A 96102-nucleotide genomic window follows, 5' to 3' on the forward strand; every position below is an offset into this window, starting at 1 on the left:
AAAGAGGTAGCCATTAACCAACATGGTCCTTATGCGCTTATTGCCATTACGAAGCATGGAGTAGAACTTGCCCGTAATTTACATACGAAGTTTCAGCAAACAGATTTGTATTATATGAGTAAATTTGAAAGAGGAGATGAAGATTTACGCAACATTTCTTTATTTGAAGGAAATGTTCGTATGCTTCTTCCCTCGCTTTTCAAAACATACAAGGGAATCATTATGATTGTCTCGTTAGGTGCTGTTGTACGAATGATTGCCCCACTTTTAAAGGACAAAAAAACAGATCCAGCTGTTGTCGTTATTGACGATAAAGGCCAACATGTTATTAGTGTTTTATCAGGTCATTTAGGTGGAGCAAATGAACTGACAAATGAAATTGCTGAGTTACTCCAGGCAACACCTGTGATTACAACAGCTTCCGATGTCCAAAAAACAATCCCTGTTGATTTATTTGGCAGTAAGTTTGGATGGGTGTGGGAATCTGCTGAGAAATTAACACCTGTTAGTGCTTCTGTTGTTAATGAAGAGCACGTAGCTGTCGTTCAGGAATCTGGCGAAAAAAAATGGTGGAATTACGACCGACCACTTCCTGAAACGATTAAAGTGTATCAAACGATTGAGGAAGCCTTACAAGCAAAGCCTAATGCTGCTCTCGTTGTCACTCACCGTAACTTAAAAGAAAATGAAAAACAAATTTTAAACAATGGTGTTCTCTATCGTCCGAAAGTGATCGTTATTGGCATGGGCTGTAATCGTGGGACATCAGCAGAAGAAATCGAACAAGTCATTTTTGATACGTTAAATGAGCTCGGTTATTCGATTAAAAGTGTGAAAGCCATTTGCTCGATTGATCTGAAAAAGGATGAGGAAGGTTTACTTGCTGTGGCGCAAAAATATAATTGGGAATTTACATGTTACCCTGCTGACGAACTAAATCAAATTGAAATGAGTGCTCCATCAGATACCGTATTTAAGTACACGGGTGCCTATGGGGTCAGTGAGCCTGCTGCTCTTTTGTACAGTGGGGCCGAGAAGTTGTCACTTATTAAGAAGAAGTCTGGTAACGTAACAATATCTGTTGCCATTATTCCTAATTAGAAAGGTGGGGTTGCTGCTTGAGTGGACGTAGAATTGTAATCGCTGGTACAGGGAGCGGTGTCGGTAAAACGACATTGACAATCGGATTAATGGCAGCGCTGAAAAAAAGAGGATTAACTGTACAAGGCTTTAAATGCGGACCCGATTATATTGACCCAACCTACCATACCGCTGTGACAAATCGAGTTTCGCGTAATCTTGATAGTTGGATGCTTCCAAAAGAAACCGTTTTAGATATTTTTACTTATGGGAGCAAAGCAGCAGACATGTCAATCATGGAAGGTGTCATGGGATTTTTTGATGGGAAAAATCCAAAAACGAATGAAGGTAGTACAGCAGACATTAGTATGATCACAAAAAGCCCAGTTTTACTCGTTGTCAATTGCGCTAGCATGGCTCGAAGTGCAGCCGCGATTGTGAAAGGGTTTCAAGCATTTGCGGAAGGTCCTAATATTGTAGGTGTGATTGCCAATAGAGTTGGTAGTGAAGGTCATTTTAAAATCGTGAAAACGGCGATTGAACAGGAATGCGATATCCCTGTTATTGGCTATTTAAAACGAGAGCTTGATATTGAAATACCTGAAAGACACTTAGGACTCATTCCTTCAATCGAAAGAGGAGACCTTGATCCGTTTTTTGAAAAGCTAGGAAATCTCATTTCTGAAACGGTTGACCTAGATAAGCTCCTTGAACTATCGCTAGCAGAGTCACTCGATGTCAATCAAACATCGTCTCTTTTTACAAAAAAGAAAGAGAGCTCAGTAAGAATTGCGGTAGCAAAAGATGCAGCCTTTAACTTCTACTATCCTGAGAATCTCGAACTGTTAGAGTCGCACGGGGCAGAAATTGTTTATTTTTCACCGTTAGCCAACGATGCATTACCAGAAAATATAGACGGGCTTTATATTGGTGGTGGTTTCCCGGAGGAGTTTACCTCTGAACTTAGTCAGAACGTTCGTGCAAAAGAGTCGATTAAATTGGCGATTGAGAATGGTTTGCCGACTCTGGCTGAATGTGGTGGGTATATGTATTTGACACAATCTATTGAGACCACGGGGCAAGAAAAGCACGAAATGGTTGGCATTATCCCAGGTGAAGTGAAAATGCAATCTAAATTAGCGGCATTAGGCTACCGTGAAATCAGCGGCCAAAATGATAATTTTTTACTTACTGAAAATCAAACAGCAAGAGGACATGAATTTCATTATTCGACTTTTCATTCAAATGAAGAGATTCCTTATGCGTATGAGACGAAGGGGATGCGTGGTACGAAGCAGGAGGGTTATTTGAAATTCAATTTAGTGGCAGGGTACACACATTTTCATTTTGCCTCTTGTATAGATATGGTTGAAAATTGGATTCAAAAATGTTCGGAGTATAAAGTAAGCGTATAAATCGTCAAAAAGGGAGAGAGCTTGCAGTGAGTGTATTTGAACTATTGGAGTCGAGAAGAGCGATTCGCAACTATGAAAATCGTGAAGTAGAGCGAGAGAAAATTGAGAGATTACTTGAGGCGGCTACGTTAGCTCCAAATGATCGTATGAGAGAACCTTGGGGCTTTTTTGTGATCCAAGGGGAAGCGAAGGAAAGATATAAAGAGTTAGCCTTAGCATATTTACAAGAGCGTTTTCCAACGAAGCCTCATTTAATTGAAAGTTCAATTAAAGTTGTGACGAATACACCTGTGATGATCGCGGTGACGTCTGATATTGCCAAAAATGAAGCTGATTCAAAAGATAATGAATATGCAGTTTGTTGCGCGATTCATTCAATGTGGTTAGCTGCACAAGAATTAGATTTAGGATTTGTTTGGAGAACAAGAGGAGTCGGTCTTGTTCATGATCAGCGCCTACACGATTTTATCGGCGCACCTGAAGAAAAGAAAACGGTTGGGATGATCTTTTTAGGTTATCCTGATGCCAAAGAAATAGAAGAAGCAAAGCCAAAAAAACGTACTCCTTTTGTAGAAAAGACAGTCTGGCTTTAAGAAAAGAAGATCTGGAGGCAGCAAATGTTTACTCAAGAAGAAAAAGATGCCCTTTACAAGGTTATTTATAAAAGAAGAGATATTCGTACCTTTTTACCTGATCTAATTCCTGAAGAATCATTACACAATATTCTTAAAGCAGCTCATCATGCACCGTCTGTCGGCTTTATGCAGCCGTGGAACTTTATTATGGTGACATCAGACGAACTAAAGGAACGACTTGCTTGGGCAGCTGATAAAGAAAGAAGAGCGCTTGCGATTCATTATGAAGATGCCCAAGGAAAAGAAGAGCACTTTTTAAAATTAAAGATTCAAGGAATAAAAGAATCTCCGCTAACGATATGTGTCACTTGTGATCCGACTCGAGGAGGATCGCATGTCCTAGGGCGTAATTCGATTCCTGAAACGGACCAATTATCAACTGCATGTGCAATTCAAAACATGTGGTTGGCTGCGTGTGTGGAGGGACTGGCAATGGGCTGGGTTAGCTTTTATAAAAAGCAAGATGTACGAGATATCCTAGAGATTCCTCCGCATATTGATCCAGTTGCTTTAATGACAGTTGGCTACACAGATCATTACCCAGATAAACCGATTCTTGAAACATCTAAGTGGGAAGAGAGAAAGAACTTAGATCATCTTTTATTTGAAAATAAATGGGGCTATAAGTGACTAGCATAGCCCCTTTTTTTATTGCGGCACAAAAGGTCGAATCGATAATCAGTGCTGATGCGAGTTAATGAAAATGAAGGGAAAGTTGTCGATAAAATCACTACATGGCTTGAAAACCAAATGAATCATCCGTATCCAGTTGCTCTAAAACACTTTCTTGATGTCATTTAAATGAAAATGTTCCTACACGCAAACTATTTAAAGTGAATTAAATAGATCTGCCCTTATCAATACACGGTTTAAGAGAAGAGGACAGATCGTTGCTATTTAATGACAAAAGTTCATTAAGCTCTCACTAAATCTTCTGTAAAGGAGCGCTTAAGTTCTTCAATATTTTCGTGAATTGTTTCGATATCTTTCAGTTGTTGTTCAATCGAGCGGCTTACATTAAGAAGGTGAGCAGTATTTTGTTCTGTATTTCGGGATTCTGCCTCCATGGCACTCGCAATTTCTTGGCCTGCACTCGTAAGCTGGGTGAGGTCACCTGTCATAGTAGTGATTGCTGCTGAATTTTTGAAAACCGATTGGATCATTGCTTCAAAACGTTCGTTCATTTTAAGGATTTGTTGTGAACTTTCTTGTACGTCTTCAACTCGTTCTTCTGATTGCATCACAGAATTATCAACATCTTGCAAGATATTGTCAACATTTTCAGTGATTTGTTTTGTTGCTTCTACGGAGCGCTCGGCCAGTTTTCGAACTTCATTTGCAACAATTTCAAAGCCTCTCCCATGTTCTCCTGCACGTGCTGCTTCAATAGAAGCATTTAGGGCAAGTAGGTTCGTCTGCCTAGAAATATCATTGATAAGAGCAACAATATCTTTGATTTTTCCAATCTGATTGGCTAGCTGAAGCATCGACTGTTTATTTTCTTCTGCTCGATTAGAAAGCTCCTCGATCGTTTTTGTGACTTCTATAATATCTTCTTTTCCTTCGGTGGCTTCCTGACTCATGTCATTAAATGACGTGTTAACTGCTATTAATTTATTGGACAAAGTATCCATTCCAGAACTCATTGATTCTGTAATACTAGTCGTTTCCTCATATGTACCTAGTTGAATTTCAGATTGAGAAGCAACTTGTTCAGAAGCGATATTCGTCTCTTCAATATGCTGACGTAATGAATGAACTTTGTTTGATAATGTGATGGCTTGCTGTTCAACAACATCAATTTGACGTTGTTGATTTGATTGAAAATCCTGAATGCTAGTAAAAAGTGAATTCATTTGATCTCCAAGGATAGCGATCTCATCATTACCTTTCATATTCAAGCGCACATCGAGGTTTCCTTCTTCAAATTGAGCAATCGTTTTAGCCATTTTCTGTAATGGTTTTATGACAAGAATGTTTAGCAATAATGAAATGATAATGGTTGCTACAATGACATTCATGAAATTGCTAAGCCATACACCAACGATGCCCAGATCAATATTTGTTGCATTAATTGCCGATAAGATCATATTTGAAATCGTGGTGTTAAGAAGTAACACTAAAATTAAAGCACCGATAAAACGGATGCGTATACCTGACCAAATGGTAGGTGTATCCATAAATAATCATCCTCCGAAAAATAATCATTGTTATACGATTAAAGTAGTAAACTCCTTTTCTGATAGTGGCGGCTAAAATAGTAGCCTTGCATGTCATCCCATCCAATCGATTGGAGATAAGTGAGTTGTTTTCATCCTCGACTCCTTCCGCAACAACTTTAAGGTTTAAGTTGTAACCTAGATCAATGACTAATTTTACAATCACTTTATCGATTTTTAGGTGATCAATCTGGAACTGTCTTAAATAACTTAAAGATGACTAACCTGATCCAAAATCATCTATTGAAATTTGAATACCAAGCTCTCTTAATCGATTAATCGTTTGGCGAGTAGTTTGGATATTGGCCATTAAGGTATTTTCAGTAATTTTAAGATTAAATAAAGAAAGTGGGACATTAGTTTCTTCTAACGTTTTAACATGCTTCTTTAGTTTAGAGAGAAAAGAAATTCTTTTTAATGATAAGGTATTGCTTGTTTAATTTAATTGATCTTTGTATCTTTCTCCTGGCCTAGAACTTCAGATATACTTAGTATACTTTCTTTTTGTTCCAATTATTTAGGGTCCTTATCTACCTAAAAAGTGCATTGAAATAGGTAATTAATTTTAGTTAATAATACCTACAATACCCTTAAAATAAACTTTAAAAACATTAAAGTGTATAAATTAAGACTAAAGATTTATATATGTATCTAAAAAATGAATAATAAACATGCTGAATTATGTATGGAAGCTGTTTAAGTCTAAATATGACAATGTTTAAAACATCCAGAATCGGGGTATCTACAGAGTAAAGACAAAGTAGGAGGGATGTTAAGATGAGTAACCAATTTGCGATGGACCACAATGTCATGAAGCAGCTTCAAATTATAAAGAGCCTACAGAAACGTTCAGAAGCAACTGTTCAGTCCTTATATGCTCAGGCTATTCTTGAATACTCTCTCTATCACTACAATAAGAACAGATTGCTAAACTTCATTGATCAAGCATTGATTGATGGTAAGGAAGAGGAATTTTATCAATATTCACAGGAATACAAACAGTTGATGGAAGATCATCGTGATGGAAAAACAGTTGTAGAAAATGGCTTTGAGCTCCATTTAACATTTGAATAAAAAAATGCTTTTAATAAAAAATGAAATCAAAAAACGAGCGTTTTAATTGGCTCGTTTTTTTTGTTGATTTTATCAGTTTTGAATGATGACTAATGAACTATTTTTGAGGAAATTGTCACATTTAATGTTTTTAATAGAACTTTTGGTGGAAAAGGGTTTCTAGTAATAAAAAAATTTATTAGATAATGAGGTGACAGTTTATGTGGACAATATTAATCGTACTTTTAGTACTATGGCTGTTAGGATTCAGTTTTGAAATTGCTGGTAATCTTATTCATTTATTATTAGTGATAGCACTTATCGTTTTAATTATTAGACTTTTTACAGGCAGAAGGGTATAGATACATTTAGTTTTAAGAGGCTGTTGATCATAGCAGCCTCTTTCTTAATCAATTAAATGGTTATAGGCGTTTTGGAATATCGGTTCGCTTTTAACATATTGTTGAAATAAATAATGGAGAGCTTCTTCGTCGTTTGGAAAATGTTCACGCACATCATCATATGCTGAAGATAAAAAGCGATCTTGTTCAAGCAATTTTTTCATTCGATCTGGCTGAAAGCTCATTTGAGGTAAGCCTCCTTCTCATTCAATCTCCTTAATAGTGTATGAGAAGATGGGGAAATGGTTCGGACATATTGTATAATGAAAGTTAGATAGTGTTGGTATAGTAAGAAGACATGCTTGAATGAACTTCATAAAGAAAGGTGATGAGACTATGAGTAGAATTATGTGTCTAACAGAATATGCACCTTTAGAAGAGGTTGTTCTCTGTGAGCCAGTCCATATGAGAATTGATGAAGCGATCAATGATATCCAGAAGCACTTTGCTGAGGAGAATATTAACCAAGATCTAGCGACTAAGCAGCACCGAGCATTAGTGAAGATATTAAGGGACCATAACATCATAGTCCATTTGCTGCCAGCACACCATGGATTTCCAGAACAAGTGTTTACAAGAGATATTGGTTTTACGATTGATGAGACTCTTTATGTTGCATCATTAAAAAGAACAATTAGACAGGGGGAGCAACAAGTTCTAAAACAACAGCTTTCACAAAAACAAATCCCTTATAAGACAGTTGATTTAGGAACGATTGAAGGTGGGGATGTGATCATTGATAATGATACTGTGTATGTCGGTGAAAGTAGTCGGACGTCACGTGATAGTGTTGAGCAATTACAGATTGCTCATCCTGATCGCACATTCCATATCATTAAGTTTGATGAAACATATTTACATCTTGATTGTGTATTTAATCCAGTTTCTGCTAGTGTTGCACTTATCTATCCAGAAGCGATTGCAAACGAATCATTAAAGATACTAGAACAATGCTATGATTTAATTGAAGTCACTAAAGAAGAACAATTCCATTTAGCCACCAATGTCTTATCAATTGGTAATAACAATATTATTAGCTTGCCGCAAAATGTTCAAGCTAACCAAAAATTGTGGAAAGCTGGTTTTACTGTTATTGAAACCGATTTATCTGAAATCATAAAATCTGGTGGTTCTTTTAGATGTATAACGTTACCAATTCGACGTAAGAGAGAACATAATAAAATGTAATGGTATGTTTATATTGAAAAAGTTAGAAAAAGGTGCGGTGTATTATGACTCAATTAAATGATAATAAAGAAGTGTATAAATTAATTGAGCAGCTTCAGGAAGTGTATTGGTCATTCGATATAACAACTAAAAGAGTGCGTGATGTGTCTAAAGCATGTCAACTTATATTTGAATATACAGCTGAAGAGTTAATTAAAGATGCTACTCTATGGCAAAGGATCGTGATTGATGAAGAGGTTCATCAATTCTGTTTAGATTCAGTGACAGAACTTCAAGAAAAGCCATTTTCAATTGACTACCGAGTTCGTACAAAGAGTGGAAAAGAAAAATGGATACGTTCAAGGATGATGCCAGTTTTTGATGAGAATCAGCAACTCATTTCAATTGATGGGGTATTGACTGATATCACAAAAGAAAAAGTAGCAGCTATAAATTTATTAAATTATGAAACGTTATTAACAGCTGTATCCGACGCAAATCAAGAGTTGTTGGTTACAACAAATATGGCGGAAGCAATTGAGAGAGCATTGAAATCAGTCGTGACTAATACAAAATGTCATTCGCTTGCCGTTTTCTCTGTTTCGAACCAAGCTCGGCGTATTCGAGCTTATTTGGAGAATGACTGGTTCCCTCTTGATCAAGGAAACAATATTTGTGCTCTTGATCAAGAGTATATCATCACTCATATCGTTTCTAATAACATGTATTATGAAAGGTTAAAATACGGAGAATCGATTTTATTGACAAAAGGAGACTTCCCTCAACATTTGTTTGCAATTATAGAAGAAGTCAACATTGATTCGATTTTTTTAATTCCTATTATTATTAATGAAGATTTTTGGGGATGTCTTGGTGTTTATTGTCAAAAGAAGGGGTACGAGTGGTCGGATATGGAACGCCAGGTTTTAGCAGCCTTTGCAAGCAGCATTGGTCATTCCATTCTTAGAAACGAAATGCTCGAGGAATTGATTGAATCACGTACTTATTTAGAAGCCATTCTTAACAGTGGCGAAACAGGAATTTTCTCAGTTAATCGTTCATTTGAAGTAGTAATGTATAATCGTAAAATGTCTGATATCATTTCGAATTTTACCAATCTTATTATAAGAAAAAATCATACAGTTAAGCATATTTTTTCGGATCTAGGACTCAACGAAATGAAAGACCATATAGCATCCTCATTTAATGGGGAAAGCCATGTGGTTGATCTAATGTTTGAAAGCAATGGAGTTGAATGGTATGAGTGTAGTTTTAGCCCCATTTATGGCGAAGAAGAGAATGTTCGGGATGTATTAATCACCTTACGAAATGTGACGGAAAGAAAGCAAAACGAAGCTTTACTCCTTGATGCCAAAAGAGAAGCAGAACAGGTTAATCAAGCAAAGTCAGATTTTCTCTCTTCTATGAGTCACGAGCTGCGAACACCGTTAAATGCGATATTAGGGTTTTCTCAGCTTTTAGAAATTGATCAAATGGACCCTTTAACGGAAAACCAGCAAGAAAATTTACAAGAGATTTTGAAAGCTGGGCATCATTTATTAAACTTAGTTAAGCCTGTAGAACAAAGAAGGTTGCAGGTAGCTATTGAAAAGGTGAGACGCTTAATCGAAATAGATAATGTTCTGTCTATTCAACAAAGTGGTGAAAGACAGCTTAAATTAGGATGTGTTGATAAATTAATTGTGAGGTTTGATCGTTCGATTTATTTTATCCCATATAAAGATATTTTCTTTATTGAAAAGGTCGAAAGAAAGTCAGTCATTCATACGAAAGAGAAAGTATATGAAACGTATGAAAATCTCAATGTATTAGAAGAACGTCTCCCGTCTATATTTATTCAGACACATCGTTCTTATCTTGTTAATTTTCAACATGTCTCTCATATAAGACATTCAGGTGAGACTTATCTTATCTATTTTTACGGCTATGACAAACCTGCATACATATCAAGAAATAAAATGAGTACTGTTCAAAAATATATTGCTTTAAAGTAAAAACGAGAGGTTATCCTTCTCGTTTTTTGCTTGTCTCTTATTTGTGGCTTTTATTGTTTAAATAAACTAATTGTTGTCGTTAATTGTCGGAAATCTTGCTTGAATCAGATTAAATACAATAGACATTGTTAAGGTGAGAAGGATACACTAACAAGAATTAATTAGTTCGAATGGACTAGTAGGAAAGAGAAAGAAAATATTTGTATTTTAATTATTGATAATATAGGATCAAACATCACCTAATTGAAAAAAACACTTATTAAATTAGTTGTGTTGTTATATAAATATAATAGAAATGCTAAAGGAATACAAGATATTAATTGATAATAAAGGTGAATGTTAATATGTCAAGATAGTAATAAAATGACGAAGGAACCTGATTTGTACTCTAACAATATATGATGATTGACCATTTATGATGATTTTGAATTTCGAATGCACCTTTTACGAATCAATCAAATAAATGGTCTTTATTTGATCTTGTGAGATGTTCGTTAGTATAGGGTATATATGTAAAAAATAAGTGTATAATTTCGTAATTAAAATAACTTGAAAGTTGTCGTAGAGAAAGAAGAGAGGTGAAAGGAATGGGATCAAGCGTTTATTCAAAAGGTAAAACAATACAAGAGGCGATTGAACTGGCACTAGAACAATTAAAAGCTTCAAAGGAACAAGTAGAGATCGAGATCATTGAAGAAGGTGGAAAGCGAATGTTTGGATTAAGTTATCGTCCAGCACTCGTTCGTGTAACGAAGATAAAGTCTACCGATGATTCGATAAATGAGATAATAGACTCTTATGAAGAGGAAATCGATCTAATAAATCAAGTCGAAGAAAACCTTTCAGAAATTGAACAGGTGAAGCGAGAACCTGAAGAACAGTTAGAAGGAAAAGTTTGGGTAAAAGATGGAGAGATCTTTTGCAAAAATAAGCAAAATCAATATCCAGTTGTGGAAGTCGGACCAAATGTGACATTATATCGTAATCAAGCTATTGTTAAAGGCACAACTATTATTAAAGAGGAAGATGAGCTCATTCTTGAATTGAAAGAAGAGCGTATTGAGACAGTTTGGTCGATTGAAGTAGATCAGAGCTATAAAACTGTGAGATTACATATAAAACCAGGTGTGCATAAAATGTATGTCTTAAAGGACCAACCTCCATCGACTCGAATTAAACTCGAAACGGAACAACTAAAAATCCCCCTTTTACAATTGAAGAAGGAGGATGTTATTAGTAAGTTAGCGGAGCTTAAAATTAAGCATGGAGTTGATGCGTCTCTCATTGAACGAGCCTGTCAAGCAACAGAAGAAGGCACGTATAAGATTGTCACTGCGACAGAGCCAATAGAAGGGAAGAATGGTGAAGTATCATTCCTTGTTGAAGTAGATGAAAAAATGATGGGTCCCAAAGAATTAGGAAATGGCACAGTTGATTTTCGTGAAACGACTTATATCCCTACGATTGAGGAAGGAACAGTATTTGCGAAGATCGATCCACCTGAAGAAGGACAAGAAGGAAAAAATATTTTAGGCGAACCAATTCCAGCTCCAAAAGTATATCCTATCCTTGTTCGAACAGGAAAAGGAGCTACCTATTTAGAAGAAGATCGTCAACTTGTTGCAACGTTATCTGGAAGACCAGAAGTAAAACGGCAAGGCCATATGATACGAGCTTCTGTACTACCAAAATTCATCCACGCTGGGGATGTTGATGTTTCTACTGGAAATATTCGGTTTACAGGGGATGTCGACATTCATGGACAAGTTGATGAGAATATGATTGTTGATGCAGACGGAGATATATTTATTAAAGGAAATGTTAGCAATTCTTTCGTGCATGCTGGAAATACTGTTCGTATTAAACAAAATGTGATTAATAGTAAGGTTGAGGCAGGAAAAAGCAACTTTGTCGTTGCGAACCTTGGCCAAAAACTAGGTGTCATTCAAGCTGAATTAGCGAAAATAACAAGAGCCATTACGCAATTGTACCAAGTTAATGCTTTTAAACAGGCAGATACCGATTCGGTTGGCTTGAGTCCACTTCTAAAAATATTATTGGATCAAAAATTTAAACATTTTAAACCAGTGATTAAAGAGTTTATAAATGGGGTTCAAGAAAACAATGATATGCTTGATGAAGAATGGGCTGGTCTTGCGAATCGGTTCAAATCAAGTTTTCTTTTATTACACCCAGAAGGATTACAGAGCATCGCAGACCTTGAAAAAATGAATCGCTTCGTTAATCATGTGTATCAAATTAGTATCCTTCCTCCTGAACCTAATGCAAGTCTTACTTGTTCGTACGCATTAAATAGTGATCTTTTTTGTAGTGGGGCGATTAATATTGAAGGAAAAGGGGTATATAATTCTACGTTACATGCAGGAGGAGTATTAAAGGTCAATGGTGTATTTGTTGGAGGGTCTGGCTACGCAGGCTTAGGTGCCGTTGTGACAAGTACTGGTTCTAAGACTGGTGTCATGACAAAGATTAAAGTGCCTGCTCATGCGTCAATTCGAATTCAGACAGCGATGGAGGATACCATTGTTCAAGTCGGTAACCGAAGTCATAAATTCACTAAGGAAACAGAAAACGTATATGCTCGTCTAAATGACAAACATGAACTATTGCTTTATTAGAAGGAAGTGTTTTCGATTTTAGAATTAAATATAAACACAGCAAATAAATTTGAGTGAAGCTTTGAATGATTGGGAGGAGAATGAGATTTTAAGTCATTCTCCTTTTTCATCATAATTTCTTAACAATTAAATAGGTCGGAATGGTTGTTGAAATAGCTAATTAAAATCTTGAAAAACAAATTATTTTTATTATCTGAATTTTTTGTATTTGTATCCGAATGGTTAAAAATATTGTCTAAATAGAGCTATATATGTCGTGAAATATCGAGAAAAGGGTGTTGAGTGGGTATTCATGAGATAGACAATGCTTCTTCTCTCTCTTAGTATGAAGATAAAGATAGAGAAAGAAGGTGTTTTCATTGATAACTGTAGCAAAAAAAGAGCCAATTGTCTTATCAACAAATCAAATCAATGAAGAGAGAGTGGAAAAATTTCTTGAAAAATATCAACACCTTGTATGGAAGTATGCTCGCCGCTACAGTCTTCACTCACAAATGAACGAAGATTTAACTCAAGTTGGCATGATTGGACTATTACTTGCGATTAATCGATATAGCGAAGATCGAGGTTCGTCGTTTGAAGCATTTGCTATTCCAACAATTATTGGAGAGATAAAACGATATCTAAGAGACCAAACGTGGAGTGTTCATGTTCCACGTAGAGTTAAAGAAATGGGTCCTAGAATTCATAAAAAAGTTGAGGAACTGACAATTAAATTGCAACGGACACCAACGGTTAAAGAGGTTGCAGGTGCACTAGAAATTTCTGTAAAAGAAGTAGAGGATTGTCAGCAAACGTGGCAATCATATCAGGCTATTTCACTATACAAACAGTTTAATAGAGAGGATGAGGAGCTCACTCTTTTAGATATTATTCCTGTTTACGAAAGTGAGCTTGACAATATGATTCACTCTCAATATATAAAAGAAATGATGAAACATCTAACCGAAAACGAAAAAAAGATTATTTTTCTAACTGTTATGGATGGTTTCTCACAAAAGCAAGCAGCTGAAAAGCTGGGTTTATCACAAATGCAAGTATCAAGATTAAAAAGAAAAGCATTAGAAAATCTGAAATATTTTGCCGGGTAAGCAGGAAAAGTAGAAGGATATGAAGAAGAGTGTTTACTTAAGAGATAACTCTTAGCACTCTTCTTTATTAAAATTAGAAGATTTTGATTTGAAAGCGATTGCAAAAAAGTTGTTGACAATAATCTGAAGATTTCGTACAATTTTTACATCAGACTGACTAGTCGGTCTAAGGTGAAGAATGTAGAGGAGGATTTTATGAAACGAGTATTGATTGCAAACCGAGGAGAAATTGCTGTTCGGATTATTCGTGCCTGTCGCGAGTTAGGTATCGAGACAATTGCTGTCTATTCTGAAGCTGATAAAGAAGCTCTCCATGTTTTACTTGCTGACGAAGCGTATTGTATTGGACCAAGGCAATCATCGGAAAGTTATTTAAACATGACGAGTATTTTAGCGACTGCGCTTGCTGCTGGTGCAGATGCGATTCACCCTGGATATGGGTTTCTGGCGGAAAATGCGGTGTTTGCAGATCGATGTAAGGAACATGAAATCACTTTTATTGGACCATCTGCAGATGCAATACGTAGAATGGGTGCTAAATCTGTCGCTCGTGAAACGATGGAAGCAGCTGGAGTACCGATCGTTCCTGGTACGGATGGATTAATTGAAGATAATCAGGAAGCACTTAAGATCGCTGAACAAATCGGATATCCAGTTATCGTCAAAGCGAGTGCTGGCGGCGGTGGAAAAGGAATGCGAGTTGCTAATAATAAAGATGAACTTGAGAAAGCGATTTCAATGGCGAAAAATGAGGCAGAGACTGCCTTTGGAGATGGGGGAGTTTATCTAGAAAAATACATTGAGGACCCTCGTCACGTCGAAATTCAAATTATTGCTGATTCATTTGGACATGTCGTCCATCTGGGTGAGAGAGATTGTTCAATTCAGCGCAGACATCAGAAGCTAATCGAAGAAGCACCATCACCCGCATTAGATGAGGATCTCCGTAAAAAAATGGGTGAGGCTGCAATGAAAGCTGCTCAAGCAGTTGATTATTGTGGGGCTGGGACAGTTGAATTTTTATTAGATAAACACAAGGAATTCTATTTTATGGAAATGAATACACGTATTCAAGTTGAACATCCAGTGACAGAGCTTGTTACAGGTATTGATTTAATTAAAGAACAAATACTTGTCGCAGCAGATGAACCCCTTTCTTTTTCTCAAGACGCTGTAACATTGAACGGCTGGGCAATTGAATGTCGAATCAATGCAGAAAATCCTGATAAAAACTTTATGCCCTCGCCTGGGAAAATTGAAACCTATTTAGTACCTGGTGGATTTGGTGTCAGAGTGGATAGTGCAGCATACCAAGGCTATTCGATCTCACCTTTCTATGACTCAATGGTAGCTAAATTAATTGTTCATGGAAATACAAGAGAGGAAGCCATTGCGCGAATGAAACGTGCATTAAGTGAATTTGTTGTTGAAGGAGTAGACACAACCATTCCTTTTCATTTGCGACTCCTTGATCATGAAATATTCACTAGTGGAGAGTTCGATACAAAGTTTTTAGAAAAGTATGAGGTGTAACATCATCTGAAAGAGGGGGGAAGTAAAAATAATGAAAAAGAAGCCAACAAAGGAAAGAATTATTGAAACGGCCTTGCTTCTTTTCGAGGAAAATGGATTTCATGCTGTGACTGTAGATCGCATTGTTCAAGAAAGTGGGACATCAAAAGGTGGATTCTATCATAACTTCAAGTCGAAGGACGAACTTCTCTATACCGTTCATGACTCTTTTATTACATACATTCTGGATAAAGCAGAAGATGCATATAAACGTTATTCGACACCTGCTGAACGCTTGTACGAGACTGTTAGATCGTTTGTCATGATGTTTGAATTATATCGACCTCATGTCACCGTTTTTTATCAAGAGTCACTTTATTTAAGTAAAGATTACTTTGATGCAATAAAACGTAAGCGGGACCAATATAAAGGAATGATGTTTCGGGTAGTTGAAGAAGGAATAGCTTGCGGAGAATTTAGAAAAGAAATCCCGATTCCGATTACATCAATGGCGATTTTTGGTATGACTAACTGGACATATAAATGGTATAAGGAAACTGGCAGATATTCGATAAGTGAGATTGCTAATATTTATGCTGATTTAGTCATGCATGCTGTTATGACGACGGAAGCGCTCTCGAAGCCTGAAAATGCAAGGTTTTTTCTAACAAAAAATGAAAATGAAACATTCGAAAATTAAGGAGGAATATGTGATATGTATAAAATTAATGAAATTAAAGAGTTAATCCGCACGTTAGATAAATCGAGTATTGATGAATTAACAATCAAAGGAGAAGGGAAACAAGTCCTTACCTTACGTCGTAATCGCCTGCAACAGGCTGTGGTTGCCAAGGAGGTTAATCCTGTACAACCGCTAGTAGCTTCAAATAATCCCGTTACAACAGCTGCACCTGAGCAAGTTAGTGAAGAAAAACCAGCTGTAGCGAAAGAGCAAGCGCCATTAGATAATGAGGCAAATGAAGATGCAACCCTTCATGAAATTAAATCTCCAATGGTTGGAACGTTTTATTCGGCACCATCACCAGATGATGACCCATATGTGAAGGTTGGCGATCAGGTGACTACTGAGAAGGTCGTCTGTATTGTGGAAGCAATGAAGCTTATGAACGAGATTGAAGCTGAGGTCGAGGGAGAAATTGTCGAAATTCTAGTAGAGAATGGTCAATTAGTCGAATACGGCCAACCTCTTTTTAAAGTAAGAGCAAAAGCATAAGTGTTGATTGGAGGGAAGAGAACAAATGGACATGATAGATCGTATTAATGAGATGGAAGAACGAAGAGAGAAGGTCAAGCTTGGCGGTGGTCATGGTCGGATTGATGCACAGCATGATCGTGGTAAGCTAACGGCAAGAGAGCGGATTGATTTATTACTAGATGAAGGAACCTTCGTTGAACTTAATCCGTTTATTGAGCATCGTGGTCTAGATATTGGGTCAGCTGAAGCTCCAGGTGAAGGAGTCGTCACTGGGTATGGAAAAGTGGATGGGAGACTGATTTTCGTCTTTGCTCAAGACTTTACTGTATTTGGTGGTGCACTTGGAGAAATGCATGCCCAGAAAATTGTAAAAGTCATGGACTTAGCGGCAGAGAATGGTGCACCAATTGTCGGTTTAAATGATTCGGGCGGCGCACGTATTCAAGAGGGTGTGCTTTCCTTAGATGGCTATGGCCACATTTTTTATCGAAACTCGATATATTCAGGTGTTATACCACAAATTTCGGTTATTTTAGGACCTTGTGCCGGTGGAGCTGTTTATTCACCAGCGATCACAGATTTTGTATTTATGGTTGAGAAGACGAGTCAAATGTTTATTACAGGTCCTAAAGTCATTGAAAGTGTGACAGGAGCAAAAATTAACAGTGAGGACTTAGGCGGTGCCCGTGTTCATTCAAGTGTTAGTGGCGCAGCTCACTTTACAGGGAAAACAGAAGAAGAAGTGCTTGTTGAAGTTAGACGTCTCATTCAATTCCTTCCTTCTAATCACGAAGAAAAGGCGAAACGAGTAGAACCAAAAACAAAGCGACCATTGGATGAACGAATCGATGAACTCATTGATATTGTTCCAGTTGATGGCACAAAGGTTTATGATGTGCGCAAAGTCATTAAAAGTATTGTTGATGATGAGAATTTCATGGAAGTACAGCCAATGTTTGCAAAGAATATTGTTGTTGGATTTGGACGAATTGAGGGAGAAACAGTTGGAATGATTGCCAATAACCCGAAGATGATGGCTGGTGGCCTTGATATTGATTCTTCTGATAAATGCGCTAGATTTATCCGTTTCTGCGATTGCTTTAATATCCCGCTCATTACATTTGAAGATGTAAGTGGATTCATTCCAGGTGTTCAACAAGAGCATGGGGGAATTATTAGACATGGTGCCAAGATTCTCTATGCGTATTCAGAAGCGACGGTACCAAAAATCACAGTTATTCTCAGGAAAGCATTCGGCGGAGCATACGTTGCACTAAACAGTAAAGCGATTGGTGCAGATTTAGTTTTTGCATGGCCGAATGCTGAGATTGCCGTAATGGGACCTGAGGGTGCTGCGACGATTATTTTTGCAAAAGAAATTCGTGAGAGCAACAACCCAGACAAAACGAGAGCTGCCAAAATAGCTGAATATCGTGAACGTTTTGCCAATCCTTATGTAGCTGCTTCAAATGGAATGGTTGATGATGTCATTGATCCACGCGATACGAGAAAAAGTCTGGCACAAGGGCTAGAAATGCTACGAAATAAAAAGAAAAAACTTCCTAATAAGAAGCATGGTAACATTCCGTTGTAAGATGGTGTGGAGAGAACCTTTGCACGGATGAAATAAGTAATAGAAGGGAGTGAGTGGTTAGCCTTAGCAGGTGACCGACGCAAAATGGAGAAAAATCGCGATCTAGAGAAATTTTGTGAATTTACCGTTCCGACATATGAGCAGTGGCGCAGTGCAACAGAGAAGTCTTTGAAGGGGAAATCATTTGATACATTAGTGACAAAGCTAATGGATGATATTCTCATCGAACCGATGTATCAAGAGAGAGATATAGATAATCTATCAATTAAAGCGGATCAGCCTGGACAGTTTCCATATACAAGAGGAACGAGAAATGAAAGGTTCACATGGAAAGTGAGTCAAGAGCTCGCTGCCTCTACTCCGCAGCTATTAAATGAAATAGCGAAGCATGATATGGCTCGTGGACAAAATGTTTATCATATCATCCTTGATGATGACTTAAAGCAGGCAAAAGAAGCATCGCTTGAATCAAACGCACAAAGAGGCGTTCCTTTATATGATCTAGACGATGTGAAGGCATTATTTGATGGAATTGATGTCACTGCACAGCCCATTCATCTTGATACAGGTGAAGTGAATATACCCCTTTTAGCTGCAATCAGTACTTTGTTAGAAAGAAAAGTAGAGATAGAATCACTAACAGGTATTATTGCTGCTGATCCGATTCATCAGCTTGCTAAAACAGGAAGATTAACGTATTCACTTGATCAAACGTATAATCATCTCACTACAGCTGTAACATGGGCTAAAGAGCAGGGGCCATCATTAAGAACGGTTCTTGTCCAAACATATGCCTATCATAACGGTGGGGCAAGTCCAGCTGTTGAACTTGCATCAGCTCTATCAACAGGTGTTGCCTATGTTCAAGCTCTATTAGAACGAGGAGTACAAGTAGATGATGCTAGTAAAGCCATTGCATTTGCCTTTTCGATTGGAAGTGATTATTTCAGTGAAATAGCAAAAATAAGAGCAGCACGTACACTTTGGGCTGCGATTATGGCGGAATTCGGTGCATCAAAAGAGGCTCAGAAGATGAGCGTTCATGCGAGAACGTCTGCTTTTACAAAGACAGCCCAGGATACGTACGTTAATATTTTAAGAGGAACGAGTGAGGCATTTGCTGCTGCTGTTGCAGGTGTGGATAGTCTGCATGTAAGTGCGCTTGACGAGGCTATTCAAACACCGAGTTCTTTTTCACGCCGAATTGCTCGAAACACATCGCTCATTTTACAAGAAGAGGCTCATATTGATAAGACACTTGATCCTGCAGGGGGCTCATGGTATGTCGAATATATGACGGACCAGCTTGCGAAAAAAGCGTGGGGATTCTTTCAAGAAATAGAACGTGCGGGGGGAATCATTGCTGCACTTCAAGAAGAAGTGATCCAAAAGTGGATTAATCAGGCTTGGGAAGAACGCTTAGTGAAGGTCGAAAACCGAAAACAAACGATAGTTGGAGTGAATCAATTTGTGAATCTAGATGAAAAAGCAGCTCCAAAACCATCTGACCAATTGGAGCAAGAACGCAAGCGTTATCAAAAAGAACTTGAGAAAAAGCAGACAAAGACATTCACAGGACTGAATAAACCTGAGTCATTTGCTGAGGTCAGTCAATTGCTGCAAGAAGGTGTTCCGTTCTCTGTTATTCACGAATTGATCGGTGCTCATGATAAGAACGGAGTAACGATTACCTCTATTCCGAGTCGCCGCCTTTCAGAGCCATTTGAGCAGCTTCGTAAACGAAGTGAAGATCTTAGTGAGACTAATGAAAAGCGACCTACTGCTTATCTCCTTGGTCTAGGCTCATTAGCAAGTCATAAGGCACGAACTGATTTTATCACTGGCTTCTTTCAAAGCGGTGGTTTTGATGTACAAGTCTCAAATCCGATTGAAATGGCTAATCAAGCTGTTCAAGCTGCAAATGAATTTAACCTCATTGTACTCTGTGGTAAAGATGAAGATTATCAAGAGCAGGCAGCCACGATTGTGGAACAATTAAAGCAAAAAAATGAGAAAAGAAAAGTGTTTATCGCAGGACGCCCGCAAAAAGAACAAGAAACGAAGCTACAGCAAGCAGGGGTAGATGACTTCATTCATATCAAAACAAACGTATATCAGTTTTTATATGATCTACAAGAGTGGCTGAAAGGAGGAGGCAAATGAGTAAAAAGCCAGACTTTCAATCAATGCCGTTTCCATCTCTAAAGCAAGGAAAAAAGGCCGTTTCCAAAGAAGGAACACCTTTTAAAACAATGGAGCAAATTGATATTAGCTCTGTCTATACAAAAGAAGATACAGAGGGCATGCCGCATTTGAATTATGTAGCAGGTATCGCTCCGTTCTTTCGTGGACCTTACCCAGCAATGTACAAAGCAAGACCATGGACTGTTCGGCAATATGCAGGTTTTTCAACAGCGGAAGAAAGTAATGCTTTCTATCGCAGAAATCTAGCAGCAGGTCAAAAGGGTTTATCAATCGCATTTGATTTAGCGACACATCGCGGTTATGACTCTGATCACCCTCGTGTTGTTGGGGACGTCGGAAAAGCTGGGGTAGCTGTTGACTCGATTCTTGACATGAATATTCTTTTTGACGGGATTCCACTTGATCAAATGTCTGTATCAATGACGATGAATGGTGCAGTACTACCGATTATGGCTTTTTATATTGTTGCCGCAGAAGAGCAAGGAGTTCCGCCTGAAAAGCTAACAGGAACGATTCAAAATGATATCTTAAAAGAATATATGGTTCGGAATACGTATATTTATCCTCCAGAGGCATCTATGAAAGCGATTGCTGATATATTTGAATATACATCAAAATACATGCCAAAATTCAATAGTATTAGTATTTCAGGCTACCATATGCAAGAGGCTGGTGCGACGGCTGATATTGAGTTAGCTTACACGCTAGCTGACGGGCTTGAATATGTTCGTACAGGGATAAAAGCAGGGATGGATATTGATTCCTTTGCTCCTCGGTTGTCTTTCTTCTGGGCGATTGGAATGAATTATTATATGGAAGTTGCAAAAATGAGAGCTGCTCGACTGATTTGGGCTAAGCTAATGAAGCCATTCGCGCCGAAAAATGAGAAGTCTCTTGCGCTTCGTACGCATTCTCAAACATCAGGCTGGAGTTTGACAGAGCAAGATCCTTATAATAATGTTGTACGAACTTGTATTGAAGCGATGGCTGCAGCACTTGGGCATACTCAGTCATTACACACGAATGCATTGGATGAAGCAATTGCATTACCTACAGATTTTTCAGCAAGGATCGCTCGAAATACACAACTTTATTTACAGGAAGAAACAGGAATTACGAATGTGCTCGATCCTTGGGGAGGATCTTATTACGTCGAATCACTCACCGCTGAATTAATGCGAAAAGCCTGGGCTCATATCGAGGAAATTGAAGAGCTAGGTGGAATGGCTAAGGCGATAGAGACAGGACTTCCAAAGATGAGAATTGAAGAGGCTGCCGCAAGACGTCAAGCGCATATTGATTCAAAGAAAGAAACAATTATCGGTGTGAATAAATATCGTCTTGATCAAGAAGATTCGCTTGATATTTTAGATATTGATAATACGGCAGTTCGTGAGGCCCAACTTCGACGTCTAAAGAAGCTTCGTAATGAAAGAAATGAAGAAGATGTACAACGTGCTCTTGATGCGATTACACACGCAGCTGAAACAGGTGAAGGAAACTTACTTGAGCTCGCTGTGAATGCAGCGCGAGTACGAGCGAGTCTTGGTGAAATATCAATAGCTTATGAAAAAGTTGTCGGGCGCCATAAAGCGGTTATCCGCTCCATTAGTGGTGTTTACCGTAGTGAGTTTGGGGAGAAAGAAGAAATGAAGGAAATTCGTGAAATGACGGATCAATTTGCAGAAAATGAAGGAAGACGTCCACGTATTATGATTGCAAAAATGGGTCAAGATGGCCATGATCGTGGAGCAAAAGTCATTTCAACCGCATTTGCTGATATGGGCTTTGATGTTGATATTGGGCCACTTTTTCAAACACCAGAAGAAGCTGCTTTGCAAGCAGTAGAAAATGATGTTCATATTCTCGGGATGAGTTCACTAGCAGCAGGACATAAAACGCTCTTACCTCAAGTGATAGAGGAACTCAAAAAGCTTGGTCGAGAAGATATTCTTGTCATTATTGGTGGCGTTATTCCAGCACAAGACTATGAATTTTTGAAAGAAAAGGGAGCTGCTGAAATTTTTGGTCCAGGAACAGTCATTCCTGTCGCAGCACAAAAAATAATGAGTGAGTTAAATCGTCGCCTTGGTTATGATGAAGAGGGAACGGTTGTATAGAGAATGAGAGAGGAAGTGAAAACCACTTCCTCTTTTCTCCATTGTCAGAAAGGAAGGAGATTTATATGGATTCACAACCAGATTATAAGCGTAAAGAGCTTAATTTAGATGATTATGTTGATGGAATTAAACAAAATAATCGCGCGATGCTGGCTAGAGCAATTACCCTTGTTGAAAGCAATGCTACAAAACATTTCTCTCTTGCACAAGATGTTGTCACTCAAATTATGCCGCTAACAGGAAAGTCGATCCGAATTGGGATTACAGGTGTTCCAGGAGCAGGAAAGAGTACGTTTATAGAAGCTTTAGGAACAATGCTTTGTGAACAAGGCCATAAAGTAGCTGTTCTTGCAGTTGACCCGTCAAGTTCGCTTTCTCATGGAAGTATTCTGGGAGATAAGACGAGAATGGAGCGTTTGTCGAGGCATCCAAGTGCGTATGTTCGTCCATCACCTGCTGGCGGAACGCTTGGTGGTGTAGCAAGAAAAACGCGTGAGACTCTACTTTTATGCGAGGCAGCTGGTTATGATGTCATCATTGTTGAAACAGTTGGTGTTGGACAAAGTGAAATTGCTGTTCGGTCAATGGTCGATTGCTTCCTTCTTCTTATGTTGACAGGTGCTGGGGATGAGTTGCAAGGGATGAAAAAAGGAATCATGGAAATGGTTGATATCATGCTCATTAATAAAGCTGATGGAAAAAATAAGCAGGCAGCTGACCAAGCAAAAGTGGAACTAAGTCGCATTCTGCATATGATACCACCTGTTACTGAAGGATGGGAAACAATGGTTCAAACGGTTTCAGCTCTACATGAAACGGGTATTGATGAATGTTGGAAAACAATTTGTGCATTTCGAGATCATATGAAAGAAACACATCAATTTGAAAAGAGAAGAATGCAACAAGCAACAAACTGGCTCTATTCATTAATTGAAGAACAATTACTATCTCGTTTCTATGAAAATAATACGGTTAAAAAGCAGCTTCCACTCATGAGAGAAAATGTGCTAAGTGGACAAATAAGTGCGACAAAAGCAGCACTCACATTAATTAAAGATTTTGAAAATCGAAATATGAAGCTTCAATCAGAAAAATGATAATTATTTACTAATAAACTCTAGTATTTTTCTCGCTTTGTTTTAATTAGTATAAAATAAGATTGAATAATGAAAAACGTTGACTAATATTTTGTCTACGAATTCTAAATGAGATGGAGTGAGTAAATGAGTTCTTGTGATCGTTGTAGTCAATTTCCGCTACTGGAGTCAAAAGGTAGCCTTCTATTATACACGAAAAATGGTTCCCTGCAAGAAAAGTTAAAGTCGATTGTAGAGCAGCAAGTATCAGAGGAAGGACAAGTGATAAGTCTCGATTATACTTCTTTTGAACAGCTAGACTACTTATTAGACTTACTTGCTAAATGTCTATCAAAAGGAGAGAAGGAGCAAATACTTGGTAGCTATATGAGTGTAGGAAGTCATACAGAACGATTTCCTAATATGGTTTCTTTTGATAAACTCTATGAACGGCTTACACATCGAGAATTTTTAACGATCATTAATCAAGGTATGTTCACGCAATATATGCAACCAATTATTATATTAGATAATAAACAAATATTTGGTTATGAATTTTTACTTAGACAAGTTTCAAAAGACTATCCTTTTTTCCCAGGAGAGCTTTTCTCTTTTTCACAAAGAGCGGGCTTACATTCAAGCTTAGATAGTCAAGCGCGAATATCATCGATTCAAATGAGTTCTAAGGAATTGAAAAATGGTGTAAAACGATTTATTAATTTTGTACCATCTTCTGTATATGATCCAAATCATTGTTTAAAAAGTACCTTTCAAGCAGTTGAACATTTCGGGGTAGACCCAAATGATTTAGTGTTTGAGGTCGTTGAAACAGAGAAAATTGCCGATATTGATCATTTGAAAAAAATTTTTCGTACATACCAAGAACATGGTATGAAAATGGCGCTTGATGACTTAGGTGCAGGTTTCTCTACTCTTGAAGTTTTACAAGAACTGAAGCCTGATTTTGCAAAGATTGATCGTCATTTAATTGACCATTGTGACGAAAATAAAGAGAAGCAAGCGCAAATTCATGCTACTGTTAAAATAGCTAATGAATACGGAATGACGCTTCTAGCTGAGGGAATTGAACGAAAAGAAGAGGCTGATTTTTGTCAATCTCTTGGTATTTCCCTTGGCCAAGGCTACTTTTTTGGTAAACCACAGCCAAAACCACTAGAACTGAATGCAATAATCGTATAGAAAAGTAGACTGACAGATATAAATAATTGTTTCCTTTTGCTATAATGCAAGAATAGTAAAATAGTTTTTTGGCTTCAAAAGGAGGAGCAAAATGGTAGCGTCAAATATCTTTACGCAACAGGAAACAATAGCCGTTTTGGATTGTATCGGAGAGAATATATTTGTTGCGGATACGGAATTTAACCTAGTATGGATGAATAAAATGGCACATGAGCTCATTAATCAAATTAAGGAAGATGTTCATGTTTCAAGTTCTAATGAGGTTATTGGAAAGAATCTGTCTGTTTTTCATCGGAATTTTACTTATCAAGAGAAGATTCTTAAAGAGAGTCTTCCGTACACTTCAAGGATACAATTATTTGGTAAGTACTCTGCAGACCTAACTGTTACAGAATTAAAAAATGAACATAAAGATCACATTGGCTATATTCTTATTTGGAATGATGTAACAGAAGAAGAACAAGCAAATCAAGAGACTCAAAAATTAATCGAGGAATTAATGACGCCGATTCTTCCGATGATGGTTGATGATTCTCTCCTTGTTCCACTTATTGGCACATACGATGAACATCGTTTTGATATGCTTCAACGTAAATTATTACACGAATGCTCAAAGGCAGACACTGAATTCGTTGTCTTTGATTTTAGTGGAATGTCACTTGCGGATAATCAGAAATTAGTCACTCAAATCCGTACGTTAACAGATACTGTTTCGTTAATTGGAGCTGAACCCATTCATATTGGCTTCCCGATTAGCATGGTAAAACAGTTTGTTCAACATGGAATCAAAGCTGATGCCAAAACATTTAGAACGTTTAAAGAGGCTAGCACCTATTTGTTAAAAAGAAAAGGCTATTATATTGCTCCTATTGAAAATGAATAACAATAAAAAGAAGCTGCGCACTGCTGGATGCGGAGCTTCTTTTCTATTACGCAAGTAATGAAATATGGTCTAAAGGGATGGTATAAACAGAAGTGCGGTTTGTTTTCGGACTAAAATAAGAAAGCAGCAAACTCTCTTTTTCGATATAGTCAGTACCGTCATCTTGATTCGATAAAGCAAATGGAATCGTCTCTATCATCGTATGTTTATGAAGCTCCTTTTCACTTAGTTGCAAGGATGAAAAATCAGACGAAACGATTTCTGGCTTTTCAGCTAGGATATTCAAATATCTCGATTGCTCTTCTTTTGATAATGAGAAGGTCCACCATGTTTTACGTGGCTTGTGTTTCTGGTTCTCAAAGAAATCGAGCATCATCAGTCCTCTAATAAATGAAAGGGACGTTTTTATTCCGTGATTCGTTAGAAATTGATCAAGTCGTTTAAATAAATCCTCTAGTTGATGACCAATTCGAGACCAGCCTTGTGCATCCCAATAATCACCGAATGCTTGGAAAAAGTCAAAGGCAGAATCAAATTCTTTTGCAACTAAGTATTCAACTGTACGATCCATACGATGATCATTCCAGTATTTTTCGAGAACATCTTCTACTCGTTTAATGCGAATAATTTCATCAAAGGTTAAAACATTATTACTGAGAATTTCATAAGGTGCATGGTCCATATAGACATAATCATGGTCGGCAGCGCGTAGTCTCAGGCCTGTCCCACGCAGCATCTTTAAGAATCCTAGTTGCATTTCTTCTGGACGCAAGGCATAGACATCGTTAAATGTGTTCCGAAAAGAGTTATAGTCTTCTTCAGGAAGACCAGCAATTAGATCAAGATGCTGATCAATTTTTCCGCCTTCTTTGACCATCGTTACAGTACGAGTGAGTTTTTCAAAGTTTTGGCGACGCATGACGAGTTCATTCGTTGCATCATTCGTTGATTGCACCCCGATTTCGAAACGGAAAATACCATGTGGTGCATTCTCATTTAAGTATTGAAGTACCTCTGGACGCATAATGTCTGCTGTGATTTCAAATTGAAAGACACAGCCTTGGTGATTTTCAATTAAAAAGCGAAAAATTTCTAGTGCATAATCGCGTTTAATATTAAATGTACGGTCAACGAATTTGATCAATTTTGCCCCACTCTCAATTAAAAAAAGTAGGTCTGCTTTCACACGTTCGATATCAATATAGCGAACACCAACTTCAATAGAAGAGAGACAGAATTGACAGCTATAAGGACAGCCCCGACTCGTTTCAAAATAAGTGACACGTTTTGAAAGCCCATCTAAATCCTCTGGAAAGCGGTAAGGAGTCGGGATCTCATCAAGCTTCAGCTTCGGACGAGGAGCAGTCATGATCACTTCATCACCTTTTCTGTAAGCAAGTCCGAACACCATGTGATATTTTTGTGTAGTACTAAATTCTTCAAGGAAATGCTTAAACGTTTCTTCTCCTTCACCAACGACAATAAAATCAGCTGCCGAAAGTGTTTCAAGCCATTCTTTTGTATCATAGGAAACTTCAGGACCACCAAGAACAATCTTTGTTTCAGGCATGACTTTTTTTAGCATGTTAATGACTTTAATTGTTTCTTCGATATTCCAAATATAACAACTGAATCCGATGACATCGGGCTTTCGATCGTATAAATCAGAGACAATATTCATAACTGGATCTTTAATCGTATATTCAACCATTTCAATTGGAAAGTCAGGCTCTGCATAAGCTTTTAAACAGCGAAGAGCTAAACAGGTGTGGATGTATTTTGCATTTAACGTCGTGACGACGGTTTTCATTCGATCATCCCTCAATTCTTTTCTTTTGTTACGTCTAGTATGATACCATAGTTTCTTTAACTTGTTTAACTTCGAACGAAACGGCTGACTCTTAGTTTGAGTCAGCCGTTTCGTTAATAGGAATTGTTAATGGATATTCCCAAATTTGTTCTTGTAATCTCAACCGGGTTAATTTGAGTGTAAGTGAGTCAGAAAGTGGTTTTGCAAATTCATATATCGCAAGTAAACGATGAGTTTCGTTATTATAATCAGTTGTTGTAAAAACAGGATAAATTTCTTCATTTTTTTCAATCAGCGAAAGTTCAAGTCCCTTAATCTCATGGATGTCGGCAACTTGAATCTCTAACTTTCGATCATCGATTATGACTTTTTCCAGTATTAGGTCGTTGTTAATGAGGTTAATCATTCCATCCTGTACGTTTGAAAAAACCACTTCTCGTTGATAATACAATGGTTTTGTATAGACTTTTACATTTAATTGCTCAATTTCAGTACTGATAGGCGGAGTAAAGAACTGTCGAATGATGACTTGTTCTTTTTCCGCAGAATCATTGTCTGATGGGGCCGTTTCCTTATAGGTAGCCTCGTATGTTTGTCCATTTTCATCTGTAAGGATTGAATCCATGGTATATAGGTAATCATAGCTAGCATCGTATTCCCTCAATAATGAGGTTGCTGATACGGAAAGGAAAAAACCAGGTTGGTTTTCCCACTCACCTATTTCAATATTCTCAAATTGAATACGAAGATGGCTATTTTCTGATTCAAGATGTAGTTCACTTTGAGAAGAGTCAGTGCTTTTGCAGGCGCTAAGCAGGAAAGATAAGAGAAGGAGCAAAAAAAAGGCTTTCAACCAAATTCACCTCAACTGCATCAAATTTTCTCTAGTTTACCATGTCAAGCAACCCTTCACCTACTAAAATATGAACTCATTGTTAAAGTATTATGTCTATTAAGAGGTCACGACTTTGTTCTTTTTCTTTTCAGGCATATCAGGCATCGAGTTGACTGAGACAACTTCCTCCGTTTTCTTGGTTGGAGGGGTCCAAAATTTTTCATTTCCTGGCAAGTCATCAAACCAAGTAGCTTCCTTTGGACAGTCTAAGACCATGAATTTACCGTAATGATTATCTCGTGATTGATGGTACTTTAAATATGCTTTCCCATCTTCAATGGCAAGGATTTCAATTTTGCCAGAGGTATGGCTCATTGATAGACGTACCCTCTTACCAAGACCAGATGTTTTCGCTTTTGCCTTTTCGACAATGTTATAGGCTTTTTCAAGGGTGAGAACAAAGTCATTGTTCCCAGCTACTGGTCGATTAATAAAGAAATAATAAGGAGTTACACCAGCCCATGATAATCGATCAAGAAGCTCTGCTAAGACATCTGGATCATCATTTATTCCTTTTAAAACAGGTGTTTGATTGACGACAATGGCTCCTGCATCATGTAAGGCTTTAAAGGCTTTTTTTGCTTCTTCTGTGATTTCAACAGGGTGGTTAATATGAGCCATAATATAGATTCTGTTATCTGGAGTTGAATATTCTCGAATGAGTTCAAGTAGAGCCTCATCCTCATAAATTCTCATTGGATTAAAAACAGGCATTTTTGAGCCGATTCGGATAATTTTAACATGATCAATTTCACGTAAACGCTCAATAATCATTCGCAGTTTTTTTGTGGCAAGGATAAGAGGGTCTCCACCTGTTAAGAGTACATTATTGATTTCAGGCGTGTTGGCAATATATTCAATACCTGGCTCTACATCAGACATGGCTTCTTTCACGTCGTTACGAAACAGGCGTTTACGGAAGCAATAACGACAATACGCACCACATACCTCTGAACATATTAACAAAGCCGTTGTTTCGTACTTGTGTTGACAGCCTGGAACGACATAGTTCGTATCTTCATCAGAAGCATCCCAACGCCCATATTCATCAAGTTCACCTTCATTTGGAATGACTAGCTTTCGTATGGGATCGTTCGGATTATTCCAATCAATTAGACTTAAATAATACTCATTTACACGAAAAACAAATTTTTCTGTGATTTTCTTTAGCTTTTCTCTTTCATGTTCTGGAATTTGTTCGATTTTGTCGAGGTTCATGACATATTTAGGTTGAGCCATGATCATCACCGTCCTTTTGTTATTTGGTAAACGCATAAGCAGGATTGATTATAACAACGAAATGATAAAATAGTCAAAAAAGAAAGAAAAATTCGATAATTTAATTGAAATGAAAGGATTACTTCATAAATTGCTTTTAAATCAAAGCATATGGAATTTGACTAACAGATAAAAAATCAAATTAAAAATATTTTAAAATAATTGAAAAAACAATTTATAAATAGGTAAATAGACTATATAATGAAATAAATATTTCATATTATGATAATGAGAAATAAATATTTCATGGAGGGGTTTTAAATGGCAATTGAGCGAGATAAGGAATCTTTAGTAACGTTTCTTGAAAAAACGAATCAATCAAAGAGATTTCTGGAGAAAGCAGAAATGATTATGCCAGGTGGGGTAACAGCGAATATCAAGTATTTTGCACCTTATCCGATTGTATTATCAAAAGCCCAGGGTGCTTATGTAACAGACGTTGATGGAAATCAGTATATTGATTATCTACTATCGTATGGTGCACTAATGCTTGGACATGGCCATTCTCAGATAAAGGAAGCAGTCGTTCGTCAGCTTGAAGAAGATGGAACTAATTTATTTGGTACACCACATCAACTTGAAGTGGAGATGGGAGAGACGATTCAAACGCTTTATCCGAGCATGGAGCGCCTGCGCTATACCAATTCGGGAACAGAAGCGACACTGCTAGCATTGCGAATAGCAGCTGCATACACGGGGAAAAGAAAGATTGCTAAATTTGAAGGTCATTATCATGGAGGATATGATGAAGTGCTTGTTAGTGTTAATCCGTCTCTTGCAAAAGCAGGACCAGAAGAGAGACCACATGCTGTGCTTGAATCAAAAGGAATGTCGCAGTCACACCTTGAAACGACGATTGTTCTTCCGTTTAACGATTTGGAAAGTTGTGAACAGATCTTACGAGACAATCATAAGGATATAAGTGCTGTTATCATTGAACCATTGCAAGCAGGGTTCATTCCAGCCAAACCTATTTTTATAGAAGGATTAAGAAAGCTAACAGAAGAACTGGATATTTTACTTATTTTCGATGAAGTGAAGACAGGATTTCGTGTTAGCCTTGGCGGTGCGCAAGAATTGTATCACGTCGAACCTGATATAACGACGTTAGGGAAAGTAATCGGAGGAGGTTTTCCAGTTGGCATAGTTGGAGGAAGGAAAGATATTATGATGGTTAGTGCACCAAAAGGGAGTGCTGATGTTTTTGATCATAGTCAAAGTAAAGGATCGTCTGCTAGTGAAGTCCTTTTCCATAGTGGCACCTACAATGGGCATCCGACAATATTGGCCGCTGGTTTAGCAACCATTTCTGTTCTGAAAAATGAGATGAATCATGTATTAAATACGACTGAAGAGTTAAAATCTCGACTAGAATGGCTCTTCCAAAAGCATCATATTCCAATGAAGGCGATTGGTGTAGGCTCAATTTTTAGTGTAGTATTAACTGAGATAGAAAAGATTCAGAATTATCGTGATCTACAATTAACAAACCTTCGCTTACGTAAAGAAATAGATCTCCATCTACTAGGGGAGGGAATTTACATGAAACCTCTTAATCGTTATAGTTTGTCAACAGCTCATACAGAATTAGAGGTGAAGAGCACTGTTCAAGCGTATGAACACATTTTAGCGAAAGGGTTGCGGTAATTCAAGGAGGGGCTAAATGAATGCTGCAAAGTGACGTGTATCAACGAATCATTGAAGAACAAAGCAAAATGAGCAAATTACAAAAAAAAATTGCTGCTTATTTAATCGATCATGCAGAAACGGCGCCTTTTTTAACAGCATCTAAATTGGCAAAGCATGTCGGTGTAGGTGAAGCGACAGTTGTTCGATTTGCTGTTTTTCTTGGATACAAAGGCTATCCAGATTTGCAGGGGCATTTGCAAGAAGCTCTGCAACGAAAAATGACCGCTGCAGAAGTATTTGCTCATACAACTGATGAAACAGATAAGCCTGTTCATGCTCTGTCAGAAATTTTATCGGATGATATTCATAATTTAAAAGCAACATTAACACAAATTGATCCACAAGAGTTTGAAAGAGCAGTTGAAACGATTATTTCTGCTAAACGTATTTATATTATCGCTTATAGAAGTGCAGCGAGTATTGGAATGTTTCTTCATTTTTACTTAGATTTGGTTTTGCAGAATACAGAACTGATTGAACATGCGGACGGCGTGTCAGAACATATTCTTGATATTGGAAATAAAGATCTTGTTATTGGTTTTGGATTTTCTAGATACACAAAGCGAACAGTGGAGGTATTGAAGTTTGTGAAACAGCGTGGAGCTAAAACGTTAGTGATAACGGACCATGTGATGTCGCCACTCGTTCCTTACGCAGATCGGACTCTTCATGCCGCCACAGAAATCAATTCATTTATTGATTCTTTTACAGCGCCTCTTAGTATTGTCAACGCGCTTATTACAGCCGTTACTCGAAGTGAGCAGACAAAAGTAGAAAAGAGATTAAAAGGATTAGAAGAGCTTTGGGAAACCTTTGATGTATTCTACGATTAGAGAATACATATGAAAAAGGACGGTCTCGCAGTCATGCGTTGAACCGTCTTTTTTTCTTTAAGGAAAGATAAAATTCGATGATGTCTAGCGCAAGCAGCCTAGCCGCTCGAGATTGCTTCATCTTGTAAATAGTTTCCAAAAATCTGGAAATATATTGACGGTCTTTCAGCTCACTGACCAAGGCGCTTTTGCTTTTCTTATGTGGCAAGTCCTTTATCATGGCTATTCTTTTTTTCTCGTAAGTATTGGAATACACCAATTAGAATAAAGACACCAAGACCTGACATTGAGATGTAGAGATTGTTTGGATAAATAAGCGCAAGGCCCGCCGTAAATAATAATAAACGTTCAATGACGTTTGGCTTAATAATGAAATAATTCATGATCGAGGCACTTACTGCCGCCATCCCAATTAAAGCGGTCAGAACAGCAGGAAGTAATGTTAGCCAAGTCCAGTCTTGTAAGAGTAATACTGGATTATACACGAAGGCATAAGGAATAATAAATGCTGCAATAGCAAGCTTCACTGCAACAACACCAGTCTTCATTGGATTTGCTCTTGCTATACCAGCACCAGCGTACGCAGCAAGACATACAGGTGGTGTAATATCAGCGACAATCCCAAAATAAAAGACAAAGAAATGAGCCGCCATTACTGGAATATCGAATGCTACTAAAGCAGGAGCTGCCATTGAAGCTGTTACAACGTAGTTTGCTGTTGTAGGTAAGCCCATACCTAACACGATACAAGCGAGCATTGTATAGACTAATAGGAAGAAGAGGCTTCCGCCAGCTAAATCAATAATGCCCCCTGCTAATTTGCCACCAAGTCCTGTTGTAACAACGATCCCAACGATAATCCCTGCTGATGCACAAGCTACGATAACAGGTAAAGCAACTCTTGCCCCTTGCTCAAAAGCATCAATAATATCTCGAAAACTAAGACGAGTGTCTTTACGGAATAAACTAACAAAGAAAGCTGCACCGATACCCCATAAGGCAGCTGTTGTAGCCGTATAGCCTTGCAGAAGCATGCCGACAATCGTAACCAGAGGTAGAAGTAAATCCATTCGTTTTGCTAGACCTTTGAATGTAGGAAGTTGGCTTTTGGGTAAACCGAGAATTCCTTGTTTTTTCGCTTGGAAATGAGTTCCCATGAACACACCAGAGAAATAGAGAATCGCTGGTATAATCGCAATGATGATAATTTCACTATAGGCAGTATTCGTATATTCCGCCATGATAAAGGCAGCTGCCCCCATAATAGGTGGCATGATCTGCCCACCTGTTGAAGCAGAGGCTTCAGTTGCACCGGCAAACTCAGGTTTGAATCCTGCTCGCTTCATCATCGGAATCGTAAAGGAACCTGATCCGACTGTATTGGCTACTGAACTACCAGTAACCATTCCTTGAAGCGCGCTGGCAGCGACAGCTGCTTTTGCCGTTCCTCCAGTCATTCTACCAGTTGCGCCAAATGCTAAATCATTAAAGAACTTTCCAATGTGCGTTTTTGTTAGCATGACCCCAAAGAATAGGAATAAATAGATGTATGTTGAAGAAATTTGAATCGGTATCCCGAAAATAGCTTCTGTTCTAAAAAATAATCGTGTCACGAGACGTTCCCAATCAAATCCTGGATGCCTGTAACTAGCTATAGGGAAATATTGTCCGAATAAGCCGTACAATATTGCTAAGGATGCAATAATAACAATTGGTAGACCGACCGCACGTCGTGTAGCTTCAAGTAATAACAGAACACCGAGTGTTGCAATGATCACATCCACATCGTTATAGCCACGGATAACCGCTTGGGTTGTTAGTCGGGTATAGTTGATGACGATATACAAGTTAGCACCTAATGCAAGCAAAGCAAGTATCGCATCATACCAAGCTACACCTGGTTTATTGAGCATGCTTTGTTTTGCTGGGTACAAAATAAAAATAAGAGCAAGCGCGCTACCTAAATGAATTGCACCTTGTATAAGAGATACATAAGGTCCTTTAAATGCTGTGTAAAGCTGAAAAACGGTTAAGGAAATGGCAAGAATGGAGACAATCCATGCCCATTTCTGTAAGTTAACACGATAGGCAGATTCCTTATCATATTTTGCAAGTAATTCATCATGATTTGTTGTTTGTTCCTTTTGCAATAGATATCCACCACCTTAGTGAGATTTTCAAAACAAAGAAAAATTCAGCTTTGCTTACTTGTGGTGATTTTCTTTATTTTTACTTTTGCTTAAGAAAAAGATAGTAAGAAAACAGGACTGGACAGTGAATGCCCAGTCCTGTTTTTTTTAAAAAGTCTTAACTATTCAAGTAATCCTGCTTCTTCAAAATACCTCTCTGCTCCTGGGTGGAGTGGAAGACCTTCAGAACCATTTAAAATATTTTCCTTTGTTAAATGGATACCTTGAGCATGGGTAACTTGATCAGCATTCTCATACAAGCCTTTAACGATCTCGTAGCCTAATTCTTCACTAATTTGGTTTGTAGAACCTACCAAGATAGCGTATGCTGTAACAGTATCAACAGGTGCATCCAAGAAATCATAAGAATCTGCTGGTATTTCAAGGTGAGCATAATCACTATTTTCTTCGACGTAAGCAAGTGCTTCACCTTCAACTGGAAGGATGACGACTTCACGTTGTAACGCAAGCTCTGTTATATTACCTGCTGGTAAACCAAGTAAGCCAAATGATGCATCTAATTGTCCATCCTGTAAGCGACCTGCAGCATCGCCGAAGCCTTCTTCAAATGCTTCATAATCACCATCTTCTAGACCATATGCTGCTAAAATAAGTTTCGCAGCTGCTTGTGTTCCACTACCAGGTGGTCCGATTGCTACACGTTTCCCTTCTAATTCAGCAATGGATGTAATACCAGTGTTAGCTGTTGTGACAACTTGCATCACTTCTGGATAAATATGTCCCATGAAACCAAAGTTTGTAATTGCGCCACCTTCTTCAAATTCATTTGCTCCATTATAAGCATCAAGAGCGGGGATATGTACAGTCATCCCTAATTGGAATTCTCCACTAGCTATGTTGCCAAGGTTTTCAAGTGATGCTCCAGATGCAACTGCACTTACATTAAAACCTTCTACTTCAACATTGTTTTGCATAACAGTAGCCATTTCTTGACCTAATGGGAAATAAGTACCACCTGTGCTGCCAGTACCCATTTGTAAATCAGTACGGAAATCTTCAGGAGCCTCAGCCTCAGTACCTGGTTCATCAGGATCAGCTACTTCACCACCTGTACTATCATCGCTACCACAGGCACCGAGTAGTAACCCGACTGAAAGAAGAGTTGCTGTTAAAAATGAATACTTCTTTTTCATCATAAAATCCCCCTTTTTTATAATGTTTACGCATGAACGAATTTTCTGAATGTTCATACTCAGTTATTATTTTATACAAAGTATTGTAATAATGTCAAAGGGTTCATAATTATTCAAATGTTAGATAACTTTACAAATTAGGATATAAACAGTAAAAAAGACTCGGAATACCCGAGTCTTTTAGGTGATTTATTCTACTTTTTCATAGTCTTCAGGATTGTTTGCGACAGTTGGCTCGCTTGTATCAATGTGACCAAAGAGTTCAGGTTGGACCTCACCATCAATAAGAATTTGTGTTTCATTAAATCCAAATTGTTTCATGATCATCGCAACTTGTTGAAGAAGCATTTCCTCTACTCCTGATCCAACTTGTGCATCTAATAATTCAGACGAGAATGAAACATGAGCAACTCCGTCGATCTCTTCAACTGATTGAACTTCAACATTAGCTGGAACAAGTGAAACAAGTCCATCTTCTGTAGGACCAGCAACCCAAGCCTCGAGTGTTGCAACAAACAACTCTTCATCTGTTGCTTCAATTTGACGCTCAACACGGAACAAATCCATTACTTGATCGTCAGAAAAAACGAGCTCTACAGGTGTGACAGTCGCATCGTCGACAACTTCCTCGTCAACTGCAATTATTTCTTCTTCATTAGACTCTACTGATTCACCTGTAGAATCAACTGATTGATCTGCAGAATCAACTGATTGATCTGCCTCTTCGTCTGCAGCAGTAGACTCCTCAAGGCCATCAGATTCAACCAAATCACTATTTTCTTCGATTTCAATTCCATCCGTCGCTTGCTCAGGTTCTGTAGAATCTGTTCCTTGTCCACATGCTGCTAGAACAAGGATGAACAGGCTAAGTAAGAAAAACACCAAATGCTTTTTCATATTATTTCCTCCTTATGTAGTTATGTGTGATCACCATTTGCTCTCACAGAGGATAGGTTTTTTTAGATTGCTGCTTCCTAAAATTAGGACAGCCCTATCCATTAAAGTGTACAACATTCATGTCGAATTTCAATCGTGAATTTAGACTCAATCTTTTGACCTAGTTAAGTGTTAACCTTAATGAGGAAGAAATGAATAAGAGGATACCTTCAAAGATCTTTATTTGACCTTTGAAAGTACCCTCGAAGTTCTATCCGATTAAGGAAACTCTAAATAAACGTCTTGCTTGATTAAAACATTGGAAATACATATTCAATTAAAAACCATAAGATTCCAAAGAAAATAATTAAATAAGCTGCATATTTAATGAAAGTAGCCATGACCATACTACCGTTTTCTTTTTTCTCAACATGGCGCTCTTCTACCTCAACATTACGGCGTTCACTCATGTTAATCCCTCCATTTATTTTATAAGTTGTTAGTATTGAGATACCCTTCTATTATTTCTTCTAAACATAATCAGGATGAATAAGAATTAAGAGAACATTGAATAAATCAAGTAGCAGGAAGTGTCGATAAGGTTTAAAATGGTCATATTGAGGGGAACAGAGGTATAAAGAGAGAGTTGCAGCTAGCTAAAAGTCTTTAGACAATTATAAATCTTTTATGCCTTTCTTTTTTTATGAGTTGTGTTGCTATGAGGATGGTATAATGAAGAAACGATAACGTGTAGGAAGGATTTTGTCGATGTTTGAAAATAAAGCATTCCGTATTGGCTACGGCATTATGCTCATCTTTATCATTATTTATTTAGGGTCGCTCATTGATTGGGTTTTCAAGCCTATTGCTATTCTTGTTCAAACATTATTCGCTCCAATTGTTTTAGCAGGTGTTTTATTTTATTTACTTCGTCCTCTTGTCAACTTATTATCAAAATGGATCCCTCGAGGATTCTCGATACTGCTCTTATATTTGTCGGGAATTGCTTTGATTACTGCTCTTGTATTCCTCATTGGTCCAGAATTGCAAAAGCAGTTTAACAGCCTTGCTCGTAATATGCCATCTTTTATCAATGAGATTCGCGAAATGTTTATCAACCTACAACAAAATGAATATATTTCACGTTTCCAGCAAGGAGATAACTTTTCATTTGATGAAATCACCTCAAGGTTTACTGACTATTTAAATGAAATCGTTTCAGCGATTGGTTCAAATATTGCTAGCTTTATTGGTTTTATTGCGAATGTGTTGATTATTCTCGTTATTATTCCATTTGTTCTATTTTATATGTTAAAAGAAGGTGAAAAGGCCCCGAGGCAAGTCCTTAAATACCTTCCTAAAAAACAACAGTATGAGGGGCAACGTATCTTATCTGACATGGACGTAGCACTAAGTTCCTATATCCAGGGACAAATTATTGTTAGCTTTTGTGTAGGGGTTCTTGTCTATATTGGGTACCTTATTATTGGAATCGATTATCCGCTCGTTCTTGCTTTGATTGCGATGTTTACAAATGTCATTCCGTTTATCGGTCCTTGGATTGGAACATTCCCTGGAGTGATTGTGGGATTTCTTGATTCCCCGTTAATGGCATTATGGGTGATTATTGTGGTCGTTGTTGTTCAACAAATCGAAAGTAATCTTATTTCTCCACAAATAATGGGGAGAAAATTAGATATACACCCATTAACGATTATTCTCTTGTTACTTGTTGCTAGTCGCTTTGCGGGTTTACTTGGTCTATTACTTGCTGTTCCAACATATGCTGTTGGCAAAGTAATCGTTTCCCATTCGTATCGTCTGTGGAGGTTAAGAAGCAGAACAACAGATTGACTTTTGGGAAATCACTTTGTATGGTTGAAGAATGATATAATTCATAATCCTGCATCTATAGGGTAAATAGCTAGGAGTGAAGATGATGGCTTTTGAACAAGATGGTATTATTCAAGTAGAGGAAGACGAATTAAAAGAATTATTAAAAAGTAAAAACAGCGATCCAATAATTATTGATGTTCGCGAACCTTTTGAATATGAAGAAGCGCATATTCCTGGGTTACCACTTATTCCAATGCAAACCATTCCGAATATGATTGATCAACTTGACAAGGATGCTTCTTATCTTTTTGTGTGTAGAAGCGGGAGTCGTAGTCAAAATGTAGCTATGTATATGCAACATCAAGGGTTTAAAAACGTACGTAACTATGCTGGTGGAATGCTCGGTTGGTCAGGTGAAACAACGACAGGTCTTGAATGGGTTGTAAGAGATGGTAAAGAACTTACGAAGTTTCTGAAATAAGAAAGCATGAGGCTACTCTCAACTGTGATGGTGAGATAGTCTCATTTTTTTATAAACAAAAGGAGAACTCCAAAACGTTTGAAATAATTGGAGAAAAACAAGATGTGATGATGACGGTTTTCTAGTAAACTAGTAATATAGCTATAAATTACTCACTAACGTATGAACAGGAGGCATTTTTTGATCATGAAAAAAAGATATGGATTTTCTTTTTTTGTTATAGTAGCAATACTATTGTTCACGTCATGGCATTCTGTGGAAGCAAACAATCATGTTTATTTTTATATTGATGGACAAGAACAGCGTTATCAGGGCGATATTGTAATAAATCAGGATGGTATGTGGGTGCCGCTTCGCCCAGTATTTGAGAATTTGTCTTACATTCATAATGATTGGGGATTAGATTCCAGAACGATTAATCAGTTCATACGAGCTCAGCGCAATGAGCATAACAAAGAAGAACTACATGAAATAGTTACCGATTATCCTTTTTTAATGGATATTAAAGTGAAGCAGATTAATAACCGAGCCATGATTCATTTAGACAATGTATATCAACTAGGATTTGATGCTTTTTATTTTGAATCAGAGCAAATTTTACATATTAATACTCCAGCGCTTATGGAGATAGCAGGATTGAGGATTGGAGATAACATAAGTGGTGTGAATCGTCTCTTCCCTGATGTTCATTGGAATACAGCTTTTGGGCAAGAAGCAGATTTTATTGGATTCATTGGCGATATGGAGGAGTATTCATTCATAGATCGTTACGGCTACGAAAGAGTCGAGGAAGTGCCTGAGCTGCAAGTTGAAATCAAAAATAATCAAGTTACATATTTAATAGCATCATCAGAACGTTTTCCAACATCGAAAGGAATAAAAGTTGGAGATCGATTAAATGATGTATATCGTGCTTATGGTAATCAATATGTAAGAGAACGCTTAGATGATAAGCAAATTGTCGTTTATGATGTTGAATTGGGTTCAATCTGGTTCATAGCTAATCGTGATCAGGAGATTGAGAGAATAGCTTATTGGGATCATCAATTACGAGGATTTGGAGAGAATCAAGTTGAAGAATTAGAAGAGACTGACCTAGAAGTAAGGTAAATATTCTTAAGTCAGTCATGATTAGGCGAAATGTGTTTTTTTAAAAAGGTAGGAGAATTCAATGATGTCTAGCTCGAGTGCCTAGCCGCTCGAGGTCATTTCAGACTGCGATTAGGGACAACACAATCGCAGTTTTCTAATGCTTGTCACGGCTGTTCAAGGCGCTTTCGCTTTTTTTATAAATGGTCAGGTTCTTTTGAATAAGTATGCTTTCCATGTTGTGCATTCTCTCGTTCTTGTTGGTTTTTTTGCTGATTGATCGCATTTGTATCTTTTTTCTTTTTGTTATCATCACCTGTTTGAGCCATTCTGTCACCTACTTTCTTTCATTTAGTTCTTAGCATGTACGAATCACCTTTACACTATGAAAGAAATGTTTAACAAAAACGCTAAGTGGGAACGTATATTGTAAATACGATCGAAAGGTGGAGATGATAATGGCGGTTAAGAAAACAATACTTGCAACAGTGGTGGCAAGTGCAGCTGGAGCAGCGACAGTTCTTTTAAGAAATGGTGAATCGAGGGAGAGAGCTTGCAAAGCAGTTCGTGAAACCTATGCGAAAATGAAAGGAGGAACAGCTGACAATCATAAAAAAGATAATCAAACGAAAGTTGGGCATTCTCATCCTCATGATTATGAAGATAACAAAATGGTGAATGAAGGTGCACTAACAAGTGTTAAGTATTATAATGAAAAGCAGCAGCAATAACAAAAAGTCGCCATTTATGGTGACTTTTTTCATTGCAAACGAATCCAAAAATCGTCTCAAGATGAATTCCATAAATAGGAATGCTATAATTAGGAAAATAATGATCAATGAGGTGACAGCAATGATTACAATAAATAATGAAACAATTGCAACGATCCCTACGTTACATGTAGTGAAAGTTGATTTACAAGATAATAAAATACCTACTATTTTCTTTTTACATGGTTATACGAGTGCAAAAGAGCATAATCTTCATGTTGCCTATTTACTTGCAGAGAAAGGATTTCGCGTTTTCCTGCCTGATGCTCTTCATCACGGAGAGCGTGAAACAACATTAAAAGGAAATAAGCGTGATTTTTCATTTTGGGAAATCGTCTTAACATCTATTAAAGAATTAGATGAGATGAAGACAATACTCACGCAACGAGAGATCGTTGACGAAAATCGAATTGGGGTCATTGGGACATCAATGGGAGCCATTACAATGTACGGGGCTTTAACTGCTTATGATTGGATTAAGACAGCTGTTTCGTTTATGGGAACAGCTTATTATGAGACGTTTGCAAAGGCACAGCTCTTGATGATTGAAGAAAAGGGGATTCAGCTCGAACCAAACGCAAAGGAAAAAGTTCTTAATCAAATCAGACCATATGACTTGTCTGCACAGTTAGACAAGCTTGCTGGTCGTCCGCTTTTAATCTGGCATGGGAAAGAAGATCAGGTCGTACCGTATCCATTTTCAGAAAAGCTTTATCATGAATTAGTAGCGAGCTATGAACATGAGCCTGAACATTTGCAGTTTTTGGCAGAAGATAAAACAGCTCATAAAGTGACACGCCAAGCTGTTCTTCGTTCGGTTGAATGGTTTGAAGGTCACCTTCTTACAAGTAAGGTCTCTTCCTAATGAATGGAGATGGGAAAAAGGCAACTATTAAATTTTTGAAAGAAATGCAAAAGGTCGTTGTTATTACGATTGGGGCACTGTTTTTAGCGGCTTCTTTAAACTTCTTTTTGATTCCAGCAAATGTATTTGCAAGTGGTTTTACGGGGATAGCTCAGATTCTTGCGACTGTCCTTCCTCTATCAACTGGGGTTTTGCTATTTCTATTAAATATACCAGTGGCGATTTTAGGGTGGATGAAAATTGGAAAAAGCTTTACGTTGTATAGCTTTATGAGTGTGGCACTTACGACTTTTTTTCTAGAACTGCTTCCGATTAAACAGTTCTCTCCAGACATTTTACTAAATGCTGTATTTGGGGGAGTCATAGCGGCAATTGGTGCTGGTCTTACATTAAAGTGGGGGGCATCCTCTGGTGGAGTCGATATTATTGCCCTTGTATTATCGAGAGTCAGTGATCGACCAGTCGGTATTTACTTTTTTATGTTGAATAGTTTGATTGTGATTACGTCTGGTCTTTTATTTGATCCCGAAAAAGCCCTGTATACGCTTGTCGCGTTATATGCTACTTCTCGTGTGATTGACGCCATTCATACTCGTCATGTGAAATTGACAGCTATGGTTGTCACAAAACGAGCTGAAGACCTTAGAAAAGCCATTCACGAGCGAGTAACGAGAGGGATCACAAGAATACCTGCTAAAGGTGGGTATACGGCTGACGATAAAGAAGTATTAATGATCGTTCTGACAAGGTATGAATTGTATGATCTTAAAGAAGTGATTCAAGAGGTCGACCCTCAAGCCTTTACAAATATAGTGGAGACAGCAGGGATTTTTGGTTTATTTCGAAAAGAATAAAGGGGGAGCCACACATGAAGAAAATGGGATTATTTTTACTGACTTTATTTGTAGTATTCCTTTTTGCATGTGGTCAAGGGGGAGATTCACCAACGCAGGGAGAAGGGGGGAGTGATAGCGTGACTAATTCAGCTTGGTCGTTTGAGACAAAAACTACTCAAGATGAGAAAGAACTTTTGGTACAGATGACTGTTACGAATCAGCAAGAAAGTCAAAGTACCCTAGATTTTGCCTCGGGTCAATTGTATGAAATGGTCTTAACTGATCCAAATGGAGAAGAAGTATATCGCTTTTCTGAAGGTAGAATGTTTTCGATGGCGATCATGCAAGAAGCATTTGAAGCAGGAGAATCAAAGACGTTTGAAGAAGTGATTGCGCTAGATAAGTTAGATAAAGGGACGTATACATTAGATGTTCAACTAGTGGTGATGGCTGTAGATAATGAAGAATGGATGGATGAAGAGACGTTTCAAAATCGTCTAGACATTATAATTGATTAATAAAACAAGACTGACTCTAAAAGTCAGTCTTGTTTTATTAAGGGCTTTTCGCTAGATGTCAGTGACCATCTATTTAAAGCTTCTTGTTGGATTGCTTTTTTCAAGGAAAGATAATGTTCGTCTGCATGAATTTCAGTTTCTGATTTATTATCTTTTTTCAAACTGAACTGTGACTTGCCATTCCAATAAGAAAAAAACGGTTCATCAAGCTGTTTCTTCATGGGTAGTGACTCCTTTATGAGTGTGTTAATTGAATAAGTTCAATAATTTCCTCGTTTGAAAGCTCTGTAACGGGCTGTTCTCCTGCGGCAAGTATATGCTCTGCCAAAGCTTGTTTTTGGACGAGCATTCGATCAATTCGTTCCTCAAGTGTGCCAACAGTCATCAATTTGTGGACTGTAACGTCTTTTGTTTGTCCGATTCGATAAGCTCGATCTGTCGCTTGGTTTTCAACAGCTGGATTCCACCAACGATCATAATGAATAACATGTGTAGCAGCTGTTAGATTCAGACCTACACCACCAGCTTTCAATGAAAGAACAAATATATTGATCTGATTATCTTCTTGGAAAGCCTGAATCGCTTCCTGCCGTTTTGCACGTGTTAAACTACCGTGTAGAAACGGGACAATTTGTCCATAGCGTTCTTCGAGTGAGCTAGTCATAAGTGAGCCCATCTCTTTATATTGAGAGAAGATTAAAACCTTTTCTTTTCTCTTAACCATCTCATCTGTTAAGGCTAAAAGAGAGTCCCATTTGCCAGAATTGTGTTCTGCCAATGTTTGTTCCTTTAAAAAATGGGCGGGATGATTGCAAATTTGCTTCAATCTGGTCAAGCTTCTTAGGATTAATGCACGTCGTTCGAAAGCTGTTACTTCATTTAGCCTTGATACAATATCATCAACAACAGCCTGATAAAGAGCGGCTTGCTCTACTGAAAGATAGATTTTATGAACAATTTCTTTTTTCTCTGGTAAACCAAGTTGTAGAGATTGATCAGACTTCTTACGTCTTAAAATCAATGGATGAATGAGCTTTTGAAGCTTCATTAATTGTTGATCATCGTGATCACGTTCAATTGGCTTCATAAATTTGACTTGAAAATCTTGATACGTGCCAAGATAGCCTGGATTTAGTACATCAAGTAAAGACCAAAGCTCTCGTAAGCGATTCTCAATAGGTGTTCCTGTTAAGGCAATGCGATGTGTTGCTTTAATTCCTTTTATTACTCGTCTTTGCTTCGTCTCGACATTTTTAATATGCTGTGCTTCATCAAGAATAAGACCGTTCCATTTTACCTGATGAAATAATTCATCATCACGAACTGCTAATTGATAAGAGGTAATCACGACATCCCACTCGTTTAAGGAGTTAAGATCGTCTTCATGAAGACGGGTTTGACCGTGATGAACGAAGACACGTAATGACGGGGCGAATTGCTCACATTCATGAACCCAGTTGTACAGCAGCGATGTCGGACATATGAGAAGAAAAGGTGAGTGCTCCATCTTTGCTGCCTTTTGCTGCTCGATGACATAGAGCATGTAGACAATTGTTTGAATAGACTTCCCTAACCCCATATCATCGGCCAAGCAGCCTCCAAATCCAGTTCTTCTTAAATGGGCTAACCATGAGACGCCCTCGTGTTGATATCGCCTAAGCTCTCCGACAAAATCGGAGGGAAGAGGTATTAATGATGGAGTGGTAGAATAAAGCTCCTTTAAAGAATTTGTCAGTTGACTACCCCAAGACACATCCCACTCAATCCCATCTTTTAAACCAGCGTCATCATCAAGCTGGTCCAGCCTCCATGCCTCTAGAAAAGAGGTATCGTCTTTCATTCCATTTAAATAATTTCGAAGCTGTTCGGCAAGTGTTCGGTCCCATGTCATCCATTGCCCATTTGCATAAAGAAATGGCCGCTGTCCCTCTACAAATTCAGTAAACTCTTTTGGACTAATTGTGTTCTCACCAATTGCAATATCATATGTAAAAGAAGCAACACTTTGCCAATCGAGCAGTGGTTCACTCCTAGCTTCTTGGTGGTCTTGTTGATCAATGTTCAGAGTAATACGCGGCTTCTTTTTCTCATTCATCCATTTTGGAACGATCAAATGAAAGCCAATTTGCTTTAACACGTCATCATTTGTTGTGAACAAGTCATAGGCTTCCTCTGAGCTTAAATGGAGAACAGGAGAAGATAATCGTAGTGGCTCAAGTACAGGTAGCGATTCCTTTGCTTTTTGTAAGTCTTTTTTTAATTGAGCAATTGGATTTTCACGCCAAGGATGTTCCCCGCGTTCTAGTTGTTCCATTTCAACCATATAAGAAGGTCTTTTTCGATCAACCATGCAAAGTGAAATCTCCCACGTTCCTTCTTTAGCATTAGGCTCTTTCAATGCGAGTCCAGATAAAAATGGTTTCGTTTGTAACACACCAATTTCTTGCTGAAAAGCTGTATTTAATAATGTTGATTGAATTTGGCCTTTTTCTTTTAGCTGTTTAACATGCGCGAGCCATTTGGGATTAATGGATTGTTGCCATGCTGTATATTCTGCTAAAACAATCGGCTCATCAATGATTGATCGAATCATTTCATCGGCAATTTGAGTCACAATTGTTTGTAATTGTGTAGCTGTCATTATTGTATTTGCTTGATTTTGAATATAGGTTGTATTAGGACGAATTGAAATGGCAGAAAGGGGCATCGCATCGAGCCAGTCTTGATACGAAAATGATATCAATTCCCACTGTCCAGAGGATGTTGGGGCAAATGAACCATCAATGATTGCTTCCTGAATGTGATCAAATAAATGTAGCCACATTTCTAAATCAGGTGCCATTTCAATATCACTTTCTTGTTTCCATGTCCTAAAAATAGGTAAGTAGGTCAAAAAGGAATCCATTGAAAAAATGAGTCCTTCTAATGGAAAGGAATAGTCTTTCATATTTTCCTGTGCTTGATAAACGGTCACTTCTCCTGCTAATGAACAATAACGTCTTGAACTTAGAGGAACGTCAATAACAGCTTTATCCGTCTCGATGAATGTTCCATAAAATGATGTTTGATCGTATCGAAATAAGGCAAGCTTAAGTTCAAATGGTGAGTATAAAAAAGGATACTGAAAATTGACAATGTGATCAAAGCGCGAGCGAGGAGATTGCTCACCCCATATGAAAAATGCATCGTTTAGCCAACCGCCATGAACAATAATATTAGAGGTCAATCTGCTTCAACTCCTCAACGAACGCGCGATACGTTCGATACTTTTTCTTTAACCTTGTTACATACTCACGAAAGAGAACTTGTTCTTCTGGGCTACTGTACAATGTTTGGAGAGTTCTTAAAAAACGTGCAGCTTGCTCGTAATGAACACGGGATTTTTTCTCAACGAGTCTTACGATAAATTGATGGTAGACGGGTCTTGCAAGTACAGGAGCATGCTTACATAAAGCGTGTAATAATTCTTCTTTTTCTGGTCGTTGACGCAGTGGCTCACGTTCATATTTAAGAAAATAGCGCATAGCATGTTCATATTTTTTATAAGTAAGTAATAATTTTTCATACGTTTTGGCTGTTTCTAAGTGATCGAGCCTTTGTTCAAGCAAAGGTAGCAATCTTTCAACTAACTCATACTGCTCCTCCGTTGTTAAATGTTGAGTATAGTTTAAGAAACGCTGATAATTAGGTGATAACATCCATCTATTCCAAATTGATTCTTGCTCATTTTTTGGAGATGGCAAGGCTGTATTCATTTCATCAATAATGGGTTGTAGAGAACCATAGTGACCCTTCGTTTTATGAGAGAATAAGACAGTAAGCCATTGTTTTATCGTACGCCAGCGCGAACGTTCTTTTAATAATTGAAAATGCTGATTCACTTCTTGTTCTTGATAACGTGCTCCTTTTTTAGTCAGGATTGATAAAGCAGTGACTTCTTTTCCAGCTAATAAGGAAACATAACTATATGTCAGTGCGAGTGCACGTGAGCAAGACGCTGTATCGATTGACTTTGAAAGAAATGTATATACTGATTCAACATGCTCTGTTTTCATATCTACCACTATACGAAAAAGCAACTGTGACCACGGGGCTTTTACATTATCTGCATCATAGGCCACGAGAAATAATACATGTTCGAGAAAAAGGCGATAATTGGAAACATCTTCTTGAAGAGAATCATGAAGAGTCAGCAGGTCTTCGATCATTGCTTGAAAGAAATAAGAAAAACGCCGTTCATACTCATCATATGTATTCGCACGTGTAGAAAGAGAAAAAACGCCACGCATATAAGTAAGTACATATTGCCATGACTGATCAGTTTTTATTCTCGAAATTCTATTTTTCGCATCTATTGAAATTTGTTCAAGATGTCGATTTGTCACGTAGCGTGATGATGTAATGAATTTATATGTATGGATGACATCTTGTTCAACTTCTTGATATCGTTCTGACTCTCCTTGAAATAACGCATTGACCATCTTCGTTTTCACCACCTTCAATGAAAAAATTCCATTCTTTCATTGTATCTTTTTCGACGGCGAAAGGAAAGGGGGGTGTGGGACTTATAGGTAACAAAGGTTATAAAAGAAATTAAAAGGATAAAAACATTGAAATGAGCATAAGTACGGCAATACTACTCATGACAACAATAATTAAATTAGCACCAAGATAAGCTACGAAAATGGCTGTGATACCTCCTATTATTCCGTACCAAATATTTTCATGAACTGTTAAAATCCCTGGAAATATTAACGCTCCTAAAGCAGCGTAAGGAACATTACGTAACATAGCTTGTAGCCAAGAAGGAATTCGATCAGCATCCATAAAGACAAGAGGAAGCATCCTTGGTATGTACGTGACAAGAGCCATTCCAGCAATGATAATGATCATTGTCATATTCATGATTTACGATCTCCTATTCGAGTAATCCATTCGATTCCTGCAGAAGCAAGCAGTGTAGCCGCAATAATCGACCATCCACTTGGTAACATAAGTGAGAAAAGACTATTAAAAATGGCAGCGCTTACTGCCAAAAAGACAATTTTCCGTTGTTTTTTTAAGGAAGGGATTAATAAGGCGATAAACATTGCATACAGAGCAATACCCATGCTTTCTTGAAGCGTGACAGGTAAGATAGCTCCGACAACGTATCCAAGCCCTGAATTAACAACCCAACTTACGTAAGCCATTACAGCAACTCCTACAACGAAGCCTGTTTTAACAGTTCCTTCTCTAGTTGTTGTAACAGCAAATACTTCGTCTGTTATCCCAAATGAATAGAGGGCTTTAATAAAGAGATGGTCATCCTCGACACGTTCACCTACAGATGCGCTCATCAGTAAGTGACGAATATTAACGATAAAGGTCGTGAAAATAATTTCAAATGCACCTGTACCAAGTGCGATTAAGTTCAAAGCCATGTATTGGGCAGCGCCAGCAAAGACAAAAACGCTCATAGCTACGGTTTCTAGAAGTGTAAGACCTGTACTTTTTGCAAGTAGACCGAATGTCAAGGCAGCGGGTAAATAGCCAATTGCTATACTTGAACCAGCTATCATACCTTGGATAATGGAAGATTTTTGATTAGGTATTACCGTTGTTGACATTTCTATTCTCCTTTCTTTCAATTAATCATGGTACAATTTTAGTGAATAGTAAAATAATTATGTATGTAATACAATACAATTGTACGTTATCTAACACTAATGAACAAGGAGAAATGCTATGGAAAAAGACCAGCTATCACGTTTAATTGGGTATAGATTAAAGAAACTTCGCCATAATCGAGGGTGGAGCTTAGATACATTAGCGAGCCATTCTGGTGTTAGTAAGCCGATGCTTGGTCAAATTGAGAGGGGAGAATCAAATCCAACTGTTAGCACGTTATGGAAAGTAGCTAAAAGTTTAAATGTTTCATTTTCGGCTTTTCTTGAAGAACAACAGCCAAGTGTGAAAGTTATACGTTATACGGAGATTGAATCCATTACAGATCATAACGGATCATTCCAAGTATTCCCACTTTTTTCAAAGGAGATAAATAAGCCCTTTGAGCTCTATACAGTTCAATTATCGAAGGCGTGCAAGCACTTAGCTGAAGCTCATCCTAGTGGTGTTGAGGAGTATTTACTTGTCCAAAAAGGTGAGGTTACAATTGAGTTGTCAGAGGAAGTATACAAACTTGAAAAAGGAGACGGGATTCATTTTTTAGCAGATCAACAGCATGCTTACGTTAATCACAATAAGACTGAAGACTGTATATTGACAATCCTTATTTTTTATCCAACTAAGCATTATCAGTATGAATGACTATAAATCATCCAAGTAAGAAGGTAAGTCGATATAGTGGGTTAGCAAACGAAGGCGTCTATATTCCTAACTTGTTCCATGAAAAAGAATTCAGTAGCTGAAAATAAATTCCCGCAAAAATGCAAGCACCGAAAGATGTGTGCTTGCTTTTTGTTACTGGCTTAAAAGAAGAGAGAAATGACTAATGAGTTGAACATATTATTTGTAGGATTAAAGAAGTTGTTCTACTTGTTTTCGACGAGTTAATAACTTCGTCAGTTTCTTCTTATGTGATTCTACTAACCATTCATCTGAATCAAGCAATGCCTCATGTAACTCCATTAATACATAGTCAATTTCAAGGTTCATCATATTATAAATTGTACGTGGTTCGAGTGACTTGCCATCATCTTTGTACTGAATTAGTGACCCATTTCGATTCATCATGACTTTTTCACTCCCATCAATTTCGATCATAGACTCGATATCGCCAGCTTGGTAAGAAGTAATATAGAGAGGACCTTCGGTTGCACGCTTGACAATGCCATTGCCTTTTTCCTTTTGTAGCAGTTTTTCGAGTGCACTTGCTAGTACATCATCATAGACATGAAGACACTTAGCAGAGAGAGTAAGAAATTCTGTATTACGTATGAAAGGAAGCTCATGAATATAATCTTCTAGCTCAATCATGAGGTAGATCGTTTTTGTATCATAGCGCCAGAAGAGAGAATAATGCTGACTCATCATTCTTTTGATGAATTGGTGTAGTGCAGGTTTAGAAAGTTCGATATACATTTCTGAAAACTCCACATCAACAAATGAATCTTTCATGAGTATACACTCCTTTGACGGCATCGCATCTTAATGATTAAGGTTGCTACATCATATGTTGAAAAGTCAAAAAAAAGAAGCGAAATGCCTAGTTGCAACCGAAATAGGCGGAGAAAATAAGCAGAAATATCAGCATCTATTCAAGGAATGACACTAGACCTCACTCGTAAAATCTTTTTGATCACATGATAAAAACCGCTAAAAAAATTCAGCGGTTTTAAAATCGAAATCCGTATCGTTTTGAAATAATATCATAAAATCCTAATGAATTATAAAGAGCTTTTGTTGCCCCATTGTTTATACCTGTTTCAAGCTCCATCCCTTTAATATTTTGTTGCTCCGCCCAGTGAATCACATGTAGTAGAAGCTTTTTTGCAATGCCTCGATTACGATGCTCTTGATGAACATACAAGTCATTTAACCATATGTAATGTCCGCCTTTATCGATGCTTAATGCAACGTTAAAAAAAGCTGCGCCAACTAATGTATCATCTTTTTCAGCCACAAAAATATGAGCCTGTGAATCTTCTTTTAAAGCAAGTTCTACTGTTGTGCTAACTTGTTCATACGCATCTTTCGTACCAAGTGATTCCATTTGCCCCATCAGTAAATCTGTAATGCGCCTTTGAAATTCGCTATCTATCCCTTTAGTAACCTCGTACACCTTTACCATTTTGCCATTTCCTCCTATTGATAAGAGCATCCATTAAATAATCCTTAGTGTAAGGTTAACATAAAAAGAGATAGGTTAGTAGCTAAAGTCAATATTGAACCGTATTTCATGATTATAAAGGTTGAACTTTCTACATTGATGTCGTTACGGTGCTTAGGTGATCATCATTATCGTTGATCAAACTTCAAATCCGAAAGAAAGTAATCTATTTTTAAAATGTGAAAAGCGAACGAGAGTACCAGATGAGTACTCTCGTTCGCTTCCTTTTTTATGCTACATGCTGGTGATATTTTGCAAGTGATCTTGCATTTCAGCTAGTTGTTCCTGCTCAGCAGGTGAGGAGTTAGCGAATGCAGAGGACAAGGCATTTTTTGCTCTTTGTATTTCTTTTTGAACGGCTTCACGCTGGATATCGGTTTCAGCGGCAAGAGAAAGGAGTTCTGCACGAGCAACCGCTTCACGAGCTTCTTGATAAAGTTGATTACCCATTAGTTTCCACCTCTTCTTGAATGAGGGTGCTTCAGTCTTTCGGTTTGTTCAAGAGAAAGATCTTTCATGTCAGATATGTTAAGACCTTCAGTTTCGTTAGCTGGTTGAACAGCATCTTTACCTTGTTGAATCGCTCTCTTTGAACGAGAGTGCTTACTCATATGGTCACGCTCCTTTATTTCAGTTAACTACCCTCATAACGTAACCGAATTAAGCGAAACTCATTCACTTATTAGCGTAAGTTTAATACCTCTTCAAGATAAACGGCAATTCCATCTTCTTCATTAGTAAGTGTAATATGATCTGCGATACCTTTTAGCTCGTCAATCCCGTTGCCCATTGCAATACCTTGTCCTGCATACTCAATCATTTCAAGGTCATTATCTTCGTCACCAAAGGCGATAATTCTCTCTTGTGGAATCTGATAAAATTCAGAGATTTTCTTTAAACCGATTGCTTTATTCATACCTGCTTTAACAATTTCAATGACATTCCAAGGTGCTCCCCATACTCTTTGGTCAATGACTTCGGCGTGAGAATCGACTAAAAGTTCGCGAAGTTCTTTCACATGATGATCTTGAGGATGAACCAAGACGCAGGTAGGATCATCCTTTAAAATGTTTAATAAATCTCCATGTTCCTTAGGGTCTTGACCAGCTGTAAAGGTTTCAACAAACACTTGGTCAAAATGGCGGAGATAAAAATCATCAATGACTTCTACCATAATATTACTGACATTAAACGCTTCGCATGTCTCAATAACGGTTTTAGCTGTCTTTAAATCAAGTGGTGAGTGATAGGTTCCAAAGCTTTTATCAAAAGGGTGATGAATAAAAGCACCATTAAAATTAACGATTGCAGTATTAAGTGCTAGTTCCTGGTAATACTGCATGCTAGCACGATAAGGTCGTCCTGTAGAAATAACGACAATATGGCCTTCTTCTCGTGCTTTTGCAATTGTTTTCTTTGTCCGAGATGAGATTGTCTTTTCATCTGTTAATAATGTTCCATCTAGGTCAAGGGCAATTAAGTGTTGGTTCGACATCATACCATCCTTTCTAGGGTTGGCTTTGTTTTCCTTGAAAATGTTCTTATTCGTTCAAAACTTTTTTTATGTAAGTGTGTTATGATAACAGCTGTAGACATGCTAGTAGATGTTATTTTCTCCATAAAGGAGGTTATATTGTGGGTGTGTTATTTCAAAATTTTGGTTTTCGAGCATTGTGGACACCTGAGTTACTAATCCCGCTTGTGTTCCTTGGATTAATTTATTTTTGGCTTATCAAAAAATGGAGCCGATTTAAAGACGGAGCACCTGTCCCATTTAAACAACGCTTTTATTTTATTTTAGCATTGGTTGCACTGTATGTAGGTTGGGGAAGTCCGTTTTATCTTGCTGGACATATTATGATCAGCTTTCATATGATACAAATGGTTTTTGCTTACTTTATAGCAGCACCTCTCCTTTTACTCGGTATACCGTCTTGGATGTTTCAAGCTTTGATTGACCGTTTTCGCACACCATTAACAGTGAAGATATTCCGTGTCATATGGAGTCCGATTTTTGCTCTATTCTTTTTTAACGGTCTTTTTTCATTCTATCACGTACCATTTATGTTTGACACATTGATGCAATCGGTGATTCTTCATAGTTTGTATCAATATCTCCTTTTTATTGCTGCTGTATTGATGTGGTGGCATATGATTGCTCCAGTCCCAAGTACGTCGCGCCTGTCCGATTTACGACGAATAGGCTATATTTTTGCAAATGGCATTTTGATTACACCAGCTTGTGCTCTTATTATTTTTGCACCTGAACCGCTTTATCAAACGTATACAGACCCAACGATTTGGTCATCTGTCATGGCGTATTGTTTACCAGCGGGTGCAGAGGTTCCAATGAGCTTGTTTGCAGGACCGAATTCTTTTGCCTTTTTAGAAACGAGAATGGATCAGCAGTTAGCAGGTGCTTTAATGAAAATCATGCAAGAAATCGCATACGGCATTACGATTGGTTATGTTTTTAAACAGTGGCTGTTGAAGGAAAAGCTTCAAGACGGTGAGCTAACAATCAGTGATATTCCGACAGCAAAATCGTAAGCAGAAAGGATTAAAATTCATGAAACACTTTGGTGTAGTCGTTTTAATTTTACTTTTAGGTGGATGTGGATGGTTATATCAAGTTGGAGGAGGCAGTTCTTCCGAATTTGATGTTTCACAAGCAGGAATGGAGGTTCCAGCGTTTGAGTTTACAAATCAAGAAGGCGAACCATACGGCACAGAACAACTTTCTGGTCAATACTGGCTTGCTAATATGATTTTCACTAACTGTCCCACGGTTTGTCCGACAATGACTCCGAACGTGCAAAGACTTCAAGCTGCTATGCAAGAAGAAGGAGTTAAGATGTCATTTATTTCATTTACGGTTGATCCCGAGCGAGATACACCTGAACACTTAAAATCGTATGGAACAAACGTAGGAGCAGATTTGGATTCATGGCAATTTCTAAGTGGCTATACACAGGAGGAGATTGCGGATTTTTCTAAGGATGCTTTCTCAGCACTTGTCCAAGACATTGAAGATAGTGATGACATTATGCATAGTACAAGTTTTTTTCTCGTTGATCCTGAAGGGAATGTGATCCGAAAATACGACGGACTCCAAGCGGATCAAGAGTTAATGATTGCTGATTTAATAGAGACTGTTCAATAGGTTTAAAGAATGTGTATTGATTGACGATGGTGTTAAATGAATTTACACTTTTTAATAGAAAAGAGGTGACAAGATGCGTTTTATGAGAAATAAACACGTGGTGATGTTCTTATCAGTGATCGCTCTACTCTTCGTTTTGGTGGGATGTGGTTCTTCTGAAGAAGAATCTGCGGGAGAAATTACACTAGTCAATGAACAAGGTGAAGAGGTCACATTAACGAATAAAGAACGAGCAACGATTTTGTTCCATTTCACAGAGGTTGGCTGAGGACTTTGCCAACAGCAACTGGTTCAGTTGCAAGAGAATCTTGATTTATTTGCAGATTTAGATGCCGATATCTATGCGATTAGTGTTGATTCACCAAGTAATTCCAAAGCATTAAAAGAAGCAGGTGCTTTCACTTTTTCGTTTTTATCTGACGAAGAATTTGAAGTACTAGAGTATGTCCAGATGAAAGATGATCAACATAATATGTCTTACCGAGGGGTAAGCATCCTTGATGCAGATGGAAACTATGTCTACCATCAAGTGAACGATTATTGGGGTGATCAAATTGAGGCTACTTCCAATATTGTTCATGAACAATTTAAAGAAATGAATCAATAGATCAATGCGCACTGAGCATTGATCTTTTTCTTTTTCAGCTAAAGAAGACATTATATAGGTAAGAATAGGTATAAAAGCAACCAAAGTATGCTATTTATCTAGAGGTCCATTACCTATATTATGAATGAGGCTTTGAATTTTTAGAAATAAAATAAAAATACAGTTGAATTAATTTTTATACATAGCTATAATGAGTACCAAGATCAAAAACGAGAGTGCTAAGTAGTTGGGAGAGAGAAAAATGCGAGTTGGTATTATTGGTGCAACAGGTTATGGTGGAGCAGAGCTATTAAGGCTATTGAAACATCATCCTCATATTTCAGAGGTTGTGTTGTATACGTCATCGAAAGAGGGAATGAATATTAATGAATCTTATCCACATCTTATGTCTATTTATGAGCAAGAGTTAAAAGCTATTAATCTTGACTCTATAAATGACGAAGTGGATGCGGTCTTTTTTGCGACACCTCCAGGTTTTTCGGCTGAATGGTCAGAAGCGATTGCTGGGACTGGTTGCCAAGTGATTGACTTATCAGGTGATTTGCGAATAAAAGACCCTAAAACGTACGAGTTATGGTATCAACGCGAGGCGGCATCTTCCGCCCTTATTAATAAAGCTGTATATGGTTTAACAGAATGGAATCGTGAAGCAATTCGTTCGGCAAATATTGTCGCTAACCCTGGTTGCTATCCGACGGCCACATTACTTGGGCTTGCTCCATTGTTAACAAATAAATTAGTCGATGTTGATTCGATTATTATTGATGCAAAGTCAGGAACATCTGGAGCAGGAAGATCACCATCGGCAATAACTCATTATAGTGAAATGAATGAAAATTTCAAAGCCTATCAAATCAATAAGCATAAGCATATACCAGAGATTGAGCAGCAACTTCATAAGTGGGACAATGATCTGTCATTTGTTACTTTCCAGCCGCATCTTGTGCCAATGGTACGTGGGATTATGTCGACGATGTATATGAAGGCAAAGAAAGAAACGAGCGAGCAGGAGCTTCGAGAGCTTTATCAAACGGTATACGGCAATGAACGGTTTGTGAGAGTCCGACGACAAGGTGAATTCCCAGCAACAAAAGAAGTGTACGGAAGCAATTACTGTGATATTGGCTTAACATATGATGAACGAACAGGAAGAATTACCGTTGTATCTGTAATTGATAATGTTGTCAAAGGTGCATCTGGTCAAGCGATACAAAACTTTAATGTAATGAATGGATTTACAGAAGAGGCAGGATTAACCTTAGTTCCGATGTATCCATAATGAGAGGTGGACATGAAATGAAAGGCACAGCTAATGCGCCAGAAGTAATAGAAGTTGAGAACGGAAGTATTGTTACACCAAAAGGGTTCAAAGCAATTGGTATATATACAGGTGTGAAAAGAAAGAGACTTGATCTAGGCGCCATTTTTTGTGAAGTGCCAGCGAGTTCTGCAGCTGTGTATACGACTAATCGTATCCAAGCTGCACCTCTTAAGGTAACGAAAGAAAGTATTATGAAAGAAGGCAAATTACAAGCTCTTGTCGTAAACAGTGGCAATGCGAATGCATGTACTGGAGAAAAAGGGCTAGAAGATGCTTATGAAATGCGCAGTGTAAGTGCTGAGCATTTTAATGTTCCCAATCATTACGTTGCGGTTACTTCTACTGGAGTTATTGGCCAGTATTTACCGATGGATAAAATCGTACCTGGTATTCAACAACTTCAACCAGAAGCTACTATAGAAGCTGCAGAAGCGTTTAATGAAGCAATTCTAACAACAGACACGATTAAAAAAATGGTTTGTTATCAAACAACGATTGATGGCAAAGCGATCTCGGTTGGTGGGGTTGCAAAAGGATCTGGTATGATCAACCCGAATATGGCAACGATGCTTTCATTTGTAACAACGGATGCTGTGATTGAGCCTAGCGTACTTCAACAAGCTTTATCAGAAATCACAAACCAAACATTTAATAGCATTACGGTTGATGGAGATACGTCAACGAACGATATGGTTGTGGTGATGGCGTCAGGACTAGCGGAACACGAAACACTTACTCCTGCTCACCCAGAATGGAATGGATTCTATCAAGCTTTGAAACTGACTTGTGAGTCACTCGCGAAGAAAATTGCTCGTGATGGTGAAGGGGCAACTAAGTTAATTGAAGTACAAGTCCAAGGGGCAGTAAATGATGAAGAAGCTGGAAAAGTAGCAAAGAAAATCGTCGGTTCTGACTTGGTGAAATCAGCGGTTTACGGAGCGGATGCAAACTGGGGACGTATCATTTGCGCAGTTGGGTATAGCGGTTGTGAAATAGATCCAGATACGATTGATATTGCTATTGGTCCAATACAAACACTTGTTAATAGTCAACCTGTTGTCTTTTCAGAAGAAGAAGCAACTGCTTATTTAAAGGATGAAGAGACGATTAAGATAAATGTTGATCTGAAAATTGGCAATGGAACTGGGAAAGCATGGGGCTGTGATTTGACGTATGATTATGTACGGATTAACGCTGGCTATCGCACATAACAACGAGTAGAAAATTAGGAGGAGAAACAGTTGAAGGACATTATCGTCATTAAATGTGGTGGGAGTACGATATCAGAGCTGTCAGAGGCCTTTTTTCAAAGCGTGGTTGCGATGCAAAAGTCAGGTAAGCATCCGATTATTGTCCACGGTGGTGGGCCTGCGATCAATCAGCTTTTAGAGAAACTCGATATTCAGTCAGAATTTGTTGATGGACTGCGTAAAACAACGGCTGATGTGCTTGAGACAGCAGAAATGGTTTTATGTGGAAAGGTGAATAAGCAAATTGTAACGAGCCTTCAACAAGCAAATGGTCAGGCTGTCGGGTTATCTGGCTGTGATGGCAATCTCTTGCAAGTTCAGGCTATAAATGAGGAAAAGCTAGGATATGTTGGGGAGCCTACAAATGTGAACACGGAATTGCTTATTTCTTTAATGGAAAAGCAAATGATCCCTGTCATTGCACCGATCGGAATGAACGAGCATGGGACTCATTATAATGTTAACGCAGATAGTGCGGCAGGGGCGATCGCAAAAGAGCTTGGTGCAGAGCAGCTTGTGTTTGTGACCGATGTTGATGGTATTTTAAAAGACGGTCAATGCTTAGAAAAAGTAACGGCAGATGAAATCGAAGCTTTTATTGAAGACGGAACGATATATGGTGGTATGCTGCCAAAGGTCAGAGCAGCACTTAATGCATTGACAGAGACTCTTCAGTCAGTCATGATTATGAACGGTAAATCAACAACTGTAGGACAATATGGATATGTAAGTGGAACAACAATTGTTAAATCAGCGGTTGGTCAATCGGTATCGTAAAGGAGATGAAAAATATGAGTGCATTATTTCCGAACTATGCTAGATGGGAGATAAAGGCGCAGCAAGGTAATGGATCGACATTAGTAGATGAAAATGGTAAGGAGTACCTTGATTTTATTGCGGGAATTGCTGTTTGTAATCTAGGTCACTGTCATCCGAAAGTTCAAGCCGCTGTGGAAAAACAATTAGGAACATTGTGGCATGCATCAAACCTATTTCAATTTGAAGGACAAGAGAAAGTAGCAGAAATTCTTGCAAGTCATAGCGTAGGAGATTATGTCTTTTTCTGTAATAGTGGAGCAGAAGCAAATGAAGCAGCGATTAAGCTTGCGCGTAAAGCAACAGGTAAGCACCATATTGTTAGCTTAAAGAATTCCTTCCACGGTCGAACACTTGGAAGTATGGCTGCTACAGGGCAAGAGAAAATTCATGCCGGATTTGGACCGCTTTTATCAGAATTTACGTACGTTGAACTTAATGACATTGATGCGCTTGAGCAAGTTGTGACTGATCAAACAGCTGCAATAATGGTTGAAGTGATTCAAGGAGAAGGCGGCATCCGCTTAATGAGCAAGGAGTATGCAAAACAATTAGCACACATTTGTAAGAAGTTTAATTGTTTGCTCATTATTGATGAAGTTCAAACGGGAATTGGTCGAACGGGTACAGCTTTTGCCTATGAACATCTTAGCTTATCGCCAGATATTATCACATTGGCCAAAGGACTTGGAAATGGTTTTCCTGTTGGTGCGATGATTGGTAAGGAAGCATTAAAAGAAGCTTTTTCAGCTGGAAGTCACGGCTCGACATTCGGAGGAAATCCCCTTGCAATGGCTGCGGCAGAAGCGGTATTAACAGAAATTTTAAACCCTACTTTTTTAGAGTCTGTTCAGAAAAAGGGAGATTGGTTTAAAAACCAATTAGAAGAAAACTTAAAATCACTTGCGATAGTTGACGAGATTCGTGGTAAAGGGTTAATGCTAGGAATTGCTTGTCAAATTGAAGTAGCACCGATTATTACAGCTTGTCGTGAAAAAGGATTGCTCGTTTTACCTGCAGGTCCGAATGTATTACGGATTTTGCCACCGTTAATTGTCACACAACAAGAATTAGAAAAAGCTGTTTCGATTTTAACAGAAGTCGTAACAAATTTGAGTGAAAAGCAAGCGACTCATATATAACACAAAAGTTCACTACGCAAGCAAGTAGTGATTTTTAAAAAATAACAATGTATAAAAATTGATAAATGAGTATAAGTATTCGTCGTTGGAGTGGAGGGAAAACGGATGAAAGGTTATGTTGTATTAGAAAATGGAGAGGTTTTTGAAGGAACTCTTCACGGCAGTGGTGAAGATGTTTACGGAGAAATTGTCTTCTTTACGGGCATGACAGGATATCAAGAAGTATTAAGTGATCCATCATTTAAAGGGCAAATGGTCGTGTTCACGTATCCGTTAATCGGAAATTATGGGGTTAATGAAGTGGATTTTGAAAGTACAAAACCTCAAGTTGATGCATTGATTGTTAGTGAAGTATCGAATGAAGGTTTTCATTATGAATCAGGTTCATCGTTGTTAACATACTGTGATAATCATTCGATTCCTGTACTATCAGGAATTGATACACGTGCAATTGTGAAACGGATTCGTGAGCATGGAGATATGCGTGCGGTGTTAACAACTGACCCAACTAATGCGACGTTTGATCACTATATTCCGTTAGATGAACAAGATGTTGTTCCAAAAGTATCAAGATCAACTGTTCAAACGTTTGGAAGTGGTGAGCAACATATCGTAATGGTCGATTTCGGTTATAAAAAGTCCATTTTAGAGTCGTTGCTTCATTATGGGTGTAAAGTAACGGTTGTTCCATACGACACAACCTTTGAAGTGATCGAGGAGCTACAACCAGACGGTGTCTTATTATCAAATGGACCAGGGAATCCAAAACAATTACAAGAGCAGCTTCCAACCATTAAAAACTTGGCAGAGACATATCCAACGATGGGTATCTGTCTTGGTCATCAGCTTCTTGCGCTTGCGTTTGGTGCTAATACAGAGAAGCTGACATTTGGTCATCGCGGAGCAAATCAACCTGTTATCGATAAAGAAACAAATCAAGTTTATATGACGTCTCAAAACCATAGTTATGTTGTAAATGAACAGTCTTTAGAAGGGACTGGATTTGAGGCAAGGTACGTAAATATTAATGATCAATCGATTGAAGGACTAGCGCACACATTACATCCAGTGCTTACGATTCAATTTCACCCAGAAGCACATCCTGGACCTTCAGATAGTGAACAGCTCTTCTTAACATTCATCGAGATGATTCGCAACAAAGGGAGAGAGAAAGCATATGCCTAAACAGTCTAATTTAAATAAAGTACTTGTGATTGGTTCTGGCCCAATTGTGATCGGGCAAGCAGCTGAGTTTGATTATGCTGGAACTCAAGCTTGTCTAGCATTACGTGAAGAAGGTATAGAAGTTATTCTGATTAATAACAATCCAGCAACGGTCATGACAGATGAATCTTGTGCTGATCGTGTATATTTTGAACCATTAACAGTTGAAAGCGTAGAAGCAATTATTAAAAAAGAACAACCAGATGGTATCCTTGCAACACTTGGTGGTCAAACAGGTTTAAACTTAGCGATGGATCTTCATGATCAAGGGATTCTTGATCGCTATCAAGTAGACTTGCTTGGAACGCCAATTGAATCGATTAAAAAAGGGGAAGATCGTGAAGCGTTTCGTGCACTGATGCAAGAGCTGAATGAACCAGTTCCAGAGAGCGAAATTGTGACGACAAGAGAAGAAGCGATTCAATTTGCTAAGCAAGTGGGTTATCCAATCATCGTTAGACCAGCATATACATTAGGTGGTGCTGGTGGCGGAATTGCTGATAATGAAGAAGAACTCAAGCGTATTGTAAAGGGTGGCCTTTCATTAAGTCCTATTAGCCAATGCTTGATTGAGAAAAGCATTGCTGGTTTCAAAGAAATTGAATATGAAGTAATGCGTGATAGTAATGATACATGTATCACTATTTGTAACATGGAAAATATCGATCCAGTTGGTATTCATACTGGTGATTCAATCGTTGTTGCACCATCGCAAACGATGACAGATGTTGAATATCAAATGCTTCGTACCGTTTCCGTTAAAATTATTCGTGCCTTAGGTATTGTTGGCGGGTGTAATATCCAGTTTGCCTTAGATCCGTACAGCAAACAATATTATTTAATTGAAGTAAATCCTCGTGTAAGTCGTTCATCAGCCCTTGCTTCAAAAGCAACGGGCTATCCAATTGCAAGAATGGCTGCAAAAGTTAGCCTCGGTTATCATTTGCATGAATTGATTAATCCAGTAACGGGGCATACATATGCTAGCTTTGAGCCAGCTCTTGATTATATTGTTGTTAAATTTCCACGTTGGCCATTTGATAAATTTGTCCATGCTGAAAGAAAACTCGGCACACAAATGAAGGCAACTGGTGAAGTAATGGCGATTGAACGTAACTTTGAAGCTGCGATTCAAAAAGCAGTTCGTTCACTAGAGTTAAAAACAGAAGGTCTAACATTGCCACAGATTCAACAAAAGACAGAAGACGAACTATGGCAGCTTCTTGTAAATGCTGATGATCGCCGATTCTTTGTTCTCTTAGAGCTGATGAGACGTGGACACTCGCGTAAAAAGATTCATGAAGTAACGGGTATTACTGAATACTTCCTGCAAGGGTTTGAACGTTTGATTCAACTTGAAGGAGAGATCAAGGCTACTTCTTTTGAAAAAGTGGATGTAGACTTCTTAAAAACGGTTAAAAAAGCTGGATTTGCTGATGTATGGTTGGCAAATGTGTGGAATGTTGATGAAGTTGCGGTAAGAGAAAAACGAAAGCAATTAAACCTCATGCCATCATACAAAATGGTTGATACATGTGCGGGTGAGTTTGAAGCATCTACTGCTTATTTCTATTCAAGCTGGTCTGGTGAGCATGATACAACTCCTCAATCAGGTAAAAAGAAAATTTTATTATTAGGTTCTGGTCCGATTAGAATTGGTCAAGGAATTGAATTTGACTATTGCTCTGTACAAGGGATACATAGTCTCCATCAGCTTGGATATGAAGCGATTATGATGAACAATAACCCTGAAACTGTTAGTACGGATTATGCTACAGCAGATCGCTTATATTTTGAGCCATTGACGGTAGAAGATGTTCTTCATGTTGTGGAGCAAGAGCAAGTTGAAGGAATCATTGTTCAGCTTGGTGGTCAAACAGCGATTTCATTAGTAGAAGGACTTGAGAAGGCAGGAGTCAAGCTGTATGGCACGAATCTTGATACGATCGATCAATTAGAAGATCGTGGACGTTTTTATGAATTTATGAATGAAGTAAAAGTTCCACATATTCCAGGTGTAACGGCAAATAGTCAAAACGACGCGCTCCAAAAGGCAAATGAAATTGGCTATCCTGTTTTAATTCGTCCGTCTTATGTTATTGGCGGGCAAGGGATGATGCTGTTCCAATCTAAGGGTGAATTTATTACTTATTTAGAAGACAAAGAGCAGACGATTTCGTTCCCGATTTTAATCGATGCTTATTATCAAGGAATTGAGTTAGAAGTAGATGCTCTAACAGATGGTGACAATGTTTGTCTTGCGGGCATGTTTGAGCATGTTGAGCGCGCGGGCGTCCATTCAGGAGATAGTGTAGCTGTAACGCCTCCATACTCAATTTCAAATGAAGTAAAAGAGTTAATTATTTCGTATACGAAGCAAATTGCTAAAGGAATGGACTTCCGTGGAATTTTTAATATCCAGTTTGTTTTACATGATAATGAGTTATACGTGATTGAAATTAACCCACGTGCATCAAGAACAGCTCCTATTTTGAGTAAAATCTCTAATCAGCCACTTATTGATTATACAGTGCAACTGTTACTTGGTGCGTCGTTATCATCACTTGGACTAGAAAAAGATATCATTGATGAGCCTAATTTCTATACGGTCAAAGCACCAGTCTTCTCTTATCAAAAGCTATCTGGACTTGATCCGCTTCTTGAAGCAGAAATGAAGTCGACGGGTGAATTAATGAGCATAAGTGATAATCTAGATGAAGCTTTCTATAAAGCATTTGCTTGGTCACATGCAGCAAAACCAAAATTGTATACAGAAACAGGTTCAATATTTATTGACGTTGCTAGTGAGTATAAAGAGGCATTTAGTTCATATCAAGAGACATTACAAAGTCTTGGATTTAACTTGATCAATGATTCATTTGATGACTGGATCCAATCAGATGAAGCCGTTGCACTTATTAGTTTACCGAAACTTGGCACACAAGATGGTAAGGAAAAACGTCAAGAAGCACTGAAGCAACGTTGTACGGTTATTTCAGAGATTGCCACATTAGATGCTATGCTTAGAGGTTTGAAAGCTGATAAAATAGAGTATCATGCGATTCAAGATTGGTGGAATAAAGAAAAAGCGCTTATTAACTAAAGGGATTGGACGTGGAGAAGATGAAAGGGACGATTGAAGAAGCAAAAGCAACGCTAGGTGGGGAAGACTTTCTCACCCTGCTTGACTTCTCACCTAAAGAAATACAGTCATTACTTGAGAGTGCCCTTGTTCTAAAACAGCAGCAAAAGAACGGGACATTTTCTGAAGCTCTTAAAGGAAAATCTTTGGGTATGATTTTTGAAAATGCTTCAACTCGTACACGTGTTTCGTTTGAGGTAGGAATGACACAGTTGGGAGGACACGCACTCTTTTTGAGTCCTCGTGATATGCAGATTGGACGTGGGGAACCGATTAAGGATACGGCCAATGTGTTATCTCGCTATGTTGATGCGATAATGATCAGAACGAATTCACATGAAACCGTTGAAGAATTGGCGAAATATGCATCTGTTCCAGTGATTAATGCATTAACAGATGCTTACCACCCGTGCCAGGCGATGGCTGATTTATTAACGATTTATGAGCATAAGAATACATTAAAAGGACTCAAACTTGCTTATATAGGCGACGGAAATAATGTGGCGCATTCTTTACTAGCAGCAGGAGCTAAGGTTGGTATGGATGTAACAATTGCATCACCAGCTGGCTATGAAGTCGACCAAACGATTTTTAATAGAGCAGTCGAAGCAGCAAAAGAAACAGGTGCTAAGCTTGAATTAACTCAAGATCCAGCGGTAGCTGTAAGTGAAGCCGATGTGATTTATACAGATGTTTGGGCTAGTATGGGATATGAGCAAGAACAAAATGAGCGCTTACAGTTATTTGCTGACTATCAAGTGAATGAAACACTTGTTGCATCAGCAAAAGAAGATTATCTTTTCTTACACTGCCTACCTGCCCATCGCGGCGAAGAGGTATCTGGAGAAGTGATTGATAGCGTTCATTCTGCAGTATATGATCAAGCAGAAAATCGTCTTCATGCGCAAAAGGCTATTTTATTATCGTTGCTTTCAGAAAAGTAAGCCTTAGCCCTTATTCATGATTCGCTTGCTTTTCGGGTAAGCTAATCATGGAAGGAGGGAGTAAAATGGGTCAAAATAGACAATTTGAACCAGGGCAGAAAGCACCGAACAATGGGGTGTATATCGAAATTGGTGAAACGGGAAGTATGGTCAAAAACCCTAAATCATTAAAGATGCGTGCGGGAGACAGATTTCCTGAAACAACAAACCATAATCGGAAATGGACACCATTGCCGAAAACGTAAATGAACTATCAATATGTGAATGCCTCTTTCTTTTTCTTATGTTTCTTTCATAAGATTAGGAAAGAGGTTTTTTGTCATTTAAGAGGTCTATGCTTATAACGAAATAGCCAGCTTTCTTAATTCAACAAGAAGAGTATTAATTTTGCTTCCAATTTGAATTTTTCTGCATAACGTATAAGAGATTAGCAATAACGCAAAACATGTCGCTTAATTGTGAGAAAAAACAGGATGGGAGAGACGTTAAGCAAATGAGACATGCACGCTTTATTCGCATAGAAGACCAGTGGAACGTCATCTATCTTCCAGAACGTCCAAACGGATTTGCTGTTTGCTTGTTAGGCGATAACGGAATGCTGGTTGAAAATGGTACAAGTGACTGGGAACATCATCCTGAAAAGCATCGATTTATAGAAGGGTTGTTAAGTCGTGGCTATACATTGTTTACGTCTTCACTGTTTAATCAGCATTGGGGAAGTCCGAGAGCATTTAGATTAATGGAGCATCTTTATCATATGGTGTTGAAGCAAGAAATTCTTAATAAGAAAATCCATCTTTTTGGAGAAAGGACAGGAGCTTTAGTAGCGATGCAATGGATAAACACCTACCCTTTGCAGCTGCGTTCGTGTTATTTGGTTAACCCATGTCTTTCGCTACATGCTTATTATGAGCAAGAAAAAGAGAATAAATTCTACTATCAACGTTTCTTGAAGGAAGTGGAGCAAGCTTATGGAGTGCCAGAACATCGAATCAACGGGGAATGGATGAAATCAGTATCACCTGTTTTAAAGGGTTCAGAGATTCCTCCTTTATCGATTCATTGCCATATGCTTGAGAAACATTTTCCTCTTCAACAGCATAGTCGACCTTTTCTTCAGCAAATAACCGATAAAAGAGTCCTTGCTCATTTACGAATTCACGGAAAAGAGCGATCGTTTTATAAAGCAGCTCAATCAGCATATCCATTTTTCAAAAAATATGAAAGCGTCCTATAACATTTTATTTCCATAATTAAAAAAGGGGGAGCTTACATATTTGTATGAAGGAAGGAGAAAAATATGAAAAAAGTACTTGTAACGGGTGGATTAGGGTTCATTGGTTATCATCTTTGTGAACGGCTTATTTTGGAAGGGATTGAAGTCATTGCTGTAGATGAATATCCTGATCGAAAAAAAGCAGAGCAGGAAGAAATGGAGTTGAGATTAGGAAGAAATGCCCTCTTTACGATCATTCGTGGCAAGCTTGAAAAGATGGAAATGGGTACTTTATTAAAAGATATTGATGTCATCTTTCATCTTGCTGCATCTACTTCAATAGATAGCAAGTGGTCTACGTTAGCAAGAGTAATTGATAATAATGTAAATCTGACAAAAAAGCTTATTGAAGCAAGTCCGAAAACAGCTCGTATTGTCTATCCTTCAACCATAGAGGTATACGGGGAACGAACTGGGATCATTACAGAGCGAACGCCGACAAATCCAACAACCCCATACGGTATTACGAAATTAGCGAGTGAAAGCTTGATTCAAAAGCTTTGTCCAAAACGGAATATGTCTTATGTGATTTTGAGGTTACCTACTGTGTATGGTCCATGGCAAAGAGACGATATGACTTATCAACAACTATTGTTAGGTAAAATCCCCCCTGAACTTGACCGTTCTACTCTTGATATTCTTTATGTTGACGATGTTGTAGAAGCTTTTTTACTTGCTGCATCAACAATGAAAACAAATGAAGTCTTTCATCTTACTTCATGCTTGGATGGAGCATGGTTTGAAGGGCTTCAATTGTTAGGAGTTGATCCAGAATTATATAAGAAAAGGTGTCTTAAAACAACTCTATTGGCTGAAAAATCAGAAAATTTGTTAGGGTTTCAGGCGAAAACGACTCTGAAAGAAGGTCTTGCCAAGCAACGTGAACATGTGACACAATGGCAGAAACAACAGCGGTTTCAATAAGGAAGTGAATACGTGCAAACGAAGCAAGGAATGATTGGCATTACAATCTTCGCGTTCGTCGCTCTATTCTCCTTTCTCTTATTTCGAGAAGGACTTAAGCTAGGAGAAGGAATGAGTGTAATTGGCGCTATTGTTGTAGGAGGAATCGTTGAATTTCTTTATCAACGAAAACAAAGAGAGAAATAAATAGACCATATCTTTGTAGCAGACCCGATTCATTAATAAGGTCTGTTTTTTTTATTTGTGCTTAAGGAGACTTCAATTTTATTTCACATTCTTATGCTAAGATGATTTTGGACACTGAAATGAGACGAGTAACGTAAGAAGGAGAATGATATGAAGCGTTCTATCTTTATTGTTTTAATTGGACTTATTATGAGCCTAAGTGGTTGTGATGAACAACATTTCAACACTCCCAAGACAGATGATCCATTTTTGATCATTTCCCATGTAAAAGAGTCGACATTGACTTTTGTTGACATTAATAAGAAGAAAGTTATCTTTTCAGAGGAGAGTCGTTCTCCTCTTTCAGATATGGTTAATATCGGCGGTGGGAAGGTTATTGCAACCAGTCAAAGTGAAGATTTTCTCATGCTTTTTGATATGAATGAGCGGATAAGCAGACCTTTACTTAAATTAAATCAAGGTTTAACGGCCATTCATTATGAACCAACTCTGCATCTCCTTTTTGTCGCAGATATCATGAAAGATAAAATCCATATTATTGATGTTGATAAAGAAGAAGTGATAAAAAGTATGAAGGTTGGTTCATTTCCAACAGATTTGCAAGTTGCAAATGGCACATTATTCGTTCTAAATGGAGATAGCAATGACGTCACAGTAATTGATATTAAACAACAAAAGGTTGTCGCTGCGTTTCCTGTCTTAGAACGCCCAGCAGGGATGTATGTAGATGGTGACTATTTGTGGATTGGTGGACATGGATCATTCGGAAATTTAAATAAAAGTGTCTTTGTTTATAGTCTTAAAACGGGTAAGTTTGTTGAAGAGATTGATGTAGGACTTATGCCAGTTGCTTTTTTTGGGGATGATTATTCTCCTTTTCTATATGTTGTATGTCATGGTGATCATGCTGTATACAAGGTTCATAAAGAAACCAAAGAGATTATTGATTCTGTTGAAGTTGGACAGAACCCTAATTATATTAGTGGTAATGAAGAAGGATTGTTTGTTACAAATCTTGATAGCGATACCGTTTCATTTATCGATCGAGACTCGTTTGAATTGGTAGAGGAATTAAGGGTTCCCGCTGGTCCATATGCAATCGTTTTGGAGGAATAAGAAGATGATGAAAGATACAAGGCAGATTTTAATAGTGGATGATGAGGCAGATTTACGTAAACTTGTCGGCTCGTATCTTGAAAAAGAATCCTACTTTGTGCAAACTGCAAAAAGTGGAGAAGAGGCCATTCATATCCTTCAGCAATATCATTCCATCGATCTTGTGGTACTTGATGTGATGATGGATGACATGGATGGCTTTACTGCTTGTGAGAAGATAAGGGAATTTTCAATGGTCCCTATCCTTATGCTAACAGCTAGAAGTAGTGAGGAAGATAAGATTAAGGGATTGAAGGTCGGCGCAGATGATTATATTGTGAAACCATTTAGTCCAAGAGAGTTGGTAGCACGTATTGAAGCTGCACTGAGAAGAGTAGATGGATTGCAAACAAATAAACAAATGATTAAGGTTCAAGAACTTGAAGTCGACAAAAATGGACGAATCATTTATTTGCAGGGGAAACCAATTAATGCGACAAGAAAAGAATTTGATTTATTGCTTTATTTACTTGAGCATCGTGGTCAAGTTTTTACAAGAGAGCAATTGCACGAACGTCTTTGGGGGATGGATTCACAAATGGGAACACTTCGAACAGTAGATACTCATATTAAAACCTTACGTTTAAAATTGAAGTCAGCTGAAAGACACATAAAGACTGTTTGGGGAGTCGGCTATAAATTTGAGGATGCACAATGAAAAAATGGTCGATCCAAAAGAAAGTTTGGTTTGCGATCATGGTGATTTTACTGACGGTCATCATCGGAGCAGTTGTAATCACTTATTTTTTATATGATAAGCTTTATTTAGATAAACAAATTGACCTACTGTTAATGCAAGGTGAAGAGCTTGCGGAAGTTTACTCTGAACATGGTACAGATAGCTTTTTCAATGAGCGATTGAACTGGTCAAAGCAAAGTTTAGCTGCAAATGTACTCTTTACCGATGATCCAATGCAATTAGGTAGTGGAGCACCCTTTGAACCATCTTCCAATGAAAACTTGATTACCTTTGAAGAAAGGCAACAGTTATTGGAAGGGGAAACGGTTGTAATGGTAAGATCTCATCCACACTTTCAACAAGATATTTTGGGTGTTGCCATTCCATTGTTTCAAAATGGCCATTTGACTGGATCGATTTTTTTATCAATGCCTCTATCTGAGGTACATGAGCCCTTTCTACAAGTAAGGACCGTGTTAATTGTTTCTCTTTTTCTTGTCGTGTTAATTATTATTGTTACTGGAAATAAGGTAATAAATCATGTTGTTAGGCCGTTAAACGATATGAAGGAAGTTGCAAAAACAATGGCAGCTGGTGATTTTTCGAAAAGAATAAAAGACGATGATCATGGAGATGAATTAGGACAACTAGCAAAATCCTTTAATATCCTTTCTTCGTCGCTTGAAAAAGTAGAAGAAAACAGGCGTGAATTTCTTGCTAATGTATCTCATGAGCTTCGTACGCCTCTTAGTTATATGAAGGGGTATGCAGAAGCAATGGAAGAAGGAGTGATTGAGCAGAAAAAGGGGCTAGAGATCATTCAAAAGGAAGCGAATCGACTCGAACGACTTGTTAATGATTTACTTGATTTAGCACAACTTGAAGGTGATTCTTATCCACTACAGTGTGAGCCAATTGCGTTTGCACAGTTAGTTACAGATGTTGTGGAGACCTTTGAATTAATTGCTAGACAAAAAAATATCCAGATAAATAGTCAATTAGATGAGGATAGTATTATATATGGGGATGGCGATCGGCTTGAGCAAGTGATTCGTAACTTACTTGATAATGCGATCCGATATACGCCTGAGCACAAAGCAATCAGTCTTACTTTAACTTCTAAAGATGAATTTTCTGAACTAGTCATAAGTGATGAGGGAATAGGCATACCAGAAGAAGACATCTCTGCGGTAACGGAGCGTTTTTACCGTGTCCATAAAGCAAGAACAAGGGAAAAGGGTGGTACGGGATTAGGTCTTGCAATTGTGTCCCAAATTATGAAGAAGCACGGAGGAACGTTTGAGCTTTCCTCAAAGGTTGGTCAAGGAACGAGTGCCCGAATTACGCTAAAGAATATCTAGGCTAATTCTTTCATTGAATATGAACGTGTGAACATTTTTTTAACAAGCTCGAAACTTCACTGGCGTTTCACAACTTTTATATAGACTAAATAAGAATGATGAATAAGAATGAATTAATTGAGGTGAAGATGGATGAAAAAAAAATGGTTGATTTCTACGGTTGCGACTTGCATGGTGCTTGCAGCCTGCGGACAAAATGAGGAAGAACAAGGCACAGCAATGGTTGATGAGCTAACGCCTATAGAGGTTGAGCTAGATGTACCAGAAAAAGCTGAAATCGGCGAAGTAGTTACATTTTCGAGTACTGTGACTCAAGGAGATGATTTGGTTGATGACGCAAATGAGGTTGTATATGAAGTTTGGCTAGAAGGTCAAAAAGAAGAAAGTGAAATGATCGAGGCCAAAGATCAGGAAGGAAATATTTATCTTCTTAATCATACATTTGAAGAAGAGGGACTATATCATGTACAAACTCATGTGACGGCACGAGGATTGCACCGTATGCCAACAGCACAAATTCAAGTTGGTGAAGTTGTGCAAAAAGAGGAACCGCATGAAGAAGGAGCTCATAAGAATGAAGATGAACCTACACATGAAAAGGAACAGGAACACGCGCATGAGCACCAAGCTGATGTAGAAGTGACGACGGAGGTTCAGGACGATCGGCTTGTTATTCAAATTGCTCTTGAAAATTCAGCCTACACTGGTGGGAATGTGACACTTGAGATGTGGCAAGGGAATGAAGAAGAGCGAAAGTGGCTGGATGCAAATGAAGTGGGCGACGGAGAATATGAGATCCGTAATGTCGAAGAGCTGTCTGGAGTCTACTCTGCTATTGTTCATATTCAAGATAAACAGGTGCATGAGCATGTTGATGTGACACTAGAATTTTAATATAAGGACTATTAAACTGACTTAAAAGGTTACCGTAATCTTTTTGGTCAGTTTTTTTATTTAAGATTTGCTTTTAAAGAGAAAAATCTAGGAGACAAATACGTTATTTTATCTGACAATCTTGTATAATAGTTCATATAATAGTTATTTTTCACCGTGAAAAAAGACTCTTATATGATGAGTTTAGAGAATGAGTACATTGAATTTCTATATATCTAATACAGATGAACAGTATATTCGTTTTACGAAAACCTTTCTAGGGATGGTAAATAATAATGATGTAGGTGATACTTTGCAAACAATCTACAAAAGTTTTATTAAGAGTATTATTAGAGATTATGTAATTGGTTCAGCGGTCGCAGTTTTAGGTGTGGGAAGTGTTTTCATTTTTGCAGCTTTACAAGTGCCGAGTGATGAAGCGATGATCTTATTTGGTATATTGTTAATCTCAATAGTCATCATGGTTGCTGCTGAATTATTTGCAATGTATCGACATATTAGACCGATCCGTGACTTGTTTCAACAAAGTCGACCGTCCCAAGACACACTTCGATCTGTTTATTTTCAAACACATCGTCTTCCTATATTAGCAATTAAACGTATTTTCGGCCCTCATTTTTTTGGCCTTTCTGTACCCGCTACTTCTATGTTAATAATAGGAATTCAACAAGAGTTTCTTTCTCTTCCTATTTCCTACTTATTACTCGCTGCTATTGGAGCGCCACTTGTTGCATGTATGCATGCATTTATCGAATTCTTTCTAACGTCTGAATCTATACGACCACTTGCTATTCATATTAGGCAGCAGTCCATTAATTTATATGGAGTAGATCTCTCACTTGATGGCCGAGTCCTTGTATCTGTTCAACGTAAGTTTCAGTTGAGTGCTTTTTTAATTGGTACGTTTCCGTTAATTTTGTTTAGTTTAGGTGGATATATTCGACAAGATGTTCTTGCGGCCACGGTTGATTATTGGAGTTGGGTGACGGTTATTTTGTTGGTTGGAATGGCGTTTTCTACACTAGGGGCGTGGGTATTGTCAAGAGAAATACAACATCCAATTCGTAGCATCAACAAAGCTATGGCTTCAGTACAAAATGGTGATTTAGATGTTCGCACGGCAGATATTTATTCGGATGAATTTTCTAAGCTTGTGGCAGGATTTAATCATATGGTGAGCGGATTAAAAGCACGGGAAACGATGAATAATCAACTCATTCAGAGCTACTTCGCGACTCTTGCAGCTGCACTTGATGCCCGTGATCCATACACAGCTGGACATTCAGAGCGTGTGGCCCACTATTCGTTTGAAATCGGTAAATTAGCAGGTCTCTCTTTGGAAGAACTTGATCGTTTGAAAAAGACAGCGTTGCTACATGATATTGGGAAAATTGGTGTTAGAGATACCGTACTATTGAAGGATGGTAGGTTAACAGATGAAGAATTTGAACAAATTAAACAGCATCCTGTACTTGGTGAAAATATTTTAAAAGAAATTCAGCCTCCTGAGTCCATGGCTCATCTCTTGCCAGGCGTTCGTTCTCACCATGAGCGTTTTGACGGTGGTGGTTATCCTGATGGGCTGGTAGGTAAGCATATTCCATTAACAGGAAGAATTATCGCTATAGCAGACGCTTTTGATGCGATGACATCTGACCGCCCTTATAGGAAGGGCATGGCTGTAGAAAAAGCTCTGCATATTTTGGAGGAAGGACGAGGTACTCAGTGGGACCCAAGGCTTACGACGGCGTTTATTCAGAATTTTGATCAGATAAAGCTTGAAGTTGAACGAGAGAACGTTGAATTGTTTTTGAAAACTTAGATAGATCATTGAATAATTGTTAACATTACTTTTATATAGGAGATCATAATGGAAAAGAGAGGAAGTAATCAAAATCGTCTGTTTAATCCAAAAGAATTATTAAATATTGAAGAAGCTTCAAAAGAAATTCTTCAAATCTTAAGTGATTTTATCCCCATTAATACATTTTTCGTCGCTGTAAATGACCGATCGACTAATTACATATTGAAAGTGTTAAACCGTCAATCAGCTCTTATTCTTGAAGGTACTCGCATTCCATTCGAGGACGCTTATTGAAGTCATGTTGTTAAAGGTGGTCGGGAACCACTAATTATTGAGGATATTACAAAGGATGCAGCAACACGAGAAATGGCTATCACACAAATAAGTGGAAGTGGTTGTTTTATTGGCATCCCGATTATGGACAAGAATGAAAATGTTTACGGTACTCTTTGTGCAATGGATTCTGATCCGTATCAGTTTACAGATGAGCATATTCGGATACTAAAATCGTTAACGAGTATTCTTTCATATGTAGTTGAATTAGAAAATGCAGAGAAGAAAATGTCTACAGAACTAGCAAAGGCAAAAGCGATTCAGAAAAGCGTATTATCACCGAAAATGGATGATGAACATATTCAGATTGAAGGTGTCTATTATCCAACACACTATTTATCTGGTGATATGTACAGTTGGTATAAGATTGATTCAAGCCGCTATGGGATTATGCTTATAGATGTAATGGGACATGGAGTATCGGCCTCACTCATTTCAATGGCCTTGAGGTCTTTAATGACGAACCTCATTTTAAAGGTCATTGACCCTGTAGACGTTTGTAAGGAATTAAATAAGCAACTTTATAAATTACTCCCAAGTAAAATTATTTCCTACGCTACAGGTATTTATTTAGTAATAGATACAAAATTGAAAACAATTGAATATGTGAATACTGGACATCCACCAGGCTTACTTAAGTTAGATGGAGATTTAGTAGATATCGAACCAACATCTACTGCAATTGGTCTAATAGAAGCACCAGAGATCAGCAAAAAGACATTCTCTTATCAAAAAGATATTGATATTCTTTTATACACTGATGGTCTATTGGAATTAGATGGAGAGAAGTCTTTGCAAAAAAATGTTACGAAGCTTTCGTCTTTGTTTATCAATCAGAATATATCAATTTTCGATTGGATAGAGACTCAAATAATAGAGAAAAGCACAGAGTTTCCTGATGATATATCTATTGTTAGAGTAAAGACAAAGTAATTTTTTTACACATAAAAAAAGCTAGGGCTGCTTCCCTAGCTTTTTTGACGTGTGTATACGTATGTTCAATTTGATAATGATTAATGTGTTATCTTTTAAAAAACAATTTCTCTACTATTAAGTTTCACGAAAAAACGAGTTTTCATAAAACTTAATTTCTGGATATTTGTCAGTTGCAGTACGCATTTGGAATTCATTTTCAAATAAAACGACAATGCGTCCATCGCGATCTGTGACTAAATTACGTTGCGCTTTTTTGAATGCTTCCAGTGCATCTTGTGGTCCGTCTGCCCAGCGAGCAAAAGAAAACGGTAGGCGCTCAAGCTGAATATCGACATGATATTCATGTTTCAGACGATATTCAAGAACTTCAAATTGTAAGACGCCGACTACGCCGACAATTTGTTGCTCGACAAAACGATTATACGTTTTAAAAAGCTGAATAGCACCTTCTTCAGTAAGCTGATGTAAGCCTTTTTCAAAAGACTTATGCTTCAGAGCTTCTTTTACAGTAATCGCACTAAAAAATTCTGGAGAGAAGTGAGGCATTTCATCAAATTCAAAACTGTCTCCTTCAACGAGTGTATCACCAATTCGTAAGTTACCTGGGTCAAATAAGCCGATAATATCTCCAGCGTACGCTTCATCAATGATACTACGACTTTGTGCTAAAAACTGTGTCGGTTGAGATAGCTTCAAATTTTTACCAATTCGGACATGTTTTACAGTCATTCCGCGTTCAAACTTACCAGATGTAATACGCAAGAATGCAATGCGATCACGGTGTGCTGGATTCATATTCGCCTGAATTTTAAAAATAAATCCAGAGAATGCTTGGCGCTTAAGTGGTTCAATAAGACCGTTTGAGCTTGCACGCGGTGTTGGTGACGGTGAAAGCTTAAGGAAATGTTCCAAGAACGTTTGTACACCAAAGCTTGAAATGGCACTGCCGAAAAAGATAGGCGTTAATTCGCCTTTTGCAATTAATTCAGGATCAAATTCATCACCAGCAACATCAAGTAATTCTAATTCTTCACGGAACTGAGCAACAAGTCCTTCATCACCAATCGCTTCATCTAGTCTTGGATCATCAGGCCCATCAAGTTGAATGACGTCGATTTCTTTTGGATTATCTGGGTTATATAACTCAAGTTTTTTATTATGGCGGTCATATACACCGGTAAAAGACTGTCCCATCCCAATAGGCCATCCCATCGGATAAGAGCGAATGCCAAGTAGGTTCTCAAGCTCTTCCATTAGTTCAAAAGGGTCTCTACCTTGACGATCTAATTTATTCATAAATGTAAAAATAGGAATCTCACGCATTTTACACACTTTAAATAATTTCTTCGTTTGTGCTTCGACACCTTTGGCAGCATCAATTAGCATTGTTGCAGAATCGGCAGCTGTTAGTGTTCGGTACGTATCCTCACTGAAATCTTCATGTCCAGGTGTATCAAGGATATTGACATGATACCCATCATATTGAAACTCAAGAACGGAGCTTGTTACAGAGATTCCGCGCTGCTTTTCAATTTCCATCCAATCACTCATCGCGTGCTTGGCTGTTTTCTTTCCTTTAACTGATCCTGCTTCTCGAATTGCACCACCAAAAAGAAGTAATTTCTCTGTCAAAGTTGTTTTCCCCGCATCTGGATGAGAGATGATCGCAAATGTTCGGCGCGATCGGACCGCTTCTGCATAGGTCATAAAAGGTTCCTCACTTCTAATTTCAAATAGTCTTTGTTCATTATAACAATCTTCTTCGGATGTTTCACCTTCCATTCAAAAAAGATTACAATACGGTTACAAGTTGATGCTACTAGACAATTTAAAAAGGATTTGTTCATACAGTTAACGAATAATAGGACAATTAAAAAGTCCTTAGCTCTAGTGATGTATAAAGGTTTTTGTTCCCAAGTAAATAGCGGTATATGAAGCACTTGAGACAAAATTAGAAAATGGTACTAAAAAACAGTCGAACAATCCTTTATAATAGAACAGGGCAAAAAAATAGGGAGTGTGTCAACATGAAAATTCAACATTTTTTGTTGTTATTGTTGCCGATTCTACTAATCGGTTGCACCGATCCAACTAATTCATCTACCAATCAGAAAGTAGGTTTGCTACTTGAGGACACAATTGATGATCAAGGGTGGAATAGTAAAGGATATCAAGGACTATTAAACATTCATACAAATATGAACACGGAGGTTGTGTTTAAGGAAGAGATGGATTCAGAAGAAAAAGTGCATCATGCAGTTGCTGAATTTGTTGAAGATGACGTAAGACTTATTTTTGGCCATGGACGTATTTTTGCGGACTTTTTTACTGACTTAGGTAAGACATATCCTGATATTCACTTTGTTAGCTTTAACGGGGATGTAGAAGGAGAAAATGTGACTAGTTTGCATTTCGATAGTTATTCCATGGGATTCTTTGCGGGAATGATTGCTTCAACAATGAGTAAAACTGGCGATGTTGGAGTGATTGCTGCTTTTCCATGGCAGCCAGAAGTGGAAGGATTTAAAGACGGGGCGAAAATAGGTAATTCTAAAACGAGTGTTCATGTTAAATTTGTTGATGATTGGACTGATGGTGAGCGTGCACTAGGTTACTTTGATGAGTTAAAGAAGGAGAATGTCGATGTCGTCTATCCGACAGGTGATGGTTTCCATGTTAAAGTAATTGAGGAAGCTAAGAGGGAAGGTATTTTTGCGATTGGGTTTGTTGGAGATCAATCTGATTTAGGTGAGTCGACCGTTTTAACGAGTACAGTTCAGCATGTTGACCATTTATATGAGATCGTTGCCAAGCAATATTATAATAATGAACTTGAAGCAGGAAATGTCAGCTATGATTTCCAGGATGGCGTAATATCATTGGGGCAATTCAGTCCTAAAATACCTGAAGAGATACAAGTGCAAATTGAAGATGCAGTCAATACTTATATTGAAACAGGAGAATTACCGACTAAGCCTTTTTCGAAAGAAAAGAAAGCATAAAATTCGATGATGTCTAGCGCAAGCAACCAAAAAGCTGGCAACATATTGACAGGCTACCAGCACTTGTCGCGGCTGGTCAAGGTAATCGCGCTTTTCTTATAATAGACTGTACTTGCGTCGATTAGCATGTCTATAGTATCGTAGTAGAGAAAGATTGAGGACAAGAGGTGGATGAAAGTGAATAATCCTGAGATGAACATGAAATTCATGCAAATTGCAATGAAACATCTTCCAGAAGGTAAGAAATTTCTCGACAATAAGGGAATCGAACTAAACATGGAAGATTTGCAACCGATGCTAGAACTATTGCTCAATGTCATGTCTGAAGCATATGAACTTGGCAAAGATGATGCAACGAATAAAGCAGAATAACAAGTAGAAAGCTCGAGAGGGGGGTGACCTGAACCGAGCTTTTCTTATTTTCAGTAGAGGAGGAGAAGCCCGTGGACAAGTCAGCTAAGTTAAAAGCATTTGCACTAGAAATGAAAGAAGGATATCAGCTTGTGCAGGAAAAACGTTATGAAGAAGCTAAGGTGAAATTAAGACCTTTTATTGAACTTATGAGACAAAGTGGTGCTCCGCATATTCGTTTGTTTGTTTCGTATAGCATTTCACAAATACGAACGGGTGAATTTGAAGGATTTCTACAAACGTATCAAGAAGTTCAGGAAATGGCCCCTAAAAATATCGAAGAAGAAAAATTAAAGGAACAGTTAGATGGTTTTTTCAAAAATATAATGGAAGAATTACAAAAGGAAGAAAATCATTAACCAAATAACAGAGAACGTCGATAATTGTTTACTTGTCGGTGTTCTTTTTTCTTGGCTTCTCTTTTGAAACAGTCGCTTCTTGTTTTTGTTTAGCAATGAATTTCTGAAATCGTTCGAATGTAGGAGCTAGATTATCTAACATTGGAGCCATGAATTGAATGATCAGTAGTAGTTGTTCGAGTTGGCTTGGTGGAAGCTCGGGTGTAGGATCATTTTCGTTATTTTGATTCACTTCTTGCTGCTGATTAGTAGTCTCTTCGGGTGTCTCTCTTTTGGGACGAGTTCCGAACATAAAATCATTAAAAAAATCATTCTGAGGTTTTTCTGGTTCTGCCATGATCGATTCCCTCCTAAATGTGCTCTTTATTAATGTATGGGTTTTGGTGCTACACGGTTATAGGGAAAATGCCTAATTTAAAAGTTGTAACGACACCTCAAATTATTCGATGTCGAGTAGTTTGAGTATTTTTTAGACTGATGAATACATTTTAAAGCGTTTTGCTTTTCTATTGAACATATAGACAGAAGGAACAACATAAGATAGAATTAGTAGCAGGTACTAATAATAACCCAAAGACTCGTGTTATCGATCGCGAAAGGGGAATATAAAATGACAAATGCAGGAATATTAGGCATCGGCAGCTATGCGGGAGAGCAAGTTGTCACGAATGCTGATTTCGAGAAGAAACTAGATACATCAGATGAATGGATTCGAACGCGAACAGGTATCGAAGAACGTCGCTTTGCACCTGACCACGTTAATACATCAGACATGGCATATTTCGCTGCAAAAGAAGCATTAGACCAGGCAGAAATCAGTGCAGATGAAATTGATTTGATATTAGTGGCAACTGTTACACCAGATATGCCGTTCCCTACTGTTTCAACCTTAATTCAGGAACGACTTGGGGCTAAGAAGGCTGCTGCGATGGATATAAGTGCTGCTTGTGCAGGATTTATTTATGGTCTTGCAACTGGTCAGCAATTTATTGAAACAGGGGCATATAAGCATATTCTTGTCGTTGGTGTTGAGAAACTGTCTAAAATCACAGATTTTAATGATCGTAATACGGCTGTTTTATTTGGCGATGGTGCTGGTGCGGCTGTGCTTGGACCTGTCTCTGAAGGAAAGGGTATTTTGGCATTTGAGCTAGGGGCGGATGGCGCTGGTGCCATGCATATTAATCAAAAAGATAAATACTTAGAGATGAATGGTCGTGAAGTATTTAAGTTTGCTGTCCGTCAAATGGGTGAATCGTCTTTACGTGTGTTGGAAAAAGCGGGCTTGACGAAGGAAGACTGTGATTTCCTCGTTCCTCATCAGGCGAATATTCGTATTATGGAAGCATCTCGTGAACGATTAGAGCTTCCGAAGGAGAAGATGGCACAGACAGTCCATAAATATGGCAATACTTCATCCGCTTCTATTCCAATGGCTATGGTCGACGAATTGAAAAATGGTAAAATAAAAGATGGAGATGTTCTTGTACTAGTCGGATTTGGAGCTGGCCTCGTTTGGGGATCAGTTGCCCTTAGATGGGGAAAGTAACCAAAAACAGGATTAACTGAAGTAAAGGAGAGGGATTTTGTGGAAAAAAGACGTGTTGTAATAACCGGAATGGGAGCGGTAACGCCTTTAGGTTTAGATGTAGCCACATCTTGGAAGCATGCAATTGAAGGAAAGTCTGGTGTTGGACCGCTTACACGTGTTAACGCAGATGAGTTTCCGATGAAGGTCGCAGCAGAAATTCGTGATTTTGATCCAGAGGTTTTTATTGATAAAAAAGAAGCGCGCAAAATGGATCGATTCACGCAATTTGCTGTTGCATCATCTTTAATGGCATTAAAGGATGCAAACCTTGAAATTACAGAAGAGAATGCTCCTCGTGTGGGAGTATGGATTGGTTCAGGTATTGGTGGAATGGAAACGTATGAACAAAACTTCCGTCAATTTCTTGAAAAAGGACATCGTCGTGTAAGTCCGTTTTTTGTTCCAATGATGATTCCTGATATGGCTTCAGGTCAAGTATCCATTACAACTGGTGCAAAAGGAATTAATTCATGTTCGGTGACGGCTTGTGCATCAGGAACAAATTCGATCGGTGATGCTTTTAAAGTTATTCAGCGTGGAGACGCTGATGCCATGATTACAGGAGGAGCTGAAGCGCCAATTACAAATATGGCTGTTGCTGGCTTCTGTTCGGCAAAAGCAGTCTCAACAAGTGAAGATCCAACTACTGCTTCACGTCCATTTGATGCAAGCCGTGATGGATTTGTAATGGGAGAGGGTGCAGGTATCCTCATCCTTGAGGAGCTCGAGTCAGCTAAGAAGCGTGGAGCAAAGATTTATGCAGAAATAGTCGGCTACGGAGCAACTGGTGATGCCCACCATGTAACCGCACCTGCACCAGAAGGAGAAGGTGGTGCAAGAGCGATGAAGCAAGCGATTGATGATGCAGGTCTTAAGCCATCTGATATTGACTACTTAAACGCACATGGTACAAGTACACCTTATAATGATAAATTTGAAACAATGGCAGCGAAAACGGTATTTGGAGACCATGCTTATAAGATGGCTATTAGCTCAACGAAGTCAATGACTGGTCATTTACTTGGAGCAGCAGGTGCTGTTGAAGCTATTTTCTCGATTAAAGCAATCGAAGAAGGGATCATTCCACCAACAATCAACTATGAAACAGCTGATCCTGATTGTGATCTGGATTATGTTCCAAACGAAGCACGTAAACAAACTGTACGTGCGGTACTAAGTAATTCACTCGGATTTGGTGGACATAATGCAACGCTTGTCTTTAAACAATTTGCAGAATGATTTAATTAATAGTTTATTTTCATCAAGGTAAAAACCCAGCGTCTACGAACGCTGGGTTTTTACTATTTAGTTAGACATTTTATGATTCTTGCTCGTCAGCTTCATCTGTGCTTGTTTCAGCAGCAAGAGATGATTGTCTTGAAAAGAACTCTTGAAGAGCTTGGACGTTTTTGGATTTATCCATTTCTAAGACAGATCCAGCATGAGAGTAATATTCGTTATGATACCCTTCATCAATAGGAATTCGTAAAGTCTCTATTTGACTAACAGGGTTTAAAACGAAGTCTCTTCCTAGACTAAGCATTCGAGACGTTTGAATATTTGTTTCAAGATGTGGTTTAATTGCTCCGATTAATCGGGGAACGCGGGTTAAACCTGAAAACGATAGAAGTTCGTCTTTTAAAAGTGTCAAAATTTCTTGTTGACGTTGGACACGACCAAAGTCATTTTGTGCATCATTTCGAAAACGGGCGTAATTTAACGCTTCATGACCATTAAGGGTTTGAAGGCCCGGTTGAAAATCGATTACTGTTGAACCTGAACCATCTCGGTAATACATTCTATTTTTGATATTGACCTCAAGTCCATTTGGAGCAACAGTGTCAACAACTTCGACAAAACCGTCGAAGTTCACCATTGCAAAATAATGGATATCAAGATTGAAATTTTGTTCAATCGTCTCGCGGAGTAAGTCAGGACCACCAAAAGCAAATGCAGCATTAATCTTGTTATTCGAACGACCTGGAATTTCAACGTATGTGTCACGCATAATCGAAGCAAGTTTGGCATCCCCAGTTTTCGGATCGTACTGGGTAATCATAATTGTATCTGTTCTGGCAGGTTGGTGATCGGATGTATCAACGCCAATTAATAGAACATTTATAGGCTCATTATTTTCAGGTTCTTTTACTTCTACTACATCTTGCTCTTCCGTCATTTCTATTTTATGAGTAGGAGTTATGTTGGCTTGAGATTCATTTCGTCCTGTTTCATATTGGATAACTGCATAAGCAGCTGTTGCAATAAAAAGAATAGAGAACATCATGACAAATATAACCATTAATTTTCGTTTGCGTTTGGGTTTCTTCTTCGAAACCTCTCTTCGGTTCCTTCGTGTATCCACTTACCAGACCTCCTTGCACTTAACATTTTCCATTATAACAGAAACATCGACAACAAATGAGTAACAATTGAAAGAAATCAAGCAAGAAATACTTATATATCTACATACTAAAAGTGTAGAAAGTCATGAAAACCCTCAATCGGCTGGTTACCCTTTTGAAAATGTAATGGTAAAAAGCTTTTATGTATATTAACGTGTGCAATAAATGGATTAAACATATACTCAATTAATTGGATATTTTTTGAAATATATATTTTAGGATTTATTTGGGCGAGTGAGCGATGTTAGGTAATCTGACTTGTTGTTTTGATAAAAGGATTGTTTTTTTTTATTCTTACAATTATAATAATTTCGAGATAACTGAATTTCGGAATTAATATTCCGAAATGCGGAATTTAGGAGGTGTGACAGTTGGTACAAACAACATGTCATGCAAATACGGACATACAAATTAAGTCATTAGGAGATTCTGCTATTATTATCTATTTCGGTAATGAGATAGAAATAAGTATCCATAAAAGGGTGAAAGCTCTTTTGGATTATCTTGATAAGGAGCCAATAGAAGGAATGATTGAATATGTTCCTTCTTATACAAGTGTGACGATTTATTATAATCCTCTTCAAGTTCTTCAAAAAAATAAAAAAGGTTCACCTTCTGAAATCATTTCTTTCCAATTAGAAGAAATTGTAAAAAAACTCAAAAGTTCAAACGAGCAAGTAGCCAGAAAAATAGAAATTCCCGTTTGTTATGGTGGTGGTTTCGGCCCAGATTTAGAATATGTTGCTAAACACAATAACTTAACGACTGATGAAGTGATTTCAATCCACTCTTCAAAGGAATACCTTGTTTATATGTTAGGGTTTGCACCTGGATTTCCTTTTGTAGGTGGTATGTCTACACAGATCGCCACTCCAAGACGTAAAGAGCCACGGTCTGCAATACTTGCTGGTTCAGTAGGTATTGCAGGGAATCAAACCGGAATATACCCGATTTCAACACCAGGTGGATGGCAGCTAATTGGCAGAACTCCTGTAAGGCTCTTTCTTTCAGAACAAAATCCTCCTAGTTTTCTTCAAGCAGGTGATATCATTAAATTTAAATCAATTTCTCTAAAGGAATTTAATGAGTATAAGGAGGAAACATCATGAGTGTAAAAGTGATCCGACCTGGTCTACTGACAACGATTCAAGATTTAGGAAGGATAGGATACCAAAAATATGGGGTCATTGTGAGTGGTGCGATGGACTCCTATGCACTTCGATTAGCCAATCTATTAGTTGGAAATGAAGAAGGAGAAGCTTCCATTGAAATCACTTTAACAGGACCAACTTTAGAGATAGAAGCTGATTCGCTTATTGCTATTACTGGTGGAGATCTATCTCCATCAATAAATAATGAACCGATTCCACTTTGGCAACCTGTCTATGTGAAAAAAGGAAGCACCCTCCAATTTGGCGCCTGCAAATCAGGATGCCGTACGTATGTTGCATTTGCTGGTGGCTTTAATATTCCAGAAGTGATGGAAAGTAGAAGTACGTACTTAAGAGCAAAAATTGGTGGATTAAAAGGACGCGCCTTAAAAGTAGATGACGTCATTACATTTAGAGGACCATCGGAACAAGCAATCAACATGATGGAACAACTATCAGGGCGAATGACACATTCTTTTGCGACAACACCATGGAAGTTAAACGAAAAGTTAATTCCAACTTATGAGAAGGAATACGTCGTTAGGTTAATTCGTGGCTCGCAATTTAATGACTTTACAGAGGAAAGTCAGGAGATGTTATTTCAAACTAAATTCCAAGTTACGCCTCAATCTGACCGTATGGGATATCGCTTAGCTGGTGAAACGTTAGTATTGAATAGTCCGCTTGAAATGATTTCTGAAGCTATTTCAATTGGGACGATTCAAGTACCTCCTGATGGAAATCCTATTATCTTGTTAGCAGACAGACAAACAATCGGAGGGTATCCGAAAATCGGTCAAATGATCTCAGTTGACTTAACGCTTATTGCTCAAGCAAAGCCTGGAGATATGATCGAATTTAAAGAGGTTTCTTTAAAAGAAGCAGAAGAGTTTTTTATCAAAAGAGAGAATGAGCTTCAAGAGTTAAAAGCTGGAATTTTATTGAAATTTAGTCAATTCAGTTTATAGAAATAATCATAAGAAAATGAGTAGGGAGTTTTATGATGTTAAATGTACAAGAATTAAAAGAAATTATTAGAGCTTTAGATCAATCATCCATTCAAACGTTTCAATTAAAACAAGGCTCATTCAAAATCACACTCGAAAAAGCAGCGACACATACAGATTTAAATAAAGGGATTGAAGAACACTCCTTTAAGGTAGCTGAAACGAAACCTTCCATTTCTGTAGAAGAAAAAGTTCAAGTATCGAACGATCAACCAAAAGAAAACAATACTTCGGTACCTTCAGAAAATGAAGTTGATATTCATTTTGTACATTCCCCAATGGTTGGAACCTTCTATACGTCACCAGATCCAGGAGCAGATAATTTTGTAAAAGTTGGCGATCAAATCAGTGAAGATACAGTTGTATGTATTATTGAAGCGATGAAGCTCTTTAATGAAATTGAAGCTGAAGCATCAGGGGAAGTTGTAGAAATATTAGCTGAAAATGGTCAGTTAGTGGAGTATGGTCAACCCCTCTTAAAAGTGAGAAAAAGATAATCACATTCTGGTTCAACGTGACTGTAGTAAGGAGAGGAAGAAAATGATTAAAAAAGTATTAATTGCGAATCGAGGGGAAATTGCGGTTCGAATTATCAGAGCATGTAAAGAGATGAGTATCAAAACGGTATCTGTTTATTCAGAAGCTGATCGGGAAGCGCTCCATGTTGAATTAGCTGATGAATCTTACTGTATTGGTCCAACTGCTTCGAAGGATAGTTACTTGAACATGGCAAATTTGATCAGTGTAGCAACACTTACTCAATCTGATGCCATTCATCCAGGCTATGGATTTCTCTCGGAAAACCCTGATTTTGCTGAGATTTGTGAGGAATGTAATATTACATTTATTGGACCGTCACCTGAAGCGATTCATAAAATGGGAGCTAAAGCAGTAGCGAGAGAGACAATGAAGAAGGCAGGTGTCCCAACGGTTCCAGGAACAGAAGGGTTAATCAATCGGCCCGAAGATGCCCTAAGAGTGGCTAAAGAGATTGGATATCCGGTTATTGTAAAAGCAACCGCTGGCGGTGGTGGAAAAGGAATGAGACAGGCTTATGATGAGGAAGAATTAATTAAAGCCATTCGACAAGCTCAAAACGAAGCCGAGACTGCTTTTGGAAACTCTGGTGTTTATTTAGAGAAATATTTAGAAGAACCGCGCCATGTTGAAATTCAAATTATGGCGGATAAATATGGTAATGTTGTCCATCTCGGGGAACGGGACTGTTCGATCCAACGACGTCACCAGAAACTTGTTGAAGAAGCTCCCTCACCAGCACTTTCACCAGAGCTTAGGCAGCAAATGGGTGAGTCAGCCGTAAAAGCAGCAAAAGCGGTCAATTACTGTGGTGCTGGTACTGTCGAGTTTTTACTTGATAAAAATAGTGACTACTATTTTATGGAGATGAACACGAGAATCCAAGTTGAACATCCAGTTACTGAAATGATCACAAGCATTGATCTTATAAAAGAACAATTATCTGTGGCATCTGGTAACGAGCTTTCTGTCAAACAAGAAGATATCGTGATTAATGGATGGGCGATTGAATGTCGAATCAATGCGGAAAATCCAGCCAAGAATTTCATGCCTTCTCCAGGAAAAATTAAGACGTATCTTCCACCAGGAGGGTTTGGTGTAAGAGTAGATAGTGCCATTTATCCAGATTATGAGATTTCACCATTCTATGATTCTATGGTTGCGAAAGTCATTGTTTGGGGAAAAGATCGTCAAGAGGCAATCGAGCGAATGAAAAGAGCACTTGATGAGATGGTCATTAAAGGAATAAAAACAACGATTCCTTTTCACCAACAGTTGTTAAAGCATGAAGCCTTCATTAAAGGAGATTTTAATACAACATTTTTAGAGCGCTATGATTTACGTATTGAAGACGACAAAGAATAAATGACAATGTTAATGAAAAATTGAAAAATTGGAGCTAGAAGTTAAATGAATACAGAAAAGGTACAGATGATTTTGATGGATGATCAAACAAATAGCGCAGATTATTTTGATGTAATTGAGTTTGGCTATCCATCATTTCCTGCTTATGAACTAACGGAGTTAAAAGAAAATGACGTTAGAAAAGAACGGGTTATTTCCTAAATTAATGAATATCAAACGAGTAATATGTTTTAAAAAGAGAAGGAGTTGAAGAAAATGAAATCGATCAATGACTTATCGACAATGGAGCCGAAGGAAATTAGAGAGTTAGTCAAACAAAATAAATTGACTAGACCAACTTCTGGTATGGCCGTGGACTATGTTCAAGCGAATCTGGTGGTTTTAAAAAAAGAACTAGCATTTGACTTTCTCTTGTTTTGCCAGCGTAATCCAAAATCATGTCCACTGATTGATGTGACAGAACCAGGATCACCAATTCCTGCACTCGTTGCTCCGAGTGGAGATATTCGCACAGAATTACCAAAGTATCGCATTTATCGACATGGTGAATTAGTTGAAGAAGTAACAGATATTACGAGTTATTGGGAAGATGATATGGTCGGCTTCTTAATAGGGTGTAGTTTCACATTTGAACAAGCGCTGATTAATAATGGTATCAAGATTCGCCATATAGAGGAAGGCTGCAACGTGCCAATGTATAAAACGAATATTCAATGCGAAAAAGCGGGAATATTCCACGGACAAATGGTGACAAGTATGCGCCCTGTTAGTGAAAAATTGGCTGTCCGTGCAGCGCAAGTCACTTCTCGCTTCCCTTCTGTTCACGGAGCACCTGTTCATATTGGAAATCCAGCTACTATCGGGATAGAAGATATAAATCGTCCTGATTTTGGGGACAGTGTAACAATAAAAGAAGGAGAAGTTCCTATTTTTTGGGCATGTGGGGTCACTCCTCAGGCCGTTGCAATGGAAGCTAAACCAGAGTTAATGATCACGCATGCCCCAGGACATATGTTCATTACAGATGTTCGTAATGAAACCTATAGTGTTTTGTAAATTCCAAAAGTGATAATGAGCTTGCTGTAGTATGTATGAAAAAGAGATTTCACTATTTTGTCGTTATCTTAACCTGACCAACCAAGCTTCTTTGAAATCTCAGCGGTAGCTTGTTTCACTTTTTTGATTAATTCTGGCAAGCGTTCCTTGTTAAAACGAACATCTGGTCCAGCAACACTAAGTCCCCCTACTACATGACCTGTAAAATCAAAAATCGGTGCGGCTACTGAACAAGTATTATTTTCTAGCTCGGAATAGCTAATAGCATATCCATTTTGACGAGACTGTTCCAAAATTATTTTTAGCTTTTGTTTATCAATAATTGTCCCTTGTCCATAAGGTTTTAATTCAATTTCATTAAGATACTCATCTCGTTCTTCGTCGGGTAAGAAAGCAAGAATAGCACGCGAACATGCTCCAGCATACAATGGAGATCGTCGTCCTACTTTTGTGAACAGCCTGACAGGATGCCGTGTATCTAATTTTTCAACATATAATGCTTCTTTATTGTCCTTTATAATTAAATTTACAGCTTCATCGACATTATCGCGAAGAGACTCCATAATAGGTAAGGCAATTTTTCGTAAATCTAAACGTTCGGCAACGAGTTGTCCGAATTCTAATAAAAGCAGCCCAAGAGAATAATAGCCTTCACGATCTTTCGTAATAAAGCCCATATCCTCAAGAGATCCTACCATACGATGGACGGATGTTTTAGGTATGCCAGAAAGTTGAACGATTTCATTTAAGGTTAACTTATGATGTAATCGAAAGAGATTAAGAATATTCATCGATTTCATCACGGTTTTGTTCTTGTTTTGCATGTGGAACGGTTCCTTTCATGTAGCAAATACTAAATTGATATGTATAACGCAACTCATTTTATGTTATTCGTATGTAAAAACCATTTAGGGCAATCTTAACTTTGAAGGAAGAAAAAGGAGAAGGCTGATATCATTTTACTAAAAATAAATGTTTGTGTCTATTAACGGTCATGTTAAATAGTAGGTTTAAAAATAGATGTTTAAGCAAATAAGAATTGTGTGAAAGAAAGGATGAAACACTATGAATCAAAATCCACTTGAAAATAAGCAAATGACGCCAAAAGAGCGTTTAAGTGCGATGACAGGTGCAGCCTTTTTAATGGCTACTTCTGCGATCGGTCCAGGTTTTTTAACGCAAACAGCCGTTTTTACAGAACAGCTATTAGCTAGCTTTGCCTTTGTCATTCTTGCATCTGTTCTATTAGATATTGGTGCACAAGTTAATATTTGGAGAATTATTGCTGTTTCAAAAATGCGCGGACAAGAAATTGCCAATGCTGTATTCCCAGGACTTGGCTATGTGGTTGCCTTTTTTATTGTACTTGGTGGACTAGCTTTTAACATCGGTAATGTCGGTGGTGCCGGTCTTGGTATGAATGCAATGCTCGGACTAGATCCAATAGTAGGTGCAATCATTACGGGTATTATAGGGGTTGTCATCTTTTTACTAAAAGAAGCGAATGCAGCAATGGATAAGCTTGTTCGTTATTTAGGAGCGTTAATGATTTTATTAACGGCTTATGTCATGTTTGTTAGTAGTCCTCCTTATGCAGAAGCAGCGATTAGAACAGTCGCTCCATTACAAATTGACTTTTTGGCAATTGTTACGATTGTTGGAGGGACAGTGGGTGGTTATATCACGTTTGCTGGGGGACATCGCCTGTTAGATGCAGGAGTTTCTGGACGTGAGAATTTACGCTATGTCACAAATACGGCTGTAATGGGGATTGTTGTTGCTTCCATTATGCGGGTTGTTTTATTTTTAGCTGTTCTAGGAGTTGTATCAGCTGGCTTTGCTCTAAACCCTGATAATCCGACAGCATCTGTATTTGAAATTGCTGCAGGAGAGATTGGACTTCGTATTTTTGGATTAGTGCTATGGTTTGCAGCGATTACATCAGTTATTGGAGCAGCTTATACATCTGTTTCATTCTTAACAACTTTCCATCCGAAGATCGAACAGTATAAAAACTATTGGACAATTGGTTTTATCATTTTTTCAACAGCAGTGTTTGCTTTCATCGGAAGGCCTGTAACATTACTCGTACTAGCAGGGGCTTTTAACGGATTAATTCTTCCATTAACATTAGGTTGTATATTACTTGCAGCATACCGTGCGAAAATTGTTGGTGATTATAAGCACCCAGTTTGGATGACGATTTTTGGAGCACTAGTTGTTGTCCTAACGGCGTTTTTAGGGGTACGTACGCTTATTCAAATGATTCCTCAGCTTTTTTAGTGGAGTATGAAAAAAGTTTAGATTGAATGGAGGGGATTGGGATGAAAATTGTTGATTTAAACAGTGATTTAGGCGAGAGCTTTGGCGCATATCAAATTGGACAAGATGAGAAGATTCTGGAACTCATTTCTTCTGCTAATATTGCTTGTGGTTATCATGCAGGTGATCATAATGTGATGGCAAAAACAGTGAAACTTGCAGCAGAAAAAGATGTAAGCATTGGGGCTCATCCTGGTTTTCCAGATTTACTAGGCTTTGGACGACGTGAAATTCAAACCAGTCCTGAGGATATCTATCATTTTGTTGTATATCAAATAAGTGCGCTAAAGGGCTTTTGTCAGATCAATCACGTTCCTTTAATTCATGTGAAACCACACGGGGCACTCTTTAATATGGCAGCTAAAGACCCTGTTATGGCAGAAGCGATTGCAACTGCTGTATATGATACTGATCCTTCACTTGTCTTATTCGGTCTATCAGGAAGTGAGCTAATCAAAGCTGGATTAAAGGCTGGTTTGACAGTAGCCAATGAAGTGTTTGCAGACCGAACATATCAACCAGATGGGACTTTAACTCCTAGAACAAAAAGCAATGCGATGATCCATGATCCACTTTTAGCTGTGGAACAGGTTATTAGCATCGTGAAAACAGGGAAAGTTCAGGCAGTTGATGGTTCGATTGTTCCTCTTAAAGCGGATACGATTTGTGTACACGGAGATAGTCCGAATGCTTTGCTCTTTGTTGAGCAGCTAAGAGATTTATTAATGAAAGAAGGAATTCAGATTAAGCCAGTAGCGAGTCTAAAATAAGCTATAAGACAAATAAACATAGAAGTGACGATCGCCCTCCATTAGGAGAGCGATCGTCACTTTTTTCTTAACCAATCATGAACTTCTTGGTTCCTTAAGGAAATCATAGTATTATTATGTCATAGAGAGAGCGTTTTCATGAACTGAAAGCAGTAGAAAACGAATGGTTAGGAGGAATGAAAATGAATGGAGAAGAAGGATACCGAGAAAAAAAGGTATTAAATGCATTAGAGGCAGTTTCGGTTATAAGGCCTAATGAGGATATTATTGTTCCAATTGCGGTAGGAGAACCACAAGCTTTGGTGAGGGCGTTAGCAGAGCACGAAGGTTTAGAAGGAAACCGATTATATCAAATGTTATCCTTGCATCCAGTTTTAAAAATAGACCCTAAAAAAGTGAAAATTATCTCGATGTTTCTAAATAATGATGAACGAAGAGCCTTTAATGAAAAGGAAATTGACTTACTGCCTAATCATTTTTCTGATTTGACAGCTCTACTAATGGAGATAACAAGAGATGTTGTCATTATGGCGACGGTTTCTCCAATGGATGAGGATGGCTATTTTTCACTAGGGACAAACTGTGATTATATCGCACCTCTTCTTCCACTAGCGAAAAGAGTTATTTTGGAAGTTAATGATCACATGCCACGTACATATGGTGAAAATCGTATTCATATTTCAAATGTGGAGCGATTTTTTGAAAATCATCAACCACTTCCTGAAACACCAGAAATTCCGCTTCGCGAAGCTGATAAAATTATTGGAAAGACAGTCGCGGATCTTATTCAAGATGGGGATACACTGCAAATAGGATTTGGAGCAATACCAAATGCAATCATGAACTTCTTAACAAACCATCGTAATTTAACGATTTATACAGAGATGATTCCAGATAAAGTCGTTGATTTATTTGAAAGCGGTGCAATAACGAACGCTAATAATCCTCTTAAACCAGGATGCATGACAGCGACTTTTGCATTTGGAACGAAGAGACTATATGACTTTATAAACAATAATGAACTAGTGCAAATGCTCCCAGTTGATCAAACAAATGATAGTCGAGTGATTGCCAGTATTAGGCAACTTGTTACAATTAATGCGACGATAGAAGTCGATTTGCTTGGACAATGTAACTCAGAATCAATTGGTGGAAAATATTATTCTTCGACAGGAGGACAGAGTGACTTTGGGATAGGTGCAAGAATGGCACCAGATAGTAAAGGAATTATTTGTCTTCATTCCACTGTTAAGAATGGAACGATTTCAAAAATCGTCCCAAGACTAGCGCATGGTTCGGTTATCTCGACATCGAAAAATGATGTTGATTATATTGTAACGGAATATGGTATTGCTAAATTACGAGGAAAAACCGTTCATGAACGAGTCGAGGCTCTGATTGAAATCGCTCATCCCAAGTTTCGAAATGAGCTCCGTCAACAAGCGATAGAGATGAAGTATTTATAAGAAAAGAGGATGACTCCTGTCATCCTCTTTGATTTTTAAGCCAATTAATGGCTTCTTCTTTTGTACGAATATGTTCATCAAGCTGTAAACACATAAGCTGATGAAGAATAGTTGAAAAAACAGGACCTGGTTTCATTCCAATCTTAATAAGATCATTTCCTGTAAGAAATAAAGTGATTTCTTTTCTTTTCTGAAGATATTTCAAAAGATATTCCTTTTCATCTAATAAAGCGTACAAGAAAATCGTTTCATCTAAAAAAGAAAAGAGTGACGTATGAAGCTTACTCAGCATATCGTTGTCCTTTAAGTCTATCGTGGTTATTTGGACAAGTTGCTGTACTAATTTACTCTGTTTAGCAGTTAGAGCGTAGGGAGTGAGCTTGTCTTTCCACTTTTTTGAACCGTAAAGGAGTATCGTCAGAAAATAAAATGAGTCTGTAAGCTTGGCGTTGATCATTTGGTTAAGATGTTTCCATGTTTTTAAAGTAGGTTTCACCTCAAAAAGAGAGACCCAGACATGGAGCTGATCAAGCATCTTCATTCCCTCAACCAGTTGCCCCTCTGCCATTAGCAATTCAAGCTCACGATGCAAACGAAGCGCGCTAATATGCTTTAACATTGGTGCAGCATCCTTTGCTAGTCTATTCGTTTGATCGGCAAACTGATAGCTGAAGCGAAGAGCAAAGCGTACCCCTCGAAAAATACGAGTAGGATCTTCGATAAAGCTAAGGTTATGCAGAATACGTATTTTTTTCTTTTTAATATCTACTTGCCCTTGAAAGTAGTCAAGAATGTCTCCGAAATATTGCTTATTAATTCGAAGAGCCATCGTATTAATGGTGAAATCCCGTCTTCGCAAGTCTTCTCTAATATTAGAAGCGCGAACGATAGGAAGAAGTCCTGGGGCTTCATAGTATTCAGTGCGGCATGTTACGACATCGACCTTTATCGAAGTAGATGTTGTCCATGTGGCAGTTCCGAATGCATCGTGAGCCTTAATCTCTCCTCCAAGCTCACTTGCTAATTTTTTTGCAAATTCGACTCCATCTCCTTCAACGACTAAATCAATGTCTTCATTTTGACGGTTTAATAATAAATCACGAACAATCCCGCCTATTAAATACACATTTAGCTTATATTTGTCAGCAATTAGACCCGTTTTTTCAAGGAGTTCAAAAGTGGATGGAGGGAGCAGAGCTTTCATCCTCGAAACCATTTCTGAGTTTGAAGAAGGCTGATCATTATCTCGAACGGTTTGTTTATGAAGCTGTTCGATTACATCCGTCCGAGATAAAATCCCGACCATTTTTTCATTGTCGATAATAGGAATTCGCCCGACGTTGTGTTTCATCATTGTTGCTTGAATTTCTTCCAGCGATGCTTCGGGTGGTAAAGTAACCGGCTGTGTGGACATATATCCTTTCACAGGTGCATGTCCAAGTCCATGATGAGTTGCTTTATCAACATCTCGCCGTGAAATCACGCCAACAAGCTGTTCGTTTTCATCCAACACAGGGAAGCCTGTATGACCAAATTGGAACATTTGCTCAAGTACGTCTTCAATTTTATCATCAGGAGAAACGAATTTCACAGGGCTAGCCATTATCTCAGCAGCTGTAATAGCAGGTTTAATGATTGTATGAATTTTTTCGTTTACCTGATTGACAACCGATTTTAGGTCGCTTTTTTTCATAGTTGCAGAAGCCGCTTGATCATGCCCGCCACCGCCCAAAGATTCCATCATTGAACGAAAGTTAATTCGGTTTGAAGAAGCACGCCCTACGACATAAACATGCTCTTTCATTTTGACAATGGATAAAACGGCATCACTATCGGTAGCTTCTAGCAATCGACGTGTTAATGTTGCAAGTCCTGCTTGATAAGCAGATTGTTCATAAGACGTAATAAAGATATGAACACCACTATAAGAATGTTCTTCGCCATTTGTTAATAGAACTTGAAAAAGCTTTTTATCTTCAGTGGAAAGTATTTCATAAGCAAAGTGCTCAATTAATGTTACATCCATTCCACGTTCTTTCAATATAGCTGCTACGTGTAAGTCTCTTGCTGTTACTTGTGGATAAGTAAAATTCCCCGTATCCGTATATAACCCTAAACCAAATAATGTCGCTTCGAACGGTGAAATCATTATCGAACGATCAAGCAAAAGTTCAGTCATTAATGTAATAGCTGCACCAACATCTTCAATGTAACGTTCACCTTCTGTTAGATCACCAGCTTTTTGAGGATGGTGATCATAGATAATTGTATGAAACGTCTTTGGCAATGACCTATCTGCAATCCCTGTTCGTTTCAAAGATGCAACGTCAACAAGTATGAGCGTTTGCAAGTCACTCCACTTAACTTGTTCATAAGACGAAAAATTAAGTTGATCACGATAGATCGCAAGAAAAGATTGTACTGTTTTATGCTGTGTATCTGTTAACGCGACAGTCGCATTTGGATGAAGCTTTTTAGCGGCAAGCAAACACGCTAATCCGTCAAAATCAAGATTCATATGTGAAACGATTACTTCCATTACAGTCCTCTTTCTTATAAAGGATGTTCAATCGAGAAAAATCATAGATTAAACACCCGCTAGTAAGTCTTTTCTCTAGTTTATCAAATTTCTACAGGAACAATGAAGGAGAACTAAAGCTTTTCCTCAATCATTAATCCTTTTACGGTAAGAGGCTGTGTTTCATAAGCATCGATTTGCTTTTTCGGCCCTTTAATTCGCATGAAGGATTGATATTCTTTTAAGATCATTGACTTAAAACGACTAATTAATTCAGCATCTGATTGATCTGAATGTAAGAGAAAGTCTAGGAAACGCTTTGTGTCTAGAGATAACGTATAATCGCTGTTTTCAGTTATACCGATCTCAGCAAAGTCTTTTGCAAAAGTAGTGAAGACATGATGAATCGATTCTACATGGTTAGATCCAGCAAGAGAATCGAAATCACGAAGTGCAGTCAAAGCTTGATTGTATTTATGAATAAGATTATCTGTTTGTATAATAACTTGTTTATTGTTCTTATCTAATTGAGATATCGCTTCATGTAACTCTTTCTCATGATGATAGAAACGTTTAAACTCTTTCTTTAGTTCCTGAATGGATTTGTAATAGTGTTCGTAGGATAGTAGGTAATTTTCTGATGAATGATTCATTGGCTTATTTGATTTTTCAAGCCGTTCAATTGATTCGATATAGTCAACATAGGCGACATTGGTCATTCGATTGACATAAATTTCGTGAATTCGTGCAGTTTTTAAAGGTGAAACACGAGAAATTCTTGTCATAGCTATCACCTTCCTTTTTTTAGCTTTGAAAATACTTAGTATCTTTTATATTCCCTTTATCAGAAGAAACAACCTTTTTTTAGAGAAATAGTATGCAAGTTAGTCGCTTTTATTGAAAAAGAGGAGAAGTTAATTGGATGACATAAAAGGCGAGGCTAACCTAGTCTAGTAGATTAGCCTCGCCTTTTATAAAAAAGAAAGAAGTACTTGAATGTTTACGTTATCTTGATGATAGAGTCTCTCCAAACATAACAAAGAATGATCAATAACGGACAATGAAATATCTCCCAAATTCATAACTTAGATGGTTGAGCCTATGGGCCAGTTGACATAAACGAACTTTTTTACGTTTTAGTAACGAAATATGAAACAATCTATAATATTCAAGATCATCTGTGAGATTTAACGATGAAAAAGGTATGAAAAAGAGCAAATATAGCTTGTGAAAAAAGGGGGAGACGCTGATGAATAAAGGATTTATCATACTTTCATTCGCAAGTGTAAAAGCGAAGGTTATGGTTGGGGAGTTGGCTATTAAACTAGTAATTTCCATAGATTTATTGATTCAATCCATGTTACATTTTCCTTGTAGCACCGAACAACAAAACAACTTAGGAGGATACAACATGAAAAAGTTACTCGTAACAACAGTTGCCGCTGCAGCAATCGCAGCAGGATTTGGTGGACAGGTGGACGCAGCAAGTAATCAACCGCAGGTATATACGCAAGTCCACACAATTCAAGTAGGGAATGTTAATCAAGATCAAATAAATAAATTGATAGAGAAATTCTCTCAAAATTATAAGCAATACCAACCAGTAAACCAGCAACCGGTTAAAGCGCCAGTTGCGACACCAAAACAACCAGCTGTTAAGCAACCAGCTCCTGCAAAACAACCAGCACAAGCACAGGAACCAACTACAGAAAAGAAACAACAAACGGCTGGAGTGTCACAACAAGAGCAACAAATGATTGATCTTGTTAATAAAGAGCGTACTCAAAGAGGGTTACAACCGTTAAAGGCTAATCTTGAGTTAACAAAAGTAGCGAGAGTGAAAGCGCAAGATATGATTGATAAGAACTATTTCTCTCATCAATCTCCAACGTATGGTTCTCCGTTTGAGATGTTAAATAAGTTTGGCATTCAATACCGTACTGCAGGTGAGAACTTAGCAGGAAATCAAACAGTTGAAGCTGCTCATCAAGCTTTAATGAATTCAGAAGGTCACCGTGCTAATATCCTTAAAGGGGACTATACAGAAATTGGTATAGGCGTTATTGATGGCGGACCTTATGGTAAAATGTTCGTTCAACTTTTTAAAGGTTAATATTAAATTTTTGGGGATGACTCGTTGTAGTCATCCTCTTTTTAGTGGTTTAGAAAACCCCTGGCTATGCCGGGGGTTCAAAAGAGCTTCTAGCGTGGTATTAAAAAAACCTCACTTCATGATAGGATAAAGTTGGTTTCCCGACCACTTCATCTCATCATCGAAGGAGGTATGCCCTGTGAAGGACATGAATAGTTTAGCACACACAACATGGAATTGTAAGTATCACATAGTATTTGCGCCAAAGTACAGAAGACAAATCATTTATGGAAAATACAAAAAAAGCATTGGAGAAATTATAAGAGATTTATGTGAACGGAAAGGTGTCGTTATCCATGAAGCCAATGCTTGTCCGGATCACATTCATATGTTAGTCAGTATTCCACCAAAGTTAAGTGTATCTC

The 96102-nt window shown here is 38.0% G+C and carries 94 protein-coding genes (1 of these 94 only partly in view); 67 read left to right on the forward strand and 27 right to left on the reverse strand.

Annotated features, from left to right (window positions below):
- The 4 genes in view from IQ10_RS09080 to bluB are tightly spaced (at most 26 nt apart) and all read left to right on the forward strand, a layout consistent with a single transcriptional unit that may run on beyond the window.
- Positions 1-1101, forward strand: partial view of a cobalt-precorrin 5A hydrolase gene (locus tag IQ10_RS09080; RefSeq protein ID WP_144450171.1) — the 3' portion only. Its footprint begins 24 nt before the window's first position; 1101 of the gene's 1125 nt are visible here — the last part of the coding sequence; its start codon lies beyond the left edge, outside the window; its stop codon occupies positions 1099-1101.
- A 17-nt stretch (positions 1102-1118) separates the two neighbouring features.
- Positions 1119-2495 (forward strand): cobyrinic acid a,c-diamide synthase CobB, encoded by a 1377-nt coding sequence (locus IQ10_RS09085; RefSeq protein ID WP_144450172.1) that lies wholly within the window; start codon positions 1119-1121, stop codon positions 2493-2495.
- A gap of 26 nt (positions 2496-2521) precedes the next feature.
- On the forward strand, positions 2522-3088 hold the full coding sequence (locus IQ10_RS09090) for a nitroreductase family protein (protein ID WP_144450173.1): 567 nt from the start codon (positions 2522-2524) through the stop codon (positions 3086-3088).
- A 24-nt stretch (positions 3089-3112) separates the two neighbouring features.
- Complete coding sequence (gene bluB, locus IQ10_RS09095; RefSeq protein ID WP_144450174.1) at positions 3113-3760, forward strand: 5,6-dimethylbenzimidazole synthase; 648 nt, start codon at positions 3113-3115, stop codon at positions 3758-3760.
- Between the two features lie 284 nt (positions 3761-4044).
- Here the strand turns inward: bluB and IQ10_RS09100 are convergent, their stop codons facing one another.
- Both IQ10_RS09100 and IQ10_RS18780 read right to left on the reverse strand, forming a co-directional pair.
- Positions 4045-5310: a methyl-accepting chemotaxis protein gene (locus IQ10_RS09100; protein WP_144450175.1), complete on the reverse strand. Its 1266-nt coding sequence runs from the start codon at positions 5308-5310 to the stop codon at positions 4045-4047.
- Between the two features lie 259 nt (positions 5311-5569).
- Positions 5570-5758, reverse strand: coding sequence for an EAL domain-containing protein (locus tag IQ10_RS18780; RefSeq protein WP_144450272.1), 189 nt, complete (start codon positions 5756-5758; stop codon positions 5570-5572).
- A 368-nt stretch (positions 5759-6126) separates the two neighbouring features.
- On the opposite strand from IQ10_RS18780, the gene IQ10_RS09110 reads away from it, so the two are divergent.
- Both IQ10_RS09110 and IQ10_RS09115 read left to right on the forward strand, forming a co-directional pair.
- On the forward strand, positions 6127-6423 hold the full coding sequence (locus tag IQ10_RS09110) for an IDEAL domain-containing protein (protein ID WP_144450176.1): 297 nt from the start codon (positions 6127-6129) through the stop codon (positions 6421-6423).
- 200 nt (positions 6424-6623) lie between these two features.
- Positions 6624-6764: a lmo0937 family membrane protein gene (locus IQ10_RS09115; RefSeq protein ID WP_144450177.1), complete on the forward strand. Its 141-nt coding sequence runs from the start codon at positions 6624-6626 to the stop codon at positions 6762-6764.
- Between the two features lie 44 nt (positions 6765-6808).
- On the opposite strand, the gene IQ10_RS09120 is transcribed toward IQ10_RS09115, so the two are convergent.
- Positions 6809-6988: a hypothetical protein gene (locus IQ10_RS09120; RefSeq protein ID WP_144450178.1), complete on the reverse strand. Its 180-nt coding sequence runs from the start codon at positions 6986-6988 to the stop codon at positions 6809-6811.
- A gap of 151 nt (positions 6989-7139) precedes the next feature.
- Here IQ10_RS09120 and IQ10_RS09125 point away from each other — a divergent pair, with 151 nt between their 5' ends.
- The 13 genes from IQ10_RS09125 (at position 7140) to IQ10_RS09185 (ending at position 25521) form a co-directional block, all read left to right on the forward strand.
- A complete protein-coding gene (locus IQ10_RS09125; RefSeq protein WP_144450179.1) occupies positions 7140-7991 on the forward strand; it encodes a dimethylarginine dimethylaminohydrolase family protein in 852 nt (283 codons plus the stop codon).
- 44 nt (positions 7992-8035) lie between these two features.
- Positions 8036-9985 carry a LytTR family transcriptional regulator DNA-binding domain-containing protein gene (locus tag IQ10_RS09130; protein WP_144450180.1) on the forward strand — a complete coding sequence of 650 codons (1950 nt, stop codon included), beginning with the start codon at positions 8036-8038 and terminating at the stop codon, positions 9983-9985.
- A gap of 587 nt (positions 9986-10572) precedes the next feature.
- Positions 10573-12624: a FapA family protein gene (locus IQ10_RS09135; protein ID WP_144450181.1), complete on the forward strand. Its 2052-nt coding sequence runs from the start codon at positions 10573-10575 to the stop codon at positions 12622-12624.
- A 359-nt stretch (positions 12625-12983) separates the two neighbouring features.
- Positions 12984-13715, forward strand: coding sequence for a SigB/SigF/SigG family RNA polymerase sigma factor (locus IQ10_RS09140; protein WP_158640019.1), 732 nt, complete (start codon positions 12984-12986; stop codon positions 13713-13715).
- A 195-nt stretch (positions 13716-13910) separates the two neighbouring features.
- Positions 13911-15248 carry an acetyl-CoA carboxylase biotin carboxylase subunit gene (gene accC, locus IQ10_RS09145; RefSeq protein WP_144450183.1) on the forward strand — a complete coding sequence of 446 codons (1338 nt, stop codon included), beginning with the start codon at positions 13911-13913 and terminating at the stop codon, positions 15246-15248.
- Between the two features lie 31 nt (positions 15249-15279).
- Positions 15280-15927 (forward strand): TetR/AcrR family transcriptional regulator, encoded by a 648-nt coding sequence (locus IQ10_RS09150; protein WP_144450184.1) that lies wholly within the window; start codon positions 15280-15282, stop codon positions 15925-15927.
- A 15-nt stretch (positions 15928-15942) separates the two neighbouring features.
- Positions 15943-16461, forward strand: a complete 519-nt coding sequence (gene accB / locus IQ10_RS09155) for an acetyl-CoA carboxylase biotin carboxyl carrier protein (RefSeq protein ID WP_144450185.1) — start codon at positions 15943-15945, stop codon at positions 16459-16461.
- A 25-nt stretch (positions 16462-16486) separates the two neighbouring features.
- Positions 16487-18037: an acyl-CoA carboxylase subunit beta gene (locus IQ10_RS09160; RefSeq protein WP_144450186.1), complete on the forward strand. Its 1551-nt coding sequence runs from the start codon at positions 16487-16489 to the stop codon at positions 18035-18037.
- Positions 18038-18121: 84 nt separating this feature from the next.
- Positions 18122-20200, forward strand: a complete 2079-nt coding sequence (locus IQ10_RS09165; protein WP_144450187.1) for a methylmalonyl-CoA mutase family protein — start codon at positions 18122-18124, stop codon at positions 20198-20200.
- The gene (scpA, locus tag IQ10_RS09170; protein WP_144450188.1) at positions 20197-22362 is read left to right on the forward strand and encodes a methylmalonyl-CoA mutase; all 2166 of its coding nucleotides are present in this window, start codon (positions 20197-20199) and stop codon (positions 22360-22362) included. Before IQ10_RS09165 ends, scpA begins: the two co-directional genes overlap by 4 nt.
- A 65-nt stretch (positions 22363-22427) precedes the next feature.
- A complete protein-coding gene (gene meaB / locus IQ10_RS09175; RefSeq protein ID WP_144450189.1) occupies positions 22428-23459 on the forward strand; it encodes a methylmalonyl Co-A mutase-associated GTPase MeaB in 1032 nt (343 codons plus the stop codon).
- Positions 23460-23585: 126 nt separating this feature from the next.
- Positions 23586-24638 (forward strand): EAL domain-containing protein, encoded by a 1053-nt coding sequence (locus IQ10_RS09180; protein WP_144450190.1) that lies wholly within the window; start codon positions 23586-23588, stop codon positions 24636-24638.
- A 91-nt stretch (positions 24639-24729) separates the two neighbouring features.
- Positions 24730-25521, forward strand: coding sequence for a hypothetical protein (locus tag IQ10_RS09185; protein WP_144450191.1), 792 nt, complete (start codon positions 24730-24732; stop codon positions 25519-25521).
- Between the two features lie 46 nt (positions 25522-25567).
- Here the strand turns inward: IQ10_RS09185 and IQ10_RS09190 are convergent, their stop codons facing one another.
- The 3 genes from IQ10_RS09190 to IQ10_RS09200 all read right to left on the reverse strand — a co-directional run bounded on the left by IQ10_RS09190 (position 25568) and on the right by IQ10_RS09200 (position 29465).
- Positions 25568-27331 (reverse strand): B12-binding domain-containing radical SAM protein, encoded by a 1764-nt coding sequence (locus IQ10_RS09190; RefSeq protein WP_144450192.1) that lies wholly within the window; start codon positions 27329-27331, stop codon positions 25568-25570.
- Positions 27332-27422: 91 nt separating this feature from the next.
- Entirely contained in the window at positions 27423-28184 is a 762-nt protein-coding gene (locus tag IQ10_RS09195) for a hypothetical protein (RefSeq protein WP_144450193.1), read from the reverse strand.
- 99 nt (positions 28185-28283) lie between these two features.
- Positions 28284-29465, reverse strand: a complete 1182-nt coding sequence (locus IQ10_RS09200; protein WP_144450194.1) for a KamA family radical SAM protein — start codon at positions 29463-29465, stop codon at positions 28284-28286.
- 300 nt (positions 29466-29765) lie between these two features.
- Between IQ10_RS09200 and IQ10_RS09205 the strand changes: the two genes are divergently transcribed.
- On the forward strand, positions 29766-31151 hold the full coding sequence (locus IQ10_RS09205; RefSeq protein WP_144450195.1) for an aspartate aminotransferase family protein: 1386 nt from the start codon (positions 29766-29768) through the stop codon (positions 31149-31151).
- Positions 31152-31171: 20 nt separating this feature from the next.
- Positions 31172-32026, forward strand: coding sequence for a MurR/RpiR family transcriptional regulator (locus IQ10_RS09210; RefSeq protein ID WP_144450196.1), 855 nt, complete (start codon positions 31172-31174; stop codon positions 32024-32026).
- 197 nt (positions 32027-32223) lie between these two features.
- On the opposite strand, the gene IQ10_RS09215 is transcribed toward IQ10_RS09210, so the two are convergent.
- The 4 genes from IQ10_RS09215 to IQ10_RS18180 form a co-directional block, all read right to left on the reverse strand.
- The gene (locus IQ10_RS09215) at positions 32224-34176 is read right to left on the reverse strand and encodes a TRAP transporter permease (protein ID WP_144450197.1); all 1953 of its coding nucleotides are present in this window, start codon (positions 34174-34176) and stop codon (positions 32224-32226) included.
- Positions 34177-34337: 161 nt separating this feature from the next.
- Positions 34338-35369, reverse strand: a complete 1032-nt coding sequence (locus IQ10_RS09220) for a TAXI family TRAP transporter solute-binding subunit (RefSeq protein WP_144450198.1) — start codon at positions 35367-35369, stop codon at positions 34338-34340.
- Between the two features lie 189 nt (positions 35370-35558).
- Positions 35559-36266 carry a GerMN domain-containing protein gene (locus tag IQ10_RS09225; protein ID WP_144450199.1) on the reverse strand — a complete coding sequence of 236 codons (708 nt, stop codon included), beginning with the start codon at positions 36264-36266 and terminating at the stop codon, positions 35559-35561.
- Positions 36267-36556: 290 nt separating this feature from the next.
- Positions 36557-36715, reverse strand: a complete 159-nt coding sequence (locus IQ10_RS18180; protein ID WP_199757405.1) for a hypothetical protein — start codon at positions 36713-36715, stop codon at positions 36557-36559.
- Positions 36716-37013: 298 nt separating this feature from the next.
- On the opposite strand from IQ10_RS18180, the gene IQ10_RS09230 reads away from it, so the two are divergent.
- The 3 genes from IQ10_RS09230 (at position 37014) to IQ10_RS09240 (ending at position 39672) form a co-directional block, all read left to right on the forward strand.
- Complete coding sequence (locus IQ10_RS09230) at positions 37014-38099, forward strand: AI-2E family transporter (protein ID WP_144450200.1); 1086 nt, start codon at positions 37014-37016, stop codon at positions 38097-38099.
- Between the two features lie 85 nt (positions 38100-38184).
- Entirely contained in the window at positions 38185-38562 is a 378-nt protein-coding gene (locus tag IQ10_RS09235) for a rhodanese-like domain-containing protein (RefSeq protein WP_144450201.1), read from the forward strand.
- A gap of 186 nt (positions 38563-38748) precedes the next feature.
- The gene (locus IQ10_RS09240) at positions 38749-39672 is read left to right on the forward strand and encodes a hypothetical protein (protein WP_144450202.1); all 924 of its coding nucleotides are present in this window, start codon (positions 38749-38751) and stop codon (positions 39670-39672) included.
- A 176-nt stretch (positions 39673-39848) separates the two neighbouring features.
- Here IQ10_RS09240 and IQ10_RS09245 read toward each other — a convergent pair whose 3' ends face one another.
- The gene (locus IQ10_RS09245) at positions 39849-39980 is read right to left on the reverse strand and encodes a DUF3941 domain-containing protein (RefSeq protein ID WP_144450203.1); all 132 of its coding nucleotides are present in this window, start codon (positions 39978-39980) and stop codon (positions 39849-39851) included.
- A gap of 129 nt (positions 39981-40109) precedes the next feature.
- Here IQ10_RS09245 and IQ10_RS09250 point away from each other — a divergent pair, with 129 nt between their 5' ends.
- The 4 genes from IQ10_RS09250 (at position 40110) to IQ10_RS09265 (ending at position 42640) form a co-directional block, all read left to right on the forward strand.
- Complete coding sequence (locus tag IQ10_RS09250) at positions 40110-40382, forward strand: YbyB family protein (protein ID WP_144450204.1); 273 nt, start codon at positions 40110-40112, stop codon at positions 40380-40382.
- A 121-nt stretch (positions 40383-40503) separates the two neighbouring features.
- Entirely contained in the window at positions 40504-41286 is a 783-nt protein-coding gene (gene yjfP / locus IQ10_RS09255; RefSeq protein WP_199757406.1) for an esterase, read from the forward strand.
- Positions 41286-42140 (forward strand): YitT family protein, encoded by an 855-nt coding sequence (locus tag IQ10_RS09260; RefSeq protein WP_144450205.1) that lies wholly within the window; start codon positions 41286-41288, stop codon positions 42138-42140. The genes yjfP and IQ10_RS09260 overlap by 1 nt, the downstream gene beginning before the upstream one ends.
- A 14-nt stretch (positions 42141-42154) precedes the next feature.
- Complete coding sequence (locus tag IQ10_RS09265; RefSeq protein ID WP_144450206.1) at positions 42155-42640, forward strand: BsuPI-related putative proteinase inhibitor; 486 nt, start codon at positions 42155-42157, stop codon at positions 42638-42640.
- 23 nt (positions 42641-42663) lie between these two features.
- On the opposite strand, the gene IQ10_RS09270 is transcribed toward IQ10_RS09265, so the two are convergent.
- From IQ10_RS09270 to IQ10_RS09290, 5 genes are all read right to left on the reverse strand, one after another.
- The gene (locus tag IQ10_RS09270) at positions 42664-42861 is read right to left on the reverse strand and encodes a hypothetical protein (RefSeq protein WP_144450207.1); all 198 of its coding nucleotides are present in this window, start codon (positions 42859-42861) and stop codon (positions 42664-42666) included.
- Between the two features lie 14 nt (positions 42862-42875).
- Positions 42876-45866 carry a DEAD/DEAH box helicase gene (locus IQ10_RS09275; RefSeq protein WP_144450208.1) on the reverse strand — a complete coding sequence of 997 codons (2991 nt, stop codon included), beginning with the start codon at positions 45864-45866 and terminating at the stop codon, positions 42876-42878.
- The gene (locus IQ10_RS09280; protein WP_144450209.1) at positions 45856-47121 is read right to left on the reverse strand and encodes a hypothetical protein; all 1266 of its coding nucleotides are present in this window, start codon (positions 47119-47121) and stop codon (positions 45856-45858) included. Before IQ10_RS09280 ends, IQ10_RS09275 begins: the two co-directional genes overlap by 11 nt.
- Before the next feature lie 112 nt (positions 47122-47233).
- Positions 47234-47545 (reverse strand): AzlD domain-containing protein, encoded by a 312-nt coding sequence (locus IQ10_RS09285; protein WP_144450210.1) that lies wholly within the window; start codon positions 47543-47545, stop codon positions 47234-47236.
- Positions 47542-48249, reverse strand: a complete 708-nt coding sequence (locus tag IQ10_RS09290; RefSeq protein ID WP_144450211.1) for an AzlC family ABC transporter permease — start codon at positions 48247-48249, stop codon at positions 47542-47544. Before IQ10_RS09290 ends, IQ10_RS09285 begins: the two co-directional genes overlap by 4 nt.
- Positions 48250-48367: 118 nt before the next feature.
- On the opposite strand from IQ10_RS09290, the gene IQ10_RS09295 reads away from it, so the two are divergent.
- Positions 48368-48949 carry a helix-turn-helix domain-containing protein gene (locus tag IQ10_RS09295; protein ID WP_144450212.1) on the forward strand — a complete coding sequence of 194 codons (582 nt, stop codon included), beginning with the start codon at positions 48368-48370 and terminating at the stop codon, positions 48947-48949.
- Between the two features lie 210 nt (positions 48950-49159).
- Here IQ10_RS09295 and IQ10_RS09300 read toward each other — a convergent pair whose 3' ends face one another.
- From IQ10_RS09300 to IQ10_RS09315, 5 genes are all read right to left on the reverse strand, one after another.
- Entirely contained in the window at positions 49160-49759 is a 600-nt protein-coding gene (locus IQ10_RS09300; protein WP_144450213.1) for a YkzI domain-containing protein, read from the reverse strand.
- Positions 49760-49976: 217 nt separating this feature from the next.
- The gene (locus tag IQ10_RS09305) at positions 49977-50432 is read right to left on the reverse strand and encodes a GNAT family N-acetyltransferase (protein ID WP_144450214.1); all 456 of its coding nucleotides are present in this window, start codon (positions 50430-50432) and stop codon (positions 49977-49979) included.
- Between the two features lie 273 nt (positions 50433-50705).
- Positions 50706-50921 (reverse strand): DUF3813 domain-containing protein, encoded by a 216-nt coding sequence (locus IQ10_RS09310; protein ID WP_144450215.1) that lies wholly within the window; start codon positions 50919-50921, stop codon positions 50706-50708.
- On the reverse strand, positions 50921-51082 hold the full coding sequence (locus IQ10_RS18010; protein ID WP_158640020.1) for a hypothetical protein: 162 nt from the start codon (positions 51080-51082) through the stop codon (positions 50921-50923). The genes IQ10_RS09310 and IQ10_RS18010 overlap by 1 nt, the downstream gene beginning before the upstream one ends.
- 71 nt (positions 51083-51153) lie before the next feature.
- Positions 51154-51966 carry a Cof-type HAD-IIB family hydrolase gene (locus IQ10_RS09315; protein ID WP_144450216.1) on the reverse strand — a complete coding sequence of 271 codons (813 nt, stop codon included), beginning with the start codon at positions 51964-51966 and terminating at the stop codon, positions 51154-51156.
- A gap of 140 nt (positions 51967-52106) precedes the next feature.
- On the opposite strand from IQ10_RS09315, the gene ctaG reads away from it, so the two are divergent.
- The 22 genes from ctaG to IQ10_RS09420 all read left to right on the forward strand — a co-directional run bounded on the left by ctaG (position 52107) and on the right by IQ10_RS09420 (position 73625).
- The gene (gene ctaG, locus IQ10_RS09320) at positions 52107-53021 is read left to right on the forward strand and encodes a cytochrome c oxidase assembly factor CtaG (protein WP_144450217.1); all 915 of its coding nucleotides are present in this window, start codon (positions 52107-52109) and stop codon (positions 53019-53021) included.
- 19 nt (positions 53022-53040) lie between these two features.
- Complete coding sequence (locus IQ10_RS09325) at positions 53041-53634, forward strand: SCO family protein (protein WP_144450218.1); 594 nt, start codon at positions 53041-53043, stop codon at positions 53632-53634.
- Between the two features lie 73 nt (positions 53635-53707).
- Entirely contained in the window at positions 53708-53902 is a 195-nt protein-coding gene (locus IQ10_RS09330; RefSeq protein ID WP_144450219.1) for a hypothetical protein, read from the forward strand.
- Between the two features lie 18 nt (positions 53903-53920).
- Entirely contained in the window at positions 53921-54241 is a 321-nt protein-coding gene (locus IQ10_RS09335; protein WP_144450220.1) for a redoxin domain-containing protein, read from the forward strand.
- Between the two features lie 241 nt (positions 54242-54482).
- Positions 54483-55520: an N-acetyl-gamma-glutamyl-phosphate reductase gene (gene argC / locus IQ10_RS09340; RefSeq protein ID WP_144450221.1), complete on the forward strand. Its 1038-nt coding sequence runs from the start codon at positions 54483-54485 to the stop codon at positions 55518-55520.
- Positions 55521-55537: 17 nt separating this feature from the next.
- Positions 55538-56773, forward strand: a complete 1236-nt coding sequence (argJ, locus tag IQ10_RS09345; RefSeq protein ID WP_144450222.1) for a bifunctional glutamate N-acetyltransferase/amino-acid acetyltransferase ArgJ — start codon at positions 55538-55540, stop codon at positions 56771-56773.
- A gap of 30 nt (positions 56774-56803) precedes the next feature.
- Positions 56804-57589, forward strand: coding sequence for an acetylglutamate kinase (gene argB / locus IQ10_RS09350; protein ID WP_144450223.1), 786 nt, complete (start codon positions 56804-56806; stop codon positions 57587-57589).
- Positions 57590-57603: 14 nt separating this feature from the next.
- Positions 57604-58770: an acetylornithine transaminase gene (gene argD / locus IQ10_RS09355; RefSeq protein ID WP_144450224.1), complete on the forward strand. Its 1167-nt coding sequence runs from the start codon at positions 57604-57606 to the stop codon at positions 58768-58770.
- 105 nt (positions 58771-58875) lie between these two features.
- Complete coding sequence (locus IQ10_RS09360) at positions 58876-59955, forward strand: carbamoyl phosphate synthase small subunit (RefSeq protein WP_144450225.1); 1080 nt, start codon at positions 58876-58878, stop codon at positions 59953-59955.
- A complete protein-coding gene (gene carB / locus IQ10_RS09365) occupies positions 59948-63097 on the forward strand; it encodes a carbamoyl-phosphate synthase (glutamine-hydrolyzing) large subunit (RefSeq protein ID WP_144450226.1) in 3150 nt (1049 codons plus the stop codon). Before IQ10_RS09360 ends, carB begins: the two co-directional genes overlap by 8 nt.
- A 20-nt stretch (positions 63098-63117) precedes the next feature.
- The gene (argF, locus tag IQ10_RS09370) at positions 63118-64080 is read left to right on the forward strand and encodes an ornithine carbamoyltransferase (RefSeq protein ID WP_144450274.1); all 963 of its coding nucleotides are present in this window, start codon (positions 63118-63120) and stop codon (positions 64078-64080) included.
- A 65-nt stretch (positions 64081-64145) separates the two neighbouring features.
- A complete protein-coding gene (locus IQ10_RS09375; protein ID WP_144450227.1) occupies positions 64146-64325 on the forward strand; it encodes a YjzC family protein in 180 nt (59 codons plus the stop codon).
- Positions 64326-64573: 248 nt separating this feature from the next.
- Positions 64574-65317 carry an alpha/beta hydrolase gene (locus tag IQ10_RS09380; protein WP_144450228.1) on the forward strand — a complete coding sequence of 248 codons (744 nt, stop codon included), beginning with the start codon at positions 64574-64576 and terminating at the stop codon, positions 65315-65317.
- 63 nt (positions 65318-65380) lie between these two features.
- Positions 65381-66280, forward strand: coding sequence for an NAD-dependent epimerase/dehydratase family protein (locus IQ10_RS09385; protein ID WP_144450229.1), 900 nt, complete (start codon positions 65381-65383; stop codon positions 66278-66280).
- A 12-nt stretch (positions 66281-66292) separates the two neighbouring features.
- Positions 66293-66466: a hypothetical protein gene (locus IQ10_RS18015; RefSeq protein WP_158640021.1), complete on the forward strand. Its 174-nt coding sequence runs from the start codon at positions 66293-66295 to the stop codon at positions 66464-66466.
- Between the two features lie 150 nt (positions 66467-66616).
- Positions 66617-67582, forward strand: a complete 966-nt coding sequence (locus IQ10_RS09390; RefSeq protein ID WP_144450230.1) for a beta-propeller fold lactonase family protein — start codon at positions 66617-66619, stop codon at positions 67580-67582.
- A gap of 7 nt (positions 67583-67589) precedes the next feature.
- Positions 67590-68279, forward strand: a complete 690-nt coding sequence (locus IQ10_RS09395) for a response regulator transcription factor (RefSeq protein WP_144450275.1) — start codon at positions 67590-67592, stop codon at positions 68277-68279.
- Positions 68276-69661, forward strand: coding sequence for a sensor histidine kinase (locus IQ10_RS09400; RefSeq protein WP_144450231.1), 1386 nt, complete (start codon positions 68276-68278; stop codon positions 69659-69661). Before IQ10_RS09395 ends, IQ10_RS09400 begins: the two co-directional genes overlap by 4 nt.
- Positions 69662-69793: 132 nt before the next feature.
- A complete protein-coding gene (locus IQ10_RS09405; protein WP_144450232.1) occupies positions 69794-70555 on the forward strand; it encodes a FixH family protein in 762 nt (253 codons plus the stop codon).
- A gap of 190 nt (positions 70556-70745) precedes the next feature.
- Positions 70746-72377: an HD domain-containing phosphohydrolase gene (locus IQ10_RS09410; protein WP_242009799.1), complete on the forward strand. Its 1632-nt coding sequence runs from the start codon at positions 70746-70748 to the stop codon at positions 72375-72377.
- A gap of 48 nt (positions 72378-72425) precedes the next feature.
- A complete protein-coding gene (locus IQ10_RS09415; protein WP_144450233.1) occupies positions 72426-72653 on the forward strand; it encodes a hypothetical protein in 228 nt (75 codons plus the stop codon).
- Positions 72654-72686: 33 nt separating this feature from the next.
- Positions 72687-73625, forward strand: a complete 939-nt coding sequence (locus tag IQ10_RS09420; RefSeq protein WP_277877963.1) for a GAF domain-containing SpoIIE family protein phosphatase — start codon at positions 72687-72689, stop codon at positions 73623-73625.
- Positions 73626-73742: 117 nt separating this feature from the next.
- Here the strand turns inward: IQ10_RS09420 and IQ10_RS09425 are convergent, their stop codons facing one another.
- Positions 73743-75335, reverse strand: a complete 1593-nt coding sequence (locus IQ10_RS09425; protein WP_144450235.1) for a peptide chain release factor 3 — start codon at positions 75333-75335, stop codon at positions 73743-73745.
- 320 nt (positions 75336-75655) lie between these two features.
- On the opposite strand from IQ10_RS09425, the gene IQ10_RS09430 reads away from it, so the two are divergent.
- The 3 genes from IQ10_RS09430 (at position 75656) to IQ10_RS09440 (ending at position 77400) form a co-directional block, all read left to right on the forward strand.
- Positions 75656-76630 (forward strand): BMP family ABC transporter substrate-binding protein, encoded by a 975-nt coding sequence (locus IQ10_RS09430; protein ID WP_144450236.1) that lies wholly within the window; start codon positions 75656-75658, stop codon positions 76628-76630.
- 171 nt (positions 76631-76801) lie between these two features.
- Entirely contained in the window at positions 76802-77002 is a 201-nt protein-coding gene (locus tag IQ10_RS09435; protein ID WP_144450237.1) for a ComZ family protein, read from the forward strand.
- A 71-nt stretch (positions 77003-77073) separates the two neighbouring features.
- The gene (locus tag IQ10_RS09440; protein ID WP_144450238.1) at positions 77074-77400 is read left to right on the forward strand and encodes a hypothetical protein; all 327 of its coding nucleotides are present in this window, start codon (positions 77074-77076) and stop codon (positions 77398-77400) included.
- A 28-nt stretch (positions 77401-77428) separates the two neighbouring features.
- On the opposite strand, the gene IQ10_RS09445 is transcribed toward IQ10_RS09440, so the two are convergent.
- Positions 77429-77737 carry a hypothetical protein gene (locus IQ10_RS09445; protein WP_144450239.1) on the reverse strand — a complete coding sequence of 103 codons (309 nt, stop codon included), beginning with the start codon at positions 77735-77737 and terminating at the stop codon, positions 77429-77431.
- A gap of 273 nt (positions 77738-78010) precedes the next feature.
- On the opposite strand from IQ10_RS09445, the gene IQ10_RS09450 reads away from it, so the two are divergent.
- On the forward strand, positions 78011-78949 hold the full coding sequence (locus tag IQ10_RS09450) for a beta-ketoacyl-ACP synthase III (RefSeq protein ID WP_144450240.1): 939 nt from the start codon (positions 78011-78013) through the stop codon (positions 78947-78949).
- A 39-nt stretch (positions 78950-78988) separates the two neighbouring features.
- Positions 78989-80230 carry a beta-ketoacyl-ACP synthase II gene (gene fabF / locus IQ10_RS09455; protein WP_144450241.1) on the forward strand — a complete coding sequence of 414 codons (1242 nt, stop codon included), beginning with the start codon at positions 78989-78991 and terminating at the stop codon, positions 80228-80230.
- A 79-nt stretch (positions 80231-80309) separates the two neighbouring features.
- Here the strand turns inward: fabF and IQ10_RS09460 are convergent, their stop codons facing one another.
- The gene (locus IQ10_RS09460) at positions 80310-81353 is read right to left on the reverse strand and encodes an LCP family protein (protein WP_144450242.1); all 1044 of its coding nucleotides are present in this window, start codon (positions 81351-81353) and stop codon (positions 80310-80312) included.
- Positions 81354-81764: 411 nt separating this feature from the next.
- Here IQ10_RS09460 and pxpB point away from each other — a divergent pair, with 411 nt between their 5' ends.
- Genes pxpB through IQ10_RS09485 form a run of 6 tightly spaced genes read left to right on the forward strand, consistent with a single transcriptional unit; the run spans position 81765 to position 86509 of the window.
- Positions 81765-82502: a 5-oxoprolinase subunit PxpB gene (gene pxpB / locus IQ10_RS09465; protein WP_144450243.1), complete on the forward strand. Its 738-nt coding sequence runs from the start codon at positions 81765-81767 to the stop codon at positions 82500-82502.
- The gene (locus tag IQ10_RS09470) at positions 82499-83512 is read left to right on the forward strand and encodes a 5-oxoprolinase subunit C family protein (protein ID WP_144450244.1); all 1014 of its coding nucleotides are present in this window, start codon (positions 82499-82501) and stop codon (positions 83510-83512) included. Before pxpB ends, IQ10_RS09470 begins: the two co-directional genes overlap by 4 nt.
- Positions 83513-83547: 35 nt before the next feature.
- Entirely contained in the window at positions 83548-84048 is a 501-nt protein-coding gene (gene accB / locus IQ10_RS09475; protein ID WP_144450245.1) for an acetyl-CoA carboxylase biotin carboxyl carrier protein, read from the forward strand.
- Positions 84049-84091: 43 nt separating this feature from the next.
- Positions 84092-85453: an acetyl-CoA carboxylase biotin carboxylase subunit gene (gene accC / locus IQ10_RS09480; protein WP_144450246.1), complete on the forward strand. Its 1362-nt coding sequence runs from the start codon at positions 84092-84094 to the stop codon at positions 85451-85453.
- Positions 85454-85498: 45 nt separating this feature from the next.
- On the forward strand, positions 85499-85654 hold the full coding sequence (locus tag IQ10_RS18020; protein WP_158640022.1) for a hypothetical protein: 156 nt from the start codon (positions 85499-85501) through the stop codon (positions 85652-85654).
- A 54-nt stretch (positions 85655-85708) separates the two neighbouring features.
- Complete coding sequence (locus tag IQ10_RS09485) at positions 85709-86509, forward strand: putative hydro-lyase (protein WP_144450247.1); 801 nt, start codon at positions 85709-85711, stop codon at positions 86507-86509.
- A gap of 68 nt (positions 86510-86577) precedes the next feature.
- Here IQ10_RS09485 and IQ10_RS09490 read toward each other — a convergent pair whose 3' ends face one another.
- Entirely contained in the window at positions 86578-87333 is a 756-nt protein-coding gene (locus IQ10_RS09490; protein ID WP_144450248.1) for an IclR family transcriptional regulator, read from the reverse strand.
- Between the two features lie 241 nt (positions 87334-87574).
- On the opposite strand from IQ10_RS09490, the gene IQ10_RS09495 reads away from it, so the two are divergent.
- From IQ10_RS09495 to IQ10_RS09505, 3 genes are all read left to right on the forward strand, one after another.
- A complete protein-coding gene (locus tag IQ10_RS09495) occupies positions 87575-88792 on the forward strand; it encodes an NRAMP family divalent metal transporter (RefSeq protein WP_199757407.1) in 1218 nt (405 codons plus the stop codon).
- A 41-nt stretch (positions 88793-88833) separates the two neighbouring features.
- The gene (locus IQ10_RS09500; protein ID WP_144450249.1) at positions 88834-89601 is read left to right on the forward strand and encodes a LamB/YcsF family protein; all 768 of its coding nucleotides are present in this window, start codon (positions 88834-88836) and stop codon (positions 89599-89601) included.
- Positions 89602-89783: 182 nt separating this feature from the next.
- Positions 89784-91067, forward strand: a complete 1284-nt coding sequence (locus tag IQ10_RS09505; protein WP_144450250.1) for an acetyl-CoA hydrolase/transferase family protein — start codon at positions 89784-89786, stop codon at positions 91065-91067.
- Between the two features lie 19 nt (positions 91068-91086).
- On the opposite strand, the gene IQ10_RS09510 is transcribed toward IQ10_RS09505, so the two are convergent.
- Complete coding sequence (locus IQ10_RS09510; protein WP_144450251.1) at positions 91087-93606, reverse strand: CBS domain-containing protein; 2520 nt, start codon at positions 93604-93606, stop codon at positions 91087-91089.
- Between the two features lie 113 nt (positions 93607-93719).
- Complete coding sequence (locus IQ10_RS09515) at positions 93720-94370, reverse strand: hypothetical protein (protein WP_144450252.1); 651 nt, start codon at positions 94368-94370, stop codon at positions 93720-93722.
- 464 nt (positions 94371-94834) lie between these two features.
- Here IQ10_RS09515 and IQ10_RS09520 point away from each other — a divergent pair, with 464 nt between their 5' ends.
- Together IQ10_RS09520 and tnpA are read left to right on the forward strand one after the other, a co-directional pair.
- Complete coding sequence (locus IQ10_RS09520; protein ID WP_367613668.1) at positions 94835-95698, forward strand: CAP domain-containing protein; 864 nt, start codon at positions 94835-94837, stop codon at positions 95696-95698.
- A 187-nt stretch (positions 95699-95885) separates the two neighbouring features.
- A partial coding sequence (tnpA, locus tag IQ10_RS09525; protein WP_144450279.1) for an IS200/IS605 family transposase occupies positions 95886-96102 on the forward strand: 217 nt, incomplete at its 3' end.

Source organism: Halalkalibacter nanhaiisediminis (assembly GCF_007830185.1).
Classification (GTDB): Bacteria; Bacillota; Bacilli; order Bacillales; family Bacillaceae_D; genus Halalkalibacter; species Halalkalibacter nanhaiisediminis.

What these genes read in the sequence shown, in the direction of transcription:
- IQ10_RS09375 (WP_144450227.1), top strand. Translation starts at nt 64,146, where the DNA reads ATGGGTCAAAATAGACAATTTGAACCAGGGCAGAAAGCACCGAACAAT.
- IQ10_RS09210 (WP_144450196.1), top strand. Translation starts at nt 31,172, where the DNA reads ATGCTGCAAAGTGACGTGTATCAACGAATCATTGAAGAACAAAGCAAA.
- accC (WP_144450183.1), top strand. Translation starts at nt 13,911, where the DNA reads ATGAAACGAGTATTGATTGCAAACCGAGGAGAAATTGCTGTTCGGATT.
- IQ10_RS09400 (WP_144450231.1), top strand. Translation starts at nt 68,276, where the DNA reads ATGAAAAAATGGTCGATCCAAAAGAAAGTTTGGTTTGCGATCATGGTG.
- IQ10_RS09110 (WP_144450176.1), top strand. Translation starts at nt 6,127, where the DNA reads ATGAGTAACCAATTTGCGATGGACCACAATGTCATGAAGCAGCTTCAA.
- carB (WP_144450226.1), top strand. Translation starts at nt 59,948, where the DNA reads ATGCCTAAACAGTCTAATTTAAATAAAGTACTTGTGATTGGTTCTGGC.
- IQ10_RS09500 (WP_144450249.1), top strand. Translation starts at nt 88,834, where the DNA reads ATGAAAATTGTTGATTTAAACAGTGATTTAGGCGAGAGCTTTGGCGCA.
- IQ10_RS09280 (WP_144450209.1), bottom strand. Translation starts at nt 47,121, where the DNA reads ATGGTCAATGCGTTATTTCAAGGAGAGTCAGAACGATATCAAGAAGTT.
- IQ10_RS09200 (WP_144450194.1), bottom strand. Translation starts at nt 29,465, where the DNA reads ATGGCTCAACCTAAATATGTCATGAACCTCGACAAAATCGAACAAATT.
- IQ10_RS09225 (WP_144450199.1), bottom strand. Translation starts at nt 36,266, where the DNA reads ATGAAAAAGCATTTGGTGTTTTTCTTACTTAGCCTGTTCATCCTTGTT.
- IQ10_RS09240 (WP_144450202.1), top strand. Translation starts at nt 38,749, where the DNA reads ATGAAAAAAAGATATGGATTTTCTTTTTTTGTTATAGTAGCAATACTA.
- meaB (WP_144450189.1), top strand. Translation starts at nt 22,428, where the DNA reads ATGGATTCACAACCAGATTATAAGCGTAAAGAGCTTAATTTAGATGAT.
- scpA (WP_144450188.1), top strand. Translation starts at nt 20,197, where the DNA reads ATGAGTAAAAAGCCAGACTTTCAATCAATGCCGTTTCCATCTCTAAAG.
- IQ10_RS09310 (WP_144450215.1), bottom strand. Translation starts at nt 50,921, where the DNA reads ATGGGTAATCAACTTTATCAAGAAGCTCGTGAAGCGGTTGCTCGTGCA.
- accB (WP_144450185.1), top strand. Translation starts at nt 15,943, where the DNA reads ATGTATAAAATTAATGAAATTAAAGAGTTAATCCGCACGTTAGATAAA.
- IQ10_RS09295 (WP_144450212.1), top strand. Translation starts at nt 48,368, where the DNA reads ATGGAAAAAGACCAGCTATCACGTTTAATTGGGTATAGATTAAAGAAA.
- argF (WP_144450274.1), top strand. Translation starts at nt 63,118, where the DNA reads ATGAAAGGGACGATTGAAGAAGCAAAAGCAACGCTAGGTGGGGAAGAC.
- IQ10_RS09470 (WP_144450244.1), top strand. Translation starts at nt 82,499, where the DNA reads ATGAGTGTAAAAGTGATCCGACCTGGTCTACTGACAACGATTCAAGAT.
- IQ10_RS09505 (WP_144450250.1), top strand. Translation starts at nt 89,784, where the DNA reads ATGAATGGAGAAGAAGGATACCGAGAAAAAAAGGTATTAAATGCATTA.
- IQ10_RS09415 (WP_144450233.1), top strand. Translation starts at nt 72,426, where the DNA reads ATGGAAAAGAGAGGAAGTAATCAAAATCGTCTGTTTAATCCAAAAGAA.
- IQ10_RS09100 (WP_144450175.1), bottom strand. Translation starts at nt 5,310, where the DNA reads ATGGATACACCTACCATTTGGTCAGGTATACGCATCCGTTTTATCGGT.
- IQ10_RS18020 (WP_158640022.1), top strand. Translation starts at nt 85,499, where the DNA reads ATGAATACAGAAAAGGTACAGATGATTTTGATGGATGATCAAACAAAT.
- IQ10_RS09235 (WP_144450201.1), top strand. Translation starts at nt 38,185, where the DNA reads ATGGCTTTTGAACAAGATGGTATTATTCAAGTAGAGGAAGACGAATTA.
- IQ10_RS09150 (WP_144450184.1), top strand. Translation starts at nt 15,280, where the DNA reads ATGAAAAAGAAGCCAACAAAGGAAAGAATTATTGAAACGGCCTTGCTT.
- IQ10_RS09315 (WP_144450216.1), bottom strand. Translation starts at nt 51,966, where the DNA reads ATGTCGAACCAACACTTAATTGCCCTTGACCTAGATGGAACATTATTA.
- IQ10_RS09115 (WP_144450177.1), top strand. Translation starts at nt 6,624, where the DNA reads ATGTGGACAATATTAATCGTACTTTTAGTACTATGGCTGTTAGGATTC.
- IQ10_RS09125 (WP_144450179.1), top strand. Translation starts at nt 7,140, where the DNA reads ATGAGTAGAATTATGTGTCTAACAGAATATGCACCTTTAGAAGAGGTT.
- IQ10_RS09495 (WP_199757407.1), top strand. Translation starts at nt 87,575, where the DNA reads ATGAATCAAAATCCACTTGAAAATAAGCAAATGACGCCAAAAGAGCGT.
- IQ10_RS09135 (WP_144450181.1), top strand. Translation starts at nt 10,573, where the DNA reads ATGGGATCAAGCGTTTATTCAAAAGGTAAAACAATACAAGAGGCGATT.
- IQ10_RS09220 (WP_144450198.1), bottom strand. Translation starts at nt 35,369, where the DNA reads ATGAAAAAGAAGTATTCATTTTTAACAGCAACTCTTCTTTCAGTCGGG.
- IQ10_RS09385 (WP_144450229.1), top strand. Translation starts at nt 65,381, where the DNA reads ATGAAAAAAGTACTTGTAACGGGTGGATTAGGGTTCATTGGTTATCAT.
- IQ10_RS09430 (WP_144450236.1), top strand. Translation starts at nt 75,656, where the DNA reads ATGAAAATTCAACATTTTTTGTTGTTATTGTTGCCGATTCTACTAATC.
- IQ10_RS09120 (WP_144450178.1), bottom strand. Translation starts at nt 6,988, where the DNA reads ATGAGCTTTCAGCCAGATCGAATGAAAAAATTGCTTGAACAAGATCGC.
- IQ10_RS09515 (WP_144450252.1), bottom strand. Translation starts at nt 94,370, where the DNA reads ATGACAAGAATTTCTCGTGTTTCACCTTTAAAAACTGCACGAATTCAC.
- IQ10_RS18010 (WP_158640020.1), bottom strand. Translation starts at nt 51,082, where the DNA reads ATGAGTAAGCACTCTCGTTCAAAGAGAGCGATTCAACAAGGTAAAGAT.
- IQ10_RS09245 (WP_144450203.1), bottom strand. Translation starts at nt 39,980, where the DNA reads ATGGCTCAAACAGGTGATGATAACAAAAAGAAAAAAGATACAAATGCG.
- IQ10_RS09435 (WP_144450237.1), top strand. Translation starts at nt 76,802, where the DNA reads ATGAAAGTGAATAATCCTGAGATGAACATGAAATTCATGCAAATTGCA.
- IQ10_RS09330 (WP_144450219.1), top strand. Translation starts at nt 53,708, where the DNA reads ATGCGTTTTATGAGAAATAAACACGTGGTGATGTTCTTATCAGTGATC.
- IQ10_RS18180 (WP_199757405.1), bottom strand. Translation starts at nt 36,715, where the DNA reads ATGAGTGAACGCCGTAATGTTGAGGTAGAAGAGCGCCATGTTGAGAAA.
- IQ10_RS09160 (WP_144450186.1), top strand. Translation starts at nt 16,487, where the DNA reads ATGGACATGATAGATCGTATTAATGAGATGGAAGAACGAAGAGAGAAG.
- IQ10_RS09265 (WP_144450206.1), top strand. Translation starts at nt 42,155, where the DNA reads ATGAAGAAAATGGGATTATTTTTACTGACTTTATTTGTAGTATTCCTT.
- IQ10_RS09190 (WP_144450192.1), bottom strand. Translation starts at nt 27,331, where the DNA reads ATGAAAACCGTCGTCACGACGTTAAATGCAAAATACATCCACACCTGT.
- IQ10_RS09405 (WP_144450232.1), top strand. Translation starts at nt 69,794, where the DNA reads ATGAAAAAAAAATGGTTGATTTCTACGGTTGCGACTTGCATGGTGCTT.
- IQ10_RS09490 (WP_144450248.1), bottom strand. Translation starts at nt 87,333, where the DNA reads ATGCAAAACAAGAACAAAACCGTGATGAAATCGATGAATATTCTTAAT.
- IQ10_RS09165 (WP_144450187.1), top strand. Translation starts at nt 18,122, where the DNA reads ATGGAGAAAAATCGCGATCTAGAGAAATTTTGTGAATTTACCGTTCCG.
- IQ10_RS09130 (WP_144450180.1), top strand. Translation starts at nt 8,036, where the DNA reads ATGACTCAATTAAATGATAATAAAGAAGTGTATAAATTAATTGAGCAG.
- IQ10_RS09205 (WP_144450195.1), top strand. Translation starts at nt 29,766, where the DNA reads ATGGCAATTGAGCGAGATAAGGAATCTTTAGTAACGTTTCTTGAAAAA.
- IQ10_RS09305 (WP_144450214.1), bottom strand. Translation starts at nt 50,432, where the DNA reads ATGGTAAAGGTGTACGAGGTTACTAAAGGGATAGATAGCGAATTTCAA.
- IQ10_RS09425 (WP_144450235.1), bottom strand. Translation starts at nt 75,335, where the DNA reads ATGACCTATGCAGAAGCGGTCCGATCGCGCCGAACATTTGCGATCATC.
- IQ10_RS09485 (WP_144450247.1), top strand. Translation starts at nt 85,709, where the DNA reads ATGAAATCGATCAATGACTTATCGACAATGGAGCCGAAGGAAATTAGA.
- IQ10_RS09380 (WP_144450228.1), top strand. Translation starts at nt 64,574, where the DNA reads ATGAGACATGCACGCTTTATTCGCATAGAAGACCAGTGGAACGTCATC.
- accC (WP_144450246.1), top strand. Translation starts at nt 84,092, where the DNA reads ATGATTAAAAAAGTATTAATTGCGAATCGAGGGGAAATTGCGGTTCGA.
- accB (WP_144450245.1), top strand. Translation starts at nt 83,548, where the DNA reads ATGTTAAATGTACAAGAATTAAAAGAAATTATTAGAGCTTTAGATCAA.
- argJ (WP_144450222.1), top strand. Translation starts at nt 55,538, where the DNA reads ATGAAAGGCACAGCTAATGCGCCAGAAGTAATAGAAGTTGAGAACGGA.
- bluB (WP_144450174.1), top strand. Translation starts at nt 3,113, where the DNA reads ATGTTTACTCAAGAAGAAAAAGATGCCCTTTACAAGGTTATTTATAAA.
- IQ10_RS09285 (WP_144450210.1), bottom strand. Translation starts at nt 47,545, where the DNA reads ATGAATATGACAATGATCATTATCATTGCTGGAATGGCTCTTGTCACG.
- IQ10_RS09180 (WP_144450190.1), top strand. Translation starts at nt 23,586, where the DNA reads ATGAGTTCTTGTGATCGTTGTAGTCAATTTCCGCTACTGGAGTCAAAA.
- IQ10_RS09325 (WP_144450218.1), top strand. Translation starts at nt 53,041, where the DNA reads ATGAAACACTTTGGTGTAGTCGTTTTAATTTTACTTTTAGGTGGATGT.
- IQ10_RS09360 (WP_144450225.1), top strand. Translation starts at nt 58,876, where the DNA reads ATGAAAGGTTATGTTGTATTAGAAAATGGAGAGGTTTTTGAAGGAACT.
- IQ10_RS09510 (WP_144450251.1), bottom strand. Translation starts at nt 93,606, where the DNA reads ATGGAAGTAATCGTTTCACATATGAATCTTGATTTTGACGGATTAGCG.
- IQ10_RS09300 (WP_144450213.1), bottom strand. Translation starts at nt 49,759, where the DNA reads ATGAAAGATTCATTTGTTGATGTGGAGTTTTCAGAAATGTATATCGAA.
- IQ10_RS09260 (WP_144450205.1), top strand. Translation starts at nt 41,286, where the DNA reads ATGAATGGAGATGGGAAAAAGGCAACTATTAAATTTTTGAAAGAAATG.
- IQ10_RS09270 (WP_144450207.1), bottom strand. Translation starts at nt 42,861, where the DNA reads ATGAAGAAACAGCTTGATGAACCGTTTTTTTCTTATTGGAATGGCAAG.
- IQ10_RS09395 (WP_144450275.1), top strand. Translation starts at nt 67,590, where the DNA reads ATGAAAGATACAAGGCAGATTTTAATAGTGGATGATGAGGCAGATTTA.
- IQ10_RS09185 (WP_144450191.1), top strand. Translation starts at nt 24,730, where the DNA reads ATGGTAGCGTCAAATATCTTTACGCAACAGGAAACAATAGCCGTTTTG.
- argC (WP_144450221.1), top strand. Translation starts at nt 54,483, where the DNA reads ATGCGAGTTGGTATTATTGGTGCAACAGGTTATGGTGGAGCAGAGCTA.
- IQ10_RS09450 (WP_144450240.1), top strand. Translation starts at nt 78,011, where the DNA reads ATGACAAATGCAGGAATATTAGGCATCGGCAGCTATGCGGGAGAGCAA.
- argD (WP_144450224.1), top strand. Translation starts at nt 57,604, where the DNA reads ATGAGTGCATTATTTCCGAACTATGCTAGATGGGAGATAAAGGCGCAG.
- IQ10_RS09390 (WP_144450230.1), top strand. Translation starts at nt 66,617, where the DNA reads ATGAAGCGTTCTATCTTTATTGTTTTAATTGGACTTATTATGAGCCTA.
- IQ10_RS09250 (WP_144450204.1), top strand. Translation starts at nt 40,110, where the DNA reads ATGGCGGTTAAGAAAACAATACTTGCAACAGTGGTGGCAAGTGCAGCT.
- yjfP (WP_199757406.1), top strand. Translation starts at nt 40,504, where the DNA reads ATGATTACAATAAATAATGAAACAATTGCAACGATCCCTACGTTACAT.
- IQ10_RS09410 (WP_242009799.1), top strand. Translation starts at nt 70,746, where the DNA reads ATGAGTACATTGAATTTCTATATATCTAATACAGATGAACAGTATATT.
- IQ10_RS09445 (WP_144450239.1), bottom strand. Translation starts at nt 77,737, where the DNA reads ATGGCAGAACCAGAAAAACCTCAGAATGATTTTTTTAATGATTTTATG.
- IQ10_RS09230 (WP_144450200.1), top strand. Translation starts at nt 37,014, where the DNA reads ATGTTTGAAAATAAAGCATTCCGTATTGGCTACGGCATTATGCTCATC.
- IQ10_RS09290 (WP_144450211.1), bottom strand. Translation starts at nt 48,249, where the DNA reads ATGTCAACAACGGTAATACCTAATCAAAAATCTTCCATTATCCAAGGT.
- IQ10_RS09520 (WP_367613668.1), top strand. Translation starts at nt 94,835, where the DNA reads ATGAATAAAGGATTTATCATACTTTCATTCGCAAGTGTAAAAGCGAAG.